Source organism: Burkholderia anthina (assembly GCF_001547525.1).
Taxonomy (GTDB): Bacteria; Pseudomonadota; Gammaproteobacteria; order Burkholderiales; family Burkholderiaceae; genus Burkholderia; species Burkholderia semiarida.
Map to the genome: position 1 here is coordinate 1,540,352 of NZ_LNJP01000003.1, position 113,078 is coordinate 1,653,429.

104 protein-coding genes and 2 pseudogenes (2 of these 106 running past the window's edge) are annotated in these 113,078 nt (G+C 67.2%); 55 read left to right on the forward strand and 51 right to left on the reverse strand.

Annotation, left to right across the window (positions count from 1 at the left end; all coding sequences use genetic code 11):
- Together WS64_RS26935 and WS64_RS26940 are read left to right on the forward strand one after the other, a co-directional pair.
- Positions 1 to 821, forward strand: partial view of a rhodanese-like domain-containing protein gene (locus tag WS64_RS26935; RefSeq protein ID WP_060011231.1) — the 3' portion only. It extends 250 nt beyond the left edge of the window; 821 of the gene's 1,071 nt are visible here — the last part of the coding sequence; the start codon falls outside the window, past its left edge; its stop codon occupies positions 819 to 821.
- Positions 822 to 947: 126 nt separating this feature from the next.
- Positions 948 to 1,607 carry a glutathione S-transferase family protein gene (locus WS64_RS26940; protein ID WP_059641414.1) on the forward strand — a complete coding sequence of 220 codons (660 nt, stop codon included), beginning with the start codon at positions 948 to 950 and terminating at the stop codon, positions 1,605 to 1,607.
- A gap of 102 nt (positions 1,608 to 1,709) precedes the next feature.
- Here the strand turns inward: WS64_RS26940 and WS64_RS26945 are convergent, their stop codons facing one another.
- Together WS64_RS26945 and WS64_RS26950 are read right to left on the reverse strand one after the other, a co-directional pair.
- The gene (locus tag WS64_RS26945) at positions 1,710 to 2,402 is read right to left on the reverse strand and encodes a phosphatase PAP2 family protein (RefSeq protein WP_060968604.1); all 693 of its coding nucleotides are present in this window, start codon (positions 2,400 to 2,402) and stop codon (positions 1,710 to 1,712) included.
- Between the two features lie 426 nt (positions 2,403 to 2,828).
- Complete coding sequence (locus tag WS64_RS26950) at positions 2,829 to 4,061, reverse strand: MFS transporter (protein ID WP_060968605.1); 1,233 nt, start codon at positions 4,059 to 4,061, stop codon at positions 2,829 to 2,831.
- 101 nt (positions 4,062 to 4,162) lie between these two features.
- Between WS64_RS26950 and WS64_RS26955 the strand changes: the two genes are divergently transcribed.
- Positions 4,163 to 5,146 carry a LysR family transcriptional regulator gene (locus tag WS64_RS26955; protein ID WP_059581861.1) on the forward strand — a complete coding sequence of 328 codons (984 nt, stop codon included), beginning with the start codon at positions 4,163 to 4,165 and terminating at the stop codon, positions 5,144 to 5,146.
- Positions 5,147 to 5,175: 29 nt separating this feature from the next.
- On the opposite strand, the gene WS64_RS26960 is transcribed toward WS64_RS26955, so the two are convergent.
- The 4 genes from WS64_RS26960 to WS64_RS26975 all read right to left on the reverse strand — a co-directional run bounded on the left by WS64_RS26960 (position 5,176) and on the right by WS64_RS26975 (position 7,339).
- The gene (locus tag WS64_RS26960) at positions 5,176 to 5,814 is read right to left on the reverse strand and encodes a 2-hydroxychromene-2-carboxylate isomerase (protein WP_060968247.1); all 639 of its coding nucleotides are present in this window, start codon (positions 5,812 to 5,814) and stop codon (positions 5,176 to 5,178) included.
- A gap of 106 nt (positions 5,815 to 5,920) precedes the next feature.
- A complete protein-coding gene (locus WS64_RS26965) occupies positions 5,921 to 6,397 on the reverse strand; it encodes an SRPBCC family protein (RefSeq protein WP_059581866.1) in 477 nt (158 codons plus the stop codon).
- A 119-nt stretch (positions 6,398 to 6,516) separates the two neighbouring features.
- Complete coding sequence (locus WS64_RS26970) at positions 6,517 to 7,002, reverse strand: SRPBCC family protein (protein ID WP_060968248.1); 486 nt, start codon at positions 7,000 to 7,002, stop codon at positions 6,517 to 6,519.
- A complete protein-coding gene (locus WS64_RS26975) occupies positions 6,974 to 7,339 on the reverse strand; it encodes an ArsR/SmtB family transcription factor (protein ID WP_059641423.1) in 366 nt (121 codons plus the stop codon). The genes WS64_RS26970 and WS64_RS26975 overlap by 29 nt, the downstream gene beginning before the upstream one ends.
- A 204-nt stretch (positions 7,340 to 7,543) precedes the next feature.
- Here WS64_RS26975 and WS64_RS26980 point away from each other — a divergent pair, with 204 nt between their 5' ends.
- Positions 7,544 to 8,074, forward strand: coding sequence for a GNAT family N-acetyltransferase (locus WS64_RS26980; protein WP_059641426.1), 531 nt, complete (start codon positions 7,544 to 7,546; stop codon positions 8,072 to 8,074).
- A gap of 268 nt (positions 8,075 to 8,342) precedes the next feature.
- On the forward strand, positions 8,343 to 8,921 hold the full coding sequence (locus WS64_RS26985) for a hypothetical protein (RefSeq protein ID WP_060968249.1): 579 nt from the start codon (positions 8,343 to 8,345) through the stop codon (positions 8,919 to 8,921).
- A 46-nt stretch (positions 8,922 to 8,967) separates the two neighbouring features.
- On the opposite strand, the gene WS64_RS26990 is transcribed toward WS64_RS26985, so the two are convergent.
- On the reverse strand, positions 8,968 to 9,552 hold the full coding sequence (locus WS64_RS26990; protein WP_060968250.1) for a TetR/AcrR family transcriptional regulator: 585 nt from the start codon (positions 9,550 to 9,552) through the stop codon (positions 8,968 to 8,970).
- A gap of 345 nt (positions 9,553 to 9,897) precedes the next feature.
- On the opposite strand from WS64_RS26990, the gene WS64_RS26995 reads away from it, so the two are divergent.
- Entirely contained in the window at positions 9,898 to 10,602 is a 705-nt protein-coding gene (locus WS64_RS26995) for an SDR family oxidoreductase (protein ID WP_060968251.1), read from the forward strand.
- A 58-nt stretch (positions 10,603 to 10,660) separates the two neighbouring features.
- Here WS64_RS26995 and fabV read toward each other — a convergent pair whose 3' ends face one another.
- Positions 10,661 to 11,863, reverse strand: coding sequence for an enoyl-ACP reductase FabV (gene fabV / locus WS64_RS27000; protein WP_060968252.1), 1,203 nt, complete (start codon positions 11,861 to 11,863; stop codon positions 10,661 to 10,663).
- Positions 11,864 to 12,024: 161 nt separating this feature from the next.
- Here fabV and WS64_RS27005 point away from each other — a divergent pair, with 161 nt between their 5' ends.
- The 6 genes from WS64_RS27005 (at position 12,025) to WS64_RS27030 (ending at position 17,586) form a co-directional block, all read left to right on the forward strand.
- Entirely contained in the window at positions 12,025 to 12,558 is a 534-nt protein-coding gene (locus tag WS64_RS27005; protein ID WP_060968253.1) for a GbsR/MarR family transcriptional regulator, read from the forward strand.
- An 87-nt stretch (positions 12,559 to 12,645) separates the two neighbouring features.
- Positions 12,646 to 13,968: an SDR family oxidoreductase gene (locus tag WS64_RS27010; RefSeq protein ID WP_060968606.1), complete on the forward strand. Its 1,323-nt coding sequence runs from the start codon at positions 12,646 to 12,648 to the stop codon at positions 13,966 to 13,968.
- The gene (locus tag WS64_RS27015; protein ID WP_060968254.1) at positions 13,965 to 14,435 is read left to right on the forward strand and encodes a DUF2269 family protein; all 471 of its coding nucleotides are present in this window, start codon (positions 13,965 to 13,967) and stop codon (positions 14,433 to 14,435) included. Before WS64_RS27010 ends, WS64_RS27015 begins: the two co-directional genes overlap by 4 nt.
- A 90-nt stretch (positions 14,436 to 14,525) precedes the next feature.
- Entirely contained in the window at positions 14,526 to 15,395 is an 870-nt protein-coding gene (locus WS64_RS27020; RefSeq protein ID WP_059641442.1) for a thiol-disulfide oxidoreductase DCC family protein, read from the forward strand.
- Complete coding sequence (locus WS64_RS27025; protein WP_060968255.1) at positions 15,392 to 16,891, forward strand: TIGR01777 family oxidoreductase; 1,500 nt, start codon at positions 15,392 to 15,394, stop codon at positions 16,889 to 16,891. Before WS64_RS27020 ends, WS64_RS27025 begins: the two co-directional genes overlap by 4 nt.
- Before the next feature lie 71 nt (positions 16,892 to 16,962).
- Complete coding sequence (locus tag WS64_RS27030) at positions 16,963 to 17,586, forward strand: glutathione S-transferase family protein (RefSeq protein WP_059581890.1); 624 nt, start codon at positions 16,963 to 16,965, stop codon at positions 17,584 to 17,586.
- An 81-nt stretch (positions 17,587 to 17,667) separates the two neighbouring features.
- On the opposite strand, the gene WS64_RS27035 is transcribed toward WS64_RS27030, so the two are convergent.
- On the reverse strand, positions 17,668 to 19,089 hold the full coding sequence (locus WS64_RS27035) for a serine hydrolase domain-containing protein (RefSeq protein WP_060968256.1): 1,422 nt from the start codon (positions 19,087 to 19,089) through the stop codon (positions 17,668 to 17,670).
- 230 nt (positions 19,090 to 19,319) lie between these two features.
- Here WS64_RS27035 and WS64_RS27040 point away from each other — a divergent pair, with 230 nt between their 5' ends.
- The 5 genes from WS64_RS27040 to WS64_RS27055 all read left to right on the forward strand — a co-directional run bounded on the left by WS64_RS27040 (position 19,320) and on the right by WS64_RS27055 (position 23,476).
- Positions 19,320 to 19,739 carry an HIT family protein gene (locus WS64_RS27040; protein WP_059581895.1) on the forward strand — a complete coding sequence of 140 codons (420 nt, stop codon included), beginning with the start codon at positions 19,320 to 19,322 and terminating at the stop codon, positions 19,737 to 19,739.
- A 253-nt stretch (positions 19,740 to 19,992) separates the two neighbouring features.
- Positions 19,993 to 20,157 carry a hypothetical protein gene (locus WS64_RS35020; RefSeq protein ID WP_162838116.1) on the forward strand — a complete coding sequence of 55 codons (165 nt, stop codon included), beginning with the start codon at positions 19,993 to 19,995 and terminating at the stop codon, positions 20,155 to 20,157.
- 156 nt (positions 20,158 to 20,313) lie between these two features.
- On the forward strand, positions 20,314 to 20,973 hold the full coding sequence (locus WS64_RS27045; protein WP_060968257.1) for a methyltransferase family protein: 660 nt from the start codon (positions 20,314 to 20,316) through the stop codon (positions 20,971 to 20,973).
- Positions 20,974 to 21,349: 376 nt separating this feature from the next.
- On the forward strand, positions 21,350 to 21,790 hold the full coding sequence (locus tag WS64_RS27050; RefSeq protein WP_059581902.1) for a hypothetical protein: 441 nt from the start codon (positions 21,350 to 21,352) through the stop codon (positions 21,788 to 21,790).
- Positions 21,791 to 22,639: 849 nt separating this feature from the next.
- A complete protein-coding gene (locus WS64_RS27055) occupies positions 22,640 to 23,476 on the forward strand; it encodes a bifunctional allantoicase/(S)-ureidoglycine aminohydrolase (RefSeq protein ID WP_059581905.1) in 837 nt (278 codons plus the stop codon).
- An 80-nt stretch (positions 23,477 to 23,556) separates the two neighbouring features.
- Here WS64_RS27055 and WS64_RS27060 read toward each other — a convergent pair whose 3' ends face one another.
- The 3 genes from WS64_RS27060 to WS64_RS27070 form a co-directional block, all read right to left on the reverse strand.
- A complete protein-coding gene (locus tag WS64_RS27060; RefSeq protein WP_060968258.1) occupies positions 23,557 to 23,970 on the reverse strand; it encodes a hypothetical protein in 414 nt (137 codons plus the stop codon).
- A gap of 249 nt (positions 23,971 to 24,219) precedes the next feature.
- Positions 24,220 to 25,083 (reverse strand): S66 peptidase family protein, encoded by an 864-nt coding sequence (locus WS64_RS27065; RefSeq protein ID WP_060968259.1) that lies wholly within the window; start codon positions 25,081 to 25,083, stop codon positions 24,220 to 24,222.
- 382 nt (positions 25,084 to 25,465) lie between these two features.
- The gene (locus WS64_RS27070) at positions 25,466 to 26,260 is read right to left on the reverse strand and encodes an aminoglycoside phosphotransferase family protein (protein WP_060968260.1); all 795 of its coding nucleotides are present in this window, start codon (positions 26,258 to 26,260) and stop codon (positions 25,466 to 25,468) included.
- Between the two features lie 244 nt (positions 26,261 to 26,504).
- On the opposite strand from WS64_RS27070, the gene WS64_RS27075 reads away from it, so the two are divergent.
- Positions 26,505 to 28,640 carry a penicillin-binding protein 1A gene (locus tag WS64_RS27075; RefSeq protein WP_060968607.1) on the forward strand — a complete coding sequence of 712 codons (2,136 nt, stop codon included), beginning with the start codon at positions 26,505 to 26,507 and terminating at the stop codon, positions 28,638 to 28,640.
- A gap of 6 nt (positions 28,641 to 28,646) precedes the next feature.
- Positions 28,647 to 29,258: a trimeric intracellular cation channel family protein gene (locus WS64_RS27080; RefSeq protein ID WP_060968261.1), complete on the forward strand. Its 612-nt coding sequence runs from the start codon at positions 28,647 to 28,649 to the stop codon at positions 29,256 to 29,258.
- Positions 29,259 to 29,325: 67 nt separating this feature from the next.
- Here the strand turns inward: WS64_RS27080 and WS64_RS27085 are convergent, their stop codons facing one another.
- The 9 genes from WS64_RS27085 to WS64_RS27125 form a co-directional block, all read right to left on the reverse strand.
- The gene (locus WS64_RS27085; protein ID WP_060968262.1) at positions 29,326 to 30,156 is read right to left on the reverse strand and encodes a heme ABC transporter ATP-binding protein; all 831 of its coding nucleotides are present in this window, start codon (positions 30,154 to 30,156) and stop codon (positions 29,326 to 29,328) included.
- 19 nt (positions 30,157 to 30,175) lie between these two features.
- The gene (locus tag WS64_RS27090; protein ID WP_060968263.1) at positions 30,176 to 31,264 is read right to left on the reverse strand and encodes a FecCD family ABC transporter permease; all 1,089 of its coding nucleotides are present in this window, start codon (positions 31,262 to 31,264) and stop codon (positions 30,176 to 30,178) included.
- Positions 31,265 to 31,279: 15 nt separating this feature from the next.
- Positions 31,280 to 32,197 (reverse strand): heme/hemin ABC transporter substrate-binding protein, encoded by a 918-nt coding sequence (locus tag WS64_RS27095; protein WP_060968264.1) that lies wholly within the window; start codon positions 32,195 to 32,197, stop codon positions 31,280 to 31,282.
- Complete coding sequence (locus WS64_RS27100) at positions 32,194 to 33,285, reverse strand: hemin-degrading factor (protein WP_059641480.1); 1,092 nt, start codon at positions 33,283 to 33,285, stop codon at positions 32,194 to 32,196. Before WS64_RS27100 ends, WS64_RS27095 begins: the two co-directional genes overlap by 4 nt.
- Before the next feature lie 49 nt (positions 33,286 to 33,334).
- Positions 33,335 to 35,608: a TonB-dependent hemoglobin/transferrin/lactoferrin family receptor gene (locus WS64_RS27105; protein ID WP_060968265.1), complete on the reverse strand. Its 2,274-nt coding sequence runs from the start codon at positions 35,606 to 35,608 to the stop codon at positions 33,335 to 33,337.
- Between the two features lie 245 nt (positions 35,609 to 35,853).
- Positions 35,854 to 36,081, reverse strand: coding sequence for a hypothetical protein (locus WS64_RS27110; RefSeq protein ID WP_060968266.1), 228 nt, complete (start codon positions 36,079 to 36,081; stop codon positions 35,854 to 35,856).
- Between the two features lie 187 nt (positions 36,082 to 36,268).
- The gene (locus WS64_RS27115) at positions 36,269 to 36,652 is read right to left on the reverse strand and encodes a DUF6232 family protein (protein WP_060968267.1); all 384 of its coding nucleotides are present in this window, start codon (positions 36,650 to 36,652) and stop codon (positions 36,269 to 36,271) included.
- A gap of 124 nt (positions 36,653 to 36,776) precedes the next feature.
- On the reverse strand, positions 36,777 to 37,037 hold the full coding sequence (locus WS64_RS27120; protein ID WP_011548992.1) for a DUF2866 domain-containing protein: 261 nt from the start codon (positions 37,035 to 37,037) through the stop codon (positions 36,777 to 36,779).
- A gap of 206 nt (positions 37,038 to 37,243) precedes the next feature.
- On the reverse strand, positions 37,244 to 38,401 hold the full coding sequence (locus tag WS64_RS27125) for a porin (RefSeq protein ID WP_060968268.1): 1,158 nt from the start codon (positions 38,399 to 38,401) through the stop codon (positions 37,244 to 37,246).
- A gap of 309 nt (positions 38,402 to 38,710) precedes the next feature.
- Here WS64_RS27125 and WS64_RS27130 point away from each other — a divergent pair, with 309 nt between their 5' ends.
- Positions 38,711 to 39,517, forward strand: coding sequence for a MetQ/NlpA family ABC transporter substrate-binding protein (locus WS64_RS27130; protein WP_059641488.1), 807 nt, complete (start codon positions 38,711 to 38,713; stop codon positions 39,515 to 39,517).
- 157 nt (positions 39,518 to 39,674) lie between these two features.
- Here WS64_RS27130 and WS64_RS27135 read toward each other — a convergent pair whose 3' ends face one another.
- From WS64_RS27135 to WS64_RS27150, 4 genes are all read right to left on the reverse strand, one after another.
- On the reverse strand, positions 39,675 to 40,790 hold the full coding sequence (locus WS64_RS27135; protein ID WP_059581947.1) for a succinylglutamate desuccinylase/aspartoacylase family protein: 1,116 nt from the start codon (positions 40,788 to 40,790) through the stop codon (positions 39,675 to 39,677).
- A 223-nt stretch (positions 40,791 to 41,013) separates the two neighbouring features.
- Entirely contained in the window at positions 41,014 to 41,796 is a 783-nt protein-coding gene (locus WS64_RS27140) for an ABC transporter substrate-binding protein (protein WP_059641491.1), read from the reverse strand.
- Between the two features lie 226 nt (positions 41,797 to 42,022).
- The gene (locus WS64_RS27145; protein ID WP_059581952.1) at positions 42,023 to 42,943 is read right to left on the reverse strand and encodes a LysR family transcriptional regulator; all 921 of its coding nucleotides are present in this window, start codon (positions 42,941 to 42,943) and stop codon (positions 42,023 to 42,025) included.
- A 66-nt stretch (positions 42,944 to 43,009) separates the two neighbouring features.
- The gene (locus WS64_RS27150) at positions 43,010 to 43,957 is read right to left on the reverse strand and encodes a GlxA family transcriptional regulator (RefSeq protein ID WP_059641494.1); all 948 of its coding nucleotides are present in this window, start codon (positions 43,955 to 43,957) and stop codon (positions 43,010 to 43,012) included.
- A 106-nt stretch (positions 43,958 to 44,063) separates the two neighbouring features.
- On the opposite strand from WS64_RS27150, the gene WS64_RS27155 reads away from it, so the two are divergent.
- A complete protein-coding gene (locus tag WS64_RS27155) occupies positions 44,064 to 44,372 on the forward strand; it encodes a DUF3817 domain-containing protein (RefSeq protein ID WP_059581956.1) in 309 nt (102 codons plus the stop codon).
- Positions 44,369 to 44,770, forward strand: a complete 402-nt coding sequence (locus WS64_RS27160) for a CopD family protein (RefSeq protein WP_060968269.1) — start codon at positions 44,369 to 44,371, stop codon at positions 44,768 to 44,770. Before WS64_RS27155 ends, WS64_RS27160 begins: the two co-directional genes overlap by 4 nt.
- Before the next feature lie 175 nt (positions 44,771 to 44,945).
- Here WS64_RS27160 and WS64_RS27165 read toward each other — a convergent pair whose 3' ends face one another.
- Both WS64_RS27165 and WS64_RS27170 read right to left on the reverse strand, forming a co-directional pair.
- Positions 44,946 to 46,334 (reverse strand): NCS2 family permease, encoded by a 1,389-nt coding sequence (locus tag WS64_RS27165; protein ID WP_059641498.1) that lies wholly within the window; start codon positions 46,332 to 46,334, stop codon positions 44,946 to 44,948.
- A gap of 450 nt (positions 46,335 to 46,784) precedes the next feature.
- The gene (locus tag WS64_RS27170; RefSeq protein ID WP_060968270.1) at positions 46,785 to 47,462 is read right to left on the reverse strand and encodes a TetR/AcrR family transcriptional regulator; all 678 of its coding nucleotides are present in this window, start codon (positions 47,460 to 47,462) and stop codon (positions 46,785 to 46,787) included.
- 48 nt (positions 47,463 to 47,510) lie between these two features.
- Here WS64_RS27170 and WS64_RS27175 point away from each other — a divergent pair, with 48 nt between their 5' ends.
- Positions 47,511 to 48,176: an O-methyltransferase gene (locus WS64_RS27175; protein WP_060968271.1), complete on the forward strand. Its 666-nt coding sequence runs from the start codon at positions 47,511 to 47,513 to the stop codon at positions 48,174 to 48,176.
- Between the two features lie 121 nt (positions 48,177 to 48,297).
- On the opposite strand, the gene WS64_RS27180 is transcribed toward WS64_RS27175, so the two are convergent.
- The 7 genes from WS64_RS27180 to WS64_RS27210 all read right to left on the reverse strand — a co-directional run bounded on the left by WS64_RS27180 (position 48,298) and on the right by WS64_RS27210 (position 54,596).
- On the reverse strand, positions 48,298 to 48,816 hold the full coding sequence (locus WS64_RS27180) for a DUF3455 domain-containing protein (RefSeq protein WP_060968272.1): 519 nt from the start codon (positions 48,814 to 48,816) through the stop codon (positions 48,298 to 48,300).
- Positions 48,817 to 48,955: 139 nt separating this feature from the next.
- Entirely contained in the window at positions 48,956 to 49,915 is a 960-nt protein-coding gene (locus WS64_RS27185) for a cyclase family protein (protein WP_060968273.1), read from the reverse strand.
- 19 nt (positions 49,916 to 49,934) lie between these two features.
- Positions 49,935 to 51,050 carry an alkene reductase gene (locus tag WS64_RS27190; protein ID WP_060968274.1) on the reverse strand — a complete coding sequence of 372 codons (1,116 nt, stop codon included), beginning with the start codon at positions 51,048 to 51,050 and terminating at the stop codon, positions 49,935 to 49,937.
- Positions 51,051 to 51,119: 69 nt separating this feature from the next.
- Positions 51,120 to 51,926 carry a 2,5-didehydrogluconate reductase DkgB gene (gene dkgB, locus WS64_RS27195; RefSeq protein WP_059581975.1) on the reverse strand — a complete coding sequence of 269 codons (807 nt, stop codon included), beginning with the start codon at positions 51,924 to 51,926 and terminating at the stop codon, positions 51,120 to 51,122.
- Positions 51,927 to 52,074: 148 nt separating this feature from the next.
- The gene (locus tag WS64_RS27200) at positions 52,075 to 53,025 is read right to left on the reverse strand and encodes an LLM class oxidoreductase (protein ID WP_060968275.1); all 951 of its coding nucleotides are present in this window, start codon (positions 53,023 to 53,025) and stop codon (positions 52,075 to 52,077) included.
- Positions 53,026 to 53,041: 16 nt separating this feature from the next.
- Positions 53,042 to 53,365, reverse strand: a complete 324-nt coding sequence (locus WS64_RS27205; protein ID WP_060968276.1) for a MoaF-related domain-containing protein — start codon at positions 53,363 to 53,365, stop codon at positions 53,042 to 53,044.
- A 28-nt stretch (positions 53,366 to 53,393) separates the two neighbouring features.
- On the reverse strand, positions 53,394 to 54,596 hold the full coding sequence (locus tag WS64_RS27210) for an MFS transporter (RefSeq protein ID WP_060968277.1): 1,203 nt from the start codon (positions 54,594 to 54,596) through the stop codon (positions 53,394 to 53,396).
- Between the two features lie 101 nt (positions 54,597 to 54,697).
- On the opposite strand from WS64_RS27210, the gene WS64_RS27215 reads away from it, so the two are divergent.
- The 4 genes from WS64_RS27215 to WS64_RS34625 all read left to right on the forward strand — a co-directional run bounded on the left by WS64_RS27215 (position 54,698) and on the right by WS64_RS34625 (position 59,501).
- Positions 54,698 to 55,639 (forward strand): LysR family transcriptional regulator, encoded by a 942-nt coding sequence (locus WS64_RS27215; protein WP_060968278.1) that lies wholly within the window; start codon positions 54,698 to 54,700, stop codon positions 55,637 to 55,639.
- 703 nt (positions 55,640 to 56,342) lie between these two features.
- Entirely contained in the window at positions 56,343 to 58,661 is a 2,319-nt protein-coding gene (locus WS64_RS27220; RefSeq protein ID WP_244166659.1) for a glycoside hydrolase family 19 protein, read from the forward strand.
- Positions 58,658 to 58,960, forward strand: coding sequence for a hypothetical protein (locus WS64_RS35405; RefSeq protein WP_244166660.1), 303 nt, complete (start codon positions 58,658 to 58,660; stop codon positions 58,958 to 58,960). The genes WS64_RS27220 and WS64_RS35405 overlap by 4 nt, the downstream gene beginning before the upstream one ends.
- Positions 58,961 to 58,991: 31 nt before the next feature.
- Positions 58,992 to 59,501: a hypothetical protein gene (locus tag WS64_RS34625; RefSeq protein WP_155720485.1), complete on the forward strand. Its 510-nt coding sequence runs from the start codon at positions 58,992 to 58,994 to the stop codon at positions 59,499 to 59,501.
- 158 nt (positions 59,502 to 59,659) lie between these two features.
- Here the strand turns inward: WS64_RS34625 and zwf are convergent, their stop codons facing one another.
- Entirely contained in the window at positions 59,660 to 61,135 is a 1,476-nt protein-coding gene (zwf, locus tag WS64_RS27225; RefSeq protein ID WP_059581987.1) for a glucose-6-phosphate dehydrogenase, read from the reverse strand.
- 200 nt (positions 61,136 to 61,335) lie between these two features.
- Between zwf and WS64_RS27230 the strand changes: the two genes are divergently transcribed.
- The 3 genes and pseudogenes from WS64_RS27230 to WS64_RS33735 form a co-directional block, all read left to right on the forward strand.
- Positions 61,336 to 61,914 (forward strand): TetR/AcrR family transcriptional regulator, encoded by a 579-nt coding sequence (locus WS64_RS27230; RefSeq protein ID WP_060968279.1) that lies wholly within the window; start codon positions 61,336 to 61,338, stop codon positions 61,912 to 61,914.
- 152 nt (positions 61,915 to 62,066) lie between these two features.
- The gene (locus WS64_RS27235) at positions 62,067 to 62,942 is read left to right on the forward strand and encodes an SDR family NAD(P)-dependent oxidoreductase (protein ID WP_060968280.1); all 876 of its coding nucleotides are present in this window, start codon (positions 62,067 to 62,069) and stop codon (positions 62,940 to 62,942) included.
- Between the two features lie 24 nt (positions 62,943 to 62,966).
- Positions 62,967 to 63,144 (forward strand): annotated as a pseudogene (locus WS64_RS33735) (amidohydrolase family protein); the annotation flags it as partial.
- A 277-nt stretch (positions 63,145 to 63,421) separates the two neighbouring features.
- Here WS64_RS33735 and WS64_RS27240 read toward each other — a convergent pair.
- The 3 genes from WS64_RS27240 to WS64_RS27250 are packed head-to-tail and all read right to left on the reverse strand — an operon-like array spanning position 63,422 to position 65,853.
- Positions 63,422 to 64,216: an SDR family NAD(P)-dependent oxidoreductase gene (locus tag WS64_RS27240; protein ID WP_059581995.1), complete on the reverse strand. Its 795-nt coding sequence runs from the start codon at positions 64,214 to 64,216 to the stop codon at positions 63,422 to 63,424.
- A 59-nt stretch (positions 64,217 to 64,275) separates the two neighbouring features.
- Complete coding sequence (locus WS64_RS27245; protein WP_060968608.1) at positions 64,276 to 65,118, reverse strand: type 1 glutamine amidotransferase domain-containing protein; 843 nt, start codon at positions 65,116 to 65,118, stop codon at positions 64,276 to 64,278.
- A 21-nt stretch (positions 65,119 to 65,139) separates the two neighbouring features.
- Positions 65,140 to 65,853, reverse strand: coding sequence for a type 1 glutamine amidotransferase domain-containing protein (locus WS64_RS27250; RefSeq protein ID WP_060968281.1), 714 nt, complete (start codon positions 65,851 to 65,853; stop codon positions 65,140 to 65,142).
- A 121-nt stretch (positions 65,854 to 65,974) separates the two neighbouring features.
- On the opposite strand from WS64_RS27250, the gene WS64_RS27255 reads away from it, so the two are divergent.
- The 6 genes and pseudogenes from WS64_RS27255 (at position 65,975) to WS64_RS27275 (ending at position 73,214) form a co-directional block, all read left to right on the forward strand.
- Positions 65,975 to 66,883, forward strand: a complete 909-nt coding sequence (locus WS64_RS27255; protein WP_060968609.1) for a LysR family transcriptional regulator — start codon at positions 65,975 to 65,977, stop codon at positions 66,881 to 66,883.
- A gap of 438 nt (positions 66,884 to 67,321) precedes the next feature.
- Positions 67,322 to 67,750, forward strand: coding sequence for a DUF3331 domain-containing protein (locus WS64_RS33740; protein ID WP_081103939.1), 429 nt, complete (start codon positions 67,322 to 67,324; stop codon positions 67,748 to 67,750).
- A gap of 277 nt (positions 67,751 to 68,027) precedes the next feature.
- Entirely contained in the window at positions 68,028 to 69,218 is a 1,191-nt protein-coding gene (locus tag WS64_RS27260; protein ID WP_060968282.1) for a M20 aminoacylase family protein, read from the forward strand.
- 56 nt (positions 69,219 to 69,274) lie between these two features.
- Positions 69,275 to 70,606, forward strand: a complete 1,332-nt coding sequence (locus tag WS64_RS27265; protein ID WP_060968283.1) for an MFS transporter — start codon at positions 69,275 to 69,277, stop codon at positions 70,604 to 70,606.
- A 151-nt stretch (positions 70,607 to 70,757) separates the two neighbouring features.
- Positions 70,758 to 71,872: pseudogene (locus WS64_RS27270) on the forward strand (succinylglutamate desuccinylase/aspartoacylase family protein).
- A 271-nt stretch (positions 71,873 to 72,143) separates the two neighbouring features.
- Positions 72,144 to 73,214, forward strand: a complete 1,071-nt coding sequence (locus tag WS64_RS27275; protein ID WP_060968284.1) for a PDDEXK nuclease domain-containing protein — start codon at positions 72,144 to 72,146, stop codon at positions 73,212 to 73,214.
- A gap of 18 nt (positions 73,215 to 73,232) precedes the next feature.
- On the opposite strand, the gene WS64_RS27280 is transcribed toward WS64_RS27275, so the two are convergent.
- Positions 73,233 to 74,021, reverse strand: a complete 789-nt coding sequence (locus WS64_RS27280) for an IclR family transcriptional regulator (RefSeq protein WP_059582012.1) — start codon at positions 74,019 to 74,021, stop codon at positions 73,233 to 73,235.
- 227 nt (positions 74,022 to 74,248) lie between these two features.
- On the opposite strand from WS64_RS27280, the gene pcaF reads away from it, so the two are divergent.
- Positions 74,249 to 75,451 (forward strand): 3-oxoadipyl-CoA thiolase, encoded by a 1,203-nt coding sequence (gene pcaF / locus WS64_RS27285; protein WP_060309900.1) that lies wholly within the window; start codon positions 74,249 to 74,251, stop codon positions 75,449 to 75,451.
- A gap of 163 nt (positions 75,452 to 75,614) precedes the next feature.
- On the opposite strand, the gene WS64_RS27290 is transcribed toward pcaF, so the two are convergent.
- A complete protein-coding gene (locus WS64_RS27290) occupies positions 75,615 to 76,175 on the reverse strand; it encodes a GNAT family N-acetyltransferase (protein WP_060968285.1) in 561 nt (186 codons plus the stop codon).
- Positions 76,172 to 76,390: a hypothetical protein gene (locus tag WS64_RS35410; protein WP_059641555.1), complete on the reverse strand. Its 219-nt coding sequence runs from the start codon at positions 76,388 to 76,390 to the stop codon at positions 76,172 to 76,174. Before WS64_RS35410 ends, WS64_RS27290 begins: the two co-directional genes overlap by 4 nt.
- A 312-nt stretch (positions 76,391 to 76,702) precedes the next feature.
- On the opposite strand from WS64_RS35410, the gene WS64_RS27300 reads away from it, so the two are divergent.
- Together WS64_RS27300 and WS64_RS27305 are read left to right on the forward strand one after the other, a co-directional pair.
- The gene (locus WS64_RS27300; protein WP_060968286.1) at positions 76,703 to 78,247 is read left to right on the forward strand and encodes a methyl-accepting chemotaxis protein; all 1,545 of its coding nucleotides are present in this window, start codon (positions 76,703 to 76,705) and stop codon (positions 78,245 to 78,247) included.
- A 411-nt stretch (positions 78,248 to 78,658) separates the two neighbouring features.
- Positions 78,659 to 80,203, forward strand: coding sequence for a methyl-accepting chemotaxis protein (locus tag WS64_RS27305; protein WP_060968610.1), 1,545 nt, complete (start codon positions 78,659 to 78,661; stop codon positions 80,201 to 80,203).
- 120 nt (positions 80,204 to 80,323) lie between these two features.
- Here WS64_RS27305 and gabD read toward each other — a convergent pair whose 3' ends face one another.
- Both gabD and WS64_RS27315 read right to left on the reverse strand, forming a co-directional pair.
- Complete coding sequence (gene gabD, locus WS64_RS27310; protein ID WP_059641563.1) at positions 80,324 to 81,793, reverse strand: NADP-dependent succinate-semialdehyde dehydrogenase; 1,470 nt, start codon at positions 81,791 to 81,793, stop codon at positions 80,324 to 80,326.
- Between the two features lie 98 nt (positions 81,794 to 81,891).
- Positions 81,892 to 83,175: a 4-aminobutyrate--2-oxoglutarate transaminase gene (locus tag WS64_RS27315; protein WP_060968611.1), complete on the reverse strand. Its 1,284-nt coding sequence runs from the start codon at positions 83,173 to 83,175 to the stop codon at positions 81,892 to 81,894.
- A gap of 126 nt (positions 83,176 to 83,301) precedes the next feature.
- On the opposite strand from WS64_RS27315, the gene WS64_RS27320 reads away from it, so the two are divergent.
- The 4 genes from WS64_RS27320 (at position 83,302) to WS64_RS27335 (ending at position 88,004) form a co-directional block, all read left to right on the forward strand.
- The gene (locus WS64_RS27320) at positions 83,302 to 84,810 is read left to right on the forward strand and encodes a MocR-like pyridoxine biosynthesis transcription factor PdxR (protein WP_060968287.1); all 1,509 of its coding nucleotides are present in this window, start codon (positions 83,302 to 83,304) and stop codon (positions 84,808 to 84,810) included.
- Between the two features lie 144 nt (positions 84,811 to 84,954).
- A complete protein-coding gene (gene selD, locus WS64_RS27325) occupies positions 84,955 to 86,019 on the forward strand; it encodes a selenide, water dikinase SelD (protein WP_081103968.1) in 1,065 nt (354 codons plus the stop codon).
- Positions 86,020 to 86,100: 81 nt separating this feature from the next.
- Entirely contained in the window at positions 86,101 to 86,694 is a 594-nt protein-coding gene (locus WS64_RS27330; protein ID WP_060968289.1) for a LysE family translocator, read from the forward strand.
- A gap of 230 nt (positions 86,695 to 86,924) precedes the next feature.
- Positions 86,925 to 88,004 (forward strand): purine-nucleoside phosphorylase, encoded by a 1,080-nt coding sequence (locus WS64_RS27335; RefSeq protein WP_060968290.1) that lies wholly within the window; start codon positions 86,925 to 86,927, stop codon positions 88,002 to 88,004.
- 222 nt (positions 88,005 to 88,226) lie between these two features.
- Here WS64_RS27335 and WS64_RS27340 read toward each other — a convergent pair whose 3' ends face one another.
- On the reverse strand, positions 88,227 to 88,520 hold the full coding sequence (locus WS64_RS27340; RefSeq protein ID WP_059582042.1) for a DUF4148 domain-containing protein: 294 nt from the start codon (positions 88,518 to 88,520) through the stop codon (positions 88,227 to 88,229).
- A 406-nt stretch (positions 88,521 to 88,926) separates the two neighbouring features.
- Positions 88,927 to 89,931: a putative multidrug efflux transcriptional regulator CeoR gene (gene ceoR, locus WS64_RS27345; RefSeq protein ID WP_060968291.1), complete on the reverse strand. Its 1,005-nt coding sequence runs from the start codon at positions 89,929 to 89,931 to the stop codon at positions 88,927 to 88,929.
- 173 nt (positions 89,932 to 90,104) lie between these two features.
- Between ceoR and WS64_RS27350 the strand changes: the two genes are divergently transcribed.
- The 5 genes from WS64_RS27350 to WS64_RS27370 all read left to right on the forward strand — a co-directional run bounded on the left by WS64_RS27350 (position 90,105) and on the right by WS64_RS27370 (position 98,539).
- The gene (locus WS64_RS27350; RefSeq protein ID WP_059582049.1) at positions 90,105 to 90,965 is read left to right on the forward strand and encodes an alpha/beta hydrolase; all 861 of its coding nucleotides are present in this window, start codon (positions 90,105 to 90,107) and stop codon (positions 90,963 to 90,965) included.
- Between the two features lie 31 nt (positions 90,966 to 90,996).
- Complete coding sequence (ceoA, locus tag WS64_RS27355; protein ID WP_059582051.1) at positions 90,997 to 92,214, forward strand: multidrug efflux RND transporter periplasmic adaptor subunit CeoA; 1,218 nt, start codon at positions 90,997 to 90,999, stop codon at positions 92,212 to 92,214.
- A 45-nt stretch (positions 92,215 to 92,259) separates the two neighbouring features.
- Entirely contained in the window at positions 92,260 to 95,445 is a 3,186-nt protein-coding gene (ceoB, locus tag WS64_RS27360) for a multidrug efflux RND transporter permease subunit CeoB (protein ID WP_059641583.1), read from the forward strand.
- 10 nt (positions 95,446 to 95,455) lie between these two features.
- Positions 95,456 to 96,991, forward strand: a complete 1,536-nt coding sequence (gene opcM / locus WS64_RS27365) for a multidrug efflux transporter outer membrane subunit OpcM (protein ID WP_059582216.1) — start codon at positions 95,456 to 95,458, stop codon at positions 96,989 to 96,991.
- 573 nt (positions 96,992 to 97,564) lie between these two features.
- Positions 97,565 to 98,539, forward strand: a complete 975-nt coding sequence (locus tag WS64_RS27370; protein WP_060309889.1) for a LysR family transcriptional regulator — start codon at positions 97,565 to 97,567, stop codon at positions 98,537 to 98,539.
- A gap of 222 nt (positions 98,540 to 98,761) precedes the next feature.
- Here WS64_RS27370 and WS64_RS27375 read toward each other — a convergent pair whose 3' ends face one another.
- Positions 98,762 to 99,652 carry a LysR family transcriptional regulator gene (locus WS64_RS27375; protein WP_060968292.1) on the reverse strand — a complete coding sequence of 297 codons (891 nt, stop codon included), beginning with the start codon at positions 99,650 to 99,652 and terminating at the stop codon, positions 98,762 to 98,764.
- Positions 99,653 to 99,753: 101 nt separating this feature from the next.
- Here WS64_RS27375 and WS64_RS27380 point away from each other — a divergent pair, with 101 nt between their 5' ends.
- Positions 99,754 to 100,194 (forward strand): PACE efflux transporter, encoded by a 441-nt coding sequence (locus WS64_RS27380; protein ID WP_060968293.1) that lies wholly within the window; start codon positions 99,754 to 99,756, stop codon positions 100,192 to 100,194.
- Between the two features lie 100 nt (positions 100,195 to 100,294).
- On the opposite strand, the gene WS64_RS27385 is transcribed toward WS64_RS27380, so the two are convergent.
- From WS64_RS27385 to WS64_RS27405, 5 genes are all read right to left on the reverse strand, one after another.
- Positions 100,295 to 101,146, reverse strand: a complete 852-nt coding sequence (locus WS64_RS27385) for an alpha/beta fold hydrolase (protein ID WP_060968294.1) — start codon at positions 101,144 to 101,146, stop codon at positions 100,295 to 100,297.
- Positions 101,147 to 101,611: 465 nt separating this feature from the next.
- Positions 101,612 to 101,941: a DUF3579 domain-containing protein gene (locus tag WS64_RS27390; RefSeq protein WP_060968295.1), complete on the reverse strand. Its 330-nt coding sequence runs from the start codon at positions 101,939 to 101,941 to the stop codon at positions 101,612 to 101,614.
- Positions 101,942 to 101,967: 26 nt separating this feature from the next.
- A complete protein-coding gene (locus tag WS64_RS27395; RefSeq protein WP_059641602.1) occupies positions 101,968 to 103,329 on the reverse strand; it encodes a sigma-54-dependent transcriptional regulator in 1,362 nt (453 codons plus the stop codon).
- Positions 103,319 to 105,214 (reverse strand): sensor histidine kinase, encoded by a 1,896-nt coding sequence (locus WS64_RS27400; protein WP_060968296.1) that lies wholly within the window; start codon positions 105,212 to 105,214, stop codon positions 103,319 to 103,321. The genes WS64_RS27395 and WS64_RS27400 overlap by 11 nt, the downstream gene beginning before the upstream one ends.
- A gap of 216 nt (positions 105,215 to 105,430) precedes the next feature.
- Positions 105,431 to 106,795 (reverse strand): 2-hydroxycarboxylate transporter family protein, encoded by a 1,365-nt coding sequence (locus WS64_RS27405; protein ID WP_059641609.1) that lies wholly within the window; start codon positions 106,793 to 106,795, stop codon positions 105,431 to 105,433.
- 434 nt (positions 106,796 to 107,229) lie between these two features.
- On the opposite strand from WS64_RS27405, the gene WS64_RS27410 reads away from it, so the two are divergent.
- The 6 genes in view from WS64_RS27410 to WS64_RS27435 are tightly spaced (at most 51 nt apart) and all read left to right on the forward strand, a layout consistent with a single transcriptional unit that may run on beyond the window.
- Positions 107,230 to 108,069, forward strand: coding sequence for a MetQ/NlpA family ABC transporter substrate-binding protein (locus WS64_RS27410; protein WP_060309884.1), 840 nt, complete (start codon positions 107,230 to 107,232; stop codon positions 108,067 to 108,069).
- A 10-nt stretch (positions 108,070 to 108,079) separates the two neighbouring features.
- Complete coding sequence (locus WS64_RS27415) at positions 108,080 to 109,492, forward strand: LLM class flavin-dependent oxidoreductase (RefSeq protein ID WP_060968297.1); 1,413 nt, start codon at positions 108,080 to 108,082, stop codon at positions 109,490 to 109,492.
- Between the two features lie 18 nt (positions 109,493 to 109,510).
- Positions 109,511 to 110,695 carry a methionine ABC transporter ATP-binding protein gene (locus WS64_RS27420; RefSeq protein ID WP_060968298.1) on the forward strand — a complete coding sequence of 395 codons (1,185 nt, stop codon included), beginning with the start codon at positions 109,511 to 109,513 and terminating at the stop codon, positions 110,693 to 110,695.
- Entirely contained in the window at positions 110,688 to 111,344 is a 657-nt protein-coding gene (locus WS64_RS27425) for a methionine ABC transporter permease (protein ID WP_027781522.1), read from the forward strand. The genes WS64_RS27420 and WS64_RS27425 overlap by 8 nt, the downstream gene beginning before the upstream one ends.
- Before the next feature lie 51 nt (positions 111,345 to 111,395).
- Positions 111,396 to 112,238 carry a hypothetical protein gene (locus tag WS64_RS27430; RefSeq protein ID WP_060968299.1) on the forward strand — a complete coding sequence of 281 codons (843 nt, stop codon included), beginning with the start codon at positions 111,396 to 111,398 and terminating at the stop codon, positions 112,236 to 112,238.
- A protein-coding gene (locus WS64_RS27435; RefSeq protein ID WP_060968300.1) for an acyl-CoA dehydrogenase family protein crosses the window boundary here: on the forward strand, positions 112,235 to 113,078 show its 5' portion. 368 nt of this gene lie beyond the right edge of the window; the window shows 844 of its 1,212 coding nt (coding positions 1-844); the start codon lies at positions 112,235 to 112,237; its stop codon lies off the right edge, out of view. The genes WS64_RS27430 and WS64_RS27435 overlap by 4 nt, the downstream gene beginning before the upstream one ends.

The window sequence follows — 113,078 nt, forward strand, 5'->3', positions numbered from 1 at the left end:
GCGCGCAAGGCGCCGACCGCTACCTGAACGACGGCGACCGTTGCGCGTTCGGCGCGCGCTACCTGACCGTGCGCGCGACGCCCGGCCACACGAACGGCTGCATCAGCCTCGTGCTCGACGACGAATCGATGGCGTTCACCGGCGATTGCCTGCTGATCCGCGGCACCGGCCGCACCGACTTCCAGCAGGGCGACCCGCGTGCGCTGTATCGCGCGGTGCACGGCCGGCTCTTCACGCTGCCGGCCGCGTGCCTGCTGTATCCGGCGCACGACTATCGCGGGCTTACGGTGACGAGCGTCGGCGAGGAGCGGCGCTTCAACCCGCGCCTCGGCGGCGATCTCAGCGAAGACGATTTCGCCGGCTACATGCGCAATCTCGGGCTCGCGCATCCGCGCCAGATCGACGTCGCGGTGCCGGCGAACCTGCGGTGCGGCGTGGCCGCGAACGCGCCCGATGCGCAGGCCGCACCCGGCTGGGCGCCGCTCGTCTATACGTTCGCCGGCTTCTGGGAAATCGATCCGCAATGGCTCGAGGATCATCTGCCGGCCGTGCAGGTCGTCGACGTGCGCGAGCCGGACGAATTCACGGGCCCGCTCGGTCATCTGCCCGGCGCGACGCCGATTCCGCTCGGCGAACTGGCCGCGCGCGCCGGCGAAATCGCGCGGGACCGGCCGGTCGTGACCGTGTGCCGGGCCGGCGGGCGCTCCGCGCAGGCGACGGTGATCCTGAAGCAGGCCGGCTTCGATGCGGTCGCGAATCTCGGCGGCGGGATGCTGCGCTGGCGCGCCGAAGGGCGCGTCGTGATGGACGGCCGGTCGTAGCGGCCGAGGCCGGCTCCCTCGAAAAAAATCCGGACCGGTGTCGAAACGGCCCGGCGCCGTTCGTCGTCCAGGTATCCGATCATGTGGCGCCGCCTGACGCGGCGCCGAAACCCTGAGAGACCCGCGATGATGCCGACGCTTTACGCCCATCCCTTTTCGTCCTACTGCCAGAAGGTGCTGACCGCGCTGTACGAGAACGGTACGCCGTTCGACTATCGCGTGCTTGCGCACGACGATCCGAAGCCGATGCAGGAACTGGCCGCGCTGTGGCCGCTGAAGCGCTTCCCGGTGCTCGTCGACGCGGGCCGCACGGTGATCGAGGCGTCGATCATCATCGAGTATCTCGGCCTGGCGCATCCGGGCCCCGTGCGCCTGCTCCCCGACGATCCGCGCGCCGCGCTCGAGGTGCGGACGATGGACCGCTTCTTCGACAACTACGTGGCGACGCCGCAGCAGAAGGTCGTGTTCGACGCGCTGCGGCCGGAAGCCGAGCGCGATGCGCGCGGGGTGGCCGACGCGCGCGCGATGCTCGATACGTCGTACGCGTGGCTCGACAAGACGATGGCCGATCGCGAATGGGCGGCCGGCGATCATTTCAGCCTCGCCGATTGCGGCGCGGCGCCGTTCCTGTTCTACGCGGACTGGACGCACCGGATCGATCCGGCGTTCGCGAACGTGATCGCGTACCGCAAGCGCCTGCTTGCGCGGCCTTCGTTTGCGCGCGCGGTCGACGAGGCGCGGCCGTATCGTTCGTTCTTTCCGCTCGGCGCGCCCGATCGCGACTGACGGGCGCGGCCGTCGCACGGCGTGCCGCGGCCGCACAGGGCCGGCAGCGCGCGCCGGGGCGACGGAACGACAGCAGCAGCGGCAGCATCGCGCGCGTGCCCGTCACATCGTGCGCGTGGCCGACTGCGCGAGCGTCAGCAGTTCGTCGAACTGCGTGATCAACTCGAAGCACAGCAGGAACGCGAGCGTATAGGCCGGCGCGGGGAAGCGCCGGATCGTCTCCAGCACCCGCGGCGCGAAGCGCGAGCGGATCGCGTCGCGCGTCAGCAGCCACGCGATCGCGATGCCGATCGCGGCGCCCGCGATCAGGTCGGTCGGGTAGTGAAAGCCGAGATACGCGCGCGGCAGGCAGATGAATACGGCCGAATAGAGCAACGCGACGATGCCGACGCGGCGCGCGATGATGAAGATGCCGGTGGCGATCGCCATCCACAGCATCGCGTGATCGCTCGGAAACGAACTCCATGTCTGCAGGGTCGCCGCGCGCAGTCCGGCCGACGGGAAGTGCAGGTGCAGGTCGGGGTTGTAGATCGGCCGCACGCGGAACGGCAGCACCTGCGCGAGCACGCGGCCGACGGCGAGCGCGACGAGCCCGCTCGCGACGGTGGCGACGACCAGTTCGCGTTGCCGTTCGCGATGCGGGCCGGGCTGGAACCACAGCCAGCACAGCACGGGAACGAGCACGAAGCCCTTGAACGTGTAGAGGCCCGCGATCACGCGGATCGCGTGATTCATCAACGGGCCGAACGTCACGTGGGTGAGGAAGATCTGGATCGTGGTGTCGAAATCGTTCATGTCCTGTGCGACCCGGGCGGACGCGCAGCGCATGACGGGCGGCCGGCTGGATCGAAAAGCGCGCTCGCACGGAGCGCAACGGGGGGCAAGTATGTCACCCGTTATTTCGAAGAAAATGCGAAAAAATACCGGGATTCCCCTGATAAACCGGGGCTGTGTGGTGGGGCCGGATGGGCGAGCGCCGTGTGGTGCGGCAGGGTCGAATCGTCCGACGTTTGCGGGCGGCCATGCACGCGCGCTGGAAAAATATTTTGTTGAACTGGACAATTCGGCAGGACGGTGCGGACCTTGCGCCGAATGATTGATTGCCGTGCCGGAGTGGCGCGAATCTGCCGGGCGGCGCAGCGTCATGCGTGTGCCGATCAAAAAATAAAAAAGCTGGCAAGCCTCATCGGCCTGCCCGCCGGCGTGACGCGATGCGCGGCTTCAGTTGCGCCACACCCGCACGGCGAGCGCGGCCAGCGACGTCACGACGGCCAGCGCGGTCACCGCATTCCAGCCCAGTTGCGCGAGCAACGAACTGCCGATTGCCGCGCCCGCCGCCATCCCGATGAACATGCCGACGAACAGCACCGCGTTGAGACGGCTGCGCGACGCGGGATCGATCCGGTAGACGATCGATTGGTGCGCGATCAGCGTGGCCTGGACGCCGAGATCGAAGCCGATCGTCGCGAGCGCGAGCAGCACGAGCTGCGCATGCGGCGACATCAGCGGCGCGGCGGCCATCGACGCGAACGACACCGTCGCGATGCCGATGCCGATACGCGTGACGCGCTCGGGGCCGTGATGGTCGGCCAGACGTCCGGCGATCGGTGCGGCCAGCGCGCCGGCCGCGCCCGCGAGGCCGAATGCGCCGGCTGCCGCGCTGCCGAGATGGAACGGCGCACCGTGCAGCATCACCGCGAGCGTCGACCAGAATGCGCTGAACCCGACGGCCAGCAGCCCCTGGGCGAGCGCGGCGCGGCGCAGTGCCGAATGCTCGCGCCACAGCGCGCCGAGCGAGCCGATCAGCGCACGGTACGGCAGCCGCGTGGTCGGCTCGAAGCGCGGCAACCCGCGTGCGGCCACCGCGCCGATCACGGCGACGCTGGCGGCCGCGAGCGCGAACATCGCGCGCCAGCCGGCCGTTTCGGCGACGAATCCGGCCACGACGCGCGACAGCAGGATGCCGAGCAGCAACCCCGTCATCACGGTGCCGACGATGCGGCCGCGATGCGTGTCGTGTGCGAGCGTGGCGGCGGCCGGCACGACGTCCTGCGCCATCGTCGCGGCGAGGCCGATCGCGAAGCTCGCCGCGAGCAGCAGGCCGAGCGACGGCGCGACGGCGGCCAGCAGCAGCGCGACGACCAGCGCGGCGGCCTTGGTCACGATCACGCGGCGCCGGTCGAAGCGGTCGCCGAGCGGCGCGAGCAGCAGGATGCCGAGCGCATAGCCGAGCTGCGTGAGCGTCGGCACGAAGCCGATCGCCCGCGCCGACGCGCCGAGATCGGGCGCGAGCGCGCCGAGCATCGGCTGCGCGTAGTAGAGCGGGGCGACGCCGAGGCCGGCGGCGGCCGCGAGCAGCAGCACGAGCCGGCGATCGGGCATCGAATGGGCAGCCGGGCGGGCCGGGGCATGCGCCACGCGGGGCGCGGCATCGAGACGGGTCGGGGTGGACATCGCGTACATCCTCGGTTGAAGAAAGGGTTGGACGCGAGTGTGGCGGTACTCGGCGGACGACGGTAGTGCCGCCTTGCGCACATTTGTTATACGCTCCACGAATGACCGAAAAATCTCCTCCCTCTCGCGCTGCTGGCGGATCTCCGCGCGTTCAGACGGTGCCGGTGAACGGTGCGGGCTATCGCTTCGAACTGATGGAAACCTTCGTGCGCATAGTCGAGGCCGGCAGCCTGTCGGCGGCCGCCGTGCAGCTGCATACCACGCAGCCGACGATCAGCCGCCGGCTGCAGGCGCTGGAAAGTTCGCTCGGCATGCGGCTGCTGCAACGCACGACCCATACGATGCGGCTGACCGTCGACGGCGAGCGGTGCTTCAAGCAAGCGAAGGAGCTGCTGGCGAGCTGGGCGGCGTTCGAGGCCGATTTGCGCGGCGCGCAGGAGGAGCCGGACGGGCTGCTGCGCGTCGCGGTGCCGCACGCGTTCGGGCAGCAGCGTTTCGTTGCGCCGCTCGCGCAGTTCCTGCGCGACTATCCGCGCGTGTCGGTCGAGTGGCTGCTGCAGGACGAGGTGCGCGATTTCGTCGGCAGCGGCATCGATTGCGCGATCCAGGTCGGCGAGCCCACCGATCCCGGCGTGGTCGCGATCCGGCTGACGAAGGTGCCGCGCTTCGTGGTCGCCGCGCCGTCCATATTGAACGGCGCCGACGTGCCGGCCGATCCGGACGCGCTCGCCGCGCTGCCGTGGCTCGCGTTGCGCACGTACTACCGCAACGAGCTCGCGCTGACGCATGCGGCCACCGGCGACACGCGGCGCATCGCGATCCGCCCGCGCATCACGACCGCGAACCTGTATGCGCTGCGCAGCGCGGCGCTGCTGGGCGTCGGCGCGTGCGTCGGATCGTCGTGGATGCTCGCCGACGATCTCGCGCGCGGCGATCTCGTGCACCTCGCCCCCGAATGGGAGGCCGCGTCGCTGCCCGTCTACCTGACTTATCCGCATGCGCAGTTCTATCCGTCGCGGCTCGTGCGGTTCGCCGCGATGATGCGCGAGGCCGTGCCGGCGCTCGTCGAAGGGCGCGACGGCTGAAGGAAGGCGGCCCGGGTGGCGGTACGCCGTCAGCCCCGCCGGATCCCTTCGGGCAGCGCGCTGATGCGGCGCACTTCAGGCGAATCGAGCCACGCGCGCGACGTCGCGCAGTCGACGAACATGTCGGTCGCGTCCTCGCCCCAGAACAGGTCGCCGTCGAGCACGAAGGTCGGCACGCCGAACACGCCGTCGGCGATCGCGCGATCCGTGTTCGCGCGCAACGCGTCCTTGACCGGCTGGGCTTCGACGGCCGTCACGCCTTCCGGGAAGCCGACGGCTTCGCACAGCGCGGCGAAACCTGCCGGCGTCGACACGTCCTCGCCGTCGCGCCAGATATGCCGGAAGATCCGCTGGATCGCGTCGCGTGAGCCGCCCATCGCGATCGCGAGGCGCAGCGGCTTGATCGGATTGAACGGGTGCGCGGGTGGCATCCGGAACGCAATGCCGAGCTTGTCCGCGCGGTATTGCGCATGCCGATAGGTGAACACGCGTTTGGCCGCAATCTCCGCCGGCGCTTTCTGGCCCCAGTGCGTGAGCAGCGCACCGAGCACGATCGGCCGCGGCTCGAACGCGGCGGCGGGCGGCAACCGGTCGAACTGTTCCTGTTGCAGGTAGGCGAACGGCGAAACGAAATCGAAATACCAGCTGGCGGTGCGCGGAGCGTTCATCGCGGGAGTCTCCTCGGGCGGATCCGGTTGTCGGTTGCACGGCAGTGTCGCACGCGGCGGCGTTTTGCGCCGCAGCACCGCCTTTCGTCACCGGAATGAACGACCGCTAAGCGGCTTCCACCAGCGCCGCGAGCTTCGCCAGCGCCATCTGCCAGCCGGTCTCGTTGTCGGCGGCCGGCACGCCGGGCGGTATGCCGTCGTGCACGGCGTCCACGCGCGTGCCGCCCGCTTCGTCGGACAGCGTGATCGTGATCGTCATCGCGCCGCGCAGCATCGGGTCGTCGGTTTCGAATACGTCGATCTCGACGATCTGCTGGTCGGGCACCAGCGTGACGAAGCGGCCGTGATAGGTGTCGGTGCGCGCGGTGGTCTTGCCGGTGCCGGCCGATGGCGCGTCGTAGCTCAGCGACACCCGCAGCGCGCCGCCTTCCCGTGTGTCGTACGCGTGTACGCGGCACGTCATGCCGTCGGGCACTTTCCATTGCTCGACCGCGTGCGGGTCGAGCAGCGCGCGATAGACGCGCCCGCGCGGCGCGTTCAGGTGCCGGCTGACCCGGGTCGAATGCGTGTGCGTGTGCAACATGTCGCCTCCCGCGAAGCGTGCGAGACGGTGCACGCCGGCGCCCGGCGTGTCGTCATGCTTCCTTCAGGAATCCTAGGCGCGGGCGCGGCGGCATGCAATGACCGCACGCGAAGCGGCGCTCAGCGCAGCGTGGCGGCAAAGGCGTCGAGCTGCGTGATGCAGGTGTTCCAGCCCTCGAAAAAGCCGAGCGCTTCGTGGCGCTCGCGCGTCGCGGCGTCGGGGTGCATCACGCGCGCCTCGTAGCGGCTGCCCGCGTCGTCGTCGGCCATCGTGACGATCGCCGTGAAGCCGAGCCACGGCGTCTGCGGCCGCCAGCCGCCCGCGAGCATCGACGTGAACGCGATGCGCGATTCCGGCACGATGTCGAGGAAGCAGCCGGGGTTGTCGCTCGTGCCGCCGTCGGGGCCGCGCATGAACGTATGGAAGGCGCCGCCCGGCCGCAGGTCGAACGCGCGTACCTCGGTGGTCCATGGTTTCGGGCACCACCATTCCTTCAGCAGTTCCGGGTCGGTCCATGCGCGCCACAGCGCGCGGCGCGGCGCGCGCAACGTGCGCGTGATGACGAGATCATTGGCTTCAGCGGGTTCGACGTGGCTGGCTGACATCTTGCTCCTCCTGGTGACGGCGTTCGACGAATTCGACGAGACGATCGGATCGCGCTTCCCACTGCGCGCGCTGCGCGGCGAGCCATGCCTCGGCCTCGGTCAGCCGGCTGCCGACCAGCGCGCAGGTGCGCGAACGACCGGCTTTCCGGGTCGCCACGAGGCCGCTGCGCTCGAGCACGGCGAGGTGCTTCATGAACGACGGCAGCGCCATGTCGAATGGCGCGGCCAGCGCGGAGACGGTCCGCTCGCCCTGGCCGAGCGCGCCGACGATCGCGCAGCGCGTCGGATCGGCGAGGGCGTGGAACACGTCGCTGATGCCGGGTTGAAAGTTATCCATTTGGCTAAGTGTAGGCGATGTGGCCATCGGTGCAACGACAATTTTCGTCGCGTACGATGATGGGGCGGTAACGCGCGCCGACCGGGCGCCGCGTTGCCGGACGCCTGCCGTCGTCGCGCGTGCCGCGACGCCCGGCCCGCGTTCGTTCCGATTGGGGCCCATGCCGAACCCGCGCGTGCGGCCCACCTGACTACCGGAGAGGGCATGACCGAACCTGTTACCGTTCGCCGCGTCGGCGCAAGCGAAGCGATGGCCTGCGTCGATGCGCTGGCCGACGTGCTGATCGATTGCGTCGAAGGCGGCGCGTCCGTCAGCTTCATGTTGCCGATCGAGCGGGCGACCGCCGTCGCGTTCTGGACGCGTGTGGCCGAGGGCGTCGCGAACGACGAGCGCATCCTGCTTGTCGCCGAGGATGCGTCCGGCCGGATCGTCGGCACCGTGCAGATCGTGACCGCGCAGCCCGAGAACCAGCCGCATCGCGCGGACATCGCGAAGATGCTCGTGTCGCGGCATGCGCGCCGGCAGGGCGTCGCCGCGCGACTGATGGCGGCGGCCGACGCGGCCGCGCGCGACGCCGGCAAGACCGTGCTCGTGCTCGACACGGTGACGGGCGGCGACGCCGAGCGGCTGTACGAGCGGGCCGGCTGGCAGCGCGTCGGCGTCGTGCCGAACTATGCGTTGATGCCCGACGGCGCGCCGTGCGCGACGACGTATTTCCACAAGCAGCTCGCGTAACGGCCATCGTCATGCATCCGGCCGCGCCGGCGCCGTTGTTCGCCATGCGTGCGGCCGGTGTCGTTGCGCCGATCGCGCCCGCGTGGCTCGCTGCCGGGTGGCGCCGCCGCACGCTGGTGCCGTGGCGGAGCCGGTGTCGCCGATGCGGGCGCGCGTCGCGTGACGGGTGTGGCCTGTGAGAAAAGCGCCACCGCGCGCGGCCCCCGGTCCGATATAGTCGCGTGCACGCAGCAAGACGCCCACCACACGTCACGAAACCGCCGCCTCGATGAAACGCTCCCACGCCGCTTTCGCCCTCACGGGCCTGCTCGTCGCGCTGCCGATCGCCGCGTATGCGCTCGTCAAGCCGCTGCGCGTCGTCGCGCCCGCGCTGATCCCCGGCGTGTCGTGCCCGAGCACCGACATCTGCGCGGACGATGTCGCGAGGCTCGGCGAGGCGCGGCAGCTCTATCACGACGGCTACGCGCGCGCGGCGGCGACCGTCGGCGCGTTCCGCGCCGCACCGCGCGTCGTGTTCTGCGCGACCCGCACGTGCGCCGATGCGTTCGGCCTCGGCACGCGCGCGGCGCTGACGCTCGGCGATTTCGGCGTGGTGATCGCGCCGCGCGGCTGGCAGACGTACTTTCTCGCGCACGAGCTGATCCACCACCGGCAGGCCGAAGTACTCGGCAACCTGGCCGTCCTGACCAAACCGCGCTGGCTGATCGAAGGGATGGCGTATTCGCTCAGCGACGATCCGCGCCATCCGCTGGCCGAGCCGTTCGAATCGTGGCGCACGCGGTTCGCCGCGTGGAATGCGGCGCGCGGCGCGCAGCCGCTGTGGGACGCCGCGCGGGCGATCGAATAGCGCGACAAGAACGCGGACGCCGCGCCGGGGCGCGCGCCGCCAGCGCTCAATTCGACGTGGCCGACTCGCCGCGTCGGCTGGTCAGCGTGTCCCGCCCCGCGTCGAGAATCTCGTCGGCCAGCGCCGGATCGGTGCCGGCGATCGCGCGCGACAGCACGAGCGCGCCGACCATCTGGCTGAAGACCGCGAGCGCGTCGCGACGCGTCTGCGCGGGCGTCGCGCCTTCGGCCGCCACCATCCGTTCCAGCCGATCGAGATACGCGGCGAGGCCGTGCGCATAGCACGCGCGCGCCGCATCGGTCAGCCGCGGCGCATCGCCCGCGAAGCCCGACAGCGGGCAACCGGCCTCGACGTTGTCGCGATGCGCGGACGACAGATACGCGGCCACCTGCGCGTCGAGACTGCCGGCATTCGGTGAATCCGCGCGGTCGCGCATCGCCTTTTCCATCACTTCGGCGACCAGCGCGTCCTTCGACTTGAAGTGGTTGTAGAAGCCGCCCTGTGTGAAGCCGGCTTCCTTCATCAGTTCCGTCAGCCCCACGGCGTCGACGCCGCGCACGCGGAACAGCCGCTCGGCGGCCGCGACGATCGCGCTTCGGTTCTCGGCAGCCTGCTGTCTGGACACGCCCATCGATCTCTCCCTGATTTCCTGTTCGATCGCGTCGATTGAAAAACACAATGGTGATCGCCATTGACATGGCCATGTGGCGAGAACACAATGCACCGCAAAGACAATGGTGATCAACATTGACATCGAGTGTAGCCGACTGGGCGGATCGTGGCAAAGCCACAGCGGGTACACCGGATGGCAACGGGTCAGCGTCTTTGGCGCCGTGGGGCGTGGGTCGCGGCCGGCTTGCCGTCGGCGGCGCGCCGCGGCGCCACGGTTCGACAGGCAACGACAGTCTCGTTTTTACCCGGATCTCACGCGCGGCGAGCCGGCGCGCGGGCGATTCATCACGCGAAAGGACGCATCATGAAAATCGAAGGTGCAGTGGTGTTCATCACGGGCGCGAACCGCGGGCTGGGGCTCGAGTTCGCGAAGCAGGCGCTCGAACGGGGCGCGCGGAAGGTCTATGCGGGCGCGCGCGATCCGGCCAGCGTGACGCTGCCGGGCGTGGTGCCCGTGAAGCTCGACGTGACCGACCCCGCGGCGGTCGCCGCAGCGGCCGAGGCGGCGCGCGACGTCACGCTGCTGATCAACAACGCCGGCATCGCGCGGCTCGGCAGCCTGACCGACGAGGGCGCGCCCGACGCATTGCGCGCGCACCTGGAGACCAACGTGTTCGGGATGCTGGCGATGTCGCGCGCGTTCGCGGGCACCCTGGCGGCCTACGGCGGCGGCGCGATCCTGAACATCCTGTCGGTCGCGAGCTGGGTGAACCGGCCGATCCTGTCGAGCTACGGCGTGTCGAAATCGGCCGCATGGGCGTTGACCAACGGGCTGCGCCATTCGCTGCGCGAGCAGCGCACGCAGGTCGTCGGGCTGCATGCCGGCTTCATCGATACCGACCTGACGGCCGGCCTCGACGTGCCGAAAGCCACGCCGGCCGACGTCGTGCGGCAGGCGTACGACGCGATCGAAGCGGGAGCGGAGGAAGTGTCGACCGACGAGTTCACGCGGCAGGTGAAGGCCACGCTGTCGTCGGGCGTCTATCTGGAAGAACCGGCGCCGCGTTGACGCCGCCGGTCGTGCGAACCCGCCGCCCGCGCAGTGAGCGCGGCGGCGGGTCGTGCCGTCAGACCGTGGTGTCGATGATGCCCGGGATCTTCACGTCCGGGTTCACGTCCGCGTCGTAGTCGACCCCGGCGATCTCGAAGCCGAACAGGCGCAGGAACTCGGTCTTGTAGCCCGCGAAGTCCGTCGTCTCGTACAGGTTCTCGTTCGTGACCGTGTCCCACATCGCGACGACCTTCTGCTGCACCTGCGGATCGAGTTCCTTGTAGTCCGCGCGCAGGCGGCCTTCCTCGTCGACATGCGGCGTCGCGCCGTACAGGCTGTCCTTCAGGAGCCCGTACACCTGCTCGATGCAGCCTTCGTGCGTGCCCTTCTCCTTCATCACCTTGAACAGCAGCGACAGGTACAGCGGCATCATCGGGATCGCCGAGCTGGCCTGCGTGACGACCGCCTTCAGCACCGACACGCGGGCGTCGCCGCCGTGCGCGGCCAGCTTGTCGCGGATCGACAGCACCTTCTTGTCGAGATCCTTCTTCGCTTCGCCGATCGAGCCGTTCCAGTAGATGTCGTGCGTGATCTGCTCGCCGAGGTACGTGAACGCCGTGGTCTTCGCGCCGTCGGCCAGCACGCCGGCTTCGGCCAGCGCGTCGATCCACATCTGCCAGTCCTCGCCGCCCATCACCGCGACGGTGCCGTCGATCTCTTCCTGCGTCGCCGGCTCGAGCGACACTTCGCGGATCACTTCCTTGTCGGTGTCGAGGCCGCGGAACGTGACCGACTTGCCGACGGGCTTGAGCGTCGAGCTGATCGTTTCGCCCGTCTTCGGATGCGTGCGGCGCGGGGCCGCAAGGCTGTAGACGACCAGATCGACCTTGCCGAGATCCTGCTTGATGGTGTCGATCGTGACCTGCTTGACCTTGTCGGAGAATGCGTCGCCGTTGATGCTGCGCGCATACAGCCCCTTTTCGGCGGCGAATTTCTCGAACGCGGCGCTGTTGTACCAGCCGGCCGTGCCCGGCTTCGTCTCGCTGCCTGCGCGCTCGAAGAACACGCCGAGCGTGTCCGCGCCCGAGCCGAATGCGGCCGAGATCCGGGCGGCGAGGCCGTAGCCGGTCGACGCGCCGATCACGAGCACCTTTTTCGGGCCATTGGCGATCGGGCCGTGCGAAGTCACGTAATCGATCTGTTCCTTGACGTTGGCTTCGCAGCCGACGGGATGAGTCGTCACGCAGATGAAGCCACGCACGCGCGGTTTGATGATCATGGGAGAACCTCTAGTCAGAAAGGCGGGGACGGCCTGAAATCGGAAAAATCCCGCGCATTGTAAAGGAAGCGGCCGATCGCGGGCGGGGCGGCCGGAAGGCGCGCGATCGGCCGGTTATTTCTCTCTTGACAGAAATAACTGAAAAAACTAAATTCCCCACCATGGAACTCACACCGATTGCCGAACGATTCATTCTCCACTGGGGCGAAATGGGCTCGCGGTGGGGCGTCAACCGTACTGTCTCGCAGATTCACGCGTTGCTCTACCTGGCCGGACGGCCGGTGGCAGCAGACGAAATCGCCGAGACGCTGAACGTCGCGCGCTCCAACGTCAGCACGAGCCTGAAGGAGTTGCAGGCGTGGCGGCTCGCGAAGGTCGTGCACGTGCTGGGCGATCGCCGCGACCACTTCGAGACGTCGACCGACATCTGGGAGTTGTTCAAGCTGATCGTCGAAGGGCGGCGGCAGCGCGAGATCGAGCCGACGCTCACGATGCTGCGCGATTGCCTCACGAGCCCGGAGATCGCGAACGAGAGCCGCGAGACCGAACAGCGCATCCGCGACACGCTGCAGTTCGTCGAGACGCTGACGACCTGGTCGGACGAGATGCTGAGGCTCAAGCCCGATACGCTGATGAAGGCGCTCGGCATCGGCGCGAAGATCAGCCAGACGGTCCGGCGCAAGCCGTCGAAGTAAGCGGTAACGGAGAGCGGGCACGCAGCCCGCTTTTTTCGGGGTTGTTATTTCTGTCGTTACAGAAATAACTGTAAATAAAGGATGAACATGAACGCAGTCTTGCCGTCGACCTGCCCGCCCGAGCGTTCCGGCGCACGCGGCATGACCGTGCTCGTGTGCGGCGCGAACGGCTTCATCGGGCGGGCGCTGTGCGCGCAGCTCGAAGCGGGCGGGCATCGCGTGCTGCGCGGCGTGCGTCACGCGGCCGGCCCGCACGACGTCGCGATGGACTTCGTGCGGGACGTCGATCCGCAAGCATGGCTTGCGCGGCTGAACGGCGTGGACGTGGTGATCAACGCGGTCGGCATGCTGGCCGATCGACGCGGCGCGACGCTCGACGCCGTGCATCGCGCCGCGCCGTGCGCGCTCTTTAGCGCATGCTGCCGCGCCGGCGTACGGCGCGTGATCCAGATCTCGGCGCTCGGCGTCGAGCGCGGCGATACGCGGTACTTCGCGAGCAAGCAGGCGGCCGACCGCTTCCTGCAGACGCTGCCGGTCGACTTCCGCATCGTGCGCCCGGCGCTCGTCTACGGGGCGGCCGGCGCATCGGCGCGGTTTTTCCGGATGCTCGCGAGCTTGCCCGTGCACGTCCTGCCGGCGGGCGGCCGTCAGCGGCTGCGCCCGGTGCATGTCGAAGATCTCGCCGAAGTCGTGGCGCGGCTCGTGATGGAGCCGGCCGATTCGCCGTCGGCGGCGGGCCGCCGCGTGATCGACGTGGTCGGCAGCGACGAAGTCGAATACCGCGAGATGCTGGCCGGCTACCGCGCCGCACTCGGATTTCCGCCGGCGGCCCGCGTGACGCTGCCGGGCCCGCTCGTCGGCGCGGCGGCCGCACTGCTCGGCGCGTTGCCGGGGGCGATGCTGACGCGCGACACGTGGACGATGCTGCGTGGCGGCAACACGGGCGATCCGGCTGCCACCGCGGCCGTGCTCGGGCGGCCGCCGCGTGGTATCGGCAGCTTCATCGGCGCGGAAGCCGCCGCGCTGCGCCGCGACGCGCTCGCGATGTGGCGGCGTCCGTTGCTGCTGGGCGCGCTCGCGATCGTGTGGATCTGGACGGCGATCGCGAGCGCCTTCATCCATCCGCTGGACGCAAGCCTCGCGCTGCTGGCGCCCGCGCATCTGACGGGGCTGCCCGCGCTGATCGCGCTTTACACCGCCAGCGCGCTGGACTTCGCGCTCGGCATCGCGACCGTCGTCGCGCCGTCGCGGCGCCTGTGGGCCGTGCAGGCGGCGCTGATCGTCGCGTACTCGGCGGTCATCGCGGTCACGATGCCCGGCCTGCTGGCCGAACCGTTCGGCCCCGTGCTCAAGAACGTGCCGATTCTCGCCATCCTGTTGATCCTCTTTTCAGAAGAAGAACGCGCATGAACACCTATCTCGTCATCAAGGCGCTTCACATCCTGTCTTCGGTGCTGCTGGTCGGCACAGGGTTCGGCACCGCGTTCTACCTGTTCTTCGCGAACCGCACGCGATCGGTGCCCGCGATCGCCGCCGTGTCGCGGCTCGTGGTGCGCGCGGACTGGTGGTTCACGACGCCGGCCGTGATCTTCCAGCCGGCGTCCGGGTTGTGGCTCGCGCATACGGCCGGGTGGCCGTGGCATACGCCATGGCTGCTCGCGTCGATCGTGCTGTACGCGGTCGCCGGCGCGTGCTGGCTGCCGGTCGTGTGGTTGCAGCTCGAACTGGCGGCGATGGCGAAGCTCGCGCACGCCAACGGCGACGCCGCGTTGCCCGAGCGCTACTGGCGCTATGCGAAGCGCTGGGAACTGCTCGGTTATCCGGCGTTCTTCGCGATGCTGACCGTGTACTTCCTGATGGTGGTCAAGCCGATGTAAGCCTGTCGCCGTTGCGCGGAAGCGGCGGCGTACGCGGGAAAGCAGTCGATCGATTCATGATGCTTGCGATAACAAAAAGGAGTGCGAAGCATGAATGCCAATGAGCTGGTGCTGTACTTCGACGGGCGATGTCCGTTATGTGTCGCGGAAATCCGGCGTCTCGGCGAGCGCGATGCGCGACACCGGCTGGCGTTCGTCGACATCGCGGAGCCGGGCTTCGATCCGGCGCCGCTGGATGTCGACTTGCCCGCGCTGAATCGCGAGCTGCATGCGCGCTTGCCCAACGGACGCATGCTGACCGGCATCGACGGCATCGCGGCCGCCCATGCGCTGGTTGGGCGTCGCTGGTTCGCCTGGCTGCTTCGCGTGCCGGCGATGCGTGCCGTGTTCGCGCCGCTGTATCGCCGCCTCGCACGCAACCGGTATGCCGTATCGCGCTGGCTCGGGTATCGCGCGCAAGCCTGCTGCGAAGGCGGCGCGTGCAGCACGGGCAGCAACGCCGAAAGCGCGGCGGCGAATCGCCCGCCGCGCGACACTCCGCGCTGCGCCGTCGTGCGCTGGATGTACGCAGCCGCGATCGCGCACCTGCTCGTCGGCGCGGCCATTCCGTGGATTGCCGGCGCATCGTGGCTCGACGCCTATCACCGCGGCATCGAGTGGCATTTCTGGTCGACAGCGGCGCCCGAAGCCGCGCGCGCCCAGCAGGTCTGGTGGATGTCGCTGCTCGGCGCGACGGTACAGTGCGCGGCGGTCTGGATGCTCGCGCTCGTCCATCTCGGCAACCGGTCGAGTAAACGGGAAGTGTGGGGCTGGCTGCTGGCCGGCCTGTTGATCTGGGCGCCGCAGGACATGCTGTTGTCGTGGCAGGCGCAGGTGTGGGGGCACGTGGCGATCGACGTGGCCGCGCTCGTCGCGATGGTGCCGCCGCTGGTCTGGTTGTGGAGGAGGGATACCGCATGAACACGTTGCCTGCTTTCGACTGGGCGCTCAACCTGCTGATCGTGCAGGGCGCGATGGGCGCATTCGATACGCTTTACCACCACGAACTCACGCAAGACCTGCCGCACAGCCCGCGCGCGCGGCTCGAACTGGCGATTCATGCGGTGCGGTCCGTGCTGTACGGCCTCGTGTTCGCGTCGATCGCGAACGTCGCGTTTCACGGCGCGTGGGTCGCGGCGCTCGCGATGGTCGTGCTTGTCGAAGTGGGGCTGACGTTGTGGGATTTCGTCATCGAGGACCAAAGCCGCAAGCTGCCCGCGACCGAGCGCGTGCTGCATACGCTGCTGGCCGTCAACGGCGGCGCGTTGTTCGGGATGATCGCGATGCAACTCGCCGTGTGGGCGCACGAGCCGACCGCGCTGCAGCCGATCGACCTCGGCTGGCGCGGCGGATTGCTCAGCCTGTTCGCGGTCGGCGTGACGGTGTCGGGCGTGCGCGACGGGATTGCCGCGTGCCGCATCGCGCCACGCGCGCCGGCTGCCAACCCGTTCGCGGGGCAGCGGCCCTGCAATGTGCTGGTCACTGGCGGGACCGGCTTCATCGGCGAAACGCTCGTGAACCAGTTGCTCGATGCAGGACATACGGTCACGCTGCTGGCGCGCGATCCGTTGCGTGCGGCTTACTTGTTTCAAGGCCGCGTGCGCAGCGTGACGTCCGTCGACCAGTTGCAGCCGCACGAGCGTTTCGACACGGTGATCAATCTCGCCGGCGCGCCGGTGCTGGGCGCACGCTGGAGCAAGCGCCGGCAGGCGCTGCTGCTCGCCAGCCGCGTCGGCGTCACGCAGGCGCTGATGCGCTGGGTCGAGACCGCCGAAGTCAAGCCGCGTACGTGGATCCAGGCGTCGGCGATCGGCTACTACGGCGTGCGGCCGGGCGACGAACGGCTCGACGAGGGCAGCAGTACCGGCACCGGCTTCATGTCCGAGCTGTGCCGGCAGTGGGAGCAGTCCGTGCAACCGCTCGAGCGCCACGGCGTGCGCGCGGTGGTGCTGCGGCTGGGCATCGTGTTCGGCCCGGGCGGCGCGTTGCGCCCGATGCTGCTGCCGCATTACTTCGGGCTCGGCGGACGATTCGGCGACGGCGCGCAGGTGATGAGCTGGATTCACCGCGACGACGTGTTGCGGATCGTCGCGCGCGCGATGTCGAACACGGGCATGCGCGGCGTCTACAACGCGGTCGCCCCGATGCCGCTGACCCAGCGCGCGTTCGTGCAGATCGTGACGAAGGTGCTGCGCCGCCCCGCGTTTGTGCACGTGCCGGCGGCACCGCTGCGCGCCGCGATGGGCGAGATGGCCGAGCTGCTGCTGGACGGGCAGCGCGTGGTGCCGGCACGGCTGCATCAGGACGGATTCATGTTCCGCTTCCCGACGGCCGAGCACGCGCTGCGCGACCTGACGAATCGGCCGCACACCGGTTTCGCGCCCGCGGCCTGCCATTTCCCGCGAGGTCGTGTATAAATTCGGCGTGACCGCGTTCGGCGCGTGCCGTGCGTGCCGAACGTTCGCACCCGACCTCACAAGGAGCCTGCATGCTGCAAGTCCTCGGCAAGATTCCGTCCATCAACGTCCGCAAGGTGCTGTGGCTGTGCACCGAACTGAACCTGCCGTTCGAACAGGAAGACTGGGGCGCGGGCTTTCGCACGACCCACGATCCGGCCTATCTCGCGCTGAATCCGAACGCGCTCGTGCCCGTCATCAAGGACGACGACTTCGTGCTGTGGGAATCGAACACGATCATCCGCTACCTCGCGAACCGCTACGGCGGCGACGCGCTGTATCCGGCCGAGCCGCAGGCGCGTGCGCGCGTCGACCAGTGGATCGACTGGCAGGGCTCCGACCTGAACCGCTCGTGGGTCGGCGCCTTCCTCGGCCTCGTGCGCAAGTCGCCCGATCACCAGGATCCGGACGGCATCGCGCAGTCGATCGCGGGCTGGACGACGCACATGCGCGTGCTGAATGCGCAGCTCGAAAAGACCGGCGCGTACGTGGCCGGCAACACGTTCACGCTCGCGGATATCCCGATCGGCCTGTCGGTGAACCGGTGGTTCGGCACGCCGTTCGAGCATCCGGACCTGCCGGCGGTGTCGCGCTACGTCGAACGGCTCGCGACACGCGAAGGCTTCAAGCAGTACGCGGGCAGCGCGAATCCGTAATGCGGCGCAGGTAGCGCTTGAAGCGGCGGTATTGCCTTCGTCGCCGCTTCACGACCGATTCACCGACGCACCTGCCCGTCGTCACGCACCGGGCGTTGGCACCGCGTCGAGCACGCGCGCGAGAAACGCCTCGTGATTCCACGCGGCTTCCGGCCGCGACAGGCCGAGCCGCACGACCACCAGCTCGCGGCTCGGCACCACGCTCACGAACTGGCCTTCATGGCCGACCGCGTGAAACGCGTCGGCCGGCATCGCGCGCGCATGCGGATCGCGATCGTTGAACGGCTCCGGCACCTTGACCCACAGCTGCGCGCCGAATTCTTGCCGCGGTGACTGTGGCGTTGCTCGCGTCAGATAGCGCACCCAGCCTTCGGGCAGCAGCCGCTGCCCGTTCCACACGCCATCCTGCAGCAGAAGCTGCCCGAAGCGCGCCCAGTCGCGGGCACTCGCATACATGTACGACGCGCTGACGAGCGTGCCGGACGCATCGGGCTCGAACACCGCGCTGCGCATCCCGAGCGGCGCGAACAGCGCGCGGCGCGGAAACGCGAGGTAGTCGGCGTCGTTGCCGCCCAGCGCTTCGCGCATCACGCGCGCGACGATCGCGCTCGTGCCGCTCGAGTACGACCACTGCGCGCCGGGCGTCGCGGCAAGCGGCTTCGCCGACGCGAACCGCGCGGTATCGGGCTGCGTGAACAGCATCACCGCGACGTCGGAGAGCGGATCGTCGTAGTCCTCGTTGAATCGCAGGCCGCTCGTCATCCGCAGCAGCTCGTCGAGCGTGATGGCCGCACGCGGATCGCCGCTGCCGCGCCATTCTGGCAGCAGTGCCGACGCGTCGGGCGACAGCCTGTGCCGCGCGACCAGCGTGCCGACCAGCGCGGCCGTGACGGTCTTCGTCATCGACCAGCCCGGCAGCGGCGTGGCGGCCGTGAAGCCGGGCGCGTAGCGTTCGGCGATCACCTGGCCGCGCCACATCACGACGACCGCGCGCGTGCGCCGCGGCCGCGCCGGATCGGGTTCGTCGAACGCGCGGTCGAGCGCGGTCTGGAGCTTGTGCGTGTCGATGCCGGCGGGCGGCGTGGCCGGTGCGGGCGGGTCGGGTTGCGCGGGCGGCGGATCGGGAAGGGCCGGCAGCGCGGCGGGCAAGGTGGCCGCCGCCGCACCGGCCGTGGCCCCGAGCGCGAGCGTGCAGCCGAGCCCGGGCCGGAAGTCGGCTTCGCGTTCGGCGAAGCCGGCGAAGGTCGCCACGGCGCGACGATGGTCGGGATCGAGCGACGGGCGCACCAGTTTCAGCAGCGGATGGACGCCGGCCATGATGTCGACGTCGATCACGGATGCGGCCGGACGGCCCGATACGAACACGCCGGAACACAGCGCCTTGGCCGCATAGCCGGTCGCGATCGGCGCGAGCCGGGACAGCATGTAGCCCGTATAGCCGATCGCGGCCACGAACACGAGCGCGACACCGCGCAGTATCGGCTTCTTGAGGGGGATCGTCATGCGCGAGCGTCCTCGGTGGCGTGCCGGCCGGCATCGATGCGGCAGTGTCGCAGGTTCGGGCGATGCGGTGCAATCGCTGCCGTGTGACGCATGATGACCGCCGCGTGTCCGACGGCTCGGCCGGCGTCGCGCATCGGGCGAGTTGATATCGGGTCGGCCGTCGGCCGATAATCGTCCGGCATTGCGCTTTGCTCTGCCCGTCCCACTGTCCAACCGAGATCGGAAACGCCATGTCCTACGACAACAACAACCCGTTCGCCAAAATCCTGCGCGGCGAACTGCCGTGCGTGAAGGTCGCCGAAGACGACGCGACGCTCGCGATCATGGACCTGATGCCGCAGGCCGACGGTCACGTGCTCGTGATCCCGAAGGAGCCGGCCGCGCAGATCTTCGAGTTGTCCGGCGACGCGGCCGCGGCCGGCATCCGCATGACGCAGCGCGTCGCGGCGGCGGTGCGCGCGGCGCTCGAGCCGGACGGCGTGTTCATCGGCCAGTTCAACGGCGCGGCAGCCGGCCAGACGGTCCCGCACGTGCACTTCCACGTGATTCCGCGCTGGGAAGGCGTCGAACTGCGGATGCATGCGCGCGAGATCGCCGACGCGGCGACGCTCGAAGCGCTCGCGCAGCGCATTCGCGCGCGCTTCGTGTAACAGCCCGGCCACCGTCGGCGCGGCGCCCGCCCACCGGCCGGCCGCCGCGCCTCCCGAGCCTGTTTCGGCGGTCACACCACGTAACACGTGTAACCGCCCGGGAAACTCGCGCGGCCAGGCCCGGCGCTAGACTGCGCGCATTGTTTCATCGAGCGACAGGAAGGGCGAATCGCCTCTTCGTGCCGGCCGCCGCGTTGTGCTGCGGTGGGGCCTTCGCGAGGTGTCGTTCGTCTTTCGCGCCGGGAATCGAGCCATGTCCAGACTTCTCATCACGCTTGCCCTGATCGGCGGCCTGTCCGGCTGCTACGTCGCGCCGCCGTACGGCTACGCGCCCGCGCCGGCCTATTACGGTTATGCGCCCGCGTACTACGCGCCGCCCGTCACCGTCGGCATCGGCGGCCACTTCCACATCCGCTGATCCGTTGCAGCGCGCCGGCCCGAGCTATACCGGCTCGGCCGGCTGCGGTCGGCCGGCCGATGCACGCGAGTTCGCGCGCCGCATGACGGTGCCGCCCGGCGCGCGGGGCGCGCAGTTCCTATACTTCACAGGAAAGCGCATCCCCGCGAGGCCGTCATGACAGTCACCCCGAAGGTCGTCGTCCTGTCGGGCGTATCTACGCTCGTCTATCTCGGGCTCGCCGTGCTCGGCAGCGGCGGGTTCGCTGCGTTCTTCTCGCACCCGCAGCTGATCGTCATCGTCGTCGCGACGTTCGCGATGGCCGTCGCCGCGCTGTTCAGCGAAGGCAACCTGAGCAGCGGCGAGCGCGAGAATCGCGACAACCGTTGGGTGCTCGCGGCCTTCGCGGTAAGCGGCTTCCTGCTCGCGTACCTGCCGGCGCTGACCGACCGGCTCGACGTCTGGACCTTCGGCGGCGAGACGGTGCGCTGGATCGGCGTCGCGCTGTACCTCGTGGGCGGCGGGCTGCGCATGTGGCCCGTGTTCGTGCTCGGCAAGCGCTTCAGCGGGCTCGTCGCGATCCAGCCGGGCCATACGCTCGTGACCGGCGGCATCTACAGCCGCATCCGCAATCCGAGCTATCTCGGCCTCGTCGTCAATTCGCTCGGCTGGGCGCTGGCGTTTCGTTCGGGTGTCGGCGTGCTGCTGGTCGTGCTGACGCTCGTGCCGCTCGTCGCGCGAATCCGCTCGGAAGAGACGTTGCTGCGTTCGCAATTCGGCGCGGAATACGACGCGTATTGCGCGCGGACGTGGCGATTGCTGCCCGGCGTGTACTGACCCCGCCATCTTCCTCCTGACCGTCGTTCGGATGCCCGTTTTCGGCATGTGCCGATGTGTTGCCACGTGTGTCTCGAACGGACGAGCGCGTGCCTGACCGACGTGTCGCAACGCGGGGCCGGACCCTTGCCGGAATCAATACCGGCAAGGGTTTCAGCCGGATGGGCGGGCGCGTTCAACGTCCGTTATTCGACAACAACTTGTTACCAGAATGTCCACGGCAAGGATGCGGGACCGGTGCTATTCTTCGCCGCAAGCTCATTGAAATGAATTGGTCCACGGTTCGGCACAATGCCTGGCCCGATGTCGATCGATTCAGGTCGTCGTACCGAGCGGACCTCGATAACCAGAATTGCGAACAAGGAAGAATACGGGAATGTGGAAGAAAATCGCCCCCACTCTCGTCGTCGCCGTGCTGACCGGCGCGACTGCACTGCCGGCCGTGGCCGGTGACTTGAACAATGCGCTCGGCGGCGCGCTCGGCGGGGTTGCCGGCGCAGCGGTCGGCGGCGCGGTTGGCGGCAGCACGGGCTCCGTCATCGGCGGCGCGATCGGCGGCGGCGCGGGCGGCGCGGTGACGTCGAACCGTCGCGAGCGCACCGGCGCGATCATCGGCGGTGCACTCGGCGGCGGCGCGGGTACCGCGGCAGGCAACGCGATGGGCGGTCGCACGGGCGGCCTGCTGGGCGCGGCGGTCGGCGGCGGCGCCGGCGCGGCGCTCGGCGGCAACCTGTCGCGCAGCTCGTACGATCGCGATCACGGCGACCGCGGCTACCGTCATCACCGCAAGCATCGTCACCACCGCGACTGGGACTGATCGCCGCTGGCGCGGCACGGTGCGCGAGCCGCGCACCGGCGCGCCGCCGGCGTCGGCACCCGACGCGGGCCTCGGCCCGGCACGCCGCCGGGCCGCTTCGCCGGCCAGACCGGCGATCCTCCTCCGGCTTCATCAGCCGCTGCCATGTGCCCGGTCGACGGGCCGGCAATGCTCCTTCCGCTGTTTTTCTCCGTTTCTCGACGACACCCGTTGCCGCATCCGAATGTGCTCGGACAGGGTCGGCCGGATGACATCTGCTTTTCCTTCGACCCGTCGGCTCGTTCCAGCCTGACGTGACGGTCTCCGTGCGGCCCTCGCGCCGCGATCCGCTGCCGCACACGTAATGACCTCCTTCGCCGCGCCACGGGTAACGGGATGCATCGAGACCAGCGCGTGTCTCCCCGCGTTGCCGCACCGGCGCATCGCGCGAACATCGCATCCGTCAGGATTTCCCTGATGGTCGGCACACCGCGCAACGCGTCCCCGCCGTGCATTGGGGCGCCGGCGGGTAGTGGGAAATCGAATGGATGGCATCGCAACATTTAATTGGTCGATCGGGATCGACTTCGCTATCGTCGGCGATGCTCGCGTACGGAGTCGAACCGTGCGGCCGTCCGCACCTCGCCTGATCGCGAGCGCCGCGGCGCGGCCGCCGGCCCGACCACCCGGGCCGCCGCGTCGCTGAACCGGACGACCCGCCGCGAAGCCTGGCCGACCGATCGAAGGCGCATGCGCTTTCAAGCCACCCCGGCAACGATGTCCCGCCGCCGCACGCGCACTCCACGCGCATGCGAACCGCCCGATGCCGTTTGCGCCTGGGGCCGGACCAACCCATTGCCTGGATGCACTATGTCTAAGACAACGTATTACGCGCCGCATGGCGGCCACCCGCCGCAGACGGATCTGCTGACCGATCGCGCGATGTTCACCGAGGCGTACGCGGTGATCCCGAAGGGAGTGATGCGCGACATCGTCACGAGCTGGCTGCCGTTCTGGACCCACACGCGCCTGTGGGTGATCGCGCGCCCGCTGTCGGGTTTCGCGGAAACCTTCTCGCAGTACATCGTCGAAGTGAATCCGGGCGGCGGCAGTGACAAGCCCGAGCAGGACAAGCACGCCGAAGCCGTGCTGTTCGTCGTCGAAGGCGAAGCCGAGCTGACGCTGCAAGGCAAGCAACACACGCTGAAGCCGGGCGGCTATGCGTTCATTCCGCCGGGTGCGGACTGGACGCTGCACAACGTCAGCGATGCCGCGGTGCGTTTCCACTGGATCCGCAAGCACTACCAGGCCGTCGACGGCATTCCGCTGCCGGAAGCGTTCGTGACGAACGAGCAGGACGTCGAGCCGATTCCGATGCCGGGCACCAACGGCGCATGGGTGACGACGCGCTTCGTCGACATGAGCGACATGCGTCACGACATGCACGTGAACATCGTGACGTTCGAGCCGGGCGGCGTGATCCCGTTCGCCGAAACGCACGTGATGGAGCATGGCCTGTACGTGCTGGAAGGCAAGGCCGTCTATCGGCTGAACCAGGACTGGGTCGAGGTTGAAGCCGGTGACTTCATGTGGCTGCGTGCGTTCTGCCCGCAGGCGTGCTATTCGGGCGGGCCTGGGCGGTTCCGTTATCTGCTGTACAAGGACGTGAACCGTCACATGAATCTGACGCTGAACCCGGCGCGCTGAAGCGCCGCGCACGTCGGACATGAAAGCCCGCCGGTGTTTTGCCGGCGGGTTTTTTTTCGGGGGCTTCGTGGGTTAGAAAGTCAGCGGACAAGCTGTCCGACAACGCGAGCCCACATCGCCCGAAGGCGTCGCGCGCGGTCTTCGAAGAGATATGAGGCCGCAAGCGCCAGGAGACCTGAAATCGCACCCGTCACGATGTGCTCGAGATAGGGAATACGGTAGTGACTCGTGTGCGAGTAGGCGTCGCCCAACGTCGTCAGGACGCCGACGACCAGCGCGTTGCCGTATCGATGCGCGTAGAGTTTCGCCACAGGCGTGAAAGTCAGAAGTAAAGCCAGGAGCCCTGTCAGCAGACCCGTATGAAAGGCGATAGTCCAGTGGGCAAGGCTCATGACGTTTCCCCAGCTCCCTGGCATGCAGGTCATGCACGCACTGGTCGGCTGCCAGAAACGCTGGACGAAGAGTCTGACGCGGTGCTTCCACTTGGTTGACATGATGCGTTTCCGTCGATGTCGTCGCCACGGCCGGCGTCGCCGCACGTAGGTGGGGCGGGCTGTGCGCATGACGTCGATGGCGATCACCCCATCCTCCATTGGCCTTCCCCCGCAAGTCGAAAGAACCTCTATTAGCACTGCCTCGCTGAATTGTCGCCGATTCCGGCATCGGTGCCAGTGACCGCTCCGGGCCGAATCCCGTCCGCCGCCCGACAATCGACGATCGGACAGCATGTGCGAAGGGCACAGCTATCGCAGCAATATGCTCCCGCGGATCTCGGCAGGCCGTCCAACCACCCACGACAGATTGCGCTGACCATGACCCACGGGAAGGCCCCCGTAGATTGGGGCGCCGAGCGGCGCCAGCGCGTCCAGCAGAACGTCCGTGAGTAAGTAGTCGGCCCCGGCTGGCAACGGGCAGCGGATGAAGTCGCCGAGCACAATCGCGCGTGCGCCATCGAGGATACCGGCGTGACGCATCGTCATGATGCTGCGGTCAATGCGGTATGCAAGTTCAGTAACGTCCTCCAGAACGACAATCGAGTCGCGAAATCTCGGCTGCCAACGGCTGCCGGCCATGCTCGCGAGTACCGTGAGATTGCCGCCGACAAGCGGCCCTTCGATCGAATCAGCCGACCCATGCAGACGTTCGAGTGGCAGTGGCGTCGGCGGGACCCCGGTGAGCGCACCCAGAACGCTGAGGCGCGACTCCTCGTCAACTTTCGTCGCGAGGCCGTTGAGCGTCGGCCCGTGAATTACGTCGATGCCGGGAATCTGCCGCAGCGCGCAGAAAAGCGCGGTCGCGTCGGAGAAGCCGATCACGGTTTTCTTTCGGGGCACGGTAGTGGGCAGCGCGGGCAGCACATGCGTAGAGCCATAGCCGCCGCGTGCGATCCAGACGATATCGACTGCCGGGTCTGACAACGCCGCAAGCAGATCGTCGATACGATCCTGATGAGATCCCGCGAGATACCGGAACCGGTCAGCTACGTGCGCGCCCACAGAGACGGAAAATCCCCAACTTTCCAGCAGCGACACGGCCAGCGCCAGGTTATCCCTGTCAGGAATGCCCGCCGGCGCCACGACGGCCACCCGCTTACCTTGCTCTATCACGTCGGTTGCTCCATTGTTTCACCGGTCGCCGGCGCCAAGCATTTGAGCGGAACGTTGCCGCGCGCCAACCAGAGCCCGCCTCCGCATTGAAAGCAGAAATCGTTGCGTCTTGCCTACCTCTTGCCGCTTCTGACGCAACGATTGTCGCGAACGGCGAGCCGCGAGCCGCCGTATGCACGAGACATCATGCGACCCGCAAGCTTACGACATGCGCCCCCGTGAAGTGGCAATGCAACCCGATTCACGCCTTTATCAGCCTGACGCCGATTGTCGACGATTCAGGCGCTGAGGTCGAGTAGCCGTTCCTGGCCGAATACCGGTGGTCTTCGCAGCTTTCCTGCGGAAATCCGCGATGAGCTGGTTTCATCGCCGATGCGTATCGCTACAGCCCGAGCGCACCCGCCGCAAGCATCGCAACCTGCAGCCGCGTGTCGGCCGGCTGGCCGTCTTCCATCAACCACACGGCCGACAGCCCGGCCCACGCGAGAATCCATTGCAGCAGCCGACGCGAGTCAAGCTGCGCGGCATCCGCCACGACCACGACACGCCGCTCGAAACGCACCGGATCGACCGCGATGTCATGCGCAGGATTACAGAACAGGTTCGCGTAATCGAACGTGCGCTCGCCGCGCAGCCCTTTCGGGTCGATCGCGCGCCAGCCGCGATCGCCGAAATGAAGAATGTTGTCGTGGTGAATGTCGCCGTGCAGCACGACTTCGTCGACGGAAGGCTCGGCGAGCAACTGGCGAGCGACCGCCGCCGAGCCGCGCAGTGCGTCGTTATCGACATCGTTCGACAGCAGCGCGTAAAACCAGTCATGCAGCGGCACCACCCGCGGCACCTGCGGCGCACGATGCGCGTGCAGCCGCGCGACGACGTCGCACGCGATGCGCATCGTGTCGTCGTCGTGGCCCGCGGCCGACAATGCGGCGAGCGTCGGCGTCGGCTGCGCGCGCTCGAGCAGGATCGCGTCGCCGTCGTGCTGCCACACCTGCGCGGCGCCTTGCCCGTTCCACCAGGCCATCAGCGCATTGCCGCGCCGCTCTTCGTCGCACGTCGCGACTTTCAGCATCGCGGGCCGCGCGTGGCAGACGACCGGCAGCAGGCCGCCGCTCGCGGTCAGGATCGGGCCGCCGTCGGGAACGAGGCCCCACAGGTCGAGGTATCGATCGAACATCCGACGATGGTACAAGCGAACCGGCTCGCGCGCCCGGCACACTCGGGCGCAACGACATGCCGCAAACCCGCATGCACGGTGCGAGCGGCCTCCAAAGCGCTTTCCTAAATAAAATTTAGCCAGCCAAACTTTGGCTAAAGAATGTTCCGGTTTCGCGCCATCCCTTCGACAATGCGCGCCTTCCGTGACCGATCGGCGCGCTGCTCGCGCGCCGGCCGTCGCGGCATTGAAGAAGGAGCCCGACATGACCGATCCCACCGCCCACCCGCCACCACCCGCGCCGCCATCCGCACCGCCGCGCCGCCGCCGTGTATGGCGCACGCTCGCGGGCGCGCTACTCGGCCTGACGCTCGCGTGCGCAGGCATCGGCGCGTGGACGATCGATCGCATCTGGACGCAGTTGCCGTCCGTCGAACACCTGGCCGTCTATCGTCCCGCGCTGCCGCTGCGGATATTCTCGCGCGACGGCGACCTGCTGGCCGAATACGGCGTCGAGCGGCGCGAGTTCGTGCCGCTCGAACGCATCCCGCCGCTGATGCGCCATGCGCTGCTCGCGGCCGAGGACGCGAAGTTCTACGAGCACGGCCCCGTCGATATCGGCGGCCTCGCGCGCGCGACGTTCGCGAACGTCGTCACGGGGCAGCCGGGGCAGGGCGGCAGCACGATCACGATGCAGGTCGCGCGCAACTTCTACCTGACGCGCGACAAGGTGCTGAGCCGCAAGCTCGCCGAGATCCTGATGGCAGCCAAGCTCGAACGCGCATACAGCAAGGACAAGCTGCTCGAGCTGTACATGAACGAGATCTATCTGGGCGAGCGCGCGTATGGCTTCGCGGCCGCCGCGCACGTGTACTTCGGCAAGCCGCTCGACGCGCTGAACGCGGGCGAGGCGGCCGTGCTCGCCGGGCTGCCGAAGGCGCCGTCCGCGTTCAACCCGGTCGTCAACCCGGCGCGCGCGACCGCGCGGCGCAATTACGTGCTCGGCCGCATGCATGCGCTCGGCCAGCTCGACGATGCGGCGTATCGCGCGGCCGTCGACGCGCCGATCGCGCTCGCGACCACGCCGCCGCCCGGCATCGTCGCCGCGCCGTACGTCGCGGAGCGGGCGCGCCGGATGATGGTCGAGCGGTTTCATGACGATGCGTACACGCTGGGCCTCGACGTGACGACGACGATCTCGATGCGCGACCAGCGCGCGGCCGAAGCCGCGCTCGAGCGCACGCTGAGCCGTCAGGCGCGCGCGAAGCGCGATACGCGCAACGGGCTCGAAGGCGCGCTCGTGTCGCTCGATGCGGCTACCGGCGACATGCTCGCGCTGGTGGGCGGCGCGGACTTCAATCGCAACGTGTTCGACCACGCGTTGCAGGCGTATCGCCAGCCGGGGTCGAGCTTCAAGCCGTTCGTCTATTCGGCGGCGCTGGAGAAGGGCTACTTCCCCGGCGTGCTCGTCGACGATACGCAGCGCACGCTCACGCATGCGGAAACCGGCGCGCGGCCGTGGCGTCCGCGTAATTTCGCCAACCACTACGAGGGCTTCATCCCGGTGCGGCGTGGGCTCGTGCGCTCGAAGAACCTCGTCGCGGTCAGCCTGATGCAGGCCACGGACGCGCGCTACGTGCAGCAGCACGCGGTGCGCTTCGGCTTCGACGCGCAGCGCAATCCGGCGTCGCTGCCGCTCGCGCTCGGCGCGGGCGCCGTGACGCCGCTCGAACTCGCGAGCGCGTACAGCGTGTTCGCGAACGGCGGCACGCGGATGGAGCCACGCCTGATCCTGTCGGTGAAGCAGCGTCACGGCGGCGCGATGTACGAGGCGACCGTGCCGGCGGGCGAGCGCGTCGTGTCGGCGCGCAATGCGTTCGTGATGGACAGCATGCTGCGCGACGTCGTGCGGGCCGGCACCGCGCGCGGCGCGCTCGCGCTGCGGCGTGACGACGCGGCCGGCAAGACGGGCACGTCGAACGGGTCGAAGGACGTATGGTTCGCGGGCTACTCGTCGGGCATCGTCGCGGTCGCATGGCTCGGCTACGACACGCCGCGCCCGATGGGGCGCGCGACCGGCGCGACGCTCGCGCTGCCGGTCTGGCTCGATTACATGAAGACGGCCGTCGACGGGCGCACGCCGGTCGATGCGACGCCGCCGCAGGACGTCGTGCTCGTCGACGGCGATTTCGTCTACGCCGAATACACGCGCGGTACGTGCACGGCCGACGTGCCGACGTATATCCGCAGCCGCTTCGCATGCGGCGGCGCGGCGGCCATCGATGCGCCGGATGCGTTGGGTGCGCGGGCCGACCACGGCAAGCGCGACGAACCGATGCCCGCCGCCGTCGATGCGGCCGAGCGCGAACGCGTGCTCGACCTGTTCCGGACCGACGACTGACGCGCGATGCATACGCTCTACCTGATTGCGATCGTCGCGGAAGCGATGTCGGGGGCGCTGATGGGCATGCGCCGCGGAATGGACCGCTTCGGGCTCGCGCTCGTCGGCGCGGTGACGGCGCTCGGCGGCGGCACGGTGCGCGACGTGCTGCTCGGCCACTATCCGCTCGGCTGGATCGCGCATCCCGAATACCTGGTGATCACGCTCGTCGCGGCGACCGTCGCGTCGTGGGCGGCACGCCATGTCGCGCGGATGAAGGCGCTGTTCGTCACCGTCGATGCGATCGGCCTCGCGGCGTTCACGATCATCGGCTGCGACGTCGGCGCGTCGGCGGGCACGGCGCCGATCATCGTCGTGCTGGCCGGCGCGATCACGGGCGTGTGCGGCGGGATGCTGCGCGATTTGCTCTGCAACGAGATGCCGCTGATCCTGCGCGAGGAGCTGTATGCGAGCGTAGCGTTCGTCACGGGCACGCTGTATGTCGGGATGCAGTCTCTCGGCATCGACGCGGGGTTCGCGACGCTCGTCGCGCTGGCGGCCGGCTTCTCGATGCGGACGCTCGCGGTGCGACTCGGCTGGAAGATGCGGACCTTCGGCGCGGCGGACGTCGAGCATTGAGCGCACGCGCCGGTGCCTGCCGCGCCGGCATTCAGTCGGGCTGCATCACCTGAAAGACGTTCCCTTCCTACGCGGGCACCATCACCGGCGGCGTCCCGTCGCCGGTTTCCACCATCTTCACCGCGAAGCCGTAGCACCGCGCGATATGGGCGGGCGTCATCACGTCGCGCGGTGCGCCATGCGCGACGATCGTGCCGTCGGCGAGCATCGCGATCGTATCCGCATGCCGCGCGGCGAGGTTCGGATCGTGGACGATGGCGAGCACGCCGAGCCGCCATTCGCGCGCGACGGCGCGCACGGTATCGAGCAGGCGGTGCTGGTGCGCGAGATCGAGCGCGGCGGTCGGTTCGTCGAGCAGCAGGTAACGCGGGCCGGTTTCCATCGCGTCGTGGTCCGGCCACAGCTGCGCGAGGACGCGGGCGAACTGCACGCGCGCGAGTTCGCCGCCCGACAGTGTCGTGACGTCGCGGCCGACGAGCGCGTCGGCGCCCGCGCGTTCGAGCGCGCGCCACGCGATGTCGCGATCGCGATGCGCGATCACGTGGCGCGCGCCGCTGCGCCGCGCATGCGGATAGCGGCCGAGCAGCACGATTTCGTCGACGCTGAACGGGAACGCCGGCTGCGCGGCCTGCGGCAGCACCGCGCGCAGGCACGCGAGCCGCGGCGCGTCGATGCGCGCGAGCGGTTCGCCGTTCAGCGTGACGTCGCCCGTCACGCGCACGCCGTTCGGCGCGATGCCGCCGGTCAGCTCGCCGGCGAAGGTTTTCAGCAGCGTGCTCTTGCCCGCGCCGTTGCGGCCGAGCAGCGCGGTCACGCGGCCGGGTTCGATCGACAGCGACAGGTCGCACAGGATCGTGTCGTGCCGGCGGGCGACGCCGAGGTGGTGGGCAGTCAGCATGGTCGTCGTGATGAAGGGATTACCCGCCGAGCGCGCCGCGGTTCTTCCACAGCAGCGCGAGGAAGAACGGCGCGCCGAGCAGCGCGGTCAGCACGCCGAGCGGAATGTCGGCGGGCGCGGCGACGGTGCGCGCGGCGAGATCGGCCGCGAGCGTCAGCAACGCGCCGAGCAACGCGGCGCCGGGCAGCACAATGCGCTGGTCGGGGCCGCACGCGAGGCGCACGCAATGCGGCGCGACGAGCCCGATGAAGCCGATGACGCCCGCGCAAGACACGAGCGCGCCGACCGCCAGCGCGACCGCGACGAGCACACGCCGCTTCAGCCGCTGCACCGGCACGCCGAGATGCAGCGCTTCGGTTTCGCCGAGCTGCAGCGCGTTCAGCGCGTCGCGTTCGCGTACGAGCAGCCCGCAGCCGAGCGCGACGCACGGCGCGACGGCCGCCAGCGTCGTCCATTGCGCGCCGCCGAGGCTGCCGAGGCTCCAGAAGGTCAGCGAACGCAGCTGGGCGTCGTCGGCGACGAACGTGAGCAGCCCGATCGCCGCGCCGGCCAGCGCATTGATCGCGATGCCGGCGAGCAGCAGCAGCGGCAGTGCGAGCCGGCCGCGCGACGCGGCCAGCCGGTAGACGAGCGCCGCGACCGCGAGCCCGCCCGCGAACGCGGCGACCGGCAGCCCGGCCGCGCTCGCGTGCGCGGCGAAGAGCGCGGGCCCGAGCACGATCAGCGTGGTCGCGCCGAGCGCGGCGCCGCTCGACACGCCGACGAGCCCCGGATCGGCGAGCGGATTACGGAACAGCGCCTGCATTGCGGCGCCGGTCGCGCCGAAGCCGCCGCCGACCAGCAGCGCGAGCGCGACGCGCGGCGCGCGGATGTCGAGCAGCACCGCGCGCGCCTGCTGCGCGGCCGCGTCGCCGCTCAGCGCGGCCCAGGCTTGCGCCAGCGGAATGCGGTACGCGCCGACGCACAGCGCGACGACGGACATCGCGGCCACCAGAACGGCGAGCGCGGCCAGGACGACTGGCGCGAAGCGGCGCGACGTGCCGAGGCGCGCGGCGCCGGTGCGCGCGGCGCGCCGCGGTGCGTTGAAGGGCGAAGCGTGAGCGGGCATCGGGTCGATCCGGAATCAGGCGAGCGCATCGGACAGGCGTCGATGCAGGGTCGTGACGGCGAGCGGCAGGCGCGGGCCGAAGCCGAGCAGGAACAGCGCGTCGAGCGATACGACGCGCCGCGCGCGGCCGGCCGGCGTCGCGCCGAACCCGGGCGTCGCGAGCAACGCGGCGTGACCGCCGACGGCCGCCAGTCCTTCGTCGGTGATCAGCACGACGTCGGGCGCGGCCGCCGCGAGCGCCTCGGTGGTCAGCGGCTTGTAGTGATCGAAGCCCTGCATCGCGTTGCGCGCGCCCGCATAGCGGATCATCGCGTCGGCGGCCGTGCGCTGGCCCGCGACGAGCGCCTGCGCGCCGGTATGGTTCAGCACGAACAGCACACGCGGCGGCTGCGCGCCGCCGGGCACGCGCGCGGCGACCGCGTCGCGCGCGGCCTGCCAGTCGCGATCGAAACGCTGCAGCAGCACGGTGCCGGCGTCGCGCACCTCGAGCGCCTGCGCGACGCCGGTGATCTTCGCGCGCACCGATTCGACGTCGTGGCGCTCGTCGAACGTCGTCACCGCGACGCCCGCGCCTTTCACCTGCGCGATCGCCGTCGGCGGGCCGGCTTCCGCCGAGGCCAGCACGAGATCGGGCCGCAGCGACAGCAGCCCCTCGGCCGACAGCGCGCGCTGGTAGCCGACCTTCGGCAGGCGCTTCGCGGCGTCGGGATACGTGCAGGTCGTGTCGGCGCCGACGAGCCGGTAACGCGGCGTCTCGGCGCCGCCGAGCGCGAATGCGGTCTCCGCGAGCGCGCCGCCGATCACGATCACGCGCTTCGGGGCGGCGGCCGCGACCTGGGCGAGCACGCCGCCGGGCAGCGCGCCGGCGAGCGCACCGGCCGCCGCGCCGGCCAGCAGCGACCGGCGGCGCGGATCGAACGGCCGCGCGCTCACCGCGCGGCCCCGCGTGCGGCCGCCGGCAGCGTCGCGACGAGCGAGCGCCAGTCGTCGCGCTCGACCTTGCCGGGCTTGCGCTCGCCGAACAGCAGCGCGACGTGCTCGCCCTGCCGGTCGAACAGCTCGAGCGACGTGACGATGCCGTCGCTCGTCGGCTTCTTCACGACCCATGCGGCGGCGATCAGGTCCTCGCGTACATGAAGGTTGAAGCCCGGATCGAGGACATTGATCCACGCGCCGACCTCGCGCACGTTCGCGACGGGGCCCGTATGGATCTGGATCATTCCCGCATTGCCGACGAACACCATGATCGGCTGGCCGCTTTTCGCGGCCTGTTCGAGCACGTGGCGCAACGCATGCGCGGTCTCGACCGGATACGCGTATTGCGGATCGGCGAGACGCAGGGCCTGCAGGCGGCTCACGCCGAAGCGCTGCGTGAGGCCGAAGAACTGGTGCGTGTCGGTCATCGCATCCCACGCGGCGCGAAAGCCCGCGACGTCGATCTCGCTATCGGCGCGCTCGGGCGTTTTCGGCGCGGCGGGCGTGACCTCGAGGCCCGGCTTTTGCGACGGTGCGCGCCAGCGCTCGACGAATGCGTCGTACGCCGCGTGATCGCTGTGCGCGCGCAGATAGACCTTGTGGATCGCATGGCCCTGCGCATCGAAGAACTGCAGGCTTTTCAGCGGGCCGTGCGCGGTCTCGTCGCGCACCGCGAATGCCGACACCCAGTGACGATAGAAGATGCGCAGGTCGATGTCGCCGAGCGCGAGGCCGACCGGGCCGTCGTGGCTCATCTGCGCATATTCGCCATCCTTTTCATGCACGGCCGTGTCGTTGCGCGTGAGCGCCATCACGCGGCCGAGGCGCGGCATTTCCTCGAACATCGCCGGGAAGCGCGCGTCGAGCCGCACGACGTGCTCGCCGACGAACGCGCCGAGCGCCTCGCCTTCGCTGACGCCGAGCGCCTGCGCGACGTCGCGGTTGCGCAACTGGCGCTCGGTCTTGAGCTTGATGAACGCATCGCGCAGCGCGGCGACCGCGCGGGCCGACGTGGCCGGCTGACCGGGAAGGGCGGAATGCATCATGTCGGACTCCTTCGAGTAACGGTTGGGGTGGGTGCGCGGGCAGCGCGCATCAGAAATCCACTTTCATGCTGACGGCGACCGTGCGGCCGGGCGACGAATACGCGTCGAGCACTTGCGAATCGGCCGCGATGCCGCGCACGTCCGACCAGTTCCAGTACTTGCGGTCGAACAGGTTGCGGATGCCGATCGTCGCGCTCACGTGCTTGTTGAAGCGGTAGCCGCCGCGCAGGTCGACGACGAACGACGACGGCGGCGTGAAGCACGCCTTGTTCGAACAGTCGGATTTGTCGACGTCCTTGTCGCGTTTGGCGGCCTGGAATAGCAGATCGGTCTGCACGAACCAGCGTTCGCCCGGTTCATACCGCACGCCGAACACGGCCGAGAACGGGTTCACGGTGTTCAGCGGCTGGCTGGCCGCGCCGTCGTTCTGCGTCGAGCCCTTCGTGAAGGCCATCGCCGTCTTCAGCGTGATGCCGTTAGGCATCGCCCATTCGGCGCGGCCTTCGAGGCCGTGGATGCGCGCATCGGCGAAGTTCACGTACTGGAACACGAACGGGTCGACCGGCCGGCCGCTGCCGGCGATCGTCGTGCGCGAGATGAAGTTGCGGTAGCGGCCGGTGAACGCGGCCGCGCTGTAGCGCACGACGCCGTAGCCGGTGCCGGCCTTGCCGCGCAGGCCGGCTTCGAACGTGTCGCTGGTCTCGGGCTTCAGGTTCGGATTGCCGATCGACGTGTAGCCGTACACGGGGTTCGAGAAGCTGCTGTTCACCTGGTCGGGCGTCGGCGCGCGGAAGCCGTGCGCGTACTGCACGTACGGAATGACCGCGGGCGTGATCTCGTAGAGCACGGCGACGCGCGGCGACAGTTCGTTCGCGCTCGTCGACACGGCCTTGCCGGTGAACAGCGGATCGTTTTCGGTGGGGCTCAACCGGTACGTGTCGAAGCGCAGGCCCGGCGTGACGAGCAGGCGGCCGTAGCCGATCTGGTCCTGCACGAACGCGCCGAACAGCGTGTAGTCGGTGTCGGGAAACGCCTTGTTCGGGAACGCTTCGCCGACGCCCGGCACCGTGCCGTCGCGCAGGTTCGTCACGCGCGACAGGCTGCCGTCCACGCCGTAGAGCAGCTTGTGCGCGAGCGGGCCGGTCGCGAAGCCGCTTTCGGCGAACGCGGAGCCGCCGAACGTGCGCTCCTTGTACTGGTTGTCGCGCGAACGCGAGGGCTGCCTGCCGCGCGTCTCGAACGCGTACTGGTCCTGCTTCGCGTCCTGGTAGTAGAACTGCACGTGCGCGGTCTGGAACCAGCGGAATGCATCGTCGCGGAAGTCGTAATCGACGCTGAAGCGATTGCGCTCGAGCCGGTCGTGCGTCGTCAGGCCGAGCGTGGCCGGCGCATTGATCGCCGACAGCACGTCGGTGCTCACGCGCCGCTGCACCGTTTCGGCGGTGAACTTGATCGTGTCGCGCGTGGTGGGCGTCAGCACGAGCTTGCCGAGCAGCGATTCCGAATACACGTCCTGCGGGTTCGACGTCGTGCGCAGCGTGCTCGCCGAGTTGTTGCCGCCGCGCGTGTCGACCTCGTGGCCGCGCCGGCCGTCGGCGATGATCATCCCCTGGATGCGGTCGTTGCCGCCCGCGGCCGACACGGTCGCGCCGATGCTGCGGTCGGTCGAGTCGTAGCTCGGCCGGAACGAGAAGTAGTAAGGCTTGTTGTAGACCGACAGCAGGTCGCGCGGGTCCTTCGTGATGAAGTTCACCGCGCCGGTCAGGCCGTCGCTGCCGTAGAGCGCCGACGCCGGCCCGCGCAGGATCTCGATGCGCTTGAGCGTGTCGAGATCGGCGTAGTCGCCGCGGCCGGCTTCGAGCGGGCCGAACGAGAACGCGTTCGGCAGGCGGATGCCGTCTTCCATCAACAGCACGCGATTGCCTTCGAGACCGCGGATGTTGATGCTCGAATCGCCGTCGCGGCCGCCGCCGAGCGCGGCGCTGCCGGGCCGGTACGCGGTGCGGCGCACCGTGATGCCGGGCTCGTAGCGCAGCGCGTCCTTGATGTTGGTGGCCTGCTGCTCTTCCAGATCGTCGTCGGTGATCACCGACACGGACGCCGCCGTGCGGCTCGCCGCGGTGGCGGTGCGGGTGGCCGTGACGGTGACGGGGTCGAGCAGCGCCGCATCGCCGCGCGCGGATGCGGCAGCGGCGGTCAGGACGGCAGAAGGCGGCGTGACGCCTTGCGGCGACGAATCGGCGTAAGCCGTGGCGGCGAACAGGCCGAACGCGCCGAACAGCGCGGCACGGATCGGCCGCCGCGCCAGCATGGAGCAATGCACAGGTGGTCTCCCATTGACGATAACAAGCCCGAAGGCTGGCTGGGTGACGCGTTCACCTGGCTGGCCCGTTTGCGCGCGGCATGCGGCAAACGGCGATTTGAAAGGCAACTGACAACCTTGACAGTGTAAATGAGAATTATTATCAATACAAGGACGCAAAGCGGCTCATGCGAGTGAGCGCTCGCCTGCGCGGCTCGGCCGAGCTCGGGTCGGAAATTTGGGAGAAACCGGGGCGCGAACGCGCTCTAAGCCAGCGCTTCGACGCGAATCAGCAGGTTGCGCGCGTGCGCGACGAACGCGTCGTGCGTTGCGCGATCGCCGTGGCTTTCGATACCGGCCTGTTCGGCGAACGCGATCTGGTCGGTGTAGAGCTCGACGAGCGCACGGCGTGCGTCAGGGGGAAGCGCACGGATCATCGACACGATCAGCAACTCCTGCGCGCGAAGCATGCCGGACAGCGATTGAGCGTTCATGCTGGCCTCCTCGGACGATGCGGCGGCGAGCCGCTCTTTCCATACTAGGCGCTCGGCGGCGGAGGTGGAGGCGAGGTGCGTGCGTGGCGGCGGCCGGCACGCGATTCCGCGCGAACGTGGCGCGAGCCGACATTCGCCGCGTGCGTGCGGCCGGCGGGAACCGGCACGCAAGCGAATGCGAGGAAAATCAGCCGGCCGCGGTGGCGGACCGCGCATCGCGCACGACCTGCGCGACGCGTTCGACGAACTCGGCGTCGACGCTCGACAGCGCTTCGCGCTTGCCGTCGGGCATCTCGACCATCAGGCGGTAGGTGACGTCCTGCGTGGTCCAGGCGAGATAGCCGACGACGGCGAGCATCACGCCGACCACGAGCGCGGCGCTCGATGCGCCGATGCCGCCCGCGATGGCGATGGCCACGCCGATCAGCGAGATCAGCGACGGCACGAGACGGTTCTTCGGAATCTTGACGACGTCGACGTGGCGGATGTCACGCAGTGCGAATACCTGCCCGGCGGCCGACAGGCCGTTGCGCGTGACCATGACGCCACGTTCGTTGAATGCGTTTTCCATCATGTGTTGCGTGGACGAAAACGCGCAGCGTAGCAGGTTTCGTTGCCGCGTCAAACGAGACCGACTGCCGCACGATGCCCGCGGCGCGGCCGACTGACGGGAGGCGCAGGGAACGGAAACGCGCTCAGAACTGTAGCCGGCCGTCGCCGTAAAGCCGGCCCGGCACGTGCGACGCGACGACCTCGGCGATTTCTTCGTCGGTCGATTCGGCCGGCACGATCTGGCGCCGCGCGGGCGCGTCGAGATGCATCGTCCATTCGACGAGGCGATACGGGCGGCCCCAGGGGCGCTGCATTTCAACCGAGACGCGGCAGCTCTGGACCGGCAGCGAGTGTTGGCACGTGAGAATCGCGTGCAGATGGCTGAAAACGGTATCTTCGATCATCATGGCCTCCGATCCTGTCTTGTGGGCAATCGATGGCGGCGCCGTCGGCGTTTAAAAAAAAAGCCGCCGATGCTCAGGCGGCCAACAGGGGGGGTGAGAGCATCGTCTCAGCCCAGAATTAAGCGAAACTTAAAAGCCCATAAAAAAGCGCCCCGCGTGGAGCGGGGCGCTTCTTGCCGTCGTGATCCGCGAGTTAAGCGGATGCTTTAGAACTTGTGACGGATACCGACGCGAGCGGCCAACTGGTTCGACGAACCCGTGCCCGACGTGTTGAAGTAGCTCGTGCTCGAACCGATCTGCGCCTGCACGTTGTTGCCCGACGCCTTCTGGTAGATCACCAGGCCATACACGTCCGTGCGCTTGCTCAGCGCGTAGTCGAGGCCCACGTTGCCCTGGTTCCAGTGCGCCGCGCTGCCGCTTTGCGTCGCGTTCGTGTACGTGTAGCCCGCTGCCGCCGACAGCGCCGGCGTGAACGCATACTTCACGCCTGCTTCGTATGCGTTGTAGAACGTGCCCGATGCGCCGGCCGCGATCGGGGTGAACTGCGTGCGCGTCCAGAGCAGCCATGCCGTTGCCGGGCCGAAGACGTAGCGGCCGCCGACGCCGTACGTGCGCAGGTCGCGGATGTTCGTCAGCGCGATGTTCGCGATCGACGTCGAGAAGGCCGGCGTCGACTGGCTCGGGAAGCGGATGTCCGTGTATGCCGCGCCGAGAGCGAACGGGCCGTTCGCGTAGTTCAGGCCGAAGCTGTATGCGCGCGACGAGCCGGGCGTCGTCGTGGTGCCCGTCGTCGTCGACGGTGCGCCGGCGAAGTCGGTCGAGTTCGAGAAGCCGTACAACGCGCCGAACGTGAAGCCGGCGTAGTTCGCGCTCTGGAACTTCACCGCGTTGTTGATGCGGCTCGACGTGAGCTGGTCGATGTCGTTCACGTGGTACGCGTAGTTGCCCGCGACCGTGTTGCCGCCCGTCGAGTAGTTCGAGCCGAGGATGTCGGTCGAGAACGAGTACTGGCGGCCGAACGTGACCGTGCCGTATTGCGCCTGGCTCAGGCCGACGTACGCTTGACGGCCGAAGATCGCGCCGCCCTGGCCGATCGTGCCGTTGCCGCTGTTGAAGCCGTTTTCGAGCACGAAAATCGCCTTCAGGCCGCCACCGAGGTCCTCGGTGCCGCGCAGGCCCCAACGGCTGCCCTGGGCCACGCCGTCGTCGTACTTGAACAGCTTGCCGCTGCCGGTAGCGGTCTTGCTGTGGTTCACGTAGCTGATACCGGCATCGATGACGCCGTACAGGGTCACGCTGCTTTGTGCGTGCGCCGTGCCGGCCGTTGCTGCGAGGGCGGCGATGGTCAACAGTTTCTTGTTCAAAGGATTCTCCGAGCGATTGAATGGCGTGTCCAGTTGCGGTTCCGGCGCTCTCTGCGGGCGCTCTCACGGACCGGCGCAACTTTATCGGCGGGCCACGTAATGAATATGACAGCGACTGTCATATGACGAATGTGTGGTGCCGATGCGACACGGAATTCTGCCCGGGTTGCCTGGCGAGGGTTATACCGATTTCGGCTGAGATTCGATCCCGATCCGGAATATGCACATGAAATAAGCTTGGTTTGCGGCGTTCGCGCCCCGTGCCACGATCCGTCCTCCAACACACGACACGGGACAAAGAGGACACCCATGCGACGTTCGATCCTGACCGGCCTCGGCGCACTCGCCGCCGCGCTGGCATTTGCCGCGCCCGGCGCGCACGCCGACCCGCAAACGCTGAAGATCGGCACGATGAGCGGCCCCGACGCGCAAATCTGGACCGAGGTGACGAAGGTCGCCGCGCGCGAAGGCCTTGCGATCAAGGTGATCGAATTCAACGACTACGTGCAGCCGAACGCGGCGCTCGATGCCGGCGATCTCGATGCGAACGGCTTCCAGCACCAGCCGTTCCTCGACAGCCAGATCAAGCAGCGCGGCTACAAGATCGTCAACGTCGGGCTGACCTACACCGCGCCGATGGGCTTCTATTCGAAGAAGCTCAAGTCGCTGAAGGATCTGCCGGTCGGCGCGAAGGTCGGAATCCAGAACGATCCGTCGAACGGCAACCGCGCGCTGTTGCTGTTGCAGAAGTACGGCGTGATCAAGCTGAAGGCCGGCGCCGGCACGAACGGCGTGAACGCGACGCCGCTCGACGTCGCCGAGAATCCGAAGAAGATCAGGATCGTCGAACTCGACGCCGCGCAACTGCCGCGCGCGCTGCCCGATCTCGACGCCGCGTCGATCAACACCGACTACGCGGTGAAGGCCGGGCTCACGCCGGTGAAGGATGCGATCGCGATCGAGGATCTGCGCGGGCCGTACGCGAACCTGATCGCGGTGCGCGCGCAGGACAAGGACAAGCCGTGGGTGAAGAAGCTCGTCGCGGCCTATGAATCGAACGACGTGCGCAAGTTCATCGAACAGAAGTTCGGCGGCGCGATCGTGCCGGCGTTCTGAGCGGCCTTCGCGCATGGCGGCCGGCGGCGCGGTATCGGCCGCCGACCCGCGCCCCGGAAAGCCAATCGCCCGCGCAAGCGGGCGATTTCATTGGTGGATGCGGATGGTGCGCATGCGCGCCGCGGCCCGGCCCGGCGCGCGGGCCGGACACTCGGGCTCAGGCCGACAGCAGCGAGCCGGTGCGGATCGCGGTCGCGCCGGCGATGCGCGCGACTTCCATGCCGGCCGTCGCGAAGCGCACGACCTGGCGCGCGTACAGCACGCCCGACACGCTGCTCTTCAGCGTGACGACGCGATCGGTCAGCGGATCGACGATGTCGGCCACGGCCTGGCCGGCCTCGATCATCACGCCGACCGGCGTACGGAACACGATCACGCCCGACACGGGCGCGACGAGCGGATCGGTGCCCGCGAGCGGCGTGGCCGGATGCGCGAGTGGCGGCAGCGGTGCCGGCGTGCCTTCGACGACGCCGCGCTCGGTCAGGTATTCGACGATCGCTTGGGCATCCTTTTCGGCGAACTCGTACGACACGTCGCGTTCGCTGCGCAGTTCCACGGTGACGGAAATCGCGCCGTTCGGGATCGGGAAGCGGTCGCCGAAGCGGTTGCGCAGATCCGACCAGCAGAAGCTGTGGATTTCGTCGAACGGGTTGCCGACCGAATTCAGCGCGAGCAGCGACGCCTTGGCATCGAGATAGCGCGCCAGCGGCTCGACGTCCGGCCAGAGATCGGGATTCGTGTAGAGGTGCATCACCGCATCGCTGTCGCAGTGCAGGTCGAGCACGATATCGGCGTCGAACGACAGCTTCTGCAGCGCGAGGCGCTGCGAGTCGAGTTCGGTGCGCGGCTTCTGCTCGTCGAGCGCTTCGCGCATCGCGGTGCGCACGACGGCGAGATTGCGCTGCGCGTCGTTCGTGAGGCGGTCTTCCACGCGCGGCAGCACGAGCGCCGCGAGATCGTAGAAATTGCGGTTGAAGTTCTGCATCGAGCCGAGCTCGAAGCGGCCGAGGTGATCGCCGAACACGTGTTGCGACAGGCCGATCGGATTGGGCACGGGCACGATGACGATTTCGCCGCGCAGCTTGCCGGCCGTCTCGAGCGCGGCGATCTTGCGGCGCAGCAGCGTGGCGACCAGCATGCCGGGCAACTCGTCCGCGTGCAGCGACGACTGGATGTAGACCTTCTTGCCGCCGCGCGGGCCGTAGTGGAAGCTGGTGATCTGGCGTTCGGTGCCGACGGCGGGGGAAATCAGCGGATGGGTCTGCGTTTGCATGATGAGGGGAGTGCGGCGCAGCCGCGAATGATCCGTGTGCGTGGAAGATCGATTGTACGTTGCCTTCCTCGCCCCCACCAAACCGGCGCCGGAACATCCGGTTTCCCGTTGAGAATCATCGGGTTGGCGCGGAAAAAATAACGTCGTCCGCGCCGCGCGCAAAAAAACGGGCTCCTTGCGGAGCCCGTCGGTGTCGCGCCGAATCGCGCGTCGGTCGGCCGGATTACTTGCCGTAGACGTCGAAATCGAAGTACTTCTTCGCGATCTTGTCGTACGTGCCGTCCTTGCGCATGCCAGCGATCGCGCCGTCGATCTTCGCCTTCAGGTCGGTGTCTTCCTTGCGCAGGCCGATGCCGGCGCCGTTGCCGAGCGTCTTCGGATCGTCGAGATCCTTGCCGGCGAAGTCGAAGTTCGCGCCGCGCGGCGTCTTCAGGAAGCCGATCTCGGCTTGCACCGCGTCCTGCAGCGCGCCGTCCAGACGGCCGGAGATCAGGTCGGCGTAGACCTGGTCCTGGTTCTGGTAAGGCACGACGTTCACGCCCTTGGACGCCCAGTACGTCTTCGCATAGGTTTCCTGGATCGTGCCCTGCTCGACGCCGACCGACTTGCCCTTCAGCGATTCGGCCGTCGGCTGCAGGTTCGCGCCCTTCTTCGTGACGAGGCGCGTCGGCGTGTTGAACAGCTTTGCCGAGAACGCGATCTGTTCGGCGCGCGCCGGCGTCATCGACATCGACGACAGCACGCCGTCGAACTTGCGGGCCTTCAGCGCCGGGATCATCCCGTCGAAGTCGTTCTCGATCCACACGCACTTCGCGTTGATGCGGCGGCAGATCTCGTTGCCGAGATCCACGTCGAAGCCGACCACCTTGCCGTCGGCGCCTTTCGATTCGAAGGGCGGGTAGCTTGCGTCGACGCCGAACCGCACGGTCGACCAGTCCTTCGCGTACGCGCTGCCGGCCGATACGGCGAGCAGGGCCACGGTCACAGCCGCAAGAATCTTTTTCACTCGGTGACTCCTCGTTTTGTTCGATGGGTGCGCGGTTGTGCCGCGCCGTAAGCCTTCGGCCCGCCGCGGCTTCGCGTCGGACAGTCCGTTTCGCCCGCCCGATGGGGGCGCGCGACGTGCGCAAGATTATCAAGACAAAATACCGGCGGGGCGCCTAGGACAAGCCCCGATACCGGGCCCGGCGGCGGCGCGTCGGACGCACCGCCGTTTCACACACAGGAACGATTCAGCCGAGCGTTTCGTTGACCGCGCGCTGCAGGCACGTGACGAAGTGCGACACGGCGGGCGTGGGCAGCAGGTCGCGCCGCGCGATGATCGACAGGTCGAAGCGCGGCATGCTTTCGTCGAGTTCGGCCGTGCGGATGCCGAGCGGCGCGACCATCGCGGCGAGCGGGCGCGTGAAGCAGCCGATCACGTCCGAGCGCGCGACGAGCCCGAGCGTCACCGCGAACGACATCGGCGAGCGCAGCAGGCGTTTGGGCAGCGGCAGCCCGTGCGCCTCGAACATCCCGACCATCACGCTGTGCGGGAACTGCTCCGCGCCGACCGTGACGATCCATTCGGCATCGAGCAATTCCTCTAACCGGCGCGCCTGCGCGAGCGGGTGGCCGTCGCGCATCACGATCGTGAATTCGGTCGACAGCAGCGGCAATTGCGTGAAATCGCGGTCGAGCGCGGGCACATGGTGCATTGCAGCGATGTCGAGCGTGCCGTTGCGCAACTGCGCGAGCGCATCGGGCACCGTCACTTCCTCCAGATGCAGGCTGACGTTCGGCATCGACTCGCGGAACGCCGTCACCGCGTGCGGCAACGCCGTCAGCGCGATCGACGGCATCGTGCCGACCGCGACGCGGCCCGACATCTCGCCTTTTACCTGCTCGACGGCCTCGACCGTGCGGCGGACGTCGCCGAGCAACTGCTCGGCGCGCGGCAGTAGCGCCTCGCCGCACGCGGTCAGCTCGACGCCGCGCACGCTGCGCGCGAGCAATTCCGCGTTGAGCGCCGTTTCGAGCTCGCGGATCGTGTGCGTGATCGCCGGCTGCGTGACGCCGAGCTCGCGCGCGGCGGCGCGCAGGCTCTTCAGGTGCGCGGCGGAGACGAACGCCTGGAGCTGCGCGATGTTCAAGGGATTGCGGATGCGGGTCATCGGTCGGGTCCGGTTGGCGCGAAAGGGGGCGGCGGGTTCGGATTCAGGCGGCGATCCGGATGCACGTCACGCGTCGGCGCGTGCGCGGAACGCCTGCCGATAGCGCTGCGGCGACGTGCCGACGATGCGTGAGAAGCGCTCGCGAAACGCGGTGACCGACCCGAACCCGGCTTCCGTCGCCACATGTTCGATCGACAGTTCGGTCACCTCCAGCAACTGCTGCGCATGCCTGACGCGCGCGGTCTGCAGCCATTGCCCGGGCGACGTGCCCGTCTGCTCCTGGAAGCGCCGCGTCAGCGTGCGCACGCTGGTCGACGCCTTGCGCGCGATCGCGTCGAGCGTCAGCGGCTGGCGCAGGTTCGCGTGCAGCCAGTCCATCAGGTCGTGCAGCCCGTCGCCGCCGGCCGGCCATTCGGGTGCGATGAACTGCGCCTGCCCGCCTTCGCGCACGCGCGGCGCCACCGCGCTGCGGGCCGCGTCGACCGCGACGGCCGCGCCATAGTCGGCCTGGATCATGTGCAGGCACAGATCGAGACCGGCCGCCGCGCCGGCCGAGGTCAGGATCCGGCCGTTGTCGACGAACAGCACGTTCGCATCGACGTCGACGTTCGGGTAGCGGCGCGCGAGTTCGGCGGCCGCGAGCCAGTGCGTCGTCGCGCGCAGGCCGTCGAGCAGCCCGGCCTCCGCGAGCACGAACGCGCCGCTGCAGATCGACGCGATCCGGCGCCCGCGCGCGGCCGCCGCGCGCAGCGCATCGAGCACGCGGCGCGACGTGGGCGCGAGCGGCACCGACGTGCCGGGGACCATGATCGTGTCGGCGTCGGCCAGCGCATCGAGGCGAAACGGCGGGCGCAGCTCGAACAGGTCGCCGCCGACGCGCGGCTGCTCGCTGCATACGCGTACACGGTACGCCTGCGCGACGTTCGGCGCGCGAACGCGCGCGAACGTGTCGCAGGCGACGCCCAGATCGAACGGGACGACATCGGGCAAGGCAAGAACGGCGACCGTATGCATGGCGTTCGCGGCCGTGGCCAGAATCCGTTGAAAGATGTCATTCTAGCCAATGGCTCGACCCGGCACCACACGCGACAATCGCGGCGGACCACCTGGAGGCCTGCCGATGAACCAAGACGATCGCAACGCGTTGCGGAACCTGCAATACCTGTCGCTGCTGGAAGCGGCCACGCTCGTCGTGCTGGTGTGCGTGGCCGTGCCGCTCAAGCACCTGGCCGGGTATCCGGTCGCGGTATCGATCATGGGCCCGGTTCACGGCATCGCGTTCGCGATGTACGTGTGGGCGGTGGTCGGCACCGCGTCGAGCGGGTTGTGGAGCAAGGGCGAGGTCGCGCGGCTCGTGCTGTCGGCCGTGGTGCCGTTCGCGGGACTGGCGAGCGCCGGCTGGATCGCGCGCAGGCGGCACGCGCGATGATTTACCTGGTGCTGAAGGCCGTGCATCTGGTCGCCGTCGTCACGTTCGTCGGCGGGCTGCTGCTGTCGTCCGTCGCGGTCCGTATCGCGAACCTCGCCGTGCATCGCGCGGTGCGGCGCTGGGATCGCACGGTGACGGCGCCCGCGCTCGCGATCGTCTGGATCGCCGGCATCGCGCTCGCGTTGAGCGGTCACTGGTTCGGCACCGCGTGGCTGTCGGCGAAGCTCGCGTTCGTCGTCGCGCTGTCGGTGCTGCACGGAATCCTGGCCGGCACGCTGCGGCGCATGGAGCGCGACGATCTCGTCGCCGTGCCGGCGCCGTGGCTCGGGCGGACGGCGGGCGCGGTGATCGTCGCGATGGCGCTCGTCGTTGGGCTGGCCGTGATCAAGCCGTTCTGACGGGGCGGGGGCGCGCGCCGTTTTCGCGACGGGCGTCATGCCGCGCCGCACCGGCAAAAAAGGCCTGGAAACTCGCGTTCCCAGGCCGGCAGACCATCGACGACGATGGTGGAGGAGACGATCTCGTCCCGATGCGCGCCGCCTTCGTGCCGGCGACGTCGCGCATGGCGTGCGCTCAGATGGCCCAGCCGCCGAGATAGAACGTGACGAGCACGGCCGCGATCAGCACGGTGCCGACGTTGAGCTTGCGGAATTCGCCGCTGGCGAGGCGGCCGATCACGAGCGTCGAGAAGCCGAGCATGATGCCTGTCACGATGTTCGCGGTCAGCACGATGAACACCGCGCACACGAGGCCCGACATCGCGTCGACCATGTCGTCCATGTGCAGCTTGCTCACGCTGCCGAGCATCAGCAGGCCGACGTACATCAGTGCGGGCGCCGTCGCATACGACGGCACGAGGCCCGCGAGCGGCGAGAAGAACATCACGACGAGGAACAGCAGGCCGACCACGGCGGCCGCGAGCCCCGTCTTCGCGCCCGCGGCCACGCCGACGCTCGACTCGATGTAGGCGGCCGCCGGCGCGCCGCCGAGGAAGCCGGAGAAGATCGAGCTGACCGAATCGGCGGTCAGCGCGCGGCCGCCGTTGATGATGCGGCCGTTCTCGTCGAGCTGGCCGGCCTGGCCCGCGACCGCGCGGATCGTGCCGGTCGCGTCGAACACGGCGGTCATCACCAGCGCGAGCACGCTCGGCAGCACGGCCATCGACAGCGCGCCCTTGATGTCCATCGCGCCGATCAGCGATGCGTGGCCCGGTGCGCTCAGCGACGGCAGTGCGAAGATGCCGCGGTACTTCACGCCCGGATCGAAGATCAGGCCGAACACCGAGATCGCGATCACGACGAGCAGGATGCCGCCCGGCACGCGGCGCTTTTCGAGGCCGAAGATCGCGGCGAGGCCGATGACCGACATGATGACCGGGAACGCGGTGATCTGGCCGAGCGAGACCGGCAGGCCGGCGCCCGGGTTCTTGATCACGAGGCCGACGTCGTTCGACGCGATCAGCAGCAGGAACAGGCCGATGCCGATGCCCGTGCCGTGCGCGACGCCCGCGGGCAGGTTGCGCAGGATCCACGAACGCACGCCGGTGATCGAGATGCCGGTGAACACGAGGCCCATCAGGAACACGGCGCCGAGCGCGACCGTCGGAGGCAGCCCCTTGCCGAGCACGAGGCCGAACGCGGTGAACGCGGTCAGCGAGATCGCGCAGCCGATCGCGATCGGCAGCTTCGCCCACAGGCCCATCAGCAGCGAGCCGAACGCGGTGGTGACGCACACGGCGACGAACACGGCGCTCGTGTCGAAGCCGGCCTTGCCGAACATGCCGGGCACGACGAACACGGAATAGACCATCGCGAGGAAGGTGGTCACGCCGGCAATGATCTCGCGGCGCTGCGTGCTGCCGCGCGACGAAATGCCGAAATAGCGGTCGATGACTCCCTGGGCGCCGAAGTCAGTTTCTTCCGCGCCGACGCCGACCGTCGGCTGCACCGGGGTATCACTCATGAGCTTGCTCCTTTATCAGCATGCTGAAACGGCCCGTTGCGAACCGTCGTCAGGGTGTCTCGTATCTGGTTGGGATTGTTCGGCGACGTCGTGGGGACGAACGACGCGCGATGCGTGTCGTTACGCTCGAATCGAAGCGATCGCGAGGGTGTCGCGTCGGACGACGCGTGCCGTGGTCGACCCCGTCGCGTGTGCCTTGCCGTAGCGAAGGTTAGGCGAGCCGCCCATCACGTCCCATCGGGGGACGAGCATGCAGCGCATGTCGCAGCGCTTATATCGGCGTGCGACGGGGCTCCGCCGCGCCGACACGCGTGTATACGCCTAGTTCGAATCCGTTAAGGCGACTATTTGAATGCGGGCGCGGCGGGCGGGGCGTTGGGTATTACGAATGACTTTCAGGGCGGCCCGGAAGGCCAGCGCGCATGCGCGGCTTCCGTACCGAAGCGGGCCTCAGCTGCGCGCGAGATGGGCGAGATACGCGCAGAACATGTCGGCCATCGCGTCCGAGTACGCGTCGATTTCCGCCGAGGTGCGCGCGGTTTCGGAGAACGCCTTGCCGCCCGTCGTGAGCGTCGTCAGGATCAGTTCGCACACGAGCGCATGCGTGGCGTCGGGCACGTCGGGCAGCGCTTCGCGCATGAACGCGCCGAACGCCCGGTTGCCTTCGGCCTTCACTGCCTGCGCCTCGGGGGCGTCGCGATAGAGCGGGGCGGCGTCGTCGAGGGCGATCCGCATCGGCGCCTCGTCGCATTCCGAACGGATGAACGCGTGGACGGCGGCGCGCACGCGCTCGGGCGGCGTCTTCCGAGTGTCCTGCAGGATCCCGCACAGCATGTCGTGCGTTTGCCGCCACTCGTCGTGCTGGAGCCGGAACAACACGGACGCCTTGTTCGGGAAGTACTGGTACAGCGAGCCGACGCTCACGCCGGCCCGCTCCGCGACGCGCGCCATCGTGAAGCGCTGCGCGCCCTCGCTCGCCAAAACCTGAATAGCCGCCTGCAGGACGTCCTCGACGAGACGGGTCGAGCGCGCCTGCCGAGGCTGCTTGCGCGTGGCGATCGGGGCGTTTCGGCGGTCGGTCATGAGCGGTTTGCCAATGCGAATAGTAAAACCTGAATGGTTCGTCATATTCTAGTCGGGTGCAACGACGCACTCAACCCGATACCGGAGATTCGCATGACCACCCTGATGCTCGACCCGCTGGCTTCGCTGCTGGCGCGCCTGTTCGACGAAGCCGACGCGTCGTCGCCCGCGACGAGCCCGGCCTTCGCCGACGTGTCGCGCGACGAGCAGGCGCGGCTGATGCGCAGCAAGACCGACTACGCCGATCTGTATGCGCGCCTGAAGGATTACCCGCTTCCCGTGTCGCGCGAGACGGGCATGCTGCTGTACATGCTCGCGCGCAGCGGCAATGCCAAGGCAATCGTCGAATTTGGCACGTCGTTCGGCATTTCGACGCTGCATCTGGCGGCCGCGCTGCGCGACAACGGCGGCGGGCGGCTGATCACGAGCGAATTCGAGCCGTCGAAGGTCGTACGCGCGCAGGCCAACCTGGCGGCAGCCGGACTGGCCGATCTCGTGGAGATTCGCGAAGGCGATGCGCTCCACACGCTAGCCGCCGGTCTGCCGGATTCGGTCGACCTGTTGCTGCTCGACGGGGCGAAGGCGCTGTATCCGGAGATTCTCGCGCGGGTCGAGCCGCGGCTCAGGGCGGGGGCATTCGTCGTGGCCGACAACGCGGAATACAGCCCCGACTATCTTGCCTACGTGCGCGCGCCGGAAAACGGCTATCTGTCGGTGCCGTTCGGCGGCGACGTCGAATTGTCGATGCGGACACGCTGACCGGGCGGAACGAGGGTGTCGACGATTTCACGCTTCCTGTATCAAATATAGGAGGCCCTGATTAATGGAAGCGCGGCGAAAGGCGTCGGGATGATGCCCGTCGCTTGCGCCGCCGTGTGCGTCACTTCAGGAACACGTAGCGCGCGAAGTACGGGAAGCGGCCGACCGCATGCTCGGTCGTGCACGTCGCGGTCGGCGGCGTGCCGCCCGCCGTGTCGAGCCGCTGCACGAAGCGCACGCCGGCGAGCGTGCCGGTTGCGGCCGGCGTCGCCGCGAGCAGCAGTTGCGGAATGCTGGCCGCGCTTGCGCTCGGCATTTCCGCGAGCTTCTTGCCGGTAATGCGGCTGCCGTCGAGCGCTTCCCACGACGGCCCCGCGCCGTGCCGCACGACGAGCGCGCCGCTTTCATCGAACAACGTCGCCTCCGGGCGCTTGAAGGCCCACGCGAGCCGGTGGTCGGCATCGTATTCGCACGAATAGATCTGCACGCCGGTCGCGGTGGTCGCCAGCACCGGCGTGGCCGGCGCTGGCGGCGCGAGGCCGGCGGCCTCGTCGGCGTGTGCGGGTGCGGTAAAAGCCGCCAGGGAAAGACCGGCCGCAAGGGCCAGCAGCATGTCGCGTGTCGGGGATCGGCTTGGCATGACGGGGCGTCCTTTCAGGTCGGGTGACGGTCGTACGACATCGATCCCGTCAACGTTAGACGCCGATCGCACAGGCTGCAATGCGGAAATGACAATCGCGGCGATAGTCGCCGCGATTGCCGAAGGAGCGGACCCGCGATCAGCGGATCGCGATCGGGTTGATGTTGACCTGCGTCGAGCCGACGTACAACGGCTGGCCGAGCACGAACAGGAATTCCCATGCCTTGTCGCGCACCAGCGCGCGGCTGTCGATCAACTCCAGGTTGTAGATGCCGCGCTTCGCGAGCATGTACTGGTTGACCGGGAATTCGTCCCGCGTGTGCGGATTCGGATAGACCTCGGACGCCCACGTGTCGCCGCCGAACGCGACGATTCCCTGATCGGCCAGCCACTTCGCCGCTTCCATGCCGATGCCGGGCTCGACGTCGAGGAACTGCTTGTCGTCCTTGCCGATCAGCTCGAGCCAGCCGGTGTTGAACAGCACGACGTCGCCCTTGCGCAGCGTCAGCCCCTGCTGCTTCAGCACGGCCTGGATGTCGGCGACCGTGAATTCGGTGCCGCCCGGCACGATCGGCTTGCCGTAGCGGGCGGTCATGTCGAGCACGACGCCGCGCGTGACGATCGGCGGCACCTTCTCGACGCCGAGCTTCTTCACGCCGTCGACGGTCACGAAATCGGCCGCCCGGTTGCCGTTGTAGTACACGTTGTCGATGCCGATGTGGCCGATGCCGTTGAGCTGCGTGCCGACGCCGGTCCACGCGTTGACGAGTTCGTCGTTGAACGTGAACTTGTTCGGGCCGAGGCTCTTGCCGGCCTGCTGGCCGACCTGCACGTTGTACAGCCGGAAGCTGCGATGGCGGAACGCCGGCAGGTGCTTGTCCACCGGCACGGCCAGCGGATAGGTCTTGCCGGCCTTCACGAGGCCGACCGCCTGCTTGACGACGTCGGGCGTCAGCAGGTTGGCCGCGCCGATTTCGTCATCGGCGCCATAGACGGACGGATACCAGTCGGCCGCCGCCGACGTGGCGGCGTGGGCAGCTTGCGCGGCCGCGAACGGCAGGATCGCGGCGAGCACGAGCCGGGCGAGCGTTGCTTTCATGCGGGGCTCCTGTCGCGCGTTACGCCGCGGCTTGCGCGAGCGTCGGGTAGTCGGTCAGGCCGTGGGCGCCGCCGCCGAACAGCGTGTTGCGATCGTGCGGCGCGAGCGCGGCGCCGGTGCGCAGCCGCTCGGGCAGGTCGGGGTTCGCGACGAACGGGCGGCCGAATGCGACGAGGTCGGCCCAGCCGGCGGCGATCGCTTCGCGTGCGCGCTCGGCGGTGTACGCGCCGGCATAGATCAGCACGCCCGGGAACGCGGCGCGCAATTGCTGCTTGAAGGCGACCGGCATCAGCGGCGCGTCGTCCCAGTCGGCTTCCGCGATGTGCAGGTAGCCGACGCCGAGTTCGCCGAGCAGCTTCGCGGCGGCGAGGTAGGTCGTTTCCGGATCGTCGTCGACGCAGCCGTTCAGCGTGGTCAGCGGCGCGAGGCGGATGCCGACGCGCGACGCATCGCCGGTCCCTTCGATCAGCGCCTGCGTGACTTCGCGCAGGAAGTGCAGCCGGTTCTCGAGCGAGCCGCCGTACTGGTCGGTGCGCGTGTTCGCGTTCGAGTCGATGAACTGGTTCACGAGGTAGCCGTTCGCGCCGTGCAGCTCGACGCCGTCGAAGCCGGCTTCGAGCGCGTGGCGGGCGGCGGTCCGATATTGACCGACGATCTCGCGGATCTCGTCGACCGACAGCGCGCGCGGCTCGGAGGCCTGCACGAAGCCCGGCGTGCTGCCGTCTTCGCCGGCGATGAACACGTTCACGCCCTTCGCCTGGAGCGGCGACGACGACACGGGTTGCGCGCCGCCGAGCAGGCTCGTGTGGCTCAGCCGGCCGACGTGCCACAGCTGCGCGAAGATGCGGCCGTGCGCGGCATGCACGGCGTCCGTCACCTTGCGCCAGCCGGCGACTTGCGACGGCGTGTGAATGCCGGGCGTCCACGCGTAGCCCTTGCCGAGCGGCGCGATATAGGTGCCTTCGCTGACGATCAGGCCCGCACTCGCGCGCTGCGCGTAGTACGCGGCCATCAGTTCGTTGGCTTCGTCGCCGGGCTGGCTCGCGCGCGAACGCGTCATCGGCGGCATCACGATGCGGTTCGGCAGCGTCAGCGCGCCGAGTCGCAGCGGTTGGAAAAGCGGGTCCTGGGTCATGATGAATTCCTGTCGGTGCCGCGGCCGGCGGGCTGCGGACGGGTCATGTCGGATGAAGGTGCGGCGCGCTCAGTCCCACTGCGGCGCGAGGCCGGCCGGGTCGACTTCGCGGCCGTTGCGCTCGAGCGCGGCGATCTGCGCCATGTCTTCGTCGGTCAGGCGCAGCGTCTGCGCGAGCAGGTTGCTCGCGAGGTTCTCGCGCTTGGTGGACGACGGAATCACCGAGTAGCCGAGCTGCAGCGCCCATGCGAGCGCGACTTGCGCCGGCGTCGCGTCGTGACGCTGCGCGATCGCGCCGATCACCGGATCGCCGAGCACCTTGCCGTACGCGAGCGTCATGTACGACGTCACGTGAATGCCTTCGGCATTCAGGAACTCGACCAGCTTGCGGTTTTGCAGGTACGGGCTCAGTTCGATCTGGTTCGTCGCGATCGCGTCCTTGCCGACGGCCGCGATCGCTTCCTTCGTCAGCGCGATGTTGAAGTTCGAGATGCCGATCTGGCGCGTGAGGCCCTTCGCCTTCGCGTCCGCCAGCGCGGTCATGAACGCGTCGATCGACACGCCGTTGCCGGGGGCCGGCCAGTGGATCAGTGTCAGGTCGACATAGTCGGTGCGCAGCTTGCGCAGGCTTTCCTCGAGGCTGGCCGCCAGCTTGTCCGGCGCGTAGTTGTCGACCCAGATCTTCGTCGTGAGGAACAGGTCGTCGCGGCGCACGCCCGATGCGGCGATCGCTTCGCCGACTTCGGCTTCGTTGCCGTAGATCTGCGCGGTGTCGATCGCGCGGTAGCCGACTTCGAGGCCGTTGCGGACCGAGTCGACGACGACCTGGCCTTGCAGGCGGAACGTACCGAGGCCGAAGGCCGGAATCTTGCTCATCGTGTGCTCCTGGAAGAGGGGAACGGTTGCGGTATGCGAATCATTCTGGCGCTTGAGACTGATGAAATAAACGCCTTTAGAGGTCAAAAATATTTGACTTCAAATCAAATATTGAGCGTGTCGCGTGCGCGTGCGGGCCGTGGCGGCCTTATGCGACGCGCGCCTGCGGATTCGTGTTCGGATGGAACGCCGGCAGCACGTCCGATGCGATCTCGGCCATCGTCTCGTCGAGCGGCCGCCGGTTGCGGCGGAAATGCAGGCCGATGTGCCGCACGCCCGCGTCGCGCATCGCCGCGAGTTCTTCCGTCAGCGCGATGCGTCCCGCGCGCGCGCCGAAGCGGTGCCGCTGCAGCGGTTCGTGCGGATCTTCCGCGAGGTCGAGGTGGATGAAGCTCACGTACGGCTTGTCGCCGGCCACCGCACGCCAGTTCGCGGCGCGCTGCGCGTGGTCGGCCGGCGTGCCCGGATACGCGAGGCAGCCGTCCATGTGCTCGCCGATCCACGCGGGCGTCTGCTGAGCGAGGCCGGCGACGAGCAGCGGCACCGGCGAGCGCGCGGCGGGCAGCACTTCCAGGCCGGGCGGCAGATGCCCGCGTGCGCCGTCGCGCAGCAACGCGATCTGGTCGCGGAAGTTCGCGCCGCGCGACGCGAAGTCGCGGCCGAACAGCGGATATTCGACCGGCCGGTCGCCGCTCGCGACGCCGAGCAGCAGGCGCCCGCGGCTCAGTTCCTGGATCGTCGCGGCCGATTTCAGCGTCAGCAGCGGTTCACGCAGCGGCAGCACGACGGCGGCCGTGCCGAGCAGGATGTCGCGCGTGATGCCGGCGAGGTAGCCGAGATACGAGAACGTTTCGAACACCTGCGCGGCGTCGCCGAACGACGGGTCGTACAGCGGCACGTCGCGCACCCAGAGCGCGCGAAAGCCGAGCGTGTCGGCCAGTTGCGCGAGCTCCGCGTGGATTTCCAGGTCGGGCACGCCGGGGTGGCGGCCGTCATGCCGGCGTTTCGCGTTGCCGGACGCGGTCCAGTCGTTGTCGAGCGGCAGTTCGATGCCGATGCTGAAGCCGCCGGCGGCGAGCTTGTCGAGAGAGGGGGACATGATCGGGTTGCTCCGTTCAGATCGCGCGCAGGCTGCCGTCGAGCCGGTAGAAGTCGAGCGACGCCGCGGTGAAGAACGAGCGCGACGTGCCGGCGGCGAAGTCGTCGACATGCACGACGGTGGCGCGATCGGCTTCCTGCCACGAGATCGCGTAGGTCTCGCCGGCCACGCGCTGCCACGTGTATTCGACTTCACCTTTCGCGCCCGCATACGGGCCTTCGGTGATCTCGTAGCGCATATGAAGGCCGTCCTCGTCGTACGCGTTGAGCGCGGTGAGGCCGTCGTAGCGGACTTCGAATGTCTTGCCGGCGAACGGCGGACGTTGGGTCGATGCGTTCATGCTGGTGGCTCCTGTGAAAAGGTGACGTTCAATGCGCGAGTTCGACGGGTTCGGCCGTGCGTTCCGGCAGCCCGTGGCGGCGGTCGAGACGGCCGCTCAACGCGGTGAGTGCAAACGCGCCGAGCGTGACGACGGCGGCGATCCACGGCGTGTGGCCGAGGCCGACGTTCGCGACGATCAGGCCGCCGAGCGACGAGCCGCCGGCCACGCCGAGGTTGAAGGCGGCGATGTTGAAGCCCGATGCGACGTCGGCGGCGTCCGGCGCGAAGTGGCGCGCCTGCTTGACGACGTACACCTGCAGCCCCGGCACGTTGCCGAACGCCACGGCGCCCCACGCGAGCATCGTCAGCACCGCGAGCCATTTCACGTGGATCGTGAAGGTCAGCGCGAGCAGCACGATCGCGAGCAGCAGGAAGATCCGCTTGAGCGCCTTCACGGGGCCGACGGCGTCCGCGAGCTTGCCGCCCCACACGTTGCCGACCGCGACCGATACGCCGTAGCCGACCAGCACGAGGCTGACCTGCGACGGCGTGAAGCCGGCGATCTGTTCGAGCAGCGGCGCCATATAGGTGAATGCGATCAGCGAGCCGCCGTATCCGACCGCCGTCATCGCATAGACGAGCAGCAGGCGCGGCTGGGCCAGCACGCGCAACTGGCGGGCGAGCGGCGCCGGCGGCGTTTGCGGCAGCGCGCGCGGCACGAAGGCGACCGCGCCGACGAATGCGAGGAGGCCGAACAGCGCGACGATCAGGAACGTCGCGCGCCAGCCGAAGTGCTGGCCGATGAAGGTGCCGAGCGGAATGCCGGCGACGAACGCGACGGTCATGCCGCTGAACATCGTCGCGATCGCGCTCGCGGCCTTCTCCTTCGGCACGAGCGTGGTCGCGATGATGGAGCCGACCGAGAAGAACACGCCGTGCGCGAGGCCGGTGAGCACGCGTGCGACGATCAGCGATTCGTAGCCCGGCGCCTGCCACGCGACGAGGTTGCCGACGGTGAAGAGCGCCATCAGCCCGGCGAGCAGCGCCTTGCGCGGCACGCGGCCGGTCAGCGCGGTGAGCAGCGGCGCGCCGATGGCGACGGCCAGCGCGTACAGGCTGACGAGCAGGCCGGCGGACGGCAGGCTGACGCCGAGGTCGGCGCCGATCGTCGGGATCAGCCCGACGATCACGAATTCGGTGGTGCCGATGGCAAAGGCGCTGATGGTCAGCGCAAGCAACGCGAGTGGCATGACGGGATCCGGGTTTCAGTAGGAATGGATCGCAGTGTGCCGGCTTTACTTTTGCTGAAAAACTCGTCTATAAACCAAATTGTTTTGATTTCAACTCAACAATGAAGACCACCCTCGACGAACTCCAGGCCTTTACCGCCGTGGTCGATACCGGTTCGATCACGGCGGCCGCCCAGCAGCTCGATCTCACTGTGTCGGCGACGAGCCGCACGCTCGCGCGGCTCGAGGAAAAGCTCAAGACCACGCTGCTGCGCCGGACCACGCGCCGGCTCGAACTGACCGAGGAAGGGCGCGCGTTCCTGCAGGACGCGCGCGCGATCATCGAATCGGTCGAGAACGCGGAGGAGCAGATGCTCGCGCGGCGCGAGATGCCGTCCGGGCGCCTGCGCGTCGACGCCGCGACGCCGTTCATGCTGCACGTGATCGTGCCGCTCGTGCGCGGCTACCGCGAGCGCTTCCCGAAGGTCGAGCTGGAACTGAACAGCAACGAGGGCATCACCGATCTGCTGGAACGGCGCACCGACGTCGCGGTCCGGATCGGCCGGCTGAAGGATTCGACGCTGCACAGCCGGCGCATCGGCAACAGCCGGCTGCGCATCCTCGCGAGCCCCGCGTATATCGAAGCGCATGGCCAGCCGCGCAAGGTCGAGGATCTCGACAAGCACACGCTGCTCGGCTTCACGCAGCCCGAATCGCTGAACGTATGGCCGATCCTCGGCGCGGACGGCGAGGCGTACCGCATCGAGCCGGACGTGTATTCGTCGAGCGGCGAAACGCTGCGGCAGCTTGCGCTGGAGGGCACGGGTGTCGTCTGCCTGTCCGATTTCGTGACCGCGCAGGATCGCGATGCGGGGCGGCTGGTGCAGGTGCTCGCGCGCCAGACGCTCGACGTCCAGCAGCCGATTCACGCGGTGTACTACCGCAATACCGCGATCTCGTCGCGGATCGCGTCGTTCGTCGACTACCTGATCGAGGTGCTGGGCGGCGGCAGCGGCGGTGACGGGCGGGCGCGGCGCAAGGCTGCGTGGATGGAGCCGCAGTAGCGGTCAAAGCGCATCACGCTACGTCAGTTTGGTGTTTTTCGCGTTTATTTCCTTTGGTCGCTGCAGTTCTCTATAAGATTTGAAAAATTAAACAGGATCATAATGAGTCAAATCCTAATGATTTTTCTCGTCGATGAAGGTGTCAAAGGGAATAGAGTTGAAAGCGATGAGATCTGATGTTCTTTTAGATAGATCTCGCAAGTATCGCTTGCGGAATGATGCGCAGAGCGTATTTCAATCTAGGAAAGATTTGCGTAAAAATGGATCGGTGAAAGTTTGCGGTCGGGCAATATTATTTAATAAGGTTCCGAGCTATCTCAAAAAATCTCTGTGAAGCGGCGCTTTTTGAGATGTGACAGTTTTTTGCATTTTTGAAGAAATTGGCATATGCCATACTTTTGACGATCATTGTATTTCCCGTGTATAAGTGAGGTTCGGTCTTCTCCATGCAAGCAGTGGCCACATGATGAAGAATCAATCGTGGCATGCTTCGCATGAAGTACGTTGATGTCCATGCTACATGCGTGTCGTACCGAAGTGATTTAATGCCATGCCGAACACATGGTGTGTTCTTGGCAAAGCTTGGCGTTGGTTAATTTAGGATTGCGAATATGGTCGGCGATGCAGGACACGGCAGGCGGTACTTCAGACGTGACACGATCTCGGTGCCGACGAACTTGGGATTTTCAAAATTGGGGCAACCATGACGAATCGACGCGTACCGCAAAAGCCACAGGCGCCTGCGCCGGCCGCGGTTAAGCTGAAGTTGTTGCCGTTCGCATTTCCGTTCCTCCGCAAGGGCAACTCAGAGGCATCTGCACAGTTCACAGAGGAGCATGAGATCTTCAGATTGCTGGGCGAATGTGAGCCGGCAGGCTCGTATCTCGTCAGCCGTAACGGCATGTGGCACGGTGGCATCCATGTGACGGATGTCGGTGCGGGACAGTTTCTGGATCTTGATGCGGGACTGCGCTGCATCCCTGACGGAACGTTGATCGCATTTCGGATCAATCGAACATATCCGATTAGCGACGTTGCCGCAGCGGGTAGCGAACGACCGGTACAAGCGCCATATAGCACCGGCTTCGCGTTGGTGCAGCACGCGATGGAGTTTCCCCAGGGCGCGAAGCTGACGTTCTATACCCTATACATGCATCTGATGTCTTGGGAGGACTACGCCAATTTCCCAAAGCGGAGCAAGCCGACGTACTGGCCTATGCAGTGGCGAATCACGGAGCATGCACGGGACAGACCGTCACGGGGCCGCATTGGACAAATACCCGAGCCGTTGCAGCAAGGATTGCGCGTCCGAAAAAGCCACCCGCATGGCGAAATTATTGGAATCCTGCCGCAGGGAGCGAGCATCAGCATCGGCAGGCGGGAGAGGAATTGGGGGCAAGTGACGGACCTGAACGGGGCGTCGTTGTACCCGCCCGAAGCTGGCGGCTACGTCGAGCCGGCCAGTGCTATCGGTAGCTGGATTTTTCTCGGGCATGAAAACGGCGGATCGGTAGTCGAGGAGATCATCCAGGACTCAATGTGTGATCGGGTGATTGTCTCGGCCGGTTCCGGTTTGACCAACGGGAAAGGAACCGGAAAGGGTATCCCCCTCCAAGCTGGTGACCTGATCGGTCACCTCGGCCGCTACGATTCCTTGAACGAATGTACAGCAGGCACCCGGATGGCGCACATCGAAGTGTTTTGCGATGAGAGCATCCAGTCGTTTTTGGCGCAGGGGCGTGCGTGGGTCAACCAATTCAGTCCGCACAAGGGGGATTGGACGGCGCTGGGCTTACCGTCAGAGCCGACGATTTTGCGAATTGAGCGGGGCACGGTGCTGTATCTACGCACAGAGGGAAATAAATTTATCCCCGGCGCTGATGCACTGTCGAGAAAGACGGAGGCGGTTCAAGTCTATTCACTCGTTGAACTGGCGCGGGACGCGAATCGACGCGTCCCTGAGACGAATCCGATACCCGATCCGGGGTTCCCAGTATATTGGTGGCACGTTGACGGCGTGAACGCACTCGGTCAACCGATCGACGGCTGGGTCCGCGACTTCAACTTCGATGGTGGGCGGGTAACGCGAGAATTCGCACAGAAGTGGGTCGATTTCGAGTGCGTGGCCGATGACCACGATCCCGCACACACGATTTTTGCGACGATCCCCAAGTGGTTTGAGTATATGAGCCGCGCTGAAATTGCTGAGCGCGCGTCACGTTCAAAGCTAAGCCCGTTGATGCTCAAGGTGTATGACATTTTGTTCAAGACGGGGGATGGCGAGCAGGCCGCTGATGAACTCTGCATGCTGTCCCGGGCTGGGCGTGGCGGATATCCGTGGCTAATTCAGGCGGCATCCCGGCTGATTGTGCGGCACGAGAGCGAGTGGGCGAATCCGTCGAAGTGGAATCAGTTGATCGCCGAATTGAAGAAGCGAGAGGGATCCCAGTCGCAGCACGAGGAAGAGCAGAAGCGGATCGAGAGGCTCGCTTGGTGGCATGAAGTGATGCCTCATATTCCTGGTTTCCCTGCACCGGACGTTTTTCATATCAATCCCATCGGTTTGATCGGGAATTTTTTGCGCGAACCTGGAATTATCACGCTTGAAATGCTCGCGGCCGTCGACCCCGATGGTAGTGATTCGTATCACCGGCAGATTCTCCCATTCCTCAATAAATACGCAATAGGTTATAAAGTTAACACTGCGAGGCGAGTCGCCCATTTTCTCTCGCAGATCGTTGTCGAGAGCAGTTTTAAAAATGTCGAAGAAGGGCTTTCGTACTCGGCAAGGAGGATGAAGGAGATTTTTGGATGCAATCCTGCACCCCGAGGAAAAAGGCGTATACCGAAGTGGCAGGTGATATTGTTTGCTCCTTTGGAAGGAGGCGCGAAAAATTATGGACCGAAACAAGTAAATATGAGCGCAATCCGCGAAATCTTGCTAGTTATGTCTATGCGGGTCGGTACGAAAATGGCGACGAGGATTCCGGGGATGGCTATAAATACCGTGGTCGAGGTTTGATACAAACGACCTTTAAAAGTAACTACCGAGTTCTGACGGAGGAGCACAATCGGCGCTTTCCGGATGACCGGCGTGATTTTGTAGAAGATCCCGATCTTGTTCTTGGTAATTTGGAGTATGGGGTCGAGTCGGCGTTTGTCTATTGGGCCATCACCAGAGATGTAAACGGAGTGGCGGATTCCGGAAACGTCCGTGCGGTATCAAAGGTGGTAAATGGTGGTGTTATCGGTTATTCAGAGCGCCTGATCGCCTATAACAGTGTCGCTCCTATTCTTGGGCTTCCTAAAGAGGTGGCGTAATATGTTTATTTTAAAGTTGATAGTGGTTGCGATGCTGCTCGTTCTCGCTGTCAACGGATACGGGGCCGAGCAAGTCGCTAGCTGTCCTTCGGTAAACGGAAGGAACAATGTATTCGATGCTTCCGTGCTGGTAAGGGATTCAAGAATTTCTATTGAACATAGTGCTGGCGAATATCCGTTGGCTTTGGACTTTTATCGGCCGACGGAAGATGGGTGTGAGAGAGTCGAGTTTGCGAGATATTCGATTGAGGGTGGGATGCCTGAAATTGGGTCAATATTTTTTATGATTCTGGATGGCCATATTAATATATTTTCTATAGTTTTTTGGAAAGTAAATAGTCGTGGTGATGGCGCCTATGGGCGACTTTATCAGGTTCATGCTTATAAATTTGATGAAAATTTGGTGCTTGTTGAGAACAAACGCGTTGCGGAGGATAGTTCAATGTCCGGAATTGAAGGCTATGTCGCTGGTCAGGAATCTAGGTTTCGATATCGAACCGCTTCGGAGGTAAAAAAATACTGGGCTGGCAAGCAGAGATAAATATCGGTGTTTCATTGACGAGAAAGTGAGGGCAACCAGGAGCGGTTACCCCGTGAAACGTAGATGGGCGATGCAGAATCTCGCTACAAAGATACGCGCCGCGACCTGCATTGAACTGGGTGCGCTGACCACCAGCGTACCCACCCAGTCCATTCAAATCACGCCTCTTCGGCCCACGACATCCCGTCGCGCGCGAGCAGCGCCGACGAGGCCGCGGGCCCGAACGTGCCGGCCGTGTACAGGCGCGGCCGGTCGCCGAGCTGCTTCCAGCCGTCGAGGATCGGCTCGACCCACGACCACGCGGCTTCGAGCTCGTCGCGGCGCATGAAGTGCGTGAGGCGGCCGCGGATCACGTCGATCAGCAGCCGTTCGTACGCTTCCGCGCGCCGTTCCGGAATCGCCTGCTGCAGGTCGAGATTCAGGCTCACCGGCACCATGTTCATGCCGCTGCCCGGTTCCTTCGCGAGCATCTGCAACTGGATCGACTCTTCCGGCTGGAGCTGGATCACGAGGCGGTTGCCGTAATTGCGCGGGCCGGTCGGGATGATCGAGAACGGCATGTCCGCGAACTCGATCACGATTTCCGACTGGCGGCGCTGCAGCCGCTTGCCGGTGCGCAGGAAGAACGGCACGTTCGCCCAGCGCCAGTTGTTGATGTGCGCGCGCAGCGCGACGAAGGTTTCCGCGCGGCTGTCCGCCGGCACGTTGTCTTCCTCGAGATAGCCCTTGACCGGCTGGCCGTCGACGGCGCCCGCCGTGTACTGGCCGCGCACCGTGTCGCGCGCGACGTCCGACAGCGACATCGGCCGCAGCGAGCGCAGCACCTTCAGCTTCTCGTCGCGCACCGCGTCCGGGTCGAGCGACACGGGCGGCTCCATCGCGACGATGCACAGCAGTTGCAGCAGGTGGTTCTGCACCATGTCGCGCAGCGCGCCGGTATGGTCGTAGAAGCCCGCGCGGCTGCCGACGCCGACCGTCTCCGCGACCGTGATCTGCACGCTGCGGATGTTCGGCGCCTGCCACAGCGGCCCGAAGATCGGGTTGCCGAAGCGCAGCACCATCAGGTTCTGCACGGTTTCCTTGCCGAGATAGTGGTCGATCCGGTAGATCTGCGATTCCTCGAAGTGCTTGCCGACCGCGTCGTTGATCGCCTTCGCTGAAGCGAGATCGTGGCCGAGCGGCTTTTCGAGGACGACGCGCGAATGCGCGTCGACGAGGTGCGCGGCCGACAGGTTGTCGCAGATCGTCGTGAACAGTTCCGGCGACGTCGACAGGTAGAACACGCGCACCGCCTCACCGCGCGCCGCTTCGGCGAGCCGCTGGTAGTCGTCCGGCGCGTTCACGTCGATCAGCACGTACTTGAACAGGTCGAGGAAGCGGGCCCACGCGTCGGCGTCGAACGCCTTCGCGTCGATGAACGGGCGCGACTGCTCGTCCATGAACTTGCGATAGCCGTCGATGCCCCAGTCGCGGCGGCCGACGGCGATGATGCGCGTCTCGGGCGGAAGATTGCAGTGCAGGTGCGCCATGTACAGCGCGGGCAACAGCTTGCGGGCGGCCAGGTCGCCGCCGCCGCCGAAAATGATCATGTCGACGGGCCGGTCGGCCGCGGTCTGGGAAGGCTGATTCGTCATGGGAGGTTCGCGGTTTGAAACGGTGAACGTGAAACGAACGTCGAGGGCATCGGGCGCCGGTTGGCCGGTGCCGGTACGGCAAAACGCTAATAGTGCACCGTTTTGATGGTTTGCGTCTGTGTTCGCGCGATGTAACGGGGCTTGCATTTCCGATGATGGGTCGATTATGATTGAGCACTCACTCATTAAAGGAATCGACCGTGGCCCGACCGCGCAGTCCCGACAAGCACGAAGCCATCCTCGCGGCGGCCGCGCGCGCGCTCGCCGAGGACGGCGCGAGCGCGACCACCGCGCGCATTGCGCGGCTTGCCGGCGTGGCGGAAGGCACGGTGTTCACGTACTTCGAGACCAAGGACGCGTTGTTGAACGCGCTGTACGTGAGCCTGAAGGCCGACATGCGCGAAGCGATGATGACCGGGTTTCCGGAACATGCGCCGGCCGAGCAGGCGGTGCGGCATGCGTGGAACGGCTATGTGTCGTGGGGCGTCGCGAATCCGGACGGCCGGCGCGCGCTGCGGCAGTTGGGCGTGAGCGGGCGCATCGACGATGCGCATCGTGAGGCCGGTTCGGAAGGCTTCGGCGGGATCGGCGCGCTGCTGCGCGAACAGGTCGCCGCGTCGGGCGCGTTGAGCCGCGACGAAGCGCATGCGTTCTGCTCGGCGTTGTTTACGTCGATCGCGGAAACCGCGATGGAGTCGATCGCACGCGATCCGGCGCGGGCCGATGCCTACCGGGAAGCGGGGTTTCGCGCGATGTGGGCCGTGTTGCACGCGGTGTGAGTCTAGTATTCGCGTCGTGGCGGCATGTGCCGCGGCGACGGCGGCGCGTTTCAGGCAGGACGACGCAGGTCACGAACGATCGATGCGTCGCCCATATTAATGAGTGAGTAATCATTCATTTTGGTGGTTTCATCACGATCAAGGAGTGGAAAATGTCGAAAGTCTGGTTGGTAACGGGAGCCGCGCGCGGCCTCGGTCGCGCGATTTCGGAAGCGGTGCTGGCAGCGGGCGACCGGCTGGTGGCCGGCGCGCGCGATCCCGCGCGACTGGCCGATCTGGCCGAACGGTATGGCGAGCGGCTGCTGCCGGTCGAACTCGACGTCACGGACGAAGCGGCGGCCGCGCAAGCCGTCGCGGCCGCGCGCGCGGCGTTCGGCCGTATCGACGTGCTGGTGAACAACGCGGGCTACGGCCACACGGCGCCGTTCGAGCAGATGAGCGCCGAAGCCTTCCGCGACCAGATCGAAACGAACCTGTTCGGCGTGATCAACCTCACGCGCGCGGTGCTGCCGACGATGCGCGCGCAGCGCGCGGGGCACATCTTCCAGGTGTCGTCGGTCGGCGGTCGCACGGCGACGCCCGGACTGTCCGCATATCAGGCCGCGAAGTGGGCGGTCGGCGGATTCAGCGACGTGCTCGCGAAGGAAGTCGCGCCATTCGGCGTGCGCGTGTGCACGCTGGAACCGGGTGGCATGCGCACCGACTGGGCCGCACAGGCGAAGCGCGACATCGACGATCTGCTGCCCGACTATCAGCCGTCGGTCGGCAAGATCCTCGAATTGCTCGGCGCGTATGGCGGCCACGAGATCGGCGATCCCGCCCGGATCGCGGCGCTGATCGTCGACCTGTCGCGCCGCGACGACGTGCCGCTGCGCTTGCTGCTCGGCGGCGATGCGCTGTTCGTCTGCGAGCAGGCGGAGCGGCAGCGCGCGGAAGAGGCCGCGCGGTGGCGGGATGCGACGCTGTCGACGCAGTTTCCGGATGCGGTGCTGCCGGACGGGCTGCGGGCGTTGAAGGAAATTGGCTGAGCCGGGCGGTTCGTTGCCGGCGGCATCGACATGGCGCCGGAGCGCATGCTCTGGGGCACCGATTGGCCGGCACCCCACGCAGAAGACGGACAAGCCGGACGATGCAAGCATGCTGGACGTGATCGCGGGCTGGATCGGGCGTGCGGACTGGCAGCAACGGATATTCGTCACCAATCCCGCGAAGTTGTACGGATTTGCATAGCGCGGGGAGGATGTCGCGAAACTTGAAGCCGCCAACAAAACGATGTCCCCCGCAATCGGGGGATACGTTTGAAGGCGGATGGCGCAAGCGCCCGCGCGGTCGTGCTCATAACGCAAGGCTCATTCGACCTGATACCCGCTTCGACGATCTGGTGTGGGTTGCGACGGCGACTTCGCTCGCCATCGAAAAAGACGGCAACCCGAAACCGCGTATCGCTTATCCGATCGGCCTGTACTTCGATGGTATCGCCTGGCGTCGATGCACTTCGCGTGCCATCTCAGAGAATCGACCGGTAGGTGCCGCCCTCGACGCGCACCGCGGCGCCATTGGATGCCGCACCCAGAGGACTGGCGAGCAACGCCACCATCGCGGCAATCTCGTCGGCCTCGATCATGCGGGCAATCAGCGAGCTCGGACGATACGTGTCGAAGAAATGCGATTCGATTTCCGCATCGGTCATATCGGGCCGTGGTGCGGTTTGCCGAAGATATGCGACGATGCCTTCGGATCGCGTGGCGGATGGCAGTACGCTGTTGACGGTCACGCCGGTTCCCTTCGTCAGTTCGGCCATTCCGCGCGAAACCGCGAGTTGAGCCGATTTGCTGACACCGTAGTGCACCATGTCGGGCGGCGTGAAGGCGCCGACTTCGCTGGACATGAAAATCACTCGCCCCCAGTTCTTCGCGAGCATGCGAGGAAAGTAATGACGCGACAGCCGGACACCCGACATCACGTTGACGTCGATCATTCGCAGCCAGTCGTCATCGGTGATCTCCGCGAACGGCTTGGCTTCGTAGTAGCCGAGATTGTTCACGAGAATGTCCGTGTCCGGTTGTGCATCGATCAGTTCCGCGACGCCTCGGTCGCCGCTCACGTCGGCGACGACGCCGCGTACGCTGCCGCGCGGCGCGGCAGCGCAGAGCTCCGCGACGGCTGCATCGAGCTTGTCTCGTTGCCGCCCCGTGATCGTGACCGCGACGCCTTCCGCGGCCAACGTTCGCGCGATCGCCATGCCGATGCCGGCAGTGGCGCCGGTGACGATCGCAGTTTTTCCTTCAAGTTGCAGATCCACGGTTTGCTTCTCCTTTACTCATCGAGTAACCGGCATTGCCGGTCGATTGCACGGCATGACTACTTGAGCCGCTTCAGCATTTCGCCGGCGACGTCCAGCGCCGACGCCGGATTCTGTCCGGTGATCAATTCACGGTCGGTGACCATGTGCGCGGTAAACGGCACCGCGTTGCTGCTGTAGATTCCACCCGCGCGCTGCAATGCAGTCTGCGGATAGAACTTCATCGCGCCGCCGCCGAGCAACCCTTTGGCTTGCTCTTCTTCCGCGTTGCTGATCACCGTCATCCGGTAGCCGGCGTAGATCCATTTCGTGTCGCCGTCGCCTGCGTTTCCCGCTGCGAGCTTTCGTGCAAAGCCCGGCGCATCGGGCAGCGTCGACAGCAGCGCAATCGGGCCGTGGCAAACGAGCGCCGTGGTCTTGCCGCGCGCGTGAAAATCGGCCAGCAATCTGCCCACGGCGGCACTGGTCGACAGGTCCTGCATCGGAGCATGGCCGCCGGGAACATAGACGGCATCGAAGTGCGCGTAGCCGATCTGCTCCACCCGCGACAGGCTGATCACCGGGGAATGCGTGCGCGACGTGATTTGTAGCCGGTCCAGCAAGGCCCGATAGTCGCGCATCGCGTTCTCGTCGCCGTTGAAGTACATCTTGTCGGCCGACGTGACGTCCAGCGTCGGCGCCTTGCCCTCCGGCGTGGCGAAGGTCACCTGATGGCCGGCATCGAGCAGCGCCTTCACGGGCTGCATCAGCTCGTTCAGGTAGAAGCCCGTCGCGAAGACCTTGTCATCCTTCAGGTCGAGGTGATCGGAATCCGACAACACCACGAGCACGTTGGCCGCATGAGCGCCGTACGCGGCAATGCCGAGCATTGCCGCAACGGCGAGCTTGCGCATCGAATACATCGTTTTCTCCATCGGGAAGGTTCAAGCTTGTCGTGAACGGGCGAGCAACAGATGACGCATTGCGGCGCCCACGCCGGCTGCCGACTGCGGGTTCTGGCCCGTCACCAGCTGTCCGTCGACGACGACCTTGGCGGTCCAGTTCGGCACGGGATGGTGAAGTGCGCCGCGCTGCTTCAAGGTGCTCGCGAGCAGGAACGGCACGACGCGATCGAGCTGGACGGCCCGTTCTTCCTCGTCCGTGAAGGCGCTCAGATTCTTGCCGGCGACGAGATATGTACCGTCGCCGAGCTTCACGTCGACCAGTGCGGCCGGCCCATGACACACCGCGCCGACCACGCCGCCCGCGTCATGGATGTCGCGGGTCACTTTCTGCACGTCGGGATTGCCCGGAAAGTCCCACATCGCGCCGTGGCCGCCGGCAAAGAAGACAGCGGCATACTTCGACGCATCGACGTCGCCCAGCCGCTGCGTGTGGCGGAGCGCGTCGCGGAAATCGCGGTCGTTCCAATAGCGCGCATTGATTTCATCGGTCAGGTCGAGCCCGTCGACCGGCGGTTCGCCGCCCTGAATCGATGCGAATTCGACGGGAATGCCGGCCGCGTCCAGTTCCGCCAGCGGATGCGTCACTTCGCCGAGATAGAAACCGGTCGGCTCGCCGGTTGAGCCTTTCTTCGCGTGGCTCGTGAGTACGAAGAGAACCTGCAGATGCTGCCGCTCGCGATGTTCGCCATTCATGCTGTGCTCCTGGATTTCAACGGGTGACTCGACGATGCAGTCACGACGCACGCACTTTATTTGGCTCATCGATGAAGATAAACTGGCGTGAAAGTAAAGCTTTTGTTCTTTGGAGGACAAGATGGCGCGTAAATTCGACCATCTCGGTGACGTGGAAGCGTTCGTGACGGTGGTCGAAAAAGGCTCGATGACTGCCGGTGCGGTCGCATTGGGGAGCACGCCTTCCGTGTTGAGCCGGGCCATCACACGCCTGGAGGCCCGGCTGGGCACGCAGTTGCTGCGTCGTTCCACGCGGCGGTTGAGCCTGACGGAGCACGGCAGGCTCTATCTGGAGCAATCGCGTGCGGCGTTTTTGCTGATCGATGACGCCGAGCGGGCCATTCAGGGGCACGGCGGTACGTTGACCGGCCATGTCCGGCTGAGCGTACCGACGACGTACGGGCACTATCGTCTGCCGCCGCTGCTTCGACGCTTCACGCGGGAACACCCGCACGTTCGCGTGGAGTTGAACATCGCGAACCGGAACGTGGATCTCGTGGCCGAAGGTTTCGACCTGGCGATCCGTCTGGGCGAATTGCCGGACAGCGGTCTGGTCGCGCGCAAGCTCGAGGATGCGGCGCTGTGCCTTGTCGCGTCGCCCGAGTACGTCGCCCACGCCGGCACGCCCGGAAACGTGGCCGACCTGGAGCACCATCTTTGTTTGCCGTTCATGCTGCCCAGCAGCGGCCGTATCGCGCCCTGGGTATTCCGTGACGGCGATCGCGACATCGATTGGCTGCCGGCTTCGCACGTCGCGGTCTCCGATGACGTGCTCGGTGTCGTGTCGATGGCGCAGAGTGGCGCCGGTATCTGCCAGACCTATGACTTCATCGTTCAGGATCGGATCCGGGCCGGAAATCTCGTCGAGGTATTGCCCCATCTGCGCGGGCGCACACGGCCGTTTTCGGTCGTCTACGCACCGCATCGCCGCCTGTCGGCCGCGTCCCGCACCTTGATCGACATGTTGGTCGCGTCGACGGGCGAGGCTTGAAGCGATTGCATTGCGATACGTTCTGCGCAGTGGCACGCGGTGGAAGGGCCGGCGCCACGGTCGTCAAATGCCAGCGTCCCGTTCCGTTGTTAACTGGTCCGTGTTGACGCAGTATGTTGACGTCAACGGAACGTGGGACGTCAACATGGCGACGGGACGACCGAAGGCGGAACTCGTGCTGAACGAAGACGAGCGTTGCGAGGTGACGCATTAGCGAGCTACAAAGATGGCTGCTTACCGTCGGCGCCGAGCGTCGAGGCGACATCTTTACCTCGCGAACGGTGACACTTTCGTTTTTGTTCTACGGCTTGCGGCCTCACGAATATCTGATGCGTAGGCGCATCGTGCGTGCACGGCTGCTGCTGCTCGAATCGCGCGCCTTGTGCGGCGCGCGCCGGGAGAAAAACAAGTCAACGTACCGACGCAACGAAGATAACGATGAATTCCGCGACCGACGTGATGGCGGTGGATCCATGGAAGCAGACGCTGGGTCTGCTTCTTCAATTGTGCCGAAGCGACGATGCGCGATCGTTCGCGTCTTCGAGCGAGTCGTTGTGTGCACACCGGACGGAACGTCGGTTGCGTCTGCGGACGACCGGCGCGGAGCGGCGGACCGTCTCGGTGAGGTTCGTCGACCGCGTGAGCGCGACAGCGGTAACGATTGCATGGCACGATTCGACGCATTGTTCGTATGGCGATCAGGCGTGGCATGCAACCCGCGCTCGCACCAGCGCGGTGTGTGCGATCAGCGGCCGGCCGGTCCGGCCCGGTGACGCCGTCTATCAGCCCCGTGGCCGCCCAAGGCCGCTCAATGCCGACGCGATGATCCTTGCGTCGGCGCTCCACGAAGCGGAAGAGAATCGTTGATGTCTACGAGACTTGGGCAAGCTTCGTCCCGACGGGATTTCGGTTACGGGCGTTTCAGCGATGCGTGAGGCAGCCATAGCCGGATCTAAACGAAAGTCGTACCCGTATCTGACCGAAAACCACGGTTGTGACCCGTCAGGCCGTGTTAACCCTGATTAAAAAACGTTATCACGGTGAAAAATTCCGCATCTTATTGAACCGATATCGGCTCGATATAGTGGCTCGCTTTCCCGTACGCCTCGCCCGGCGTGCGCAGACGAACGGCAGGAGCCCCTTGATGACCACCGATACCCGATTCACCGAAGTCGAGGATCTGATGCCCGCCGCCGGCGGGCTGCGCGAGATCCGTCACCACATCCATCACCATCCGGAACTCGCATACGAAGAGCACGACACGGCCGCGCTCGTCGCGGACAAGCTTGAGCAATGGGGCTGGCAGGTGACGCGCGGCGTCGGCAAGACGGGCGTCGTCGGCACGCTGCGCGTGGGCGACGGAGCGCGCAGCATCGGCATTCGCGCGGACATGGATGCGCTGCCGATCGTCGAGGCGACCGGCCTGCCGTATGCGAGCGGCACGCACGGCAAGATGCACGCATGCGGCCACGACGGCCATACGACGATGCTGCTCGGCGCCGCGCAGCATCTCGCGAAGACGCGCAACTTCTCCGGCACCGTACACCTGTATTTCCAGCCGGCGGAGGAGCACGGCGTCGACAGCGGCGCGAAGAAGATGATCGACGACGGCCTGTTCGAGCGCTTCCCGTGCGACGCCGTATTCGGCATGCACAACCATCCGGGCGCGGCGCCGGGCGTGTTTCTCACGCGGCGCGGCCCGTTCATGTCGGCGGGCGACAAGGCGATCATCACGATCGAAGGCGTCGGCGGCCATGCGGCGCGGCCGCACCTGACGGTCGATCCGGTCGTCGTCGCGGCGAGCATCGTGATGGCGCTGCAGACGATCGTCGCGCGCAACGTCGACCCGTCGCAGCCGGCGGTCGTCACGGTCGGCTCGATGCACGCGGGCACCGCGAACAACGTGATTCCGAACGGCGCGCGCCTCGAACTCAGCGTGCGTTCGTTCAGCCCGGAAGTGCGCGCGCTGCTCAAGCGCCGCATCACCGAGCTGGCCGAAACGCAGGCCGCGAGTTACGGCGCGACCGCGAACGTCGAATACATCGAAGGCTATCCGGTCGTCGTTAATTCGGATGCCGAAACCGACTTCGCGGCTCAGGTCGCACGCGAACTCGTCGGCGATGCGCACGTGGTCGAGCAGACCGACCTGCTGATGGGCAGCGAGGATTTCGCGTTCATGCTGCAGCAGCGGCCGGGCTCGTTCGTGCGGCTCGGCAACGGCGAAGGCGAGGACGGCTGCATGGTGCACAACCCGAAATACGACTTCAACGATCGCAACCTGCCGATCGGCGCGGCGTTCTGGACGCGCCTCGTCGAGCGTTACCTCGGGCAGTGATCGCGGCGGCGGCGTGCGGCCGGCGCTTCCGGCTGCTTTGACAGGAGAGGATAGCGATGCAGAAAGACCATCTCGCGCTGCACCCCGCGTCGACGGGCGCCGTCGAAGGCGATGCGCGCGGCGCGCCTGCCGTCACGCGACGCGGCGCGATCGCCGCGGCCGTGATCGGCAACTGGCTGGAATTCTTCGACTTCACCGTGTACGGCTTCTTCGCGGTGCTGATCGGCAAGCTGTTCTTCCCGTCGAGCGACCCGACCACGTCGCTGCTGCTGTCGGTCGCGACCTTCGCCGCCGGCTTCTTCACGCGGCCGCTCGGCAGCGTCGTACTCGGCGTCTACGCGGACCGCAAGGGACGCAAGGCCGCGCTGAACCTGACGATCATGCTGATGGCGCTCGGCACCGGCCTGATCGCGATCGCGCCGACTCATGCGCAAGTGGGCGTGGCCGCACCGCTGCTCGTCGTGTTCGCGCGGCTGCTGCAGGGCTTCTCGCAGGGCGGCGAATTCGGCGCGGCGACGTCGACGCTGCTCGAACAGGGTGGCACGACGCGCCGCGGGTTCCGCGCGAGCTGGCAGCTCGCGACGCAGGGCGGCGCCGCGCTGATGGGCTCCGGGTTCGCGGCGCTGCTGTCGAACACGATGACGAAGGACGCGCTGGAAAGCTGGGGCTGGCGGCTGCCGTTCCTCGTCGGCGTGCTGATCGCGCCGGTCGGGATGTTCTTGCGTCGCCGGCTCGCGGACGACGCGCCCGGCGACCGTCATCACGGCATCGAGCGCGGCGTGCTGCACGAGCTGTTCTCGAAGCACACGCGCACGGTGGTGCTGCTGATGCTCACGGTAATGGGCGGCACGGTGTCGACCTACATCCTGACCTTCTACATGCCGACCTACGCGATTCATACGCTCGGCCTGCCGATGAAGCTGTCGATGTTCGTCGGCGTCGCGTCGGGCTGCGTGATGCTGGTCACGTGCCCGCTGTTCGGCTGGCTGTCGGACAAGCTCGGCAGCCGGCGCCTGCCGATCTTCGTCGGCCGCGGCGTGCTGGTCGCGCTGCTGTTTCCGGCGTTCTGGCTGATGAACCACCATCCGACGCTGTCGGTGATCCTGCCGCTGACCGCGCTGATGCTGTTGTTCTATTCGCTCGGCTCGGCGTCGGAAATGGCGCTGATGTGCGAGTCGCTGCCGCGCCACGTGCGCGCGACGGGCATCTCGATCGCGTATGCGCTCGCGGTGACGATCTTCGGCGGCACCGCGCAACTGATCGCGACGTGGCTCGTGAAGACGACCGGCAGCAAGCTCGCGCCGGCCGGCTACGTGGCCGCATGCGTGGTGCTGTCGCTGATCGCGGTCGCGATGCTGCGCGAGACGGCGCGCGAATCGCTGGACTGACGCGCGATGCGGGTGGCGGCGCGGCCATGCGCGCCTACCGCCCGCGCACCGCTGGATCGCGGAGCAGTATTTCGATTTCAACCCGTACGGCGACCGAGCGTCGCGCTGGCTCGTTCTCCCGATTCCCCTTTTCATCGGTTCAGGACCATCGATGCAGATTCGCACCACGCCGCTCCTGTCGCCGTCGATCGGCACGCAGCGCACGCTGACGAGCTTTCATTTCGGGCCGGCCGACTGCGGCCGCAAGATCTATCTGCAGGCCGCGCTGCACGCGGACGAGACGCCCGCGATGCTTGCCGCGGTCATGCTCAAGCGGCGCCTCGCGCAACTCGACGCCGAAGGCCGGCTCGCGGCCGAAATCGTGCTCGTGCCGGTGGCGAACCCGGTCGGCCTCAATCATCATCTGCTCGGGCAGTTCATCGGCCGGTTCGATCTCGCGAGCGGCCGCAACTTCAATCGCGGCTTCCTGCCGCTCGCGGAGATCGCCGCACGTGCGCGCGACCGGCTGGGTGACGACGGCGTGCGCAATCGCGCGATCGTGCGCGAATGCGTCCGCGCGGCGCTCGATGAAATCGCGCCGCGCACCGAATTCGATGCGCTGCAGCTTGCGCTGCTGACGCTGTCGCACGACGCCGACGTCGTGATCGACCTGCATTGCTCGCTCGAAGCGGTGATGCACGTGTACACGAGCGACACCGCGTGGCCGGACGTCGAGCCGCTCGCGCGTTATCTCGGCGCGGAGGTGTCGCTGCTCGCGGAGGATTCGGGCGGGAATGCGTTCGACGACGCGCATCATTTGTTGTGGTCACGGTTGCGCGCGCATTTGCCGTCCGGCACGCCGATGGCGGCGGGTACCGTGGCCGTGACGGTCGAGTGTCGCGGCCAGCGCGACGTGACGTACGACTACGCGCGACGCGACGCCGGCGCGCTCGTCGACTATCTCGTCTGGTGCGGCGCGATGCGCGGCGAACGCGCGCCGCTGCCGCCGCTGGCCGCGCCGGCCACGCCGCTCGCGGGCAGCGAGCAGTTTTACGCGCCGGTGAGCGGGATTCTCGTGCACCGTGCGCCGATCGGCGCGATGATCCGCGCCGGCGATCCGCTGTTCGACATCGTCGATCCGCTGACGGATGCGGTCACGACGATCTCGAGCGCGACCGACGGCGTGTTCTACATGCGGCGGCGATCCGCTTCGTGACGGCCGGCGCGCCGCTCGGGCGCGTGACGGGCACGGTGCCGGTGCGAAAGGGGATGCTGCTGGGGGCGTGACGACGCCGTGTCCGACGGATTCGGAGCGCAATTTCGTTCCCGTCAAATTGATCGGACGTGCGCGCGCCCGTAAATTGAGCGACGCGGAGTTCGCTCCGTGTTTTGCAAGAAGGATGTTGCAGAGCGATTGGAGTTTTCGCGGGCGGCCTGTGTCGCCCGTTTTTTTATTTCACTGCGACGACGGTTCGGCAGCGGGCCGATGTCGGCGCCCTCGAGGAGCACGCGAGCGGATACCGGACGATTGCGGCCGCGGCGCATAGGAGGCAACAACATGATCCGACGTAAGGTTGTCGTCGCATCGCCCGTCGCGACACGAACCCTGCTGGGGAACATCCGCGCCTTGATCGAAGCGGCGCGGCAGCGCGCCGCATCCGCGGTGAATAGCGAGCTGACGATGCTTTATTGGCGCATTGGCCGGCTCGTTCATGTCGAAGTCCTTGCGGGCAAACGGGCCGACTATGGTGAGGAAGTGCTTCCCACGCTTGCGGCGCAGTTGACGAAAGATTACGGCGGCGGCTTCGCCGTGAAGAATCTTCGCCGCATGGTGCAGTTTGCCGTGACCTTTCCGGACGAGCGGATTGTCGTATCGCTGATACGACAATTGAGCTGGACACATTTCATTGCGTTGATTCCGCTGAAAGACCCGCGTCAACGTGACTACTATGCGCAGATGGCCAATGTGGAACGCTGGAGCGTCAGGACGCTGCGCGAGCGTATCGACTCGATGTTGTACGAGCGCACCGCGCTTTCACGGAAGCCGGATGCGCTGATCGCCGCGGAGCTGGCAACGATGCGGGATGCACAACGCATGTCACCCAGCCTCATCATGCGCGATCCATATATTCTCGATTTCCTGGGTTTGCGCGACACCTGGCAGGAAGGCGACCTGGAGACCGCGATCATTCGCGAAATGGAAGCCTTTCTGCTGGAGCTGGGTGCCGGCTTCACGTTCGTCGCGAGGCAAAAGCGCATCCAGATCGACGACGAGGATTTCCATCTCGACTTGCTGTTCTACAACCGGAAGCTGCGGCGGCTGGTCGCTGTAGAGTTGAAGGTCGGTGAGTTCAAGGCCGCGTACAAGGGGCAGATGGAGCTGTATCTGCGCTGGCTCGACAGACACGAGCGGGAGGCTGATGAAGCGCCACCCCTTGGAATCATTCTCTGCACCGGAAAAAAATCAGAGCAGATCGAGCTGCTGGAACTGGATAAGTCCGGCATCCACGTGGCGGAGTATCTGACGGCTTTGCCGCCGCGTGCGGTGCTGACCGAACGGCTGCAGCAAGCGATGCAACGGGCACGGTTGCAAATCAGGCCCCGCAGCGCAGCGCGGAATACGGACTGATGTGTTCCGCGCCCGCGCTCACCCCCGCCGCGCCACCAGTTCCGATACCGTCTGCGCGGCCTGCTGCAGCGGGCCGAGAAACTCCTTCACCATCTGCTTCGCGGTATGCCGCTGCGCGTTGCCGCTGATGTTCATCGCGGCGATGATCTGCCCGCGCCGGTTGCGGATCGGCGCGGACAGCGACATCAGCCCCACCTCGAGTTCCTGATCGACCACGGCCCAGCCCTGCTGGCGCACCTGCGCGATCGTCGCCTTCAGTTCGCCGATGTCGGTGATCGTGCGCGGCGTGTGCGCGCGGATGCCGCTCTGCGCGAGCGTTTCGTCGAGCGCCGCGTCGTCGAGCGCGGACAGCAGCACGCGGCCCATCGACGTGCAGTACGCGGGCAACCGGCTGCCGATCGACAGGTTGATCGTCATGATCTTGCGGGTCGGCACGCGCAGCACGTAGACGATCTCGGTGCGGTCGAGCACCGCCGCCGAACAGCTTTCGTGGATCTGTTCCGACAGTTGCTCCATCACCGGATCGGCGAGATTCCAGAACGGCATCGACGTCAGGTACGCGAAGCCGAGCTCGAGGATCTTCGGCGTGAGCCGGAACAGCCGGCCGTCGGCCTCGACGTAGCCGAGCGTCTGCAGCGTGAGCAGGATCCGGCGCGCGCCCGCGCGCGTGAGGCCGGTGGCCGACGCAACCTCGGTGAGCGTCTGCTCCGGGCGCGCCGCGTCGAACGCGCGGATCACCGCGAGGCCGCGCGCGAACGACTGTACATAGGAGTCGCCGGGTTTCGTCTGAATATCGTCGGTTGTCATGAGGGCCTGGAATGTCGTGCAGCCGAGAAGATAGCGCATGGGGCCCGACACGCCAACCGCCCGGCGCGCCGCGCGCTTGACAGGGCATCCCCGCACTCCCTATGATGCGCTGAACGTTCGATACACGATCTTATGTTCGTATATAGAACATTTAAGCGCATCCCGGCGGGCAATGCAAGGGGCGCGCCCTGTTCATTTCCCAGCCTTTCACGGGACCGGAGACACTGATGACCGAAGCTTTTCTGTGTGATGCGATCCGTACGCCGATCGGGCGTTACGGCGGTGCACTGTCGGGCGTGCGCGCCGACGATCTGGGCGCGGTGCCGCTCAAGGCGCTCGTCGAGCGCAATCGCGACGTCGACTGGACGGCGATCGACGACGTGATCTACGGCTGCGCGAACCAGGCCGGCGAGGACAACCGCAACGTCGCGCGCATGTCGCTGCTGCTCGCGGGCCTGCCGCAGGGCGTGCCGGGTTCGACGATCAACCGCCTGTGCGGTTCGGGGATGGATGCGGTCGGCGTGGCCGCGCGTGCGATCAAGTCGGGCGAAGCCGCGCTGATGGTCGCGGGCGGCGTCGAGAGCATGACGCGCGCGCCGTTCGTGATGGGCAAGGCCGCGAGCGCGTTCGCGCGGCAGGCCGACATCCACGACACGACGATCGGCTGGCGCTTCGTCAATCCGTTGATGAAACAGCTGCACGGTGTCGATTCGATGCCGGAAACCGCCGAGAACGTCGCGGTCGACTACAACGTCAGCCGCGCGGATCAGGACCTGTTCGCGCTGCGCAGCCAGCAGAAGGCGGCGCGCGCGCAGCAGGACGGCACGCTGGCTGAAGAAATCGTGTCGGTCACGATTGCGCAGAAGAAGGGCGATCCGGTGGTCGTGTCGCGCGACGAGCATCCGCGCGAAACGTCGCTCGAAGCGCTCGCGAAGCTGAAGGGCGTCGTGCGCCCGGACGGCTCGGTCACGGCCGGCAACGCATCGGGCGTCAACGACGGCGCCGCCGCGCTGCTGCTGGCGAACGAGGCAACCGCGAAGCGCTTCGGCCTGACGCCGCGCGCCCGCGTGTTGGGGATCGCGACGGCCGGCGTCGCGCCGCGCGTGATGGGCATCGGCCCCGCGCCGGCCACGCAGAAGCTGCTCGCGCGGCTCGGGATGACGATCGACCAGTTCGACGTGATCGAACTGAACGAAGCGTTCGCGTCGCAGGGCCTCGCGGTGCTGCGCATGCTCGGCGTCGCCGACGACGATCCGCGCGTGAACCCGAACGGCGGCGCGATCGCGCTCGGCCATCCGCTCGGCGCATCGGGCGCGCGCCTCGTGACGACCGCGATGTACCAGCTGCATCGCACGAACGGCCGCTTCGCGCTGTGCACGATGTGCATCGGCGTCGGCCAGGGCATCGCGATCGCGATCGAACGCGTCTGACCGGCGCGATGCGGTGAAGCGGCCGCATACGCGCCGCTCCACCGACGCGCTGTTTCCGCCATGACGGGCGGCACGAGTTGTCTCGTGCCGCCCGTCGTCGCTTTCGTCGTTAATCGGCCTGCGACAGTCGCGGCAGACGCGCCGCTATCCGCGTACCGGGCCGTCAGGCCGTCGGCCCTTCGAGGTGAATGTCCTCGGGCTCGAGCGCGTAAAGCTCGGGATCGGGCGCCGTGCTGACCGTGAAGCCGAGCCGCAGGTAGAAGTCGATTGTGCGCCGCGACGGCGTGGCCGATACATACAGGCGCTCGGCACCCATTGCACGTGCCTGCATCTGCGCCGCGCGATAGAGCTGTTCGCCGAGTCCGCAACCGCGCCAATCGTGGCTCACGTGCAGGAACTTCAACTGAAGCATGTCGCGCTGCGGGCCCAGCGGCCGGCTGTCGACGACGACGGCCGCGACGAGCCGCGTGCCGTCGAACCTGCCGAGAAACCAGCCGCCGCGGTCGTGGCAGTCGAGCAGGATCGGCGTGTAGTGATCGGCTTCGCCGTCGGGCCAGCCGGCCACGTCGTAGAACTCGGGCACGAGATGCAGCGCGCCGTCGCGCAGCACGTACAGGTGTTCGATGATTTCGCGCCGGTCGATGGTCCACACGAGGGGTACGTCGTCGCGGGCCAGCGGGCGGGCCGACAGCGCGTCGCGTTCGGCGGTAGTGCGGCGCGTCATGCGGCCACCCGGTGCGCGGCGATTGCGTACATTGACGGCGGGCGTGGCATGCCTTCGGGCGGCAGCATCCGGTGGCCGTCCGGTTCGTGTTCTTGCGGAAACCGCGCGGCGTCGCCGTTGCGGAGAAACGCGGCCTGATCGCCGGTATGGCTGTCATGCTCGACCGTCGTCGTATTCGAGGACAGCCGATTCACTTCATGCAATGCCTTTTTCATCAGAATTCGAATTCAGGTGGAATGGAGCAGGATAGGCCGATCGTTTCGCCACTTGCAACGGCCGCACGCATTGTCAAACCGTACGGCGCTCCGAGACAGACAAATAAACGAGCGTGGCGATTATTGCCGGGATTATTTGATCGAAATCATGGCAATCGCCCAATTGCCTATTTTATGCGCATCGGGATTAAGGTTTTCCGGTGAATTGCCGACAGTAAGGACGAGAGTGTCGTAAAGCGATCAACCGTTTTTCGGCTACTGAGCGCGAATTCAGCGCGGCGCGGACGATAGATCCGCCTTTCGGAGCCTTGCATGCGCAACAACCAGCCCGTTACCCAACAGGAATTCGATTTTCCCGACGACGTCACGCTGATGTCGACGACCGATGCCGACAGCATCATCACTTACGCGAACACGACGTTCGCGCAGGTAAGCGGTTTCTCGAACGAGGAACTCGTCGGCCAGCCGCACAACGTGGTGCGTCACCCGGACATGCCGAAGGAGGCGTTCGCCGACATGTGGGCGACGCTCCAGGGCGGCGAGCCGTGGACCGCGCTCGTGAAGAACCGCCGCAAGAACGGCGACCACTACTGGGTGCGCGCGAACGCGATTCCGGTGATGCGCGACGGCGCGCCGCACGGCTACATGTCGGTGCGCACGAAGGCGCCGCACGACGAGAGCGAAGCCGCGGACGCGCTGTATCGCGCGTTTCGTGAAGGCAAGGCCGGCCAGCGCCGGTTCCACAAGGGGCTCGTGATCCGCACCGGGCTGCTGCGTGTCGCGTCGCTGGCGCAGACGATGTCGGTGCGTGCGCGCGTTCATTCGGCACTGTGCGTGCTGGCGCCGACGGTCGTCGGCGCCGGCTGGGCGGGCGGATTGACCGGCGGCGGGCTCGCGGCGTTCGCCGTCGTGACGGCCGGCGCGGCGGCCGCGGCCGGGTGGTGGCTCGATGCGCAGATCGTGCAACCGCTGAAGCGGCTGCACGAGCAGGCGCTGAACGTCGCGACCGGTGAAAGCCGGCGCGGCGTGCGAATGAACCGTGTCGACGAGATCGGCATGACGCTGCGCACGATCAACCAGCTCGGGCTGATGTTTCGCTGGCTCGTCGACGACGTCAGCGAGCAGGTGCACAACGTCCAGCGCGCGAGCAACGAGATCGCGCAGGGCAACAGCGACCTGAGCGCGCGTACCGAGCAGGCCGCATCGAGCGTGCAGCAGACGGCCGCGTCGATGGCCGAGATGACGGCCACCGTGTCGAGCAATGCGGAAACGGCGCTGCAGGCGAATCAGTTGTCGGTTTCCGCGAGCGAGGCGGCCGGGCGCGGCGGGCAGGCGGTGAGCGAAGTCGTCGCGACGATGAACGACATCACCGCCAGCTCGCGCAAGATCGCGGACATCATTGGCGTGATCGACGGCATCGCGTTCCAGACCAACATTCTCGCGCTGAACGCGGCCGTCGAGGCCGCACGCGCAGGCGAACAGGGGCGCGGCTTCGCGGTGGTGGCGGGCGAGGTGCGCGCGCTCGCGCAGCGCAGCGCGAACGCGGCGAAGGAGATCAAGACGCTGATCGGCGCGAGCGTCGAGCGCGTCGAATCGGGCGCGCGGATCGTCGACGGCGCGGGCAAGACGATGGAGGACATCGTCACGCAGGTGAAGCGGGTGTCGGATCTGATCGCGGAGATCAGCTCGTCGACGGCCGAGCAAAGCACGGGGGTCGCACAGGTCGACCAGGCGGTCGTGCATCTGGACAACATCACGCAGCAGAACGCGGCGCTCGTCGAACAGAGCACGGCGGCGTCGGAGAGCCTGAAGCAGCAGGCGACGCGGCTCGTGGATGCGGTGAACGTGTTCAGGTGACGGCGTAAAAGCGTGCGCGACGTGCGGGTTCGATCGATGAATCCGGCGTGTCGCGCACAGCGTTCATTCGGATTTTTGGATTGAATCGAATGGCGGAAAACGAGAAATATTCGTATTTCCGATTTTACCGGCGCACGTTGAATCAGGCCGGATGCACGACGTCGAATGATCAGACGAATCGCCGGCAAACCCTTGCCCGACAAGGCGATTCGTTCATCCATGAACAAATTGTTCGGCAAAAACATGATGATGCATGTTTAATGCATATTTATCCGGATTCGGCATAATGTTTTCGCCGAATTTGCCGAAAGCGCAGGAGTCGACTTACACGCATGCGACTCGATCGTCATGCGTGGGGTCTCGAATCAATCGACGAGCGGACGCAAGATCCGCCACCCGGAGCTCCACACCATGCGCAACAACCAGCCCGTCACGCAACGCGAATTCGAATTTGCCGACGATGCGACGCTGATGTCGACGACCGATGCCGACAGCTACGTCACGTACGCGAACGCGGCATTCATTCAGGTCAGCGGCTTTTCTCCCGAGGAGATCGAAGGTCAGCCGCACAACGTGGTGCGGCATCCGGACATGCCGAAGGAGGCGTTCGCGGACATGTGGGCGACGCTCCAGGGCGGCGAGCCGTGGACCGCGCTCGTGAAGAACCGCCGCAAGAACGGCGATCACTACTGGGTGCGCGCGAACGCGATTCCGGTGATGCGCAACGGGCAGCCGAAGGGCTACATGTCGGTGCGCACGAAGGCGACGCGCGACGAGATCGCGGCCGCCGAGGCGCTGTATCGCGATTTCCGCGAAGGCAAGGCCGGCAGCCGCCGGTTCCACAAGGGATTGATCGTCCGCACGGGCGCACTGCGTGTGGCGTCGCTGTTCCAGACGATGTCGGTGCGGGCCCGGCTGGTATCGACGCTGTGCGTGCTGGCGCCGGCCGTCATCGGCGCCGGCTGGGCGGGCGGGTTGACCGGCGGGGCGCTCGCGGCATTTGCCGGTGCGGCGGTCGGCGTGACGGCGGCGGCCGGGCTGTGGCTCGACGCACAGATCGTGCGGCCGTTGGGGGAACTGCGCGACGAGGCGTTGCGCGTGGCGACCGGCGAAAGCCGCAGCGGCGTGCGGATGAACCGCGTCGACGAGATCGGCATGACGCTGCGCACGATCAACCAGCTCGGGCTGATGTTCCGCTGGCTCGTCGACGACGTCAGCGAGCAGGTGCTGAACGTGCAGCGCGCGAGCAACGAGATCGCGCAGGGCAACAACGACCTGAGCGCACGTACCGAGCAGGCGTCGACGAGCGTGCAGCAGACGGCCGCGTCGATGGCCGAGATGACGGCCACCGTGTCGAGCAATGCGGAGACGGCGCTGCAGGCGAATCAGTTGTCGGTTTCCGCGAGCGAGGCGGCCGGGCGCGGCGGGGAGGCGGTGAGCGAAGTCGTCGCGACGATGAACGACATCACCGCGAGCTCGCGCAAGATCGCCGACATCATCGGCGTGATCGACGGCATCGCGTTCCAGACCAACATTCTCGCGCTGAACGCAGCGGTCGAGGCCGCGCGGGCGGGCGATCAGGGGCGCGGCTTCGCGGTGGTGGCCGGCGAAGTACGGGCGCTCGCGCAGCGCAGCGCGAACGCGGCGAAGGAGATCAAGACGCTGATCGGCGCGAGCGTCGAGCGCGTCGAATCGGGCGCGCGGATCGTCGACGGCGCGGGCAAGACGATGGAGGACATCGTCACGCAGGTGAAGCGCGTGTCGGATCTGATCGCGGAGATCAGCTCGTCGACGGCCGAGCAGAGCACGGGGGTCGCGCAGGTCGACCAGGCGGTCGTGCACCTGGACAACATCACGCAGCAGAACGCGGCGTTGGTCGAGCAGAGTACGGCGGCGTCGGAGAGCCTGAAGCAGCAGGCGACGCGTTTGGTGGAGGCGGTGAACGTATTCCGCTGATCGCGGAACGACAGGAAGGGTGACGCGGGCGCGACGGAGAGGGGTACCGGCCCGCGTCGGGCCGCCCGGTTCCGGCCGGGCGGCCAGGGCCTGTCGCCGAAAGCGGCAGGCCCCGAACCGTCAGACGGCGAGGCAGAGGTACTTGATCACGACGTAGTCGTCGATGCCGTAGTGCGAGCCTTCGCGGCCGAGGCCCGACTGCTTGACGCCGCCGAACGGCGCGACTTCGTTCGAGATCAGGCCCGTGTTCACGCCGACCATCCCGTATTCGAGCGCCTCGGCCACCTTCCACACGCGGCCGATGTCGCGGCTGTAGAAGTAGGCGGCGAGGCCGAATTCGGTGTCGTTCGCGAGACGGATCACCTCGTCGTCGCTGCCGAACTTGAACAGCGGCGCGAGCGGCCCGAACGTCTCTTCCTTCGCGACCTTCATCGCCGGCGTGACGCCCGTCAGCACGGTCGGCTCGAAGAAGCCGTGGCCGAGCGCGTGACGCTTGCCGCCCGTCACGACGGTCGCGCCCTTCGCGAGCGCGTCCTCGATGTGCGCCTCGACCTTTAGCACGGCGGCTTCGTTGATCAGCGGGCCCTGCGTGACGCCCGGCTCCGTGCCGCGGCCGACCTTCAACTGGCCGACGGCCGCCGCGAGTTTCTGCGCGAACTGGTCGTACACGGCTTCGTGCACGTAGAAGCGGTTCGTGCACACGCACGTCTGGCCGCTGTTGCGGTACTTCGACGCGATCGCGCCCTGCACGGCCGCATCGAGATCGGCATCGTCGAACACGATGAACGGCGCGTTGCCGCCGAGTTCCAGCGACACCTTCTTGACCGTCGCCGCGCATTGCGACATCAGCAGGCGGCCGACCGGCGTCGAGCCGGTGAACGACAGCTTGCGCACGATCGGGTTCGACGTCAGCTCGCCGCCGATCGCCTTCGGATCGCCCGTGACGACGCTGAACACGCCGGCCGGCACGCCCGCGCGCTCGGCCAGCACGGCCATCGCGAGTGCGGAGAACGGCGTCGCTTCAGCCGGCTTCACGACGATCGGGCAGCCCGCGGCGAGCGCCGGGCCGACCTTGCGCGTGATCATCGCCGCCGGGAAGTTCCACGGCGTGATCGCCGCGCACACGCCGATCGCTTCCTTCGTCACGACGATGCGCTTGTCGCTCGCCGGCGTCGGGATCGTGTCGCCGTACACGCGCTTGCCTTCTTCCGCGAACCACTCGAGGAACGACGCCGCGTAGCCGATCTCGCCCTTCGCTTCGGCCAGCGACTTGCCTTGCTCGGTGGTCAGGATCAGCGCGAGGTCGTCGGCGTTTTCCATCATCAGGTCGTGCCACTTGCGCAGGATCGTCGCGCGTTCCTTCGCGGTCTTCTTGCGCCACGCCGGCCATGCGGCGTTCGCGGCCTCGATCGCGTGACGCGTCTCGGCCGTGCCCATCGCCGGCACGGTGCCGAGCAGGCCGCCCGTCGCCGGATTGCGGACATCGAACGACTCGCCGTTCGCCGCGTGTTGCCATTCGCCATTGATGTACGCCTGCTGGCGGAACAGCGACGGATCTTTCAGTGCCAGGGTTTCCTGAACGGTGCTCATGTGAATCGCCTGCTTCGAAAAAGGACGGATAAGGACCGATGAAAACGGCCGCCGCCGTCTTCGCGACGGCGGCGCATTCAGTTGACGTGGACGGGCACTCAGGCCGGCACGCCGACCGTTTCCTTCAGCACTTCCTCGAGGATCGCGAGCGCTTCGTCGAACACGGCTTGCGGGATCGTCAGCGGGAACAGGAAGCGCACGACGTTCGAGTACACGCCGCACACGAGCAGCAGCAGGCCGCGCTCGAGCGCCCGCGTCTGCACGCGCTTCGTGAATTCGGCATCCGGCTCGCCCGAACCCGGCTTCAGGAATTCGACCGCGATCATCGCGCCCGGGCCGCGCACGTCGGCGATCTGCGGCACGTCGGCCTGCAGCGCATTCAGCTTCGCCTTCAGCACGTCGCCGAGCTGCGTCGCGCGCTCGCACAGCTTCTCTTCGTCGATGATTTCGAGCACCGCGTGCGCCGATGCGACGGCCAGCGGGTTGCCCGCGTACGTGCCGCCGAGGCCGCCGGGCGCCGCTGCGTCCATCACGTCCGCACGGCCGACGACGCCCGACAGCGGCATGCCGCCGGCGAGGCTCTTCGCCATCGTGATCAGGTCGGCCAGCACGTCGTAGTGCTGCATCGCGAACAGCTTGCCGGTGCGTGCGAAGCCCGTCTGCACTTCGTCGGCGATCAGCAGGATGCCGTGTTCGTTACAGATCTTGCGCAGCGCGCGCACGAATTCGGCCGGCGCCGGGTTGAAGCCGCCTTCGCCCTGGACCGGTTCGAAGATGATCGCGGCGACACGCTTCGGATCGATGTCGGCCTTGAACAGCATCTCGATCGCCTTGATCGAGTCGGCGGTCGTCACGCCGTGCACGGCGTTCGGGTACGGCGCGTGGAACACGTCGCCCGGGAACGGGCCGAAGTTCAGCTTGTACGGCGCGACCTTGCCGGTCAGCGCCATGCCCATCATCGTGCGGCCGTGGAAGCCGCCCGAGAATGCGATCACGCCCGGACGGCCGGTCGCCGCACGCGCGATCTTGATCGCGTTCTCGACGGCTTCGGCGCCGGTCGTGAAGAACGCGGTCTTCTTCGGGAAGTCGCCCGGCGCGCGTGCGTTGATCTTCTCCGCCAGCTCGACGTACGACGCGTACGGGACGATCTGGTAAGCGGTGTGCGTGAAGTGGTTCAACTGATCCGCGATCGCCTTGACGATCTTCGGGTGGCGGTGGCCCGTGTTCAGCACGGCGATGCCGGCGGCGAAATCGATGAAGCGGCGGCCTTCGACATCCCACAGCTCCGCGTTCTCGGCGCGGGCTGCGTAGAAATCGCACATCACGCCGACGCCGCGCGGGGTGGCGGCGTTCTTGCGGGCCTGCAGATCGGCATTCTTCACGGTCATCTCCTTGATGTTCTTCCCGGTGAGTAGAAAATCGGCCGCCTTGGCGGCCCATGGAGGCGACTATAATCACATTTGGCTCCGGCAATCAGAGCCATTTCAATAAATATTCAGGAGCCAATCATGCGCGCGAGCGTGTTGTCGGACTGGCTGGCGCAGCGCCTCGTGCGCGGCGGCGAACAGCCGATCTACCGGCAGCTTCACCGGCTGCTGCAACAGGCGATCCTGTCGCGCGAACTGCCGGCCGGCACGCGTGTGCCGTCGTCGCGGCTGCTGGCCGCCGAGCTCGGGATCGCGCGCAACACGGTCACGCAGGTTTACGAACAGCTTGCGCTCGAAGGCTACGTGAACTCGGCGACGGGCCGCGGCACGTTCGTCGCCGACAGCGCGCCCGACGAGATCGTCGGCGCGCCGGCCGATCCGGCTGGCGCGCCGACGGTCGTGCCTTCGTCCGCGCGGCGGCTGTCCGCGCGCGGCACGCGGCTCGTCGAGGGCGCCGGCGTGTCGAAGCGCCAGGGCGGCGCGTTCATGCCCGGCGTGCCCGATGTGTCGCGATTTCCGGCGCGTGTCTGGACGCGGCTGCACAACAAGTACTGGCGGCGCCTGCGCCCGGACCTGCTGACCTACGCACCCGGCGGCGGGCTCGCGCTGCTGCGCGAGGCGCTGGCCGACTACCTGCGCACGTCGCGCTCGGTGCGCTGCACGCCCGAGCAGATCGTGATCACGACCGGCATCCACCAGTCGATCGACCTCGCGGTGCGGCTGCTGACCGATCCGGGCGACGCGATCTGGACCGAGGATCCGTGCTACTGGGGCGTGCGCAGCGTGCTGAACGTGTCGGGGCTGACCACGCGGCCGATCCCGGTCGACGACGAAGGCATCGCGCCGTCGGCCGCCGATCTCGCCGAGCCGCCGAAGCTGATGCTCGTCACGCCGTCGCACCAGTATCCGCTCGGGATGGTGATGAGCCTCGCGCGGCGGCGGATGCTGCTCGAATACGCGCGCCAGCACGGCTGCTGGATCATCGAGGACGACTACGACAGCGAATTCCGCTACGGCAGCCGGCCGCTCGCGTCGCTGCAGGGCCTCGACACGGCCGGGCAGGTGATCTACGTCGGCAGTTTCGGCAAGACGCTGTTCCCGGGGCTGCGGGTCGGCTATCTGGTCGCGCCGGAGCCGCTCGCGGAAAGTTTCGCGACCGCGAGCGCCGAGCTGTATCGCGAAGGGCAGTTGCTGCAGCAGGCCGTGCTCGCCGAATTCATCGCGGAAGGGCATTTCGTGTCGCATATCCGCAAGATGCGTACGCTGTACGGGCAACGCCGCGAGGTGCTGCTCGACGCGGTCGCGCGCCGCTACGGCGATACGCTGCATGCGCTCGGCAGCGACGCGGGGCTGCATCTCGTCACGCAATTGCCGACGGACGTCGACGATCGCGCGGTCGCGCAGGCCGCGCTCGAACGCAACATCGTCGTGCGCCCGCTGTCCGGGTATTACGCGGATCGCGAGCGCGCCGCGTCGGGGTTGCTGCTCGGCTATGCGTGCGTGCCGGAAGACGAGATCGCGACCGCGTTCGCGACGCTGGCCGAGGCGATCGACGAGCGGGCGTTCGGCGAGGCCGTGGCGCTGGCTTGACGCGTGAGCACGGCAATATCGGCTCGTTGCGATTCCGTCATAGACCGATCGAAGCGCAATACGCTCCGCAACGCGGCGAGCGTACCGGGCGCGCTCGCGCGGAATTGTCGATAATAGAACGTTGTTATTCACCGGATGCCGACGATGACCGAAGCCACCCAAGCCCCGCCCGCCGTTCCGCGCCTCACGAGCCTGTCGCACGGCGGCGGCTGCGGCTGCAAGATCGCGCCGGGCGTGCTGTCCGAACTGCTCAAGCGCGCGACGCCGCCCGCGCTGTTCCCCGATCTGCTGGTCGGCACCGAGACGTCCGACGACGCGGCCGTCTACCGGCTCAACGACGAGCAGGCGATCGTCGCGACCACCGATTTCTTCATGCCGATCGTCGACGATCCTTTCGACTTCGGCCGCATCGCGGCCACCAACGCGCTGTCCGACGTCTATGCGATGGGCGGCAAGCCGATTCTCGCGCTCGCGCTGGTCGGCATGCCGATCAACGTGCTGCCGCACGAAACGATCGCGGCCGTGCTGCGCGGCGGCGAATCGGTATGCGCGGAGGCCGGCATTCCGGTCGCGGGCGGCCATTCGATCGATTCGGTCGAGCCGATCTACGGGCTCGCGGCGATCGGCGTCGTGCATCCGTCGCGCGTGAAGCGCAACGCGGCCGCGCGCGCGGGCGACGTGCTCGTGCTCGGCAAGCCGCTCGGCGTCGGCGTGCTGTCGGCCGCGCTGAAGAAGAACCAGCTCGATGGAGCGGGTTACGCGCAGATGGTTGCGACCACCACCAAGCTGAACCGGCCGGGCGCCGAACTCGCCGCGCTGTCGGGCGTGCATGCGCTGACCGACGTCACGGGCTTCGGGCTGCTCGGCCATACGCTCGAACTGGCGCGCGGCGCGCGGCTCACCGCGCGCGTGCACTATGCGTCGCTGCCGTGGCTCGCGGGCGTCGAGACGTTCGTCGCCGACGGCGTGTTCACCGGTGCGTCGGGCCGCAACTGGGCCGCGTACGGCACCGATGTGCGGCTCGCCGACGCGCTGCCGCCCGTCGCGCAGGCGCTACTGACCGATCCGCAGACGTCGGGCGGGCTGCTGGTCGCATGTGCGCCGGAAGCGGTCGACGACGTGCTCGCGTGCTTCCGTGCCGACGGTTTCGACCGCGCGGCGGTGATCGGCGAGATGGTGGACGGGCCCGCACGCGTCGACGTCGCCTGACGCCGGATTCACACGCCGCATCGTTTCGACGTCGCCGGAATCGACGCTTTCCATCGACGGTATCGATGCCATCGACGACCGATGAACGACTTCCTGTTCGGGCTGACGATCGCGCTGTCGGTCGGGCCCGTCGCACTGATGATCGCGCACTACGGCATGCGCGCCGGTACGGCGACCGGCGTGCGCGCGGCGCTCGGGGTGGCCGCTGCCGACGGCTGCTATGCGGTCGTCGCGTTCACGATCGGCGCGCTGCTCGCGGGCACGCTGGCGTCGTATCTGTCGGTGTTCCGCATGGTCGGTGCGTTCGTGCTGCTCGCGATGGGCGCGCGGATGCTGTGGCAGGCGCTGCATGACCGGCGCCGCGCGCTCGACGGCAGCGTACCGACGCCACCGGCCGATCGCCCGTTCATGTCGATGTTCTTCGTCACGCTCGCGAATCCGCTGACCATCCTGCTGTTCTACGGCTATGCGACCGCTGCCGTCGGTGCGCACCGGCACTGGCTGCTCGGCGCGGCGTACGTGTTCGCGGGCAGTCTCGCCGGGCAGCTCGTGTTCGCGTTCGGCGGCAGCGCGATCGGGCGCTTCGTGAAGTCGCAGCGATGGCTCGCCGCGAGCCATGTGGTCGCCGCACTCGTCGTGCTCGGATATGGCGTCGCGGGGCTGATGCGCGCGTAGCGCGCCGAGAAGCGGCCGACGTCGCGGTTGGCGGCAAACCAGATAGCATTCCTGACGTTTGCAGGGCCGCGAAGAGTGGGCAATTTCCCGTCGCGCAACACGCATCCATTCGCACGAAACATCGCCCGCCGTTTCGTAGTCGGGTTCCGCATCGCGCACGCCCGTTCTATACTCGTCGCGCAGTCTCCGACAGCCGTTCTCATCCAACATCACTGAAACAAGGAACGCCGATGCTGACTCGCTCCATTCTTTCCGCCGCTGCATTCTCGCTCGCGGCCTGCGCGACCGCGCCGTCGATCGCGCAGGACAACCAGGGCAACAACGCGGGCAACGCCGCATTCGCCGAGACCGGCGCACAGGGCCGCCCGGTCAAGGTCATGATCATCACGATGTTCGGTCCGGAAGGCCAGGCGTGGCTCGACCGGCTCGGCCCGTGGCGCGACATCGCCGTGCCGGGCCTGTCGCCCGACTATCCGGCCGTCCACTGCAACAAGCAGGACGTGTGCGTGGTCACGACCGGCATGGGCTATGCGAACGCGTCGGCGACGATCATGGCGCTCACGTTCTCGCAGCGCTTCGATCTGCGCCGCACGTACTTCCTGATCTCGGGCATCGCAGGCGTCGATCCCGCGCAAGGCACGGTCGGCTCGGCCGCGTGGTCGAAATACCTCGTCGATTTCAGCCTGCAGTGGGAGCTCGATGCGCGCGAGATTCCGGCCGGGTGGAACACCGGTTTTCTCGGCATCAACACGAAGAGCCCGAACGACAAGCCGCCGCTCGACTATCGCACCGAAGTATTCCAGCTCAACCCGCAGTTGACCGACGCCGCATACGCGCTGTCGCGCAACGTCGTGCTCGCGGACAGCGCACAGGCGCAGGCCGCGCGCGCGAAGTTCACGTACGCGCCGGCCAACCGGCCGCCGACGGTGATCCAGTGCGATACGTCATCGGGCAATACGTGGTTCTCGGGCACGCTGATCGGCGAGCGCGCACGCCAGTGGACCAAGATCCTCACGGACGGCAAGGGCACGTACTGCATGACCGCGCAGGAAGACAACGCAACGTACGAAGCGCTCAAGCGCGCGGCGAGCGTGAAGCGGGTCGACCTGTCGCGCGTCGCCGTGCTGCGCACGGGGTCCGATTTCGACCGGCCGTACGCGGGACAGACGAGCGCGGACAACCTGCTGAACTACGCGGACCAGGGCGGCTTCGCGCCGGCGACCGAAAACCTGTACCGCGCGGGCAATCCGCTCGTGCAGGACATCGTCACGCACTGGGGCGAATGGCGTGATGGAGTGCCGCGCCGTTGATCGCCGCAGGACGGTATCGGCGACACGTCGCCGCGAGCGTCAATGCGATTGCGACCCGGAGCGGAACGGCGTCCACACCGGCGTGGTGTCGTCCCAGTGATCGAGCGGCGAAGGAAGTTGATCGTTCATCATGTGCTCCTGCAACTCACTGACTCAGCGAGTCGTCGACGAGGTGGTTCGAGATGCCGCGCGCGGGGCAACCCGCTGCGCGGCGTCGCGCGTTTACCGGCCTCCGCCGGCGAGCTGGTTGCTTTCCGGCATCGGGCGATAGGCGCCTTGTGCGAGCTCGAGCCCTTGCGGGTACGACGTTGCCTTGCGCAGGTACGCGAGCGTGCCGTCCTTGCGTGCTTGCACGACCTCCGCGCTCACTTCGGCGCGTGTGCGCGGGCCGTTGTGCTGCGAATACCACGACGTGTTGCCGTAGTCGCCGGCGTGCGGCGTACCCGAATCGGCGAAGGCCGGTGCGGACACGGCAAGCGTGAGAGCAAGGGCCGAGAGAAGATGGCGGCGGTTCATGGCGTCACTCCTGAAAATGTCGGAGCGGGCGCTTGAGCGCTTACTCCGGTCCCGCCAGGCGGGATCTGTTCGATGCGCAACGAGGTGCGCGACAGGGTTTACTCTAGGTGTCCGTTCCGTCGCGATAAATGCGGCTCGCACGAATTGAATTGTCGCGAGACTGGAACAATCGGAATCCGTACGTGCGGTGGGGGAATGCGGAAACGGCCCGCAGCCCCGTGGCGCCGGCGTCGCAGGGGCGGCGGCGAGGGCGCGCGACGACGCACACGGCCGATTGCCGCGGGTTGCGCAAAGGGTTGCTGCAGATTCGGGAAGGATCGGGGCGCCGCGCGTGGAGGTGGTGCCCAGGCGGCGCGCAGGCGGGACGACGTGCGGGCGCCGCGGCCCGCACGCGTGGTTCAGACGATTACGCGACCCACTCGTTGATGACCGGCGTATCGAGCGCCGGCGCGCGTTCGGCTTCCTCGAACGTGCGCTTGCTGCACGTCGCGTCGAGGCTGCCCTTGCCGCTCAGCAGCGGGCAGCGGTCGAACACTTCGGCAATCCAGTCGACGAACACGCGCACCTTCGGCGACAGATGGCGGCTGTGCGGATACACGACCGAGATCGGCATCGGCAGCGGCTTGACGCCGGGCAGCACTTCCTTGAGCCGGCCCTCGCGCAGGTGCGGCAGCACCATGAAGAGCGGCGGCTGGATCAGCCCGAAGCCTTCGATACCGCAGGTCACGTACGCATCCGCGTCGTTTACCGACACGATGCCCTCCATCTTCATCTCGACTTCCTTGCCGTCGATCAGGAAGGTCCAGTCGATCGTGCGGCCGGTGCGGCTCGAGAAGTAGTTGACGGCCTTGTGCTGGCTCAGATCGTCGATCGTCTGCGGCTCGCCGTTGCGCTCGAGATAGTCGGGCGACGCGACGGTCACGCATTCGAACAGGCCGACGCGGCGCGCGACGAGCGACGAATCCTGCAGCGCACCGACGCGGATCACGCAGTCGACGCCTTCCTGCAGCAGGTCGACCGGCCGGTCGGACAGGCCGAGCTGCAGGTCGATGTCCGGATAGCGCGTATGAAATTCGCACAGCGACGGAATCACGAGCAGCCGACCGATCGAGCCCGGCATGTCGATACGCAACTTTCCGTGCGGCTTCCGATTGTTGGCCTGGAAGCTCGCTTCGGTTTCCTCGACGTCCGCGAGGATCCGCACGCACCGTTCGTAGTACGCGGCGCCGTCCGGCGTGAGCGACAGCCGGCGCGTGGTCCGGTGCATCAGCCGCACGCCGAGGAAGGCTTCGAGATTCTGGATGATCGTCGTGACGGACGCTCGCGGCAGGCCGAGCGTTTCTGCTGCCTTGGTGAAGCTGCTTGTATCGACGACGCGAGTAAACACCTGCATGGCCTGAAGCCGGTCCATCACAACCTCCGCAATCTAATGAGCCCGCGAACAACAAGGCTGCGCTACCTCATGGGTAAACGCAGCCTCGGATTGTTCGGGGGCGTTGAATTGTGTTGCCGGATTATAGGCATTTATCCCAATGTCTGCCGGACTCAGAATTCGTTCCATCTCGAAATGGATGCCGCATCGTCATGGACGCTTCTGAATTCAGCAAATTCCTGAAAGCCGCGCTGCCCGCGCAAGCCACAGCGGGCGGGGCGCTGACGGTTGCCGAAGTCGAAATTCCCGGCTACGCACAGGACATCGTGCTGCGCCTCTACCGCCGCCCGGACAAGACCGGGTTGCCAGTAGTGCTTTATTTCCACGGCGGCGGCTTCGTTCGCGGTTCGCTCGAAGACGCGGATTTCGCCGCGCGTTTTTTAGCAGAACGCTTACCAGCTCTCGTAGTGTCGGTCGACTATTCGCTCGCGCCGGCCTTTCCTTTTCCGGCCGCGCCGGAGGATGCGTATCGGGCCGCCGTGTGGGCCGCGACGCGCGCCCGCGCGTTCGGCGGCAACCCGAAGAAGATCGGGGTCGCGGGGCACGATGCGGGCGGCCAGCTCGCGAACTGCCTCGCCTTCATCGCTCGCGACCGCGGCGAGGTGTCGATCGCCGCGCAGGCGCTGTTCGGGCCGATGCTCGACCCGAGCATGACGCGCATCGGCGACGCCGAGCGCCTCGCGTCCGACATCACCGCGCGCGAATGCGCGGCCTGCTATCGCGCATACCTGCCGCAGGCGGCGCAGCGCATGCACCCGTACGCGGCGCCGATCGAATCGGTGCGCCTCGCGGGGCTGCCGCCGACGCTCGTCGTCACCGCGCAGAACGACGTGCTGCACGTCGAGGCGGAGAAATATGCGGGCTGCCTGATTTCATCGGGCGTGCTCACGCAGGTGATCCGCTACCCGGACATCACGCACGCCGCGCTCGCCACGCACGAAGCCGCGTTCGAGGAAGCCGTGCGCTTCTTCCAGTGCCGTTTCCAGGCGCGCCAGCCGAACCGTTCCGAATAACCAGACCAATCCACGCTTACCGGAGATCCACATGGCCATCCTACGCACCACCCGTTCACGAATCGCGACCGCGGCGATCGTCACGCTTGCCGTCGTCGGCCTCGGCACGTTCGGCGCGATGCGCGTGAACGCGAACGCGCCCGAGAAAGCGGCGGCGCCGCTGCCCGAAGTCGACGTCGCGACCGTCGTGCCTCAGACCGTCACCGACTGGCAAAGCTATTCGGGCCGCCTCGAGGCGGTCGAGAAAGTCGACGTGCGCCCGCAGGTGTCGGGCACGATCGTCGCGGTGAATTTCAAGGACGGCGCGCTCGTGAAGAAGGGCGACGTGCTGTTCGTGATCGACCCGCGCCCGTACCAGGCGGAAGTCGATCGCGCCGCCGCGCAGCTCGCGGCCGCGCAGGCGCGCAACGGCTACGCGCAGACCGACTGGCAGCGCGCGCAGCGGCTGATCGGCGACAACGCGATCGCGAAGCGCGACTACGACGAGAAGCAGAACGCGGCGCGCGAAGCGAGCGCGAACCTGAAGGCCGCCGAAGCCGCGCTGGAAACGGCGCGCATCAACCTCGGCTACACGCGCATCACGGCGCCGGTATCGGGCCGCGTGTCGCGTGCGGAAATCACGCTCGGCAACGTCGTGTCGGCCGGTGCGTCGGCCGCGCCGCTGACGACGCTGGTGTCGGTGTCGCCGATCTACGCGTCGTTCGACGCGGACGAGCAGACCTACCTGCAATACATCAACGGCGCGCGCAACGGCCGCAAGGTGCCGGTCGAACTCGGCCTCGCGAACGAAACCGGCTACTCGCGCAGCGGCGAGATCGACTCGGTCGACAACCGGCTCGACACGTCGTCGGGCACGATCCGCGTGCGCGCACGCTTCGACAACGCGGACGGCACGCTCGTCCCGGGCCTCTACGCGCGCGTGAAGGTGGGCGGCAGCGCGCCGCACGAGGCGCTGCTCGTCGACGATGCCGCGATCAACACCGATCAGGACAAGAAGTTCGTGTTCGTCGTCGATCAGCAGGGCCGCGTGTCGTACCGCGAAGTGCAACCGGGAATGCAGCACGGCAACCGGCGCGTGATCGTGAGCGGGCTCGCGGCCGGCGATCGCGTGATCGTGAACGGCACGCAGCGCGTGCGCCCCGGCGAGCAGGTGAAGCCGCACATGGTCCCGATGACGGGCGGCGACGAGCCGTCCGCGCCGCTCGCGGGTACCGCGAAGCCGGCCGCACCGGCGAAGGCGGATTCGTAAGCGGCACGCCGCTTCGCATCCGCGTTCAACCAGACAGAGCAACCCATGAACATTTCCAAATTCTTTATCGACCGGCCGATCTTCGCAGGAGTCCTATCGGTGATCATCCTGCTCGGCGGGGTGATCGCGATGTTCCTGCTGCCGATTTCGGAATATCCGGAGGTCGTGCCGCCTTCCGTGATCGTGAAGGCGCAGTATCCGGGCGCGAACCCGAAAGTGATCGCCGAGACGGTCGCGTCGCCGCTTGAAGAGCAGATCAACGGCGTCGAGGACATGCTCTACATGCAGTCGCAGGCGAACAGCGACGGCAACATGACGATCACCGTCACGTTCAAGCTCGGCACCGATCCGGACAAGGCCACGCAGCTCGTGCAGAACCGCGTGAACCAGGCGCTGCCACGCCTGCCGGAAGACGTGCAGCGGCTCGGCATCACCACGGTGAAGAGCTCGCCGACGCTGACGATGGTGGTCCACCTGATCTCGCCGGACAACCGCTACGACATGACCTACCTGCGCAACTACGCGCTGATCAACGTGAAGGATCGCCTGTCGCGGATCCAGGGCGTCGGTCAGGTGCAGCTGTGGGGTTCGGGCGACTACGCGATGCGCGTGTGGCTCGATCCGCAGAAGGTCGCGCAGCGCGGGCTGTCGGCCGAGGACGTCGTGCAGGCGATCCGCGAGCAGAACGTGCAGGTCGCGGCCGGCGTGATCGGCGCGTCGCCGTCGCTGCCCGGCACGCCGCTGCAGCTGTCGGTGAACGCGCGCGGCCGTCTGCAGACGGAAGACGAGTTCGGCGACATCGTCGTGAAGACGACGCCGGACGGCGGCGTCACGCACCTGCGCGACATCGCGCGAATCCAGCTCGACGCGTCCGAATACGGGCTGCGCTCGCTGCTCGACAACAAGCCGGCCGTCGCGATGGCGATCAACCAGTCGCCGGGCGCGAACTCGCTGCAGATCTCGGACGAGGTGCGCAAGACGATGGCCGAGCTGAAGCAGGACATGCCGGCCGGCGTCGACTACAAGATCGTCTATGACCCGACGCAGTTCGTGCGTTCGTCGATCAAGGCCGTCGTGCACACGCTGCTCGAAGCGATCGCGCTGGTCGTGATCGTCGTGATCGTGTTCCTGCAGACCTGGCGCGCGTCGCTGATTCCGCTGATCGCGGTGCCGGTGTCGATCATCGGCACGTTCTCGCTGCTGCTGGCGTTCGGGTATTCGATCAACGCGTTGTCGCTGTTCGGGATGGTCCTCGCGATCGGGATCGTGGTCGACGATGCGATCGTCGTCGTGGAGAACGTCGAGCGCAACATCGAGGGCGGGATGAACGCGCGGCAGGCAACCTACAAGGCGATGCAGGAAGTGAGCGGGCCGATCATCGCGATCGCGCTGACGCTCGTCGCCGTGTTCGTGCCGCTCGCGTTCATGTCGGGCCTGACCGGCCAGTTCTACAAGCAGTTCGCGATGACCATCGCGATCTCGACGGTGATCTCGGCGTTCAACTCGCTGACGCTGTCGCCGGCGCTGTCCGCGATCCTGCTGAAGGGGCACGGCGACAAGGAAGACTGGCTCACGCGCGTGATGAACCGCGTGCTCGGCGGCTTCTTCCGCCGCTTCAACAAGGTGTTCCATCGCGGCGCGGAGAACTACGGCCGCGGCGTGCGCGGCGTGCTGTCGCGCAAGACGCTGATGCTCGGCGTGTACCTCGTGCTGGTGGGCGCGACCGTGCTCGTGTCGAAGGTCGTGCCGGGCGGCTTCGTGCCCGCGCAGGACAAGGAATACCTGATCGCGTTCGCGCAGTTGCCGAACGGTGCATCGCTCGACCGCACCGAGAAGGTGATCCGCGACATGGGGTCGATCGCGCTGAAGCAGCCGGGCGTCGAGAGCGCGGTCGCGTTCCCGGGGCTGTCGGTGAACGGCTTCACGAACAGCTCGAGCGCGGGCATCGTGTTCGTCACGCTCAAGCCGTTCTCGGAGCGGCATGGCAAGGCGTTGTCGGCCGGCGCGATCGCGGGTGCGCTGAACCAGCAGTACAGCGCGATGAAGGATTCGTTCGTCGCGGTGTTCCCGCCGCCGCCGGTGCTCGGCCTCGGCACGCTCGGCGGGTTCAAGATGCAGATCGAGGATCGCGGCGCGGTGGGCTACGCGAAGCTGTCGGATGCGACCAACGACTTCATCAAGCGCGCGCAGCAGGCGCCTGAACTCGGCCCGCTGTTCACGAGCTACCAGATCAACGTGCCGCAGCTCAACGTCGATCTCGACCGCGTGAAGGCGAAGCAGCTCGGCGTGCCGGTGACCGACGTGTTCAACACGATGCAGGTGTATCTCGGTTCGCTGTACGTGAACGACTTCAACCGCTTCGGGCGCGTGTACCAGGTGCGCGTGCAGGCCGATGCGCCGTTCCGCCAGCGCGCGGACGACATCCTGCAGTTGAAGACGCGCAACGACAAGGGCGAAATGGTGCCGCTGTCGTCGCTCGTGACGGTGACGCCGACCTTCGGCCCGGAAATGGTCGTGCGCTACAACGGCTACACGGCGGCCGACATCAACGGCGGCCCGGCGCCGGGCTTCTCGTCGGGCCAGGCGCAGGCCGCGGTCGAGCGCATCGCGCACGAGACGCTGCCGCGCGGCGTGCGGTTCGAGTGGACCGACCTCACGTACCAGCAGATTCTTGCGGGCGATTCGGCGATGTGGGTGTTCCCGATCAGTGTGCTGCTCGTGTTCCTCGTGCTCGCCGCGCTGTATGAAAGCCTGACGCTGCCGCTCGCGGTGATCCTGATCGTGCCGATGAGCATTCTGTCGGCGCTGACGGGCGTGTGGCTCACGCAGGGCGACAACAACATCTTCACGCAGATCGGCCTGATGGTGCTGGTGGGGCTGTCGGCGAAGAACGCGATCCTGATCGTCGAATTCGCGCGCGAGCTCGAACACGACGGCAGGACGCCGCTCGAGGCCGCGATCGAGGCGAGCCGGCTGCGGCTGCGCCCGATCCTGATGACGTCGATCGCCTTCATCATGGGCGTGGTGCCGCTCGTCACGTCGACCGGCGCCGGTTCGGAAATGCGCCATGCGATGGGTGTCGCGGTGTTCTTCGGGATGCTCGGCGTGACGCTGTTCGGGCTGATGCTGACGCCGGTGTTCTACGTCGTGCTGCGTACGCTCGCGGGCGGCAAGATCCACGTCGCCGGCAAGGATTCGGCGGGGTACGGCGTGCCGGCGCCCGATGCTTGAGGACCAGAAAATGAATAACTTGCACAACACGAACGGCCTGATGCGCTTCGCGAAGGTGGCGGCCGCGAGCACCCTGCTCGCGACGCTGCTCGCCGCGTGCGCGGTGGGCCCCGACTACAAGCGGCCGGATGCGGCGGCGCCCGCCGCGTTCAAGGAAGCGCCGACCCTCGCCGCCGGCGAGCAGGCCGGCACGTGGAAGACGGCCGAGCCGTCGGATGGCGAACATCGCGGCGAATGGTGGAAGGTGTTCGGCGACCCGGTGCTCGATTCGCTCGAGGCGCAGGCGCTCGCCGCGAACCAGAACCTGAAGGCCGCGGCGGCGCGAGTCGAGGAAGCGCGTGCGGCGACGCGTTCGGCGCGCTCGCAATGGTTCCCGCAGGTCGGCGCCGGGTTCGGGCCGACGCGCGAGGGGCTGTCGTCGGCGTCGCAGTTCCAGCCGCAAGGTACGGGCCCGACCAACGCGACGCTGTGGCGCGCGCAGGGCACGGTGTCGTACGAAGCCGACCTGTTCGGCCGCGTCGGCCGCAACGTCGAGGCGTCGCGTGCCGACCAGGCGCAGAGCGAGGCGCTGTTCCGCTCGGTGCAGCTCGCGCTGCAGGCCGACGTCGCGCAGAACTACTTCGAACTGCGCCAGCTCGATTCGGATCAGGACCTGTACCGCCGCACGGTCGAGCTGCGCGAGCAGGCGCTGAAGCTCGTGCAGCGCCGCTTCAACGAAGGCGACATCAGCGAGCTCGACGTGTCGCGCGCGAAGAACGAGCTGGCCAGCGCGCAGGCCGATGCGGTCGGCGTTGCGCGCCGGCGCGCGGCGTCCGAGCATGCGCTGGCCATTCTGCTCGGCAAGGCGCCGGCGGATTTCGCGTTCAAGGAAACGCCGATCGTGCCGGTCGCGGTGAAGATTCCGCCGGGCCTGCCGTCTGCGCTGCTCGAACGCCGCCCGGACGTGGCGGCGGCCGAGCGCGCGATGGCGGCCGCGAATGCGCGGATCGGGCTGGCGAAGTCGGCGTACTTCCCGAAGCTCGACATCACCGGGTCGTTCGGGTATGAAGCGTCGACGCTCGGCAACCTGTTCCTGTGGTCGAGCCGCACGTTCCTGCTCGGGCCGTTCGCCGGCACCGCGCTGACGCTGCCGCTGTTCGACGGCGGGCGCCGTGCGGCGGGCGTGCAGCAGGCGCGCGCGCAGTACGACGAACAGGTCGCGAACTACCGGCAGCAGGTGCTCGTCGCGTTCCGCGAGGTCGAGGACAATCTCGCCGATCTGCGCCTGCTCGACGACCAGATTCGCGCGCAGAATGCGGCCGTCAATGCTTCGCGCCGTGCGGCGACGCTGTCGCGGACGCAGTATCAGGAAGGGGAGGTCGCGTATCTCGACGTGATCGACAGCGAGCGGTCGGTGTTGCAGTCGCAGTTGCAGGCGAACCAGTTGACGGGGGCGCAGGCGGTGTCGACCGTCAATCTCATTCGTGCGCTCGGCGGCGGGTGGGGCGCGGCACCGACGGCGATCGGCGATGCGGGGGCCGGCAAGGCGGAAGTGGCTGGGCGCTGACGCTGCGGCCCTTGACGGGCGGGCTGCTCAAGCAAGTGGTCGAACGACGAACCCCGGTCCGTGGCAACGCGGACCGGGTTTTTTATGGGTCATCCAAATTTCCGTGGAGGAACGTCGGCGATCGGCCAGGAAGGGACACTCGCCGCGGCAAGCTGAATGGCCGTTGTCGTCGCCATGCCGAACGCCGCATCTAGCAAACGCGTATGCCACGTCTGTTGACCTTCGCGCCGGCTGACGCTCGAAGATGGGGGCACGATGCGTCTCCTTTCGTTCGCGCGAAACTAAATTGACGCGAGCAGAATCATGCGCCTGGCTAACTGTGCGTCACGCCACGAGCAGACAAACAGCGGCGTGTCCCTTAGACTCTTGCAGCAATGACCATTGCGTGGCCGGAGGCTTCGTCAACGAGAGCATCCGGCAGATGCATCCGGTTCAGGGACGACATCGCCTTTGTCCATCCGATCAGCATCCGAGCGAGTCCCGAAAGGTTGGGCAACCGCATGGATGCGTTGCTGAGGCAAAGCCGCTCGGGCCGTCGCGGTGAATCCTGTGAACAATAGAAGTATCTGCTGTATGACGACCAAGCTGTCATTCGAAATTCTCGAAGTGTTGGATGCAATTGACCGGACCGGTACATTCGCCGAGGCGGCCGAGTTGTTGCATAGGGTTCCGTCGACGCTCACTTACCTTGTGCAAAAGCTGGAAAGTGACCTGGAGGTCGAGCTGTTCGATCGCGGCGGCAGACGGGCGAGACTCACGGAAGCGGGTCGTGCTGTTGTGGAAGATGGGCGTCGTCTTTTAGACGCGGCTCGACACCTGGAGGCCAAAGCAAAAGGCATTCGAGACAGTTGGGAATCGGAGCTTCGACTATGCGTCGATGCAATCTTGCCAATCCAGTCCTTATGGCCGTATGTCCATGCCTTCTACGACCTGGAGATGAATACCCAGCTAAGTCTTTCCACCGAGGTGCTTGGGGGCGTGTGGGATGCCCTGGTTACGCGGCGTGCCGATCTCGCGATAGGGGCGTTCGGCGAGCCGCCGCATGCGGCGAATATCGCGGCCCGGCCAATCGGAACCCTCCGGCACGTTTTTGTCGTGGCACCGGACCATCCACTCGCCCGCATGCCCGAGCCGTTGGAGAGCGAAACGATCGCAAGATATCGAGGTGTTGTCATCAGTGACACTTCTCGCGAACTGCAACCGCAATCCGTGGCCACCCGTGACGGACAGCCGCTGATCATCGTGCCGACGCTCGCAGCCAAACTGCAAGCACTGTGCGAAGGTATCGCTGTCGGGATGCTGCCCGATTTCGTAGCGAAAGAACCGATACACGAAGGCAGGCTGGTGGCGCGTCGCATTGTGGGTGTGCGCGAGTTCACGAATGGCTACCTCGCTTGGCGCGAGGACAAGGTAGGGAACGCTTTGAACTGGTGGATTGCGCAACTAGACAGCCCCGATCTGCTTGAACGGCTCCTGACGCCGCGTCAAGAGAGTAAAGGGCAGCCCGGAGCGCCCGCTTGCGCAGTCCGTTACCCAAGCGCGGAGTAGCAGCCCATCAGTGCTGTCTGAGGACCTTCGCCGGTGCATGCAGTTGGATATTCGAAGGTCAGCCTGGCACTGAACCTTGCCGTCGAGTTGCCGGGGTATCCAATAGCTGCAGCGGGTCGGAAGACGACGTCCACGGAAATTTCCGAAGAACCTTTTTACCGCACCGCATTCCGCAACTAACGGTCAATCTCACTCGGCACCTTCCGACGGGTGCGGCGGCGCTCACATCTCCGCGCGTTCGGCCCGCAGTGCCCGCACCAGTTCGCTTGCCGCCTTGCCGAGCCCCATATGTTTCGGCCGCCGCAAATACACAGGCAACGGCAGCCCGTTGCGAATGTTCGCGAACACGAGCGACGCGAGTTCGCCGTCGGCCACATACCGGCCGATGACCGACTCCGGCAAATTCGCCCAGCCATGACCGGCCTTCACGAGCGCGATCGCGGTCGCCATGTCGGTCACCTTCCACGTGCGGTTGCCGATCAGCGGCCGCACGTCGGTGAGCGGCCGCTCCGGATCGGCGATCACGATCTGCCGGAACCCGGACAATCGCTCGATCGCCTCCGGATGCGCGGCTTCGGCAATCGCCGGATGGCCGGGCGCGGCGACCGCGATCAGCGTCTCGGTCCACAGCGCGTGAATCTGTTCCTGCGGATGCAGATCGAGTCCGCCGTACGCGACGCAAAGATCGACGGCGCCACGATGCAGCGCGTCGACGATCGCATCCTGCGGCGCCGTGACGACGCTGACCGCGAGCGCCGGATATTTCACCGCGACGGCCGTCAGCGCGCGCGCAATCGGCGCACCGTCGATTTCGGCGGCGAGCCCGAGCCGCAGCGAATCCTCGACGCCTTCCGACAAGTGCTGCGCATGCGCACGCAGCGCATGCAGCCGTTCGGCGATCGCGCGCGCGTCGGGCAGCAGCGCGGCCATCGCGGCGGTCGGCGTCGGCTCGCGCGAGCCGCGGTCGAACAGCACGAGGTCGAGCTCGGCCTCGACGTTCGCGATCGCCATGCTGACCGCCGACGGCGTGCGGCCGAGCGCACGCGCGGCCGCCGAGAACGAGCCTTTGTCGATGACGGTCAGCAGCATGTCGATGTGATCGCTGGTCAGCATGGTCCGCCGGCTCCTGTCAGAAAAATTGAAACGACCTGACTTTTGCGGACGAAGTGCCCGCTGTAGTCTCGCCACCTTGTTCGATATGAAGGTGGTCGGTCATGCAAGGATGGAAGAGACGCATAGTCTACGTCGTGATGTTCGAGGTGCTCGGCATCCTCGTCGCGTCGTCGGTGCTCGGCATGCTGAGCGGCGCGAGCGCGGCGACGAGCGGCGTGCTCGGCGTGATGATCTCGACGACGGGCGTCACCGTCAATTTTCTGTACAACCTCGGCTTCGAGGCATGGGAGCGGCGGCGTGCGGAAACGACGCGCACCGTCGGGCGGCGCGTCATGCATGCGATCGGGTTCCAGGTCGCGCTCGTGACGTTCCTGATTCCGCTGATCGCGTGGTGGCTCGACGTGTCGTTATGGCAGGCGTTCCTGTATGACGCAGTGCTGATCGTGTTCTTCCCGATCTTCACGTTCGCGTACAACTGGGCGTTCGACAGCGTGTTCGGTTTGCCGGATGCGGTGACGCGCAAGGCGGCGCCGGCGGCGTAATGTAGACGGATGCAGAGGGATGCGAAACGATGCGGACACCCGCGCCGTTTCGCTGCTGCAAGAGAGAGGAAGACGGGCGGCGCGCACGCCGCCCGCGGCATTACGCGGCGACGAACTCGTGCACGTAACGGTTGAACACCGCAGGGCTCGCGGCGTTCATCCCGTGCGATGCGCCGGCGACGGTCTGCCGTTGCGCATGGCCGATCCACTGCGACAGCGTGTCGACGTTGTGGCGGAACATCTTCGGGCTGCGCTGGCCGTCGATCAGCAGCGTGCGGCATGCGATGTCGCCGGCCGTGTGCTGCGAATACGCGGGCAGCGGGTCGCGCAATTGCTTCGGCAGCGTGCTCGCATTGTCGATCGCCATCGTGCGAAAGCGCGACGTGCTCTTCTTCCATGCGCCGGGCAGGCTTACCGAATCGACGAACATCTCGAGGCCGGCTTCGACTTCGCCCTGCTCGATCAGGTCCACGGCCTTCGTGCGCAGCGCGATCGCGGCGGCCGGCAGCGCGGCTTCGCGCACGCCCGGTTGCTGGAGCGGGCCGCCCGGATCGGCGAGCGTCAGTGATTCGACTAGGTGCGGATGCTGGCGCGCGACGTTGAACGCGACGCTGCCGCCGCGCGAATGGCCGACCAGATGCACGGGGCCGAGATCGAGCGCGTCGATGAATTCGGCGAGCTCGTCGACGTGGTTCTGCCAGCTGAACTCGTCCTGGATGCCTGCCTCGACGGCCGGCCAGTAATGGCTGAGGCTCGGCGCGATGCAGCGGTAGTGGGCCGACAGCGCCGCGAGTTGCGGATCCCAGTAGCGGTAGTCGCACAGCGAGCCATGCACGAACACCATCGGCGCACCGCCGCCCCGCTCGACATACGGCAGGCTGATGCCTGACGAAAGCGTCGCAAATTGCAGGTCGGGGTTCGCGAGCACGGACGGCTCGATTCGCATGTTCATGGCTGAAAGACTCAAAGGTGCGTCAACACGACGCAACTATGCATCACGGCGACCTGCAAGGAAAACGCATAATTTTCATCGTGACGATCAATTTTATTGATGGCTGCGCTGGAAACCCTTGTCGGGCAGGTCCTGCGATCACGGCTGCGGCCGACCTTTAATCAGTCCCTATATGCGTACGGTTCGAGTGGGCGTCTATCGACGGCGAACCGCATGACGTCACGGCGCCTTGAAGCGGCATGGGATTTCGGGCGCATGGGGCATGCGTAAGGGAGCCCTAACGTGGCCGAGTGATTTCACATGGCCACGTTAGGATGTATCGAACCCGCGCATCCGTGACTTGGCGGTTCGGACGCTGCAAATTTATGACGAAAGAATTGCGCTCAAGCATGCATCAGTTGTGCCAAAACGCGTTCGAAGCACTTTTCGCCGCAGAGGAGTAGGCCACCAAACGCGACCCGCGCGTCACCGCACCGCCAGCGCCGGCGCGGTTTGAAGCTCGACCGGCAAATCATTGTCGGCCGCAAACCGCATCGCGAACTCGAAGGCATCGGCGCACACGGCGCGCAATTCGTCCGACACGAACAGGCATTTGACGCCGCCGTCGACGACGGGCATCGCGAGCCGCGACAGCGCGCACGGATAGCCGGGCCGCCGTTCGCCGACGAACAGCGTGATGACGCCCGCCAGGCGCTCAGGCCAGTCGCTCCGGCGGAAGGTTTTCCGCGCGCGCGTGACGCCGCGGATCAAGTGGCCATTGACGCGGCCGTGTTCGGTGATGTCGATGCGATCCATGCCGGGGGTACGTGTCCTCGTGCGCGTCATTCGCCGCCGTCGGCCGCCGCGTCGCCGCGCGCGGGAATCCGCAGGTGGCGCAGCTTGTGATAGAGCGTCTTCTTCGGCATGCCGAGCGCCTCGCTCGCGTCCGCGACGTTGCCGTGGTGACGCCGCAGCATGTCCTCGATCAGCATCCGCTCGAAATACGCGAGCTGTTCCGCGAGCGTGCTGCCCACGGCCGGCGCCTCGCCGGACGACAGCAGGCTGTCGCCGGTGAGCCCGAGCACGAAGCGGTCGGCCACGTTCTGCAGCTCGCGCACGTTGCCGGGCCACGCGTGCGTCATCAGTTCGGACACCTGCGCGGCGGTGACGACCGGCGCCGGCTGGCCGAAGCGCCGCGCGGCCGCGAGCACGAAATGCTCGAACAGCAGCGGCACGTCCTCGCGCCGCTCACGCAGCGGCGGCAGCTCGATCTGCGCGACGTTGAGGCGATACAGCAAGTCCGCGCGAAAACGCCCGTCGGCCGCGAGTTCGGCGAGATCGGCCTTCGACGCGGCCACCACGCGGCAGTCGACCGGTATCAGGTCGTTCGCGCCGAGCCGCTCGACCACGCGCTCCTGCAGCACGCGCAGCATCTTGATCTGCAGTGCGATCGGCATCGTCTCGATCTCGTCGAGGAACAGCGTGCCGCCATCCGCCCATTCGATCTTGCCGATGCGCTTCTTGATCGCGCCGGTGAACGCGCCGGCCTCATGCCCGAACAACTCGCTCTCGAACACCTGCTCGGGCAGGCCGCCGCAGTTCAGCGCGACGAAATGGGCGTCGCGCCGGCTGCCGAAGTCGTGCAGGCTGCGCGCGATCAACTCCTTGCCGGTGCCCGTCTCGCCGGTGATCAGCACCGACACCGACGTATCGGCGAGGCGCAGGATCTTCTTGCGCACGTCGGCCATCGCGGGCGACTTGCCGAGCACGAACGCCTCGATGCCCTGCCAGTTGTTCAGCGCCGCGCGCAGCCCCTGCACTTCGAGCGTGAGCCGGCGCTTCTCGACCGCGCGCGCGACGCGCCCGGCGATCACGTCCGACGAAAACGGCTTCTCGATGAAGTCGTACGCGCCGACCTGCATCGCGCCGACGGCCGTCGAGATGTCCGCGTGGCCGCTGATCAGCACGACCGGGATCTGCGCATCGATGGCCATCACGCGGTCGAGCAACTGCAGCCCGTCGATGCCCGGCATCCGCACGTCCGACACGATCACCACCGGCGCACCGGGCGCGACGTGCGCGAGCGCGTCGGCGGCCGACGCGAACGCGTCGACCGGGAACCCGGCGAGCGCGACAGCCTGCTCGACGCCGATCCGGACGTTTTCATCGTCCTCGACGACCAGCACCCGAATCTCATCTTCCATGCTCTGTCCTCTGTTGCGGCGTCGCCGCCGCGAATTCGATGGTGAACTGCGCGCCGCCTTCGTCGCGGTTCGTCGCGGCGATCCGCGCGCCGAACGCCTCGACGATGCGCGACGTGATCGCGAGGCCGAGCCCGAGGCCCTGGCCGCGCGGCTTGGTCGTGACGAACGGCTCGAACAGGTGCGGCAGCACGTCGGGCGCGATGCCGGCGCCGCTGTCGGCCACCGTGAAACGCACGCGGCCGGCGCCATCCGCATCGTCCACTTCGGCCGCCTCGATGACGATGCGGCGCACCGGTGCGTCGTGCACCGCGTCGAGCGCGTTGCCGAGCAGGTTCACGATCACCTGCTGCAACTGGCTCGATTCGGCCGAGACGGTCGTGCCGGGCGCGATGTTGACGTCGAGCCGCACGCCTTCGTCGCGAATGCGCGCGTCGTAGATGAGCCGCGCATGCGCGACGGCCTCGTTCAGCGACACCGCGACGCGCTCGACGTCGGGCTTGCGCGCGAAGGTCTTCAGCTCGCCGGTGAGCACGGCCATGCCGTCGACCAGCTTGCCGACCCGTTCGAGATTCGCGAGCGCCGGCGCAGGCTGGCCACGTTCAAAGAACGTGCGCGCGTTGTCGCACAGCGTGCGGATCGCGACGAGCGGCTGGTTCAGCTCGTGCGTGAGGCCGGCGGCCATCTGCCCGAGCACCGCGAGCTTGCCCGCGTGCACGACTTCCTGTTGCGACGCACGCAACCGCTGTTCGGTGCGCTCGCGCTCGTCGATCTCGCGCTGCATCCGCTCGTTCGCGGCCGTCAGCGCGGCCGTGCGCTGCGCGACGGTCAGCTCGAGCCGGTCGTTCGCGCGGCGCAGCGCGTCCTGCGCGCTCAGCCGCGCGAGGATCGCCCGGCGCCGCTGGATCGCATAGCCGACCAGCAGCGCGACGATCAGGAACGCGCCGGTGACGAACACGAACGCCGTCTGCTGCTGGCGCCGCGCGCCCGCGATGTCGAGCAGCACCATCAGCGAATCGCCGGCCTGCGGCGCGGGGCGAGACATCACGAGATAGCGCGTGGTGCGGCCGGCGTGGCGCGGATCGGGGAAGGTGCCGAACCACGCGGCCGGGCCGCGCTCGCCGATGCGGCGATAGGGCAGTGCGTCGACGGTGCGGCCCGCGTACTGGCGCGACGCCTGGATGTCGCGCTGCTGCTGCGCGGTGATCGGGCGCAGCGCGGTGAATTTCCACGCGGGCTCGGTCGAGATCACGACCACGCCGTTGCCGTCGACGACCATCGCGGCGACGCCCGGCGCACGCCACGCCGATTCGAGCGGGTCGACGCTGATCTTGACGGCGGCGACGCCGATCGGCGCGCCGTCGCTGCGCACCGCGCTCGCGAAGTAGACGCCCGGCACGCCGGTGTTGGTGCCGATGCCGAAGAAGCGGCCGCTGCCGCGCGCGAGCGCGTCCTTGAAATACGGCCGGTACGACACGTTGGTGCCGACGAAGCTGATCGTCTCGTTCCAGTTGCTCGCGGCGATCACGTCGCCTTGCAGATCGATCACGTCGACCGCGCCGCTGCCCGCGTCGCGGTTCACGGCTTCGAGGTAGGTGTTCACCGCATGCACGAGTTCGGGCGCATCGTTCGGCGCGGCTTTCAGCATTGCCCGCACGCCGTCCTGCCGCGCGACCAGGCCGGGCAGGATCTCGAAGCGGCCGAGCTCGCTTTTCAGGCTCGACGCATACAGGTCGAGCCGGTGCGCGCCGGCCTCCTCGAGCGCGTCGATCGCGCGTTCCCACGCGAAATCGACGGCCGCGCCGGCCACGCCGATGTACAGCACCGCGGCCGAAGCCCAGCCCCACCACGGGATTCCCTTGAAGCTCTTCTGCACGTTCGTCCTCATCGAAGCCCGCTACCGGCCGTCCGCTAGCGGCCCTCCGCAACCGGCCGTCCGCCACCGGCCCTCCGCCACCGGCCCTCCGCAACCGGCCGTCCGCAACCGGCCGTCCGCCACCGGCCGTCCGCTAGCGGCCCTCCCCGAACGACACGCGCCGCGCGCCGGCAGGGCCGGCGGCGGCGCGTGCGAGGCAGCCGGCGCGACGGTGCGCGCGGCCGCGCGTTATCCGAAGTGCGCGACCAGGATCAGCGTGACCGTGACGACGATCGCGCCGCCGATGCGGGTGGCGATCTGCGCGAACGGCATCAGCTGCATCCGGTTCGCGGCGGTCAGGATCGCGACGTCGCCGGTGCCGCCTTGCCCGCTGTGGCAGGCGTTCACGATTGCGGTGTCGATAGGGTACATCTTCAGCAGGCGGCCGACCACGAAACCGGTGCCCATCAGCGTCGCGACGGTCGACACGATCGTGACCACGTTGACGATCGTGAACGCGGCGGTCAGCTTGTCCCACGGCGTCATCGCGACGCCGATCGCAAACAGCAGCGGATACGTGACGGCGGTCGAGAAGAACTTGTAGACGACGAACGCGCCTTCCTGCAGCGGCGGCGACACCGCGCGCGCGAGCTTCACCAGCACCGCGAGGAACAGCATCGCGACCGGCGCGGGCAGGCCGAACAGCTTGTGCGCCATCAGGCCGACGAGATACAGCGTGATCGCGGTGATGCCGGCGCCCGCGATGTGCGTGACGTCGACGTGGCCGCGGATCTCCTCGTTCTCCGGCGTCATGTCGCCGCTTTCGCCGACCTGCAGGCGGCCGTTGCCGGTGAGATGCGGCAGGCGCTTGCCGAGCATGTCGAGCGCGCCCGACAGGATGATCGCGGTCAGGCTGCCGAGCATCACCGACGGGAGCACCATCGCGAACATCTCGCCCTGCGGCAGGTGCATCAGTTCCGAATAGCCGATCGACAGCGGAATCGCGCCTTCGCCGACGCCGCCCGCCATGATCGGCACGACGATGTACAGCAGCGTGTGGCGCGCGCCGAGGCCGAGCGCGGTGCCGACGGCCGTGCCGACGATCGCCGCGGCGACCGACCCGACGGCGAGCGGAACGAAGATCTTCACGAAGCCCTGGATCAGCACGCGGCGATCCATGCTCAGGATGCTGCCGACGATGATCGACGCGATGAACAGGTACAGGAAGTTGGTCGACTTGGTGAATTCGACCGTGAGGTTCAGCACCGGCTTCGGCAGCACGTGGTAGTACGTGAGCGCCGACGGCACGAAGGTCGCGAAGATCGCGGCCGCGCCGATGTTGCGCAGCAGCGGCAGGCGCTTGCCGAGTTCGGCGCAGGTGAAGCCGAAGAACGCGAGCACCGCGATCGCCATCGAGATCTCGCCGGGCACCTTGCCCGTCACCGCGAAGCCGACGATCAGCCCGAACAGGATCACGTAGATCGGCAGCGGAATGATGCCGATGCGGATTTCCATCAGCTTCCACCAGCCTTCCGGCCAGAAGCGTTCACGCGTGGCGGGACCGGCGGCGGCAATCGGTTCCGGATGGGACGGAGTGTGGATAGAGGTCTGCAAGACGTGTCTCCTGATGTTTGGAATGCCTGCATCGCTTCGCGGCATCGTGTGCCGTCTATTACGCAACCCCCGTGCCAGTATTCCGGCTTGCCGGAATATTTTTAATGCATTGATTCATAAGGGATTTGTTTCGTCTGCAGAAAGGGTTTTCCAGGCAGGCTGGCCGAGATTTCGGAATCGGCGCGGCGCTCAGGCCGAGATTTCGGCCTGGCGGCGGCCCGGGCGGCCGGCCACGCCAGCCGCCCGGGCCGCCGCCCGCCATATCGCCGCGCGCGATTTTCTTCGCACAATCGCTTCGTAGACCGCCCACCCGCCGCTCTCTATCATCGGCTGATCTTTTTCCGATGCGACGACGACTGTCCGGAGAACGCCCGCGCGTTCGCCGCGGCGTCGCTCATCCGTCGATACCGTCTTTGGACAGGAGAGTGGTTTCCATGCTGCATCCCGTATTTTCCGCCCGCTTTTCCGCCGGCCGTGTGGCCAGCCTGGCCCGCCTGCTGACGGCCGCGCTGCTCGGCGTCGTGCTGCTGAACGGCGCGCGCGCCGACACCGCGCCGCTGAAGGTCGGCATCTCGACCAGCCCGCAGATCGAGGCGCTGAAGATCGCCGCGAAGGAGGCGAAGGAGCAGGGCCTCGACGTGAAGATCGTCGAATTCACCGACTGGAATACGCCGAACGCGGCGCTCGCGAACAAGGACATCGACGTCAACTACTTCCAGCACATCCCGTTTCTCGAGAACGCGAAGAAGCAGGGCGGCTACAACTTCATCTCGATCGCCCCCGGCACGATCATGAAGATCGGCCTCTATTCGAAGAAGGTGAAAAGCTTCGCCGAGCTGAAGGACGGCGCGCGCGTCGCGATCGCGAACGATCCGGTCAACGGCGGGCGCGGGCTGTTGCTGCTGCAGCGCGCGGGGCTGATCACGCTGAAGCCGGGCGCCGACTATCGCGCGACGACGCACGACATCGTCGCCAACCCGAAGCACCTGAAGATCATTCCGCTCGAAGCGTCGCAGCTCGCGCGTTCGCTCGACGACGTCGATCTCGCGCAGGGCTACCCGAGCTTCATCAAGCTCGCCGGCACGACCGACCCGAACAGCGCGCTGCTGTTCGACGGCACCGAGAACAAGAACTTCGCGATCCAGTGGGTCGTGCGGCCCGAGAGCGCGAACGACGCGCGCATCCGCAAGTTCATCTCGATCTACCAGCATTCGCCGGCCGTGCGCCGTGCGCTCGACAACGCGTTCGGCTCGCTGTACGCGATCGCATGGTGACGGAGGCGGCATGACGACGGCGAACCGCAAGAAGATCCTGCTCAACGCGTTCAACATGAACTGCGTCGGGCACATCAACCACGGGCTGTGGACGCATCCGCGCGACCGCTCCGCGTACTACACCGATCTCGACTACTGGGCCGATCTCGCGAGGACGCTGGAGCGCGGCAAGTTCGACGGGATCTTTCTCGCGGACATCGTCGGCGTATACGACGTGTTCGGCGGCGGGCCCGACGTCGCGCTGCGCGAGTCGGTGCAGGTGCCCGTCAACGATCCGCTGCTGCTCGTGCCGGCGATGGCGCAGGTCACGCGGCATCTCGGCTTCGGCGTGACCGCGAACCTGACCTACGAGCCGCCGTACCTGTTCGCGCGCCGCATGTCGACACTCGATCATCTGACGAAAGGGCGCGTGGGCTGGAACATCGTCACCGGCTACCTCCACAGCGCCGCGCGCGGGATGGGCCTCGCGCAGCAGATCGGCCACGACGACCGCTACGAGCGCGCCGACGACTACATGGACGTCGTCTACAAGCTGTGGGAACAGAGCTGGGACGACGATGCGGTGATCCGCGACGCGCAGGCGCGCGTGTTCGCGCAGCCGGGCAAGGTGCGGCGCGTGAAGCACGACGGGCCGTTCTATTCGATCGATGCGATTCATCTGAGCGAACCGTCGCTGCAGCGCACGCCGGTGCTGTACCAGGCCGGCTCGTCCGCGCGCGGCGTCGAGTTCGCGGGCCATCACGCGGAATGCGTGTTCGTGAACGGGCAGAGCAAGGCCGCGGCGCGCGCGGCGGCGCTCGACATTCGCGCGGCCGCGGCACGGCAGGGGCGCGACCCGGCGTCGATCAGGATCTTTGCCGGCGTGAGCGTCGTGACGGCCGAGACCGAACTGCTTGCCCGCGAAAAGTTCGACGAATACCGGCGCTACGCGAGCCCGGAAGCCGGCCTCGCGCATTTCGCGAGCTCGACCGGCATCGACTTCGCGAAGTACGGCCTCGACGAGCCGATCTCGTACGTGAAGACCGATTCGATCCAGTCGGCCGTCGACGCGATCTCGCGCAAGAGCACGACCGGCACGTGGACCGTGCGCCGGATGCTCGAACAGATGTCGCTCGGCGGCCGCTACGCGCCGATCGTCGGTTCGCCGTCGCAGGTCGCGGACGAGCTGCAGTCGTGGATCGACGAGACCGGCATCGACGGCTTCAACCTGACGCGCACCGTGATGCCCGAGTCGTTCGAGGATTTCGTCGACTGGGTCGTGCCCGAGCTGCAGAACCGCGGCGTCTACAAGGAAGACTACGATCCCGCGCCGACGCTGCGCGAGAAGCTGTTCGGCGCGGGCCCGCGCCTGCCCGCCTGGCACACCGGCGCGCGGCATCGGCCGGCGGCCGTGGCCGAACCCGCGCATCCCGCGCATGCCTGAACGTGACGGAGCGAAGCGATGACGCAATTGTTCGATACGCTGGGTTTCATCGAGGCGTCGGCCGTGCGGGCCGGGGCAGGCGGCGGTGCGGCAGCGCATGACGAAGCCGTGACGCCGGCCGACGGCGCGGCCGTGTCGCTGGAGCAGGTCGGCAAGGTATTCGCGACGCCGCGCGGGCAGGCGGCCGCGCTGCGCGACGTGACGCTCGATGTGCGGCGCGGCGAGGTGTTCGGGATCATCGGCCGCAGCGGCGCCGGCAAGTCGACGCTGCTGCGGCTCCTGAACGGCCTCGAACGGCCGAGCTCGGGCCGCGTGCGCGTGCAGGGCGTCGACGTCGGCGCGCTCGACGAGGACGGCCTCGTCGCGTTGCGGCGCCGCACCGGCATGGTGTTCCAGCATTTCAACCTGCTGTCCGCGAAGACGGTGTTCGAGAACGTCGCGCTGCCGCTGAAGATCGCCGGCGTGCCGAAGGCCGAGCGCGTGCGCAAGGTCGACGCGCTGCTCGATCTCGTCGGGCTCGCCGCGAAGCGCGACGCGTATCCGGCGAGCCTGTCGGGCGGGCAGAAGCAGCGCGTCGGCATCGCGCGGGCGCTCGTGCACGATCCGGAGGTGCTGCTGTGCGACGAAGCGACGTCGGCGCTCGATCCGGAAACCACGCAATCGATCCTCGCGCTGCTCGCCGACATCAACCGCCGCCTCGGTCTGACGATCGTGCTGATCACGCACGAGATGGAGGTGATCCGCGCGGTGTGCGACACGGTCGCGGTGATCGAACAGGGCGAAGTCGTCGAAACGGGGCCCGTGTGGCGCGTGTTCGGCGATCCTCGCCACGGCGCGACGCGCGCGCTGCTGAGCACGCTGCAGCACGACCTGCCGGCCGAACTGGCCGCGCGCGTGCGGCCGCTGCCCGAACAATCCGCGCTGCCCGACGGCGCCCGGATCGTGCTGGACGTCCGCTATACGGGCGAGAGCGGCGGCGAGCCGGACGTTGGCGCGCTCGCGGCGGCGCTCGGCGGCTCCGTGCGGTTCCTGCACGGCGGCATCGAAAGCATCCAGGGGCACGCGCAGGGGCGGCTCGTGATCGCCGCGACGCCGCGTGCGGATGACGCCGGCGCGTCGGCGGCGCACGGCGGGGCGGTCGCCGCGCTGCTCGAGCGCGCGCGCCGTCATGCGAATCATGCGGAGGTGCTCGGCTATGTTTGAGCTCTGGTGGCCCGAACTGCTCGACGCGATCCGCGACACGCTGTCGATGGTCGCCGCGTCGGCCGCGATCGCCGCGCTGATCGGCATCCCGCTCGCGGTGATCCTCGTGACCACCGCGCCCGGCGGCATCTACGCGCGGCGCGGCGTGAACGCGGTGCTCGGCGCGCTCGTCAACGTGTTCCGCTCGACCCCGTTCATCATCCTGCTGGTCGCGCTGCTGCCGTTCACGCGCGTGCTGATCGGCACGACGATCGGCGTGTGGGCGGCCGTCGTGCCGCTGTCGATCGCCGCGATCCCGTTCTTCGCGCGAATCGCCGAAGTGAGCCTGCGCGAAGTCGATCGCGGGCTGATCGAGGCCGCGCTCGCGATGGGCGCGAAGCGCCGCCACATCGTATGGCACGTGCTGCTGCCGGAGGCGCTGCCCGGCATGCTCGGCGGCTTCACGATCACCGTCGTCGCGCTGATCGGCTCGACCGCGATGGCGGGCGCCGTCGGCGCGGGCGGCCTCGGCGATCTCGCGATCCGCTATGGCTATCAACGTTTCGACACCACCGTCATGGCGACCGTGATCGTGATCCTGATCGCGCTCGTCTCGGCCGTGCAAATCACGGGCGACCGCCTGGTCCGACGCGTGACCCGGCGTACCTGAGCGACGCCACGAGCGTCCGCTCGTTTCATTCCTGATCCTGAGAGAAAAAACATGACCTTGCCCATCGGCGCGCCGCGCGAATGGAACGGACAATTCGAGGAAACGCTGTTTCTGGAGGTGGCGCGACGCCATCGTCCGGACTTCCCCGACAAACTCGCGACGCCGCCGCGCGAGCCGCGCGACGACGACGAACGGGCCGCCGTCGCCGACTACTACACGAAGATGGCGTCGCACGATCTCTTCATCGTGCAGGTCGTCGCGAAGGCGATCGACACGCTGTTCCGCGACGATCCGCATTTCCAGCTGATTTTGTCGCGCCAGCTCGGCGACGACGGCGCGCACGCGGTGATCGGCCGCGAGCGCGTAACCGAACTCACCGGGCGCGATCCGCTGCCGGAAGTCGACCGGCTCGTCGCCGCGCACTGGGCGCGCATCGGCGACATCGCGGTGCGCGACGTCGCGGGCTTTCTCGCGTTCGAATGGCATTACGAGCTGCACATCCTCGCGAAGCTGTGGATCCAGCGCAAGACGGGGCGTATCGGCGACAGCGCGATGCGCGAGCACGGCGAGAACCGGATCCGTCCGGACGAGGAATGGCATCGCGTGCAGATCGTCCAGTGGTGGTTCGACACGCTGCACGCGCTTGCGCCCGCCGAGCGCGACGCGCTGATCGATCGCGTGATCGCGGCCGACGAGGAAACCCAGGCGCGGCTCGACGGCTATCTGCATGACGAGTACGCGCATACCGCACTGGTATTCGGCGCGGATATCGCCGAATATCGTGCCATCTACGACGACTGGCGGCGCGAGATCCTGTCGCGGCTGACCGGCCGCCGGCTCGGCGCGCTCGTACCGCTGTCGGGCGAAACCGTTGAACAGGAAGCTGTCGCATGAACGATCCACGCGGCCCGGCGACGCTGGCGCCGGATACCGATACGCCGGCCGTCGACCGCGCTGCGCTGGCCCGCGCGATCGACGCGCTGCGCGCGAGCGCCGCCGAGCGCGACCGCGCGGGCGGTCATGCCGCGCGGGAGAAGCAGTGGCTCGCCGACGCGGGCCTGCTGACGCTCGCGGTGCCGCGCGCGTTCGGCGGACAGGAAGCGGCGTGGCCGGCGATCTACGACGTGATCCGGCAGGTCGCGCGGGTCGACAGCGCGCTCGCGCACCTCGTCGGCTTTCAGTGCCTGCAGGTGGTGAGTGTCGACGTATGGGGCAACGCCGCGCAGCGCGAGCGCTACCTGCGCGGCACGGTGGACGGGCGCTGGTGGTGGGGCAACGCGGTCAATCCGCTCGACACGCGGCTCGTGGCCACGGCGACGCCCGACGGCGGCTACCGGCTCGACGGCGTGAAGGGCTTCTGTTCCGGCACGCGCGGCTCGCAGCGGATGACGGTGTCCGCGCACGATCCGGCCATCGGCCGCACCGTGTTCGGCGTGGTGCCGACCGATCGTGCCGGAATCACGGTCAACGACGACTGGGATCCGGTCGGCCAGCGCCAGACCGACAGCGGCAGCGTGCGCTTCGACGGCGTGACGCTCGCGGCGGACGAAGTGCTGCATCGCTCGGAAGCGCCGCCGACGCCGCGCGCGACATTGCGCACGCTCGTGTCGCAACTCGTGCTGACCAACCTGTTCGTCGGCCTGGCGGAAGGCGCGCTGGCCGAGGCGCGCGACTACGTGCGGCAGCATGGCCGCCCGTGGGTTCATTCGGACGTCGAGCGGGCCGAAGACGATC

Bases quoted from the DNA above. Each gene is read 5' to 3' on its own strand.
- WS64_RS27320 (WP_060968287.1), top strand. From the start codon at position 83,302: ATGCGCGCGAGCGTGTTGTCGGACTGGCTGGCGCAGCGCCTCGTGCGC.
- WS64_RS26965 (WP_059581866.1), bottom strand. From the start codon at position 6,397: ATGTTGCACACGCACACGCATTCGACCCGGGTCAGCCGGCACCTGAAC.
- WS64_RS27390 (WP_060968295.1), bottom strand. From the start codon at position 101,941: ATGGATCGCATCGACATCACCGAACACGGCCGCGTCAATGGCCACTTG.
- WS64_RS27190 (WP_060968274.1), bottom strand. From the start codon at position 51,050: ATGACCCAGGACCCGCTTTTCCAACCGCTGCGACTCGGCGCGCTGACG.
- WS64_RS27130 (WP_059641488.1), top strand. From the start codon at position 38,711: ATGCGACGTTCGATCCTGACCGGCCTCGGCGCACTCGCCGCCGCGCTG.
- WS64_RS27160 (WP_060968269.1), top strand. From the start codon at position 44,369: ATGATTTACCTGGTGCTGAAGGCCGTGCATCTGGTCGCCGTCGTCACG.
- WS64_RS27165 (WP_059641498.1), bottom strand. From the start codon at position 46,334: ATGAGTGATACCCCGGTGCAGCCGACGGTCGGCGTCGGCGCGGAAGAA.
- WS64_RS27415 (WP_060968297.1), top strand. From the start codon at position 108,080: ATGACGACGGCGAACCGCAAGAAGATCCTGCTCAACGCGTTCAACATG.
- WS64_RS27005 (WP_060968253.1), top strand. From the start codon at position 12,025: ATGGAACTCACACCGATTGCCGAACGATTCATTCTCCACTGGGGCGAA.
- WS64_RS27200 (WP_060968275.1), bottom strand. From the start codon at position 53,025: ATGTCCCCCTCTCTCGACAAGCTCGCCGCCGGCGGCTTCAGCATCGGC.
- WS64_RS27015 (WP_060968254.1), top strand. From the start codon at position 13,965: ATGAACACCTATCTCGTCATCAAGGCGCTTCACATCCTGTCTTCGGTG.
- WS64_RS27260 (WP_060968282.1), top strand. From the start codon at position 68,028: ATGACCACCGATACCCGATTCACCGAAGTCGAGGATCTGATGCCCGCC.
- WS64_RS27010 (WP_060968606.1), top strand. From the start codon at position 12,646: ATGAACGCAGTCTTGCCGTCGACCTGCCCGCCCGAGCGTTCCGGCGCA.
- WS64_RS27210 (WP_060968277.1), bottom strand. From the start codon at position 54,596: ATGCCACTCGCGTTGCTTGCGCTGACCATCAGCGCCTTTGCCATCGGC.
- WS64_RS26955 (WP_059581861.1), top strand. From the start codon at position 4,163: ATGACCGAAAAATCTCCTCCCTCTCGCGCTGCTGGCGGATCTCCGCGC.
- WS64_RS27400 (WP_060968296.1), bottom strand. From the start codon at position 105,214: ATGAGGACGAACGTGCAGAAGAGCTTCAAGGGAATCCCGTGGTGGGGC.
- pcaF (WP_060309900.1), top strand. From the start codon at position 74,249: ATGACCGAAGCTTTTCTGTGTGATGCGATCCGTACGCCGATCGGGCGT.
- ceoB (WP_059641583.1), top strand. From the start codon at position 92,260: ATGAACATTTCCAAATTCTTTATCGACCGGCCGATCTTCGCAGGAGTC.
- WS64_RS27280 (WP_059582012.1), bottom strand. From the start codon at position 74,021: ATGACAACCGACGATATTCAGACGAAACCCGGCGACTCCTATGTACAG.
- WS64_RS26975 (WP_059641423.1), bottom strand. From the start codon at position 7,339: ATGGATAACTTTCAACCCGGCATCAGCGACGTGTTCCACGCCCTCGCC.
- WS64_RS27290 (WP_060968285.1), bottom strand. From the start codon at position 76,175: ATGACGCGCCGCACTACCGCCGAACGCGACGCGCTGTCGGCCCGCCCG.
- WS64_RS27120 (WP_011548992.1), bottom strand. From the start codon at position 37,037: ATGATCGAAGATACCGTTTTCAGCCATCTGCACGCGATTCTCACGTGC.
- WS64_RS27215 (WP_060968278.1), top strand. From the start codon at position 54,698: ATGAAGACCACCCTCGACGAACTCCAGGCCTTTACCGCCGTGGTCGAT.
- WS64_RS26970 (WP_060968248.1), bottom strand. From the start codon at position 7,002: ATGTCAGCCAGCCACGTCGAACCCGCTGAAGCCAATGATCTCGTCATC.
- WS64_RS26950 (WP_060968605.1), bottom strand. From the start codon at position 4,061: ATGTCCACCCCGACCCGTCTCGATGCCGCGCCCCGCGTGGCGCATGCC.
- WS64_RS27100 (WP_059641480.1), bottom strand. From the start codon at position 33,285: ATGATGCATTCCGCCCTTCCCGGTCAGCCGGCCACGTCGGCCCGCGCG.
- WS64_RS27080 (WP_060968261.1), top strand. From the start codon at position 28,647: ATGCATACGCTCTACCTGATTGCGATCGTCGCGGAAGCGATGTCGGGG.
- WS64_RS27090 (WP_060968263.1), bottom strand. From the start codon at position 31,264: ATGCCCGCTCACGCTTCGCCCTTCAACGCACCGCGGCGCGCCGCGCGC.
- zwf (WP_059581987.1), bottom strand. From the start codon at position 61,135: ATGACGAATCAGCCTTCCCAGACCGCGGCCGACCGGCCCGTCGACATG.
- selD (WP_081103968.1), top strand. From the start codon at position 84,955: ATGACCGAAGCCACCCAAGCCCCGCCCGCCGTTCCGCGCCTCACGAGC.
- WS64_RS27155 (WP_059581956.1), top strand. From the start codon at position 44,064: ATGAACCAAGACGATCGCAACGCGTTGCGGAACCTGCAATACCTGTCG.
- WS64_RS27220 (WP_244166659.1), top strand. From the start codon at position 56,343: ATGACGAATCGACGCGTACCGCAAAAGCCACAGGCGCCTGCGCCGGCC.
- WS64_RS27420 (WP_060968298.1), top strand. From the start codon at position 109,511: ATGACGCAATTGTTCGATACGCTGGGTTTCATCGAGGCGTCGGCCGTG.
- WS64_RS27370 (WP_060309889.1), top strand. From the start codon at position 97,565: ATGACGACCAAGCTGTCATTCGAAATTCTCGAAGTGTTGGATGCAATT.
- WS64_RS27145 (WP_059581952.1), bottom strand. From the start codon at position 42,943: ATGACCCGCATCCGCAATCCCTTGAACATCGCGCAGCTCCAGGCGTTC.
- WS64_RS27300 (WP_060968286.1), top strand. From the start codon at position 76,703: ATGCGCAACAACCAGCCCGTTACCCAACAGGAATTCGATTTTCCCGAC.
- WS64_RS27040 (WP_059581895.1), top strand. From the start codon at position 19,320: ATGTCCTACGACAACAACAACCCGTTCGCCAAAATCCTGCGCGGCGAA.
- WS64_RS27050 (WP_059581902.1), top strand. From the start codon at position 21,350: ATGTGGAAGAAAATCGCCCCCACTCTCGTCGTCGCCGTGCTGACCGGC.
- ceoA (WP_059582051.1), top strand. From the start codon at position 90,997: ATGGCCATCCTACGCACCACCCGTTCACGAATCGCGACCGCGGCGATC.
- WS64_RS27305 (WP_060968610.1), top strand. From the start codon at position 78,659: ATGCGCAACAACCAGCCCGTCACGCAACGCGAATTCGAATTTGCCGAC.
- WS64_RS26990 (WP_060968250.1), bottom strand. From the start codon at position 9,552: ATGGGCGTGTCCAGACAGCAGGCTGCCGAGAACCGAAGCGCGATCGTC.
- WS64_RS26985 (WP_060968249.1), top strand. From the start codon at position 8,343: ATGAAACGCTCCCACGCCGCTTTCGCCCTCACGGGCCTGCTCGTCGCG.
- WS64_RS27075 (WP_060968607.1), top strand. From the start codon at position 26,505: ATGACCGATCCCACCGCCCACCCGCCACCACCCGCGCCGCCATCCGCA.
- WS64_RS27055 (WP_059581905.1), top strand. From the start codon at position 22,640: ATGTCTAAGACAACGTATTACGCGCCGCATGGCGGCCACCCGCCGCAG.
- WS64_RS35020 (WP_162838116.1), top strand. From the start codon at position 19,993: ATGTCCAGACTTCTCATCACGCTTGCCCTGATCGGCGGCCTGTCCGGC.
- WS64_RS27135 (WP_059581947.1), bottom strand. From the start codon at position 40,790: ATGCAAACGCAGACCCATCCGCTGATTTCCCCCGCCGTCGGCACCGAA.
- WS64_RS34625 (WP_155720485.1), top strand. From the start codon at position 58,992: ATGCTGCTCGTTCTCGCTGTCAACGGATACGGGGCCGAGCAAGTCGCT.
- WS64_RS27085 (WP_060968262.1), bottom strand. From the start codon at position 30,156: ATGCTGACTGCCCACCACCTCGGCGTCGCCCGCCGGCACGACACGATC.
- WS64_RS27255 (WP_060968609.1), top strand. From the start codon at position 65,975: ATGGCGCGTAAATTCGACCATCTCGGTGACGTGGAAGCGTTCGTGACG.
- WS64_RS27030 (WP_059581890.1), top strand. From the start codon at position 16,963: ATGCTGCAAGTCCTCGGCAAGATTCCGTCCATCAACGTCCGCAAGGTG.
- WS64_RS27265 (WP_060968283.1), top strand. From the start codon at position 69,275: ATGCAGAAAGACCATCTCGCGCTGCACCCCGCGTCGACGGGCGCCGTC.
- WS64_RS27375 (WP_060968292.1), bottom strand. From the start codon at position 99,652: ATGCTGACCAGCGATCACATCGACATGCTGCTGACCGTCATCGACAAA.
- WS64_RS27205 (WP_060968276.1), bottom strand. From the start codon at position 53,365: ATGAACGCATCGACCCAACGTCCGCCGTTCGCCGGCAAGACATTCGAA.
- WS64_RS27115 (WP_060968267.1), bottom strand. From the start codon at position 36,652: ATGGAAAACGCATTCAACGAACGTGGCGTCATGGTCACGCGCAACGGC.
- WS64_RS27175 (WP_060968271.1), top strand. From the start codon at position 47,511: ATGACCACCCTGATGCTCGACCCGCTGGCTTCGCTGCTGGCGCGCCTG.
- WS64_RS27430 (WP_060968299.1), top strand. From the start codon at position 111,396: ATGACCTTGCCCATCGGCGCGCCGCGCGAATGGAACGGACAATTCGAG.
- WS64_RS27150 (WP_059641494.1), bottom strand. From the start codon at position 43,957: ATGCATACGGTCGCCGTTCTTGCCTTGCCCGATGTCGTCCCGTTCGAT.
- WS64_RS27025 (WP_060968255.1), top strand. From the start codon at position 15,392: ATGAACACGTTGCCTGCTTTCGACTGGGCGCTCAACCTGCTGATCGTG.
- WS64_RS27425 (WP_027781522.1), top strand. From the start codon at position 110,688: ATGTTTGAGCTCTGGTGGCCCGAACTGCTCGACGCGATCCGCGACACG.
- WS64_RS27035 (WP_060968256.1), bottom strand. From the start codon at position 19,089: ATGACGATCCCCCTCAAGAAGCCGATACTGCGCGGTGTCGCGCTCGTG.
- WS64_RS27110 (WP_060968266.1), bottom strand. From the start codon at position 36,081: ATGAACGCTCAATCGCTGTCCGGCATGCTTCGCGCGCAGGAGTTGCTG.
- WS64_RS27410 (WP_060309884.1), top strand. From the start codon at position 107,230: ATGCTGCATCCCGTATTTTCCGCCCGCTTTTCCGCCGGCCGTGTGGCC.
- fabV (WP_060968252.1), bottom strand. From the start codon at position 11,863: ATGATCATCAAACCGCGCGTGCGTGGCTTCATCTGCGTGACGACTCAT.
- WS64_RS27045 (WP_060968257.1), top strand. From the start codon at position 20,314: ATGACAGTCACCCCGAAGGTCGTCGTCCTGTCGGGCGTATCTACGCTC.
- WS64_RS35410 (WP_059641555.1), bottom strand. From the start codon at position 76,390: ATGAAAAAGGCATTGCATGAAGTGAATCGGCTGTCCTCGAATACGACG.
- WS64_RS26960 (WP_060968247.1), bottom strand. From the start codon at position 5,814: ATGAACGCTCCGCGCACCGCCAGCTGGTATTTCGATTTCGTTTCGCCG.
- WS64_RS27340 (WP_059582042.1), bottom strand. From the start codon at position 88,520: ATGAACCGCCGCCATCTTCTCTCGGCCCTTGCTCTCACGCTTGCCGTG.
- WS64_RS27245 (WP_060968608.1), bottom strand. From the start codon at position 65,118: ATGTATTCGATGCGCAAGCTCGCCGTTGCGGCAATGCTCGGCATTGCC.
- WS64_RS27070 (WP_060968260.1), bottom strand. From the start codon at position 26,260: ATGTTCGATCGATACCTCGACCTGTGGGGCCTCGTTCCCGACGGCGGC.
- WS64_RS26980 (WP_059641426.1), top strand. From the start codon at position 7,544: ATGACCGAACCTGTTACCGTTCGCCGCGTCGGCGCAAGCGAAGCGATG.
- WS64_RS27335 (WP_060968290.1), top strand. From the start codon at position 86,925: ATGCTGACTCGCTCCATTCTTTCCGCCGCTGCATTCTCGCTCGCGGCC.
- WS64_RS27250 (WP_060968281.1), bottom strand. From the start codon at position 65,853: ATGAATGGCGAACATCGCGAGCGGCAGCATCTGCAGGTTCTCTTCGTA.
- WS64_RS26940 (WP_059641414.1), top strand. From the start codon at position 948: ATGATGCCGACGCTTTACGCCCATCCCTTTTCGTCCTACTGCCAGAAG.
- dkgB (WP_059581975.1), bottom strand. From the start codon at position 51,926: ATGAGCAAGATTCCGGCCTTCGGCCTCGGTACGTTCCGCCTGCAAGGC.
- gabD (WP_059641563.1), bottom strand. From the start codon at position 81,793: ATGAGCACCGTTCAGGAAACCCTGGCACTGAAAGATCCGTCGCTGTTC.
- WS64_RS27330 (WP_060968289.1), top strand. From the start codon at position 86,101: ATGAACGACTTCCTGTTCGGGCTGACGATCGCGCTGTCGGTCGGGCCC.
- ceoR (WP_060968291.1), bottom strand. From the start codon at position 89,931: ATGGACCGGCTTCAGGCCATGCAGGTGTTTACTCGCGTCGTCGATACA.
- WS64_RS26945 (WP_060968604.1), bottom strand. From the start codon at position 2,402: ATGAACGATTTCGACACCACGATCCAGATCTTCCTCACCCACGTGACG.
- WS64_RS33740 (WP_081103939.1), top strand. From the start codon at position 67,322: ATGAATTCCGCGACCGACGTGATGGCGGTGGATCCATGGAAGCAGACG.
- WS64_RS26995 (WP_060968251.1), top strand. From the start codon at position 9,898: ATGAAAATCGAAGGTGCAGTGGTGTTCATCACGGGCGCGAACCGCGGG.
- WS64_RS27170 (WP_060968270.1), bottom strand. From the start codon at position 47,462: ATGACGAACCATTCAGGTTTTACTATTCGCATTGGCAAACCGCTCATG.
- WS64_RS27020 (WP_059641442.1), top strand. From the start codon at position 14,526: ATGAATGCCAATGAGCTGGTGCTGTACTTCGACGGGCGATGTCCGTTA.
- WS64_RS27395 (WP_059641602.1), bottom strand. From the start codon at position 103,329: ATGGAAGATGAGATTCGGGTGCTGGTCGTCGAGGACGATGAAAACGTC.
- WS64_RS27185 (WP_060968273.1), bottom strand. From the start codon at position 49,915: ATGAAAGCAACGCTCGCCCGGCTCGTGCTCGCCGCGATCCTGCCGTTC.
- WS64_RS27235 (WP_060968280.1), top strand. From the start codon at position 62,067: ATGTCGAAAGTCTGGTTGGTAACGGGAGCCGCGCGCGGCCTCGGTCGC.
- WS64_RS27350 (WP_059582049.1), top strand. From the start codon at position 90,105: ATGGACGCTTCTGAATTCAGCAAATTCCTGAAAGCCGCGCTGCCCGCG.
- WS64_RS27060 (WP_060968258.1), bottom strand. From the start codon at position 23,970: ATGTCAACCAAGTGGAAGCACCGCGTCAGACTCTTCGTCCAGCGTTTC.
- opcM (WP_059582216.1), top strand. From the start codon at position 95,456: ATGAATAACTTGCACAACACGAACGGCCTGATGCGCTTCGCGAAGGTG.
- WS64_RS27180 (WP_060968272.1), bottom strand. From the start codon at position 48,816: ATGCCAAGCCGATCCCCGACACGCGACATGCTGCTGGCCCTTGCGGCC.
- WS64_RS27380 (WP_060968293.1), top strand. From the start codon at position 99,754: ATGCAAGGATGGAAGAGACGCATAGTCTACGTCGTGATGTTCGAGGTG.
- WS64_RS27275 (WP_060968284.1), top strand. From the start codon at position 72,144: ATGATCCGACGTAAGGTTGTCGTCGCATCGCCCGTCGCGACACGAACC.
- WS64_RS27385 (WP_060968294.1), bottom strand. From the start codon at position 101,146: ATGAACATGCGAATCGAGCCGTCCGTGCTCGCGAACCCCGACCTGCAA.